Here is a 113,204-nt window from a genome sequence, read left to right as displayed (position 1 = left end):
GAGATGCTGCTGCTGCGCCGCATCTACAAGGCACCCGAGCTGTTCCAGCTGCTGGCCACGTTTGCGCTGGTGCTGGTCATCAAGGATGCGACGCTGTGGCTGTGGGGCCCCGAAGAACTGTTCGGCCCGCGCGCGGCGGGGCTGGAAGGCTCGGTCGAAATTCTGGGCCGCCAGTTCCCCACTTACGATCTGTTTTTGATCGCTGTCGGCCCATGCGTGCTTTGGGGCCTGACGCTTTTATTGACCAAAACCCGCTTCGGCACGCTGGTGCGCGCGGCCACACAGGACCGTGAAATGGTGGGCGCTTTGGGCGTCAACCAGGCCTGGCTGTTCACCGCCGTGTTTGCCCTGGGCACGCTGCTGGCAGGTCTGGGCGGTGCGCTGCAGCTGCCGCGCGAGCCCGCCAGCCTGGAAATGGACATGCTGACCATTGGCGCCGCGTTTGTGGTGGTCGTCGCCGGCGGCATGGGCAGCATACCCGGCGCCTTTGTTGCGGCACTGCTGGTGGCCGAGCTCAAGGCCGTTTGCATCTGGCTGGGCGTGCAGGAGATTGCGGGCTTGGAGATCTCGTTCTCCAAGCTCACGCTGGTGGTGGAGTTCCTGGTCATGGCCGTGGTGCTGGTCTGGCGCCCCTGGGGCCTGCTGGGCAAGCCCCAGGCGCTGGCACGCAGCGCTGGCGAGCCCGAACAGCCGCTGCGCGCTGCGGGCAGAGGTGCATCTTCGGCATGGGCGGCCTTGCTGGCCATGCTGGTGCTGTTTCCGCTGGTCGCCGGAGAGTCCGGCAGCTACGCCTCCGTGCTGCTGACCGACATCTTTATCGCCTCCTTGTTTGCCGCCAGCCTGCATTTCATCCTCGGACCCGGTGGCATGCACTCCTTCGGTCATGCGGCCTACTTTGGCCTCGGTGCCTACGGCGCGGCCCTGCTGGTGCGTACGCTGGACCTGCCCATGGAAGCCGCGCTGCTGCTCGGTCCTCTGGCCGCCGCTGCGGGCGCCCTTCTCTATGGCTGGTTCTGCGTCCGACTGTCGGGTGTCTATCTGACCATGCTGACGCTGGCGTTTGCGCAGATCAGCTGGGCCATCGTCTTTCAATGGGATGACTTCACAGGCGGCAGCAACGGCCTGACTGGCGTCTGGCCCCCTGAATGGGCATCGCAGGGCGCGGCGTTCTACTGGCTGGCTCTGGGCCTCTGCGCGCTGGGCATATACCTGCTGCGCCGTCTGCTGTTTTCTCCTCTGGGTTATGCGCTGCGCGCCTCGCGCGACTCGGCGCTGCGTGCCGATGCCATCGGTATCGATGTGCGCCGCGTGCAGTGGACGGCGTTCGTGATCGCCGGGCTGTTCGCCGGCCTGGCCGGGGCGCTGTTAGCCTTCAGCAAGGGCGGCGTTGCGCCCGACGCGATGTCGGTCACCAAATCGGTCGATGCGCTGGTCATGGTGCTGCTGGGCGGCGTGCAGACGCTGGCCGGCCCTCTGGTCGGCGCGGCAGCCTTCACCTGGCTGCACGACACCGTGGCACGCAACACGGAATACTGGCGCGCGTTGATGGGAGCGACCATGCTGATTCTGGTGCTGCTGGCCCCCCAGGGCATTGCCGGTTACGCGCAGATGCTGTGGGCCAGGCTCACTCCTAAGCAAGCAGCGGGAGGCCGCACATGAGCCTGCTGCAAGTAAAGAACATCAGCAAGGCCTTCGGCGGTGTGCAGGCCGTGCAGAACGTCTCGTTCAGCCTGCAGGCCGGCGAGCTGCTGGCCTTGATCGGCCCCAACGGTGCGGGCAAGAGCACTACCTTCAACATGGTCGGTGGCCAGTTACCGCCCGACAGCGGCCAGGTGCTGCTGAACGGCCAGGCCATCACCGGCCTGCCGCCGCGCGCCATCTGGCGCAAGGGCGTGGGACGCACTTTCCAGATTGCACAGACTTTTGCCTCGCTCAGCGTGACGGAAAACGTGCAGATGGCGCTGCTGTCGGCCGATCGCAAAATCTTCAGCTGGTGGCCGCGTGCCGCCAGCCACCGCCGTGCCGACGCCCTGGCCCTGCTGGAGCAGGTGGGCATGCAGGCCCAGGCCGATCGCCCCTGCAGCGCACTGGCCTATGGCGATGTGAAACGAGTGGAGCTGGCCATGGCGCTGGCACATGAGCCGCTGCTGCTGCTCATGGACGAACCCACGGCCGGCATGGCCCCAGGCGAGCGTGTGGCCCTGATGCAGCTGACGCGCCAGCTTGCGCAGCAGCGCCGCATGGGCGTGCTGTTTACCGAGCACAGCATGGATGTGGTTTTCGGACAGGCCGACCGTGTGGCCGTGCTGGTGCGCGGCCAGTTGCTGGCCGAAGGTACGCCGCAAGCCATTCGCGACGACGCGCGCGTGCAGCAGGCCTACCTCGGCACCGGCCTCGTTCTTGAAAAACAGCAATGAATCAAATGCATAGCAACCAGCTCTTGATGGATAAGGGCAAGAGCCCAAAATTGCTTGAAGTCCAGAACCTCAATGCCTGGTATGGCGCAGCCCATATCCTGCATGAGGTATCGCTGGCCGTGGGACGCGGCGAGGTCGTGGCACTGATGGGGCGCAATGGCGCCGGCAAGTCCACCACGCTCAAGAGCATTGCCGCCCTGGTGCCGCGCCGCGAGGGCAGTATTCGCTTCATGGGAGAGGCGATAGAGAAAAAAGCCTCGCACCAGATCGCACAGCGCGGCCTGGGCTATGTGCCCGAGGACCGCCGCATCTTCACCGAACTGACGGTGCTGGAAAACCTGGAGGTCGGCAAGCAAAAGCCACGCCGCTGGCCCGATGGCCAGGCCGTGCCGCACTGGACGCCCGAAAAACTGTTTGCGCTTTTCCCCAACCTGGGCGAGATGCCCGAGCGACTTGGCGGACGCATGAGCGGTGGCGAGCAACAGATGCTGAGCGTGGCCCGCACGCTGATGGGCCAGCCCTGCCTGGTGCTGCTGGACGAGCCCTCCGAGGGGGTTGCTCCACTGATCGTCGAGCAGATGGCGCGCACGATTCTGGAGCTGAAGGCACAGGGCATTGGCATCTTGCTCAGCGAGCAGAACCTGCCGTTTGCCGAGGTCGTGGCCGACCGGGCCTATGTGCTGGAAAAAGGCCAGATCGTGCACGCAGCCAGCATGGCCGAGCTGGCTGGCGACAAGGCCGTGCGCCAGCAATATCTGGGCGTTTGACAGCCAAGGTTCAGCGCGTCGGCAGCAAGGGCGTCAGCGCGCGCAGCCGGCTGGAGCGCGACAGGCTGCTCGGCAGCAGATAACGGCCGCCCAGAATCGGCAGTTCCACCTCGGTAAATACCACCTCGAGATCCGCACCGCTTTGCAACCAGGCCCGCCAGACCAGGGTGGTGCAGTAGATGCCCTGGCCCGATCCCCGCAGCTGAAACGGCTGGCCCTGCTGGGCCATGGCCCAGGCCACGGCCCGCTCACGCGCCCCGGGGTCTGCCGTGACCTGGTACAGGCGATAGGCGTGGGCGCGCCGAACGTCCAGAAAGAAGTCCAGCGAATCCAGCACCACGGCATCGGGCTGACCCTCACGTTCGGAGGGCGTGGCATGCAGCACCTGCCACTGGCCGGGCCGTCCGACCAACATGCCCACATGGCTGAAGTCACCACCGTCCACGGCTTGCACCAGTTGGCTGACGTTCTCCGTACCCCGGCGAAAGATCAGATCGCCAGGCGCAGCCTGCGGCGGCAACGGCGGCATGGCAAAAGCCAGGCCCTCACAGCAGGCCCACACTGCGATACCAGCGGCCGTTGCCAGCCGCGCAAGCATCACAGCCGCACTTTCCAGACACCTTCTTCCTGGACCAGATTGATGCGCTCGCGGCGGGTGCTGCCATCGCGATAGCTGACCAGCACCCTGAGCTTGATGACCTGCTCCTCCTCGGACATTTTTCTTTCCACCACTTCCACCTTGGCCAGGCCGCCCTTGGAGTCGATCATTCCCTTGGCACCTGCCAGCAGGCGGCGCAGCTTGTACTCAAAACTCGCCAGCTGCTCACTGGAAATATTGCGTGCCGAGACCAGGGCAATGCAGGCGTCGAAATCACCGGCCGCAACCAGCGCGTAAAAGCGCTGGATCAGCGCATCCTGACTTTGTTCGGGGGTGATCGTGGCACAGGCCGACAGGCCCAGAGCCAGAGGCAGCGAGAAGGAAAGATGCAGACAGCAACGGCGGGAAAAGGAGACAGAAGCAGACACGGACCGGGCAATGCAAAAACAAGGAAGGCCGCAGTGTAGTCGCCACGGCGGCCCTGCTCCTGCGTGCTGTCAGTGCACCGGCTTATTCGACCACCACCGGGCTGAACTCCGGTGGCGCGCCGAAGTAGGCGCGCGGCGACGGCGGCTGCGCGCCATCGATGTCCTGCACGCCATACTGGCTGGCCAGTTCGGCCGTATAGAACACGCCCCCGGAGCGCTGCTCCAGGCAGTCGGCATCGGCATGCAAGGCCAGCACCACCCGGCCTATGAATTGCGGCGTTTCGGCGCTGTCGAAGCTGTCGCCGTACTTGTCGGGTTCGGCCGCGCAGACGCGTTCGGAGCGTTCGGTCCTGACCAGGCCGGGCCAGAGCGAAACCACGCTTACGCCGGCAGGCTTGAAATCGTGGGCCATGTCGAAGCTCATCTTGTCCGAGCCGGCCTTTCCCGCGCCATACGCCGGCCCATGCATGTAGCAGCGGCTGCCGGCTGACGAGATATTGACCACCAGGCCGCGCGCCACGATCAGCAGGCCGGCCGCGCAATGGCTGGCCACGTAGGTGGAGCGCAGACCCACATCGAGCAGCCCGGTCATCTCCAGCGGCTTTTGCCAGAACGGGCCAGGCACGGTCAGGGGATCGGGAATCGCAATCGCACAGTTAACCAGAATGTCGAGCCGGCCATGCTCGCGGCGCACGCGCTCGAACAGTGCCGCCACCTGGGCATCATCGCCATGGTCACAGGCCACAGCAATGCCTTTGCCGCCGGCAGCCGTCACATCGGCAGCCGTCCTGCCCACGGTGCCGGGCAGCGGCGAGTCGCCCTCCTTCACGCTGCGCCCCGTCACATAGACGGTTGCCCCCGACGCACCCAGCGCCAGCGCCACACCCCGGCCCACGCCACGGCTGGCCCCCGTCACCACACATACCAAAGCCTGGTTCATGCCGTTCCCCTGTTTCATGAAGCAGCCTGAATCTGAACCAGACGGCGGAGCCCGGCAACGTCCGATAAGACTAGGTGTTGCGCTGCATGCGCTGCTGGGCCCAGGCGTGGCGGGCCAGTGTCTGCTGCGCCAGATGGAGCACGGGCGCATCCACCATGCGGCCGTCCAGAACGCAGACACCGCCGCCGGCCTCGGCCATTGCCTGACGCAGGCGCTGCGCGTGGGCCACGGCGGCGGGGTCGGGGTCGAAAACGGCATGCAGCGGCTGCACCTGGGCCGGATGGATGCACAGCTTGCCGCCAAAGCCCATGCGCCGCGCGCGTGCCGCGTCCCGGGCCAGCCGCTCGTGGTTGCGCGTGTCCACCGTCACGCCGTCCACGGCCGCGCCAAGGCCGGCGCGGCGCGAGGCCAGGACCAGGGCCATGCGCATGGGCAGCAGCTCCTCTTCGTCCTGGCCGCAGGCCATGCCTGCATCGACCTGGAAGTCCAGATGGCCGAAGGCCAGCCGCACCACCTGGGGCGCGGCGGCCAGGGCATCGGCCACGTCCAGTCCGGCTACGCTCTCGATCAGGGGCAGCAAGGCCGCCTGCGCCCCCGCAGCCTGTGCCACTGCATGCAGGGTCTGGGCACGCTCGGCCTTGGAGACCATGGCACCGGCCACGCCCTGCTCCACCAGTTGCGCCAGCGCGCGCAGGTCATCCACATGCCAGGGCGTGCCCTCGGCGTTGATGCGCACCAGCAGGCGTGCGCGTGCCGGGCCTTCCAGCGCTTCCACGGCCTGGGCCAGCGCCTGGCGCGCGCCCTCCTTGTCGGCCGGGGCCACGGCGTCCTCCCAGTCGGCGATGACCATGTCGGCACCGCTGTCCAGGGCCTTGCCAAGGCGCTCGGGCCGCGTGGCGGGGACGAAGAGAAAGGAAGTGGCCTGTCGCGCCAGATCGTGCATGCGTATGTCCTTGCGGGATTGCTTATTCGGCCGAGACGCCGGCCGCCTTGATGACCTTGTCCCAGCGCGCGACCTCGGCCTGCAGGTGGGTGCGCAGGCCTTCGGGCGTGGCCTTCTCAGGCGAAACCAGGTCGGAGCTGAGCTCGGCGATGCGCTTTTTGACGTTCTCGTCCTTGATGGCCACGTTCAGCGCCTTGTTGATGGCCATGACCACCTCCTTGGGCGTGCCCTTGGGCGCATACATGCCGTGCCAGACCTTGACGTCGAAGCCCTTGAGGCCCTGCTCGTCCAGCGTGGGAATGTTGGGCAGGGACGACAGACGCTGAGGCGTGGTCACGCCGAAGACCTTGGCGCGCAGACCGTCCTTGATCACGGGCACGGTCTGCGTGGTCTGGTCGCACAGCAGGTCGACCTGTCCGCCCATGAGGTCGTTCATGGCCGGGCCTGCGCCCTTGTAGGGCACGGTGGTGAGCTTGACGCCCGCCTGGTGCATGAACAGCATGCCGCACAACTGGGAGACGGCGCCAATGCCGGCATTGGCCAGCGAGACCTTCTCCTGGTTCTTCTTCACGTAGTCCAGCAGCTCGGCAAAGTTGTTGGCCGGAAAGTCCTTGCGCGACAGCAGCGTCATGGGCACGTCCAGCACCTGGCCGATGTACTCGAAGTCCTTGAGCGGGTCATAGGGCAGCTTCTTGTACAGCGCGGGCGCCGTGGCCATGCCCATGTGGTGGATGAGGATGGTGTAGCCGTCGGCCTTGGCCTTGGCCACGCGGTTGGGCGCAATGGTGCCGCCCGCGCCCACGGTGTTTTCCACCAGCACGCTCTGGCCCAGCACCTGGCCCATGGGAATGGCCAGCAGGCGCGCCACCACATCGGTGGGGCCGCCAGCGCTGTAGGGTACGACGAGGACGACGGGCTTCTCGGGCCAGGCCGCGGCCAGAGCTCCGGTGGTCGTCCCTCCGGCGGCAAGGGCGCAGGCGGCGGCCGCTGCCTGAACAAGGCGGCGGCGGAAAGGGTTTGTGCTTTGCATGGTTTGTCTCCTGTGCACTTGGGTGGAAGCGGGAGGCGCTCTGTGACGGCACCTTTCCCGTGGGTCCGCCGGCCGGGGCCGGCGCGAAAACTCAGTCAAGCAGGCGCTGCACGCGCGGCCAGTGCGCGATCTGCCACAGCCGCGCGACAGCAGCCTGCGCGGGGTCGTCCTGCAGGGCTCCGCCATAGGCGATCAGGCGCAGCGCCTTGGCCGTGATCTCCTCGCGCGACAGCGTGTTGCCGGGGTCACCCTTGGGTTCGTCGACACGGCCCTTGAGCAAACGGCCATCCGTGGTCTGCACGCTGACCTTGCCTATCCAGCGCCGGGGATAGGCCGCGTCGACCTCGGCATCAAGCTCCATGCTCACCTTGTCGCGCAGCTCCACGGTTTCCTGTGCCAGATAGTCGCGATCGAACTCCGTCAGCCCCGCATGGCCGTGACGCGCCGCCAGCGCCAGCACCGTGCCCATGGAGAACTTGCTCTGGTGCACGGTGCTGGGCCTGACCACGGGGCCCAGCACATCGATGGCGCCCTGGTGCACATGGCAGGTGACCTGCACCAGATCGGCCGGCGCGAGGCCGTGGTCCTGCATGACCTGCAGCAGCGCATCGGCCGCAGGATGGGTGTGACGGCAGGAGGCATGCCATTTGAACGAGGTCTCGGCTGTGGCCCAGCGCGTGCCGATGCCGTCCGTGAGGCGCGTGGGATCGGCGTCCGTGGACATGCCTGCCGCCAGGCCCTGCGGCCCCGTGAAGATGTCCTGCGCGCCCGTGAAGCCGTCCCGGGCCAGGTAGGCCGACATCAGGCCCGCAGCAGCGGCATGCGCGGTGTGCAGTTGCTTGCTGTCGGCGCCTGTGCGCAGAAACTCCCACAGCCCTGCCGACTGCGTGCCGGCCGAGCCAAAGGCATGCTGCATCTGCGCGGGCGTGAGGCCCAGCAGCCGGCCCACGGCGGCGGCTGCCGCCAGCGTGCCTGCCGTGGCCGTGGTGTGGAAGATGCGGTAGTGGCTGCGGCCCAGAAACTCACCCACGCGGATGCCGACCTCATAGCCGGCCACACAGGCGGCCATGAGCTCGACGCCGCTGGCACCAATGCTCTGGGCCACGGCCAGCGCGGGCGCGAAGACCACGGCAGCGGGATGGAAGACCGAGCCGTTGTGCACATCGTCCTGCTCTGCCACATGCGAGGCCGCTGCATTGGCCAGGGCCGCCATCATGGGCGAGGTGGTGTCGGCACGGCCCAGGATCTCGCAGGGCCCCTGCGCCGGTCCCTGGGACAGCGCAAAGCGCGTGATGCTCTGCACGGGGCGCGCACCCTGGCCCGCCATCACCGAACCGAACCAGTCCACCCAAAGATCTTCGGCGCGCCGCTGCACCTCCTGCGGAATGTCCTCCCAGCACAGCGTGGCCGCGAACCGGGCCAGCGGATGAATGCTCACTTGGGTCTCGTTCTTCATGAAATCACTCCCGCGCATACACTGCGCACAGTTCTCACAGGGTTGCTTCTTCGGCATACAGAGCACGGATGCGCTCGGCCGACCAGCCCAGCTCGGCCAGGATGGCCTCGCTGTGTTCGCCGACGGCGGGCACCGCCTCCATGCGGTAGTCAAAGGCACTGTTGACGCCGGGCGGCAGCAGCGCCTGAACCGGCCCGGCCGGACTGTCCACGCTGCACCAGCGCTGGCGTGCGGCCAGTTGGGGATGGGCCCACAGGCCGGCCATGTCGTTGACGCGCGCATTGGCAATGCCGGCCGCATCCAGCCGCTGCACCACCTGGGCGGCATCCAGCGCGTTGAACACGCCCAGGATCAGCGCACGCAGTTCCTCGCGGTGTGCATTGCGCCGCGCATTGCTATCAAAGCGCGCATCCACGGCCAGCGCGGGCTGCAGCAGCACCTGCTCGCAAAAGAGCTTCCATTCGCGTTCGTTTTGCAGGCCCAGCATCACCGTGCCACCGTCACCAGTCTCGAACGGCCCGTAGGGATAGATGCTGGCGTGCGAGGCGCCGGTGCGCGGCGGCGGCGGCGCGCCGTCCCAGGCGTAGTACATGGGGTAACCCATCCACTCGCCCAGCGCCTCCAGCATGGACACGTCGATGTGGCTGCCCTCGCCCGTGCGCCCGCGCAGCAGCAGGGCCGACAGGATGTTGGTGTACGCATACATGCCGGCCGCGATATCGGCCACCGAGATGCCCGCCTTGGACGGCACTTCGGGCGTACCCGTGACCGAGAGAAACCCCGCCTCGCTCTGGATCAGCAGGTCGTAGGCCTTCTTGTCTCGGTAGGGGCCGTCTGCGCCGTAGCCGCTGATGTCGCAGACGATGAGTTGGGGGTTGTGGGCCTTCAGCACCTCCCAGGACAGTCCCATGCGCGCGGCCGCGCCCGGAGCCAGGTTCTGCACCAGCACATCGACGCCTTCGAGCAGCTGCATCAGCGCCTCCAGTGCGTCGGGCCGCTTGAGATTGAGCGCCAGGCTTTGCTTGCTGCGGTTGATCCAGGTGAAGTGCGAGGACTGGCCGCTCACACGCTGGTCATAGCCGCGCGCAAAGTCGCCCGCACCGGGGCGCTCCACCTTGATCACGCGCGCGCCCAGATCGGCGAGCTGGCGCGTGCAAAACGGTGCGGCCACCGCATGTTCCAGCGAGACGACGGTGATGCCGTCGAGAGGGCGGATGGTATTGGTCATGAATCGGTCATTCCATGGATTGGCTTGGTGAGCGGCGCGTGCAACCGGCGCGAAGCAGGCCAGCAGACGCCGCGCAAGGGCCGCCCCGCCGCGCTGGCGTCGTCCCCCTGCCCGAATTGCTCAGCAATTCGAGAGAAGGGGGAAGCGGCGCAGCCGCTCAGGGGGCTGCCCATGTCAAAACGAACGGGGCAGCCCGAGGATGTGCTCGGCCACATAGGAATAGATCAGATTGGTGGAGATCGGCGCCACCTGATAAAGGCGGGTCTCGCGGAACTTGCGCTCCACGTCGTACTCGCAGGCAAAGCCGAAGCCTCCGTGGAACTGGATGCAGGCATTGGCCGCCTCCCAGCTGGCCTTGGCCGCCAGGTACTTGGCCATATTGGCCTGGGCGCCCATGGCCTGGTTCGCGTCGAACAGTTCGCAGGCCTTCCAGCGCATCAGATTGGCGGCCTCGACCTCGATGAAGGCATCGGCGATCGGGAACTGCACGCCCTGGTTCTGGCCGATGGGACGGCCGAACACCTGGCGGTCCTTTACGTAATTCGTCACACGGTCCAGGAACCAGTAGCCGTCGCCTATGCACTCGGCCGCAATCAGCGTGCGCTCGGCGTTCAGGCCGTCGAGGATGTACTTGAAGCCCTTGCCTTCCTCGCCGATCAGGTTCTCCTCGGGGATTTCCAGGTTCTCGAAGAACAGCTCGTTGGTCTCGTGGTTGACCATGTTGGGGATGGGACGCACGGTCAGGCCGCTCTTCTGGGCCTCGGCCAGGTCCACCATGAAGATAGACATGCCCTCGCTCTTTTTCTTCACCTCGGCCAGCGGCGTGGTGCGCGCCAGCAGGATCATGAAGTCGCTGTGCTGGATGCGGCTGATCCAGACCTTCTGGCCATTGATCACATAGCGCCCGTCCTTCTTCACGGCGCTGGTCTTGATCTTGGTGGTGTCCGTGCCCGTGGTGGGCTCCGTGACCCCCATGGACTGCAGCCGCCATTCGCCCGAGGCGATGCGCGGCAGGTATTTCTCCTTCTGCGCCTGCGAGCCATGGCGCAGCAGCGTGCCCATGTTGTACATCTGGCCGTGGCAGGCCCCCGAGTTGCCGCCGCAGCGGTTGATCTCCTCCATGATGACGCTGGCCTCGGTCAGGCCCAGGCCGCTGCCGCCGTACTCCTGCGGAATCAGCGCGGCCAGCCAGCCTGCCTGCGTGAGCGCGTTGACGAAGGCTTCGGGGTAGGTGCGCTGCTCGTCGATCTTGCGGAAATACTCGTCGGGAAACTCGGCGCACAGCGCACGGATGGCGTCGCGGATTTCGTGGTGGTTATTGGAGCTGGTGTGTTCAATCATTTCAAGCCTTTTGGCGACAAACGCTTGTCCAGCAAGCGCTCTCAGCGATGGGTTTCAGTCTTCAAGCCACGGTGGCCGTGGCCTGCATGGTCAGAAGCCCTTCATGGTCCTGCGCCCACAGGTCGATGGTCCTGCCGTCCTCGTGCAGCTTGCCGTGCACGCTGAAAGGGTGAAGGTCGAAGGTCGGCCGCAAGGCCTTGAAGTCGAACGCAACCACCCTGGCGCCCTGCAGCTGGCGGCGCAGCAGATCGAGCAGCAGCGTGGCGATCAGCGGACCATGCACGATCAGACCCGGGTAGCCCTCGACCTGGGTCACATACTGGCGGTCATAGTGGATGCGGTGGCCGTTGAAGGTCAGGGCCGAGTAGCGGAACAGCAGCACGTCGTCAGGAACGATGGTGCGAGACCAGGTTTGCTGGCCGTCCAGCGGTGGCTTCTGCGGCGTGGGCGCGGGATCGCCGGGCTTGAGCGGCGACGGGCCGCCCCTAGCCGCGAGGGCCCCCTCGGGGGGCAGCGAGGACACGCCAGTGCCGAGCGTGGGGGTCCGTTCAGCCGCGCGGTAGACGATGTCATGCTCCTCGACCAACGCCAAACCGTCCTGGTTCGAGAAACGATGCTCCACCAGCACGAACAGCAGCTCGCCCGAGCGTCCTGTCTTGTGCTGCACGCTGCGGATGGTGGAGACGCGCTGCACCTGCTGCCCCACGCGCAGCGGATTGCCCGCTTCCCAGCGCAGCCGTCCGCCGGCCCACATGCGGCGCGGCAGCGGCACTGGCGGCAGAAAGCCGCCGCGCCTCGCATGCCCGTCGGGACCGATCTCGCTCTGGCGCGCATGCGGCAGGAAATATAGCCAGTGCCACAGCGCAGGCACGGCTGAGCCGTCTTCTGGCACGGGGTCGTCACGGTCCAGCGTTGCCGAGAGGGCACGCAGCGGGGCGGCGGTGATGATGTCGAGCGCGGCTTCGCTTTTGCTCTGCCAAGACTGGAGCTGTGCCAGCTTGGCGTCATCGATGATTGCAGGTTGCGGTTCTGTCATGGCTGCCATGGTCGAGGCAGCGCCGCCGGCAGGCAATCCGCGTTTTTGAAAGCATGTCTTCAGCGCTGCCTAAGGGCGTGACAACCCGTGGTGCGCAACAGCGACTTTCACGCTGACGAAGTCCGCCCTCGGGATTGGCAAATGGCGTCCGCACCGGTTTGCCGGCATGCTGGGCTCATCTCTCACGACAACAGCAAAGGACGACAAGCCATGGACCAGAAGATGATGCAAGACAAGGTCGTAGTGGTGACCGGCGCCGGAGGCGGCATCGGTCGAGACATCGCCTTGGCCATGGCGGCGTCGGGAGCCAGAGTGGTGGTCAACGACATCGGCACGTCCACCACTGGCGAAGGCACCGACGCCGGTCCGGCGCAGAAAGTGGTCGACGAGATCAAGGCCGCAGGCGGCCAGGCCGTTGCCAGTACCGACAGCGTCTCTGAAGCGGCCAGTGCCAGCCGCATTGTGCAATGCGCGGTGGACAGCTTCGGCCGCATCGATGGTGTCGTCAACAACGCCGGCATTCTGCGCGACCGCTTCTTTCACAAGATGAGCCTGGAGGAGTGGGACGCCGTCATCAAGGTTCACCTCTACGGCAGCTACTTCATGAGCCGCGCCGCCGCCAACCACTTCAAGGAACAGGAAAGCGGCGCCCTGGTCCACATGACTTCCACCTCCGGCCTGATCGGCAACCTGGGCCAGGCGAACTACAGCGCTGCCAAGCTGGGCCTGACCGCCCTGTCCAAATCCATTGCGTTGGACATGGCCAAGTTCAATGTGCGCTCCAACTGCATCGCGCCCTTTGCCTGGAGCCGCATGATCGGCTCCATCCCCACCGATACCCCCGAGCAGCAGGCGCGTGTGGCCAAGATTCAGCAGATGACGCCCAACAAGATCGCGCCGCTGGCGGTCTATCTGCTGTCCGACCAGGCCAGAGACGTGAACGCCCAGGTCTTTGCCGTGCGCAACAACGAGCTGTTTCTGATGAGCCAGCCACGTCCGCTGCGCTCGGTGCATCGCAGCGAAGGCTGGACACCCGAGTTCATTGCCGAACACGGCATGCCCGCACTCAAGGCCTCGTTTGTACCCATGGATCGCTCGGCCGACGTGTTTAGCTGGGATCCAGTCTAAAAAAACACCCCCTGAGCGGCTGCGCCGCTTCCCCCTCTCTCGCTTCGCGGGAGGGGGACGGCGCCCTCGCCGCGAGGCGGCTCTTGCTCGGCGCCCCTGGGTTGGGGTGCGCCGGTTTTGAAGGCTGTTGGTATTGCGCCAGCGCAATCAATCACCGAGATGACCCGTTCCATGACCATTCGCTACGACCACCTGAAACAGCGCCCCTTCGAGCCCGTGCGCCAGCACTATAGCGAGCGCGACACCATGCTCTATGCACTGAGCCTGGGCCTGGGCAGCGACCCACTGTGCGCCGACGCCCTGCCCTTTTTCTACGAAGGGGCGCCGGGCGGGCTGCGCGCCCTGCCCTCGCAGGCCGTGGTGCTGGGCTACCCGGGCTTCTGGGCGCGCGAGGCCGATACCGGCATCGACTGGGTGAAGCTGCTGCATGGCGAGCAGCGGATGCGGCTGTACCGCCCCCTGCCGGCCAGCGCCGACGTGGTGGGCCACAACCGCATCACGCACCTGACGGACAAGGGCGAAGGCAAGGGCGCCATCATGGTCACCGAGCGGCGCCTGGAGACCGCCGGGGGCGAGCTACTGGCCACCGTGCAGCAGGTCAGCTTTCTGCGCGGCGATGGCGGCTACAGCCTGCTGGACGGCGGCCAGCCCAGCGATGCCCCCCTGGCGCCGCTGCGCCCCACGCCGGAGGACCGCGCGCCCGACTTCACCGACACCCAGGCCATACGCCCCGAGGCCGCGCTGCTGTACCGCCTGATGGGCGACTACAACCCGCTGCATGCCGACCCGGCCGTGGCACGCAAGGCCGGCTTCGAGCGGCCCATTCTGCATGGCCTGGCCAGCTATGGCCTGGTGGCCCATGCCGTGCTGCGCCAATGCGGCGACCGCAATCCCGCGCGCCTGAAGGCGCTGGATGTGCGCTTCACCTCGCCCGTCTATCCCGGCGAAACCCTGGTCACCGAGATCTGGCGCACGCCCGACCAGCCCTGCCAGCTGCAGCTGCGCGCCCGCGTGCTCGAACGCGACAAGGTCGTGCTGAGCCATGGCTACGCCGAACTCGCTTGAATGGATCACCCCCTGAGTCGCTGCGCGCCTTCCCCCTCTCTCGCTTCGCGGGAGGGGGACGACACCCTCGCTGCGGGGCGGCCCTTGCTCGGCGTCCCTGGCTTGGGACATGCCGATTTGGACGCCTCGTCAAAGGTGCGCATAGGAGCAAGCAAGACATTCCAGCTTTTCGATCTCAAAGAATCCAACCTCGGCACCATGACTACATCACCTGAAACCTCCCCCGTATTGACCTCCGTCCAGGACGGCATAGGCACGATCACGCTGAACCGCCCCGAGGCTCGCAACGCGCTCAACCAGGCCATGCGCCCGGCCCTGGCCGCCGCCGTGGCGCAGATGCGTGACGACGCGCAGGTGCACACCGTCATCCTCACGGGCGCGGGCGGCGCCTTCTGCTCGGGCGGCGACATCAGCCAGATGATGGATGCCAGCCAGGCCGGCCTGCCCTGGCGCCAGCGCATGCGCAACCTGCACCAGTGGTTTCCCGAGCTGGTCAACCTCGAAAAGCCCGTGATCGCCGCCGTGGACGGCCCGGCCTTCGGCGCGGGCCTGAGCCTGGCGCTGGCCGCCGACTTCGTGCTGTGCACGCGGCGCGCGAAGTTCTGCGCCGTGTTCGGCCGCATCGGCCTGGTGCCCGACCTGGGCGCCATGCACATGCTGCCGCGCATCGTGGGCCTGCAAAAGGCCAAGGAGCTGGTCTTCACCGCGCGCACCGTGCAGGCCGAGGAAGCCAGGTCGCTGGGCATGGTCTACGAGATCGTGGAAGACGGCGAGGCCCTGCAGGCCGCCGCCGTGGCGCTCGCCCGGCGCTTCGGCGAGGCGTCCACAGCCGCCATCGGCATGGCCAAGACAGCCATGAACCAGGCATTCGAACTGGACGCACGCGCCATGGCCGAGCTGGAAGCCTATGCCCAGACGATGTGCCGTGGCTCCGACTACCACCAGGAGGCGGTACAGCGCTTCAAGGACAAGCAGCCCACGCGCTTCGACTGGGACCGCGCGCCATGAGCGTGCTGCCGCCGGACGCCCTGCAAGAAAGGCTGCAGGCCCTGATCCGCCCCGGCGACACGCTGTGGTGGGGCCAGGCCACGGCCGAGCCGCTGACGCTCACGCGCGCCGTGGTCGCGCAGCGCCATGCACTGGCGCGGCACGGTAGCCAGGGCCGGCTGCGCGTCTTCGTGGGCATGGGCGCATCGGACACGCTGCAACCGGCGCATGCCGACGCCATCGACTTCTTCGGCTATGCGGCCGGCGGCCCCCACCGCGCACTGGCCCAGGCGGGCGTGCTGGACATCCTGCCCAGCCACTACTCCCACCTGCCCGGCCTGATCGACGATGGCCTGCTGCCTGCCGACGTGGTGCTGCTGCAGCTGTCCCCGCCCGACGAACAGGGCCGCTACAGCCTGGGCCTGGTGCATGAATACCTGCCGGCCGCCATACGCAAGGCACGCGTGCTGATCGGCGAGGTCAACCCCGCCATTCCCTGGACGCACGGCAGCCTGCACCTGCAGGCCGGCGACTTCGCGCTGCTGGTCGATGCCGAACACCCTCCGCTGGACCAGGCGCGCAGCGCATCCGGCCCTGCCGAACAGGCCATTGCCGGCCATGTGGCAGCCCTTATCGAAGACGGCGCCACGCTGCAGGTGGGCGTGGGCAACCTGCCCGAGGCCGTGCTCGCCGCCCTGCACGACCACCGCGACCTGGGCCTGCACAGCGGCGCCGTGGGCGACGGCATTGCCGCCCTGGCCGAAGCCGGCGTGCTGACCCACGCACGCAAGAGCCAGGACCGCGGCGTGGGCATTGGCGGCATCCTCATGGGGGGCGAATCGCTCAGGCGCTGGGCACACCGCAACCCCGCCCTGCAACTGCGCGAGACGCGCTACACGCACGCCCCCGAGGTGCTGGCCGCAAGCCACCGGCTGGCCGCCATCAATTCGGCGGTGGAGGTGGACCTCACGGGCCAGATCAACTCCGAAGTGGCGGGCGGCGTCTACGTGGGCGCCGTGGGAGGCGCCGTGGACTTTCTGCGCGGCGCGGCACGCAGCCGCGGCGGCCTGCCCATCATCGCCCTGCCCGCCACGGCCAGGGGTGCGACCCGCATCGTCGCGCGGCTGTCCGGCCCCGTCAGCACACCGCGCAGCGATGCCGGCCTCATCGTCACCGAACACGGCGTGGCCGACCTGCGCGGCCAGACACTGTCGCGCCGTGTGAAACGGCTGATCGACATCGCCGCACCGGAGCACCGCGCCGACCTGGAACAACAGGCACATACCTTGCTGCGCCAATGCGGCGCAGCCTTTTCCTGATCCATTGATTCCCAAGGAGACAACACCATGCGCAGAGCCGCCATCGTCACCCCGCTTCGCACCCCCGTCGGTACTTTCGGCGGCAGCCTGCGTCCCGTTCCCGTGGAGGAGCTGGCTGCCACCACGGTGCGTGCCGTGGTGGAGCGCAGCGGCATAGACCCTGCCCGCATCGACGATGTGGTGTTCGCCCAGTCGTATGCCAGCAGCGAGACCCCTTGCGTGGGCCGCTGGGCCGCCTTGCAGGCCGGCCTGCCTGTGGAGGTACCGGGCATGCAGCTGGACCGCCGCTGCGGCGGTGGCCTGCAGGCCGTTGCCACGGCCGCCATGATGGTGCAAAGCGGCGCGGCCGACGTGGTGATTGCCGGCGGCGTGGAGAGCATGAGCAACATCGAGTACTACAGCCCCGACATGCGCTGGGGCGCGCGCTCTGGCAATGTGCGCATGTACGACCGCCTGGATCGCGGCCGTGAGCGCTCGCAGCCCGTGGAGCGCTTTGGCAAGATTTCGGGAATGATCGAGACGGCTGAGAACCTGGCCCGCGACTACGGTATCAGCCGCGAGGCGGCCGACGCCTTTGCCATGCGCAGCCACCAGCGTGCCGCCGATGCCTGGGCCGCTGGTCGCTTTCACCACGAAGTCGTTCCCGTGAGCGTGCCCCAGCGCAAGGGCGAGCCTGTGCTGTTCAGCCAGGACGAGGGCTTTCGTGCCGCCACCACCATGGACAGCCTGGCCAAGCTGCGCGTGCTGATGCCGGGCGGCACGGTGACGGCGGGCAACGCCAGCCAGCAAAACGATGCTTCGGCGGCCTGCCTGATCGTGGCCGAGGACAAGCTGGCCGAACTAGGCCTGACGCCCATGGCCGCTTTGGTGGGATGGGCGGCAGCGGGCTGCGAGCCTTCGCACATGGGCATAGGCCCCGTTACGGCCGTGAAGAGGCTGCTGGCACGCCTGCACCTCACGCTGGACGATATGGATCTGGTGGAACTCAATGAGGCCTTCGCCTGCCAGGTGCTGGCCGTGCTCAAAGGCTGGGAGTGGCATGACCAGGCGGCCATCGAGCACAAGTTGAACGTGAATGGCTCCGGCATCTCGCTGGGCCACCCCATTGGCGCCACTGGTGTGCGCATTCTGGCCACGCTGCTGCATGAGCTTGAACGGCGCAAAGGCCGCTATGGCCTGGAGACCATGTGCATCGGTGGTGGCCAGGGCATTGCCGCCGTTTTCGAGCGTTACTGAACACCGTCTCCTCGGTTGTGCTTGCCACCGGCAGTCTCGGCCGGTGGCTTTTTTGCGTGGCCATGCAGGGATGGCTCAGGGTTACTACCCCATAAAAACGGGCGAAGCCCGGGTTTGCAAAATGCAGATTCCCGTAGGCAGCGGGCTCGCCCACCATGGCGTCTTATCGGTAAACCAGGCCAGATACGCATGACCCTCATGCATACCCACAACGGCCCCATCACCAGGAGACAAGACATGCACACCCGCACACGTCGTAACGTTCTACTGTCCGCGTTGGCGCTGAGCGCGGCCACCACGGCCATGGCCCAGATCGGTGCCAGCAACGCCCCTGTTCGCCTGCTGGTCGGCTACTCGGCCGGCGGCCCTGTGGACCAGGGCGCCCGCCTGTTTGCGCAAGCGCTTTCCAAGGAACTGGGTAGCCCGGTCACTGTGGAAAACAAGACTGGCGCCAATGCCACGCTGGCCGGCAGCGAGGTGGTGCGCGCCAAGCCCGACGGCAAGACCCTCTGGTTTGCCGCCAGCCCCACCATCACCATCAGCCCCAATGTGATGAAGCAGATGCAGTTCGATCCGGCCAAGGATCTGAGCGCACTGGCCCCCGTGCTGAGCTACTACAACGTGCTGGTGATCAACAACAACGAGCCCTACAAAAGCACAGCCGAGCTGGTCAGCTACGCCAAGGCCCACCCCCAGAAACTCAGCTATGGCTCGGCCGGCATAGGCGGCTCCAACCATCTCGGCGCCCTGCTGCTAGCCACGCGCAGCGGCATCGAGATGAATCATGTGCCCTACAAAGGCAATGCCCCGGCCATGAACGATGTGATCGGCGGCCAGATCAGCATGATGATGGACATCATCAGCACTGCCAGCACCTATATCCACAGCCACAAGGTGCGGGCCGTGGCGGTGACCTCGCCCAGGCGCAACGCCTCTCTGCCCGATGTGCCGACCTTTGCCGAATCCGGCATCGAGGGCCTCAAGGGCTTTGACGTGGGCGGCTGGTATGGAGTCTACGGACCCAAGGGCATGGCGCCGGAGCTGGTGCAGCAACTGAACAAAGCCATCAATGCCGCACTGGGCCAGCCCGAGCTGAAAAAGCGCTACGCAGAACTGGGCTATGACGAATGGACCGGCTCTGCCCAGACGCTGGCCGACCGCGCCGCCAAGGAGCGCGCCATGTGGGCCACCGTGACCCATGGCATCGAGATCAACTGACCATGACTGCACGCATCCACCATTTGCTGGAACGCAGCCTGGAGCAGGGAGCCGATGCCCCCTTCATTCTGCTGCCCGATCGCAGCCTCAGTTTTGGAGACATCTCCCGCCTGGCCGATCAGGCCGAGCAGGAGTTGCGCAGCCTGCAGGTCCGCCCCGGCGACCGCGTGATGGTCGTCGCCGAGAACTGCCCCGAACACGCAGCGCTGATCTTTGCCTGCAGCCGCATAGGCGCCTGGTCTTGCGGCGTCAACGCGCGCATGGCACCGGCCGAAATCGATGCCTTCGCCGAACGTGCCGATGCGCGCACCGTGTACTTCACAGCCAGCGCTTCCGCCAGCGCACAAGCACATGCCCGGCGCTACCAGGCCCTGCCCAGCTGTCTGCCAGGCATGGCCTACAGCCCCATCAAGGCGGACAGCCTCAGCGAAACCGGGCCGCTGCAAACCGAGGTGGCAGGCCTGATCTTCACTTCGGGTACCACCGGCCAGCCCAAGGGAGTGATGCTGGGCCATGATGCGCTGTGCCATTTTGCGCAGCAATCTGCGGCCTCGCGTGCGCTGTCGCCGGCTGACCGCTGCTATGCCTTTGTACCCATGACGCACATCTTTGGCCTGGCCACCGTCATGCTCACGGCCTTGCATGCGCGGGCCCAGCTGGTAATGCGCCCCCAGTTCGACCCGGCCGATCTGCTGGATGCACTCGAACACCATGGAGTCTCGCAACTGCAAGGTCCGCCCGCACTGTTCTCGCGTCTGTTGGCCTATCTGCAGGAGCAAGGCATAGATCAGGTCAAGGCTCCGGCGCTGCGCTTTGTCTATACCGGCGCCGGCCCTCTCGACATGGCGCTCAAAGAACGCGTGGAAAACCTCTTCGGTCAGGCCCTGCACCATGGCTACGGTCTGTCGGAATACGCGGGCTCGGTCCACATCACCCGCATGCGCGAGTGGCGCAAGGACACCAGCGCTGGCTATGCCGTGGCCGAGGCCGAAGTACAGGTGACCGACCCAGCCACCGGCCAGGCCCTGCCCTGCGGAGAGCGCGGAGAGCTGTGGGTGCGCGGCCGTGGTCTGATGCCCGGCTATTTCCGCGACCCGCAAGCCACCGCAGCAGCCATGCGCCCCGGCGGCTGGTATGCCAGCGGCGACCTGGGCGAGCTGAGTTCAGACGGTGCTCTGTGGGTGGTGGGCCGCCTGAAGGAAATGATCATTCGCTCCGGCTTCAACGTCTATCCCGCCGAGGTCGAGACCGCACTGAATGCATATCCCAGCATCGAGCGCTCGGCCGTGGTGGGGCGCAAGGAGGCCGATGGCAACGAACAGGTGATTGCCTTCGTGGAACTGCGCCCCGGTTGCCTGCTGGATATCCCGGTCCTGCAAGCCCATTTGCGCGAACGCCTGGCGCCCTACAAGCGCCCATCCCGCATCGAGACGGTGGCCGCGCTGCCCACCAACCCGAACGGAAAAATCGTCAAACGCCTGCTGCATGCCCAGGCCGAATCCCTTCCCATGTGAGGCCAGGGCCTCCGCCAAGATCCAGTGAGACATCCTCCATGCCATCCCACGCCGTTTCCCTGAACCGCCGCCATCTGCTCGCAGCAGCCGTGCTCAGCTCCCTGGGCAATGCCTCCTGGTCCCAGGCCAGCCACTGGCCAGTCAAGGCCGTGAAGTTCACCGTGCCGTTTCCTCCCGGTGGCCCGGTGGACACCACGGCGCGCATCTTCACGCAAAAGCTGGCCACGATGTGGAACCAGGCCGCCATCATCGACAACCGCGCCGGCGCGGGCGGCGTGGTCGGTGCCGCAGCTGCGGCCAAGGACCCAGCCGATGGCTACAACTTCTTTGTCGGATCCATCCACCATGCGGTGAACCCCTGGCTGATGGGCAAGCTGTCCTATGACATCGAAAAGGACTTCGTCCCCGTCAGCTTTGCCGCGCTGTTCCCGGTCTTTCTGGTGGCCCATCCCTCCGTGCCGGCGAACAACGTCAAAGAGTTGATAGCGCTGTCCCAAAAAGGCACGGTGCTCAGCTATGGCTCATCCGGCAATGGCGGCGGCACCCACTTGGCGGGCGAGCTTTTCAACATGGAAGCCGGCACCCAGCTGCAGCATATTCCCTACAAGGGCAGTGCACCGGCCATGACCGACTTGCTGGGCGGGCAGATCCAGCTGATGTTTGCCGATGCCCCTTCGGCCCTGCAACACATCAAGACAGGCCGTATCAAGGTGCTGGGCGTGGCCAGCAAGAAGCGCTCGGACATGCTGCCCCAGGTGCCGACGATTGCAGAATCCGGCGGTCTACCGAACTACGAAGCCTATTCATGGGCTGCGCTGTTTGCGCCAGCCAAGACGCCGGAGACAGTGCTGGCCAAGCTGAACGCCGACTTCAACCTGGCCCTGAACGACACTGCCGTCAGGACCCGTCTGCTGGAGGCCGGCGCCGAAGGCGATCCCGGCACGGCCGAAGAGATGCGCCAGCGCCTGAAAGGCGAGCTGCGGAAGTGGCAGAAGGTGATACAGACCGCAGGCATCAAGGCCGGCTGACCCCCTGTCTCAACACGCAGCCATGGTCCCGGAGGAAAACAGCATGCCTGAGGCGCTTCTGTCGCTTGCGCGCCATGCGCGCTCGCCCGCTTCGCGGCACTCCCGGATGCGGCGCCATATTCCGTGAAGACGGTGTTTCAGATTCCCGAATTGAGACCGGGGCGCGATGCAGGCATGCTGACCTCAAAACAAGGAAACCCGGAGCCTCACCCATGCACTTAAGCGCACAGACCCACTACCAGGCCGAACTGGATGCCGGCCGATTCGCCATCCAGCAATGCACGGCCTGCCAGCAACATGTGTTCACCCCGCGTGAGCTGTGCCCGCACTGCGGCGCCAGCCCGCTGCGCTGGGTACGCCCCAGCGGCCAGGGTACGGTCTACTCCACCACCACCATCGCCCGCAAAGCCGAAGCCGGCGGTGACTACAACGTGGCGCTGATCGATCTGGATGAAGACGTGCGCATGATGAGCCGCATCGAAGGCATTGCACCCGAGCGCGTGCAGATCGGCATGCGCGTCACTGCGCGGACGATCCAGCACAACGGCAAGGGACTGGTCGTATTCCACCCCGCCGTCAATGCACCAGGAGAGGTCGCATGAGTGCTTCTCTGCCTTCATCCAGCCTGGATGCCGCAGCCGCGAATCGCGTCCTGCGCGGCAAAGTAGCCATTGCCGGCGCTGCCACCTATGGCTGCGGTGAATCCCCCGGCATGGACGATATGACGCTGCTGGTACGTGCTGCCCACGCGGCAGTGGCCGATGCCGGCCTGTCCATGCAGGACATCGACGGCCTTGCCACCTGCAGCGTCACCGCCAGCATGTGGGCCATGCCGGTGATCGAACATCTGGGCATCAATCCCACCTACATCGACGGCACCATGCTGGGTGGCAGCAGCTTCGTGGCCCATTTGCTGCCCGCCATGCGCGCGCTGGAAGCCGGACAGTGCAAAGCCGTGCTGATCTGCTACGGCAGCGCCCAGCGCTCCGGTGTCGCGGGCCGCAAGGACATCGTGGCCGCTCGGCGCACCATGGACCCTCAGCCCTACGAACACCCTTACGAGCCGCTGCTGCCGGCCTCTGCCTATGCGCTGGCCGCCCAGCGCCATATGCACCAGTACGGCACCACGCGCGAGCAGCTGGCCGAGGTGGCAGTAGCAGCCCGTGCCTGGGCCCAGCTCAACCCCGAAGCCTTTATGCGCGACCCGCTCACCATCGACGATGTGCTGAAGGCGCGCATGGTCTCCAGCCCCCTGGGCGTGCGCGACTGCTGTCTGGTCACCGACGGTGCCGGCGCCATCGTGCTCACCCGCGCGGACCGAGCCAAGGATCTGCCACAGCCCCCCGTCTACATCCTGGGCAGTGCCACGGCCTGCTGGAACCGCCAGATCTCCTGCATGCCCGATCTGACCGTGACCTCGGCCACCCAATCCGGCCGGCAGGCCTTTGCCATGGCGGGGCTGACGCCAGCCGACATGGACATGGCCCAGCTGTACGACGCCTTCACGATAAACACCCTCTTGTTCCTGGAAGACCTGGGCTTTTGCCGCAAGGGCGAGGGCGGCTCCTTTGTGCAAGGCGGTGCCATCGCCCCCGGCGGCCGTCTGGCCGTGAACACCAATGGCGGCGGCCTGTCCTGCGTCCACCCGGGCATGTATGGTGTGTTCCTGCTGATCGAGGCCGTGCGCCAGCTGCGCGGTCAGGCCGGCCAGCGGCAACTGGCACGCCACCGCACGGCCGTGGTCCATGGCAATGGCGGCACGCTGTCCAGCCAGGCCACGGCGGTTCTGGGGAACTTCACCCCCTGAGTCGCTTCGCGCCTTCCCCCTGACCGGGCGTCCTCTCTCGCATCGCCGGAGGGGGACGACAGCCTCGCCGCGGGGCGGCGGGGCCGCCAAGGCCCTTGCTCGCTGCCTCTGGCCTGGACTGCGCCACCTGCGTTTGCCATAGGCGATGCTTCACCCCCCTGAACAACTGACAAGGAAATCACGCCAATGATTCGCGACCCCGAAACCCTTGAAGCCCTGCTCGACAGCGTGCGCCGCTTTGTCCGTGAGCGTCTGGTGCCTGCCGAAAACGAAGTGGCCGATACCGACGAAATTCCCGCCACCATCGTGCAGGAGATGCGCGATCTGGGCCTCTTCGGGCTGACCATTCCCGAGCGCTTCGGGGGGCTGGAGCTGACCATGGAAGAAGAGGTCCGCGTGCTGCTGGAGCTGTGCCAGACTGCACCGGCATTTCGCTCCGTCATCGGCACCACCGTCGGCATTGGCTCACAAGGCATTTTGATGGATGGCACGCCCGAACAACAGGCCCAGTGGCTGCCCAGGCTTGCCACTGGCGAGGTGATTGCCTCGTTCGCGCTGACCGAGCCCGAAGCCGGCTCTGACGCGGCATCGCTGCGCACCACGGCGGTCAAGAACGGCGACCACTACATCGTCAACGGCACCAAGCGCTTCATCACCAATGCGCCGCACGCGGGCATGTTCACGCTGATGGCCCGCACCAACCCCGAGGACAAGGGCGCGGGTGGTGTGTCCTCCTTCATCGTCGACGCCAGGTCGGCGGGCATCAGCTTCGGCAAATACGACAAGAAAATGGGCCAACGCGGCGCCCACACCTGCGATGTGATCTTTGACAACGTCAAGGTGCCGGCCGCCAATCTGATCGGCCTGCAGGAAGGCAAGGGTTTCAAGACCGCCATGAAGGTGCTTGAAAAAGGCCGCATCCACATTGCCGCAGTGGCCGTGGGCTGCGCCAGGCGCATTCTGCGCGATGCCCTGCAGTACGCACTGGAGCGCAAGCAGTTCGGCCAGGCGATCTGCGACTTCCAGCTGGTGCAGGCCATGCTGGCCGACAGCCAGGCCGAGCTGTACGCGGCCGAATGCATGACGATTGATGCGGCCCGCCGCCGTGACGACGGTGGCAATGTGTCGACCGAGGCCTCCAGCGCCAAGATGTTCGCCACCGAGATGTGCGGCCGCGTGGCCGACCGCGCGGTGCAGATCCTGGGCGGGTCGGGCTATATGTCCGAATACGGCATCGAGCGCTTCTACCGCGATGTGCGTCTGTTCCGGCTGTACGAGGGCACGACGCAGATCCAGCAGATCATCATTGCCCGCAACATGGTTCGCGAAGCCCGCGCCAACGCATGAGCGTCCTCACCCCTTCGACCACAATGCCCGCAGCATCCGCCCATGAGCGCAGCGCTTTCATGCGCCTGCTGGGCGCCTGCCAGGTGGCCGATGCGCCCCCCGGCATGGTGCAGATACGACTGCCCGAATTGCGCGAGGAGCTGCTCAACCAGCTGCCTGCCGCCCATGGCGGCGTGCTGATGAGCCTGCTGGATTCGGTGATGTCGCGCGCCGCCAGCGCGCTGCCCCAGGCGCCATCGCAGACCGCCGTGACGGTGGAGATGAGCAGCCGTTTTCACCGTCCCGGTCGCGGTGGCTTGCTGGCCGAAGGCTGGGTAGTGCAAGCCAGCCGCAGCCTGTGCAGCTGCGCCGCCAGGATCACCGACGCACAAGGCACGCTGGTGGCTACCGCCCAGGGCACGTTCAAGTACTGGAAGGCCCCAACCTCACTAAAAAAGTGAGCAGTCATCGCTCGTAAAACCACGATTTTAGACTTAAATCACCTTGAAACATCGACTTTACGGGCGCAGTGCGCTCTCGTTTTAGAAAGTGTTGACGCTCCTAGAGCAGCTCGCCGGTATCGGACGTTCCCGCAGCATCCATCACCAGCAGCTGCACCAGCTCCTTGGCAAAACTGGGCAGCGCATCCAGGCTGCGCATGCAGATCTGCATATCGCGAACCGACCAGGCATCCGACAGCGGCACGATGGCGATGTTCATGACTGCCGCATGGCGGCTGGCCGCCGACTCCGGCAGCACGCCCACGCCCACGCCGGACTCGATCATGCGGCAAGCCGTCTCGAAGTTGCCGACCTGGATGCGCTGCTTGATGGGCTTGTGCAGATGGTCCGAGGCCTGACGCAGAAAAGCATGGATGGCGCTGGACTCGTGCAGGCCCACATAGTCCAGATCCAGCGTGTCGGAGAACGCCAGCTGCATCACCCCATCCAGCGCATGCCCCTTGGGCACCACCAACACCAGCCTGTCCTTGCGATAGGGCAGGGTTTCCAGGTTCTCGGTGCGCACCAGACCGGCCACGATGCCGATGTCGGTCTGCCCTTCGGTCACGGCGCGCACGATGTCGTGGGACAGACGCTCGCGCAGATCCACATTCACATCCGGATTGCGACCCAGAAACTCGCGCAATACCGGCGGCAGGAATTCGCTCAGCGAAGTGGTGTTGGCATACACGCGCAGATGGCCCTTGATGCCACGCACATACTCCTGCATGTCACCGCGCAGGTGCTCGATCTGGCTGAGCACCATGCGCGCATGGGTCACAAACGCCTGGCCGGGCGGCGTCAGCGTCACGCCCTGGCTGGTGCGGTAGAGCAGCTTGGTGCCGATGCTGTCTTCCAGATTCTTGATGCGCGTGCTGGCGGCCGGCAGCGAAATGCACGAGAGTTCGGCACCACGAGTCATGCTGTTGGCCTCCGCGATATGGGTCATCAGGCGCAGGTCTACGAGGTCAAAGTGCATGGACATGGCTGCATTGTATGAACGCAGCCAGTGATCGGCTGTCGCGGATTGGCGTAGTCGGCCCGGATAAACCCGGCTTCCACAAATGCGAAACACGCAGCGGCCGGGCTTGCCTACGATGTCTGCCAGCCTCTTTACGGACCTGAACCCTCCTTCCGCCTCCATGACTGCTGCTGCCCCTGCCTCTTCTGACACTGCCCGCACAGGTGCCCTGAGCCATCTGCGCGTACTGGACCTCTCCCGCGTGCTCGCCGGCCCCTGGTGCACGCAGAATCTGGCCGATATGGGCGCCGACGTGATCAAGATCGAAAAGCCCGGCGAAGGCGATGACACCCGCCACTGGGGCCCGCCCTTTTTTGCCGATGCACAGGGCGATGCCTCCGCACATGCCTGCTACTTCGCGGCCTGCAACCGCAACAAGCGCTCGGTCACGGTCGACATGGCAACCCCGCAAGGCCAGGCCATCATTCGCGAGCTGGCCAGGGACAGCGACATCGTGGTGGAGAACTTCAAGACCGGCGGCCTGCAGCGCTACGGCCTGGACTACGCCAGCCTTGCGGCCCTCAATCCCCGTTTGATCTACTGCTCCGTCACCGGCTTCGGCCATACCGGGCCCTATGCGCCGCGCGCAGGTTACGACCTGCTGATCCAGGCCATGAGCGGTCTGATGAGCATCACCGGCCGCGCGGACAGCGAGCCCGGCAGCGGCCCCTTGCGCGTGGGTGTGGCCGTGATCGATCTGTTCACCGGCATGTATGCCACCAGCGCCATTCTGAGCGCGCTGGAAGCACGGCACCACACGGGCCGGGGGCAGCATATCGATATGGCGCTGCTGGACGTGGCCATGGCAGTGCTGGCCAACCAAGGCACAGGTTTCCTGAACACCGGCAGCATTCCGGGCCGCCAGGGCAACACCCACCCCAGCGTGGTGCCTTATCAGGACTTTCCCACGGCCGACGGCAATATGCTGCTGGCGATAGGCAACGACGGACAGTTCGCACGCTTTTGCGAAGCGGCCGGCGTGGCCTGGCACCAGGACGCGCGCTTCACCACGAACGCGGGCCGGGTCATTCACCGTGTGGAGATGGTGGACATGATGTCCGAGCTGACTCTCAGCCGCAGCACGGCCGACTGGATCGCGCTGCTGGAAGCCCGCGCCGTGCCCTGCGGCCCCATCAACAACATCCATCAGGCCTTTGAAGACCCCCAGGTGCAGGCACGTGGCCTGCGCATCACGCAGCAGCGCTACCCGGATGGACAGCTGCCGCAGGGAGAGTGCATCAACCAGGTAGCCACCACGGCCAGCCCTTTGCGCCTGTCCGACACTCCGGCCACGCTGCGTTATGCGCCTCCAGCCCTGGGCCAGCACACCGAAGAGGTGTTGCGTGAAAGACTGCAGCTCGACGCTGCACAACTGCAGGCGCTGCGCGACAAACAGGTGCTCTAGCCTCGCAAGACCGCTCCATGTCTTGTTTGGGTGGACCGCGCCTGATACGGGCTAGGCCGAGATCGCCTGCCCCAGCTCCTGCGCCAGCGTACGCACGAGCTCGGCGGCAGGCATGGCGCGAGCCAGCGGTGCGCCCTGGCCGGCCCAGTGCGCGGCATAGTCGCTGCTGCCCTGCGCGCTGGCGGCCTGGTGCAGCGCCTTGCCCGCGTCATACACCATGGGGTAGGCGGGCAGTGCTCCCGCATAGTCTCGTCCCAGCTGGTGCAGACGGTTGAACATGCCGCGCGCAGGGCGTCCGGAAATGGCGGCGGTGATGGCCGTGTGCTGCGCGCTGTCGCTTTGCAGCTCGGCGCGGTAGGCCTGGCTGGCTGCGGATTCAGGGCAGAGGATGAAGGCCGTGCCCATCTGCACGGCACAGGCTCCCAGCTGCAGAGCGGCAGCGATGCCTGCACCGTCCATGATGCCGCCAGCGGCGACCACGGGCAGGCGGGACTCGCGCGCCAGCAGTCGCACCAGCGCCATGGTTCCCATCAGAGTGTCCTGCTCTGGCACGAAAGCGCCGCGATGGCCGCCCGCCTCCATGCCCTGGGCCACGATCACATCCACCCCGGCCTGCTCGATCTGGCGCGCCTCGTCGAGACTGGTGGCACAGGCCAGCGTGGTGATGCCGGCGACGCGCAAGGCATCGACAAAGCCCTGCTCAGGCAGGCCGAAATGAAAGCTCACCACGGCGGGACGCAACTCCAGCAGCATGGCCTGCAATCGCGCATTGCCCAGTGCAGACTCGTAGATGCAGCGCAGGACGGGCGGCGCGCACGCGCCGTAGCGCTCGAACTCCGGCGCCAGATAGCGCAGCCACTGTGCTTCACGCTCTGCATCTGCTGCTGGCGCACGGTGACAGAAGAGGTTGACGTTGAAGGGCCGCTCGGTCAGCGCACGCGTCTGCTCGATGTGCTGGCGCGCCTGCTCAAGGCCATAGGCGCCTATGCCCACCGAGCCCAGGGCCGATGCATTGCTCACGGCGGCCGCCAGTTGCGGGGTCGAGGTCCCGGCCATCGGGGCCTGAATGATGGGATGCTGCAGGCCCAGGCCTGTCATCCATGAAGGTAGTTTGCTCATCGCGCGTCTCCCGGTTTCACATCTCGATCCTGATCATTGCGCGGTGCGGGCCAGGCGGCTAGAGGCCACCAGCAGCGCGCCCAGGCCCAGCGCCGCGCAGCCCAGCACGAACAACTGACGATAGCTGCCGGTACTGGCGTAGACAAATGCCATCAGATAGCCGGAGCTGGCCTGCAACAGCGCAAATGCTGCCGTGGCATAGCCCCACATTTTCTTGTGCTGGCCGGATCCAATGAGCTGCATCAGATAGCCCGAGGTAATGGCCGCCATGCCCGGTGACAGCGCTCCCACCACAAAGCCCGACAGCGCATGGCCGCCGAAACCGGCCCAGACCAGCGGCAGGCCGATGGCCACGGCCTTGAGGGCGTAGGCGCCCGTGGTCGTACCCCACCAGCCCCAGCGCGTAGCGCAGTAGGCCGCACACAGCGGCCCGACCATCGCGCCAAGCCCGAAGAAGGCCCATTGCGTCGATGCATAGGCGCCGCCCAACTGCAGCTCCCGATCCAGATAGTCCACCCAGAACACGGTGTGCGGCACAAAGCCGAAGGCGTCGCAGGCATAGGCAGTCAGCACCAGAATCACCGCCAGGCTCCACGGCGTTGTGCTGGAAGCTGCGACCGCCGTGGGCTGGACCGCCACCGGTGCATGCAGCGGGATCTGGCGCGCAGCATGCCAGCCGCTGTAAAGCGCCAGCGCACATAGCGCCGTCAATGCCCACCAGACGGCGCTCAGGCTGCTGCGCGCAAACATGGGCACCAGGGTGGCGGCCAGCAAGGCACCCACGCCAATGCCGCAGAACATCAGCGGACCCAACGCAGCACGGCGCTGCGGCGCGGCTGCAGCCATGGCCACCGACGGGCCCAGCACCATCAGCGCGGCCCCGGCAATGCCCGAGATCAGCCGCCAGACAAAGAACAAGGCCATGGGCTGGGGCAGGCTGCAGCCGGCAAAGCTCAGCATCACGGCCACCCAGCAGATCACCAGCACGCGCAGCGCGCCCCAGCGCTCGGCCAGCGGCGCGGCGACCAGCGCCCCGATCAGGTAACCGAGCAGATTGGCTGCGCCCAGATAGGCCACCTGCTCGCCGCTGAACCAGCCCGCATGCACCATCTGCGGCATCAGCGCCGTATAGGCAAAACGCGCCAGGCCGACGCCGCTCAGGGTGGCCATGAAGCCGGTCAACAGCAGGGGAAGTTCTTTGCGTTCGATCACAGCTCGGATTCCGGGGGAAATTGACATCAAGCCTAAACGCTGCGACTCAATCATGTCCAATGATTCAAAATGATGACTTGCATCTCAATTCAAGATATTGGAGCCGTCCATGCAACTCAAATCCCTGCGCATGTTCGAAGCCGTCTGCGAAAGCGGCAGCTTTGGTGCCGCTGCCCAGCGGCTGCACACCGTGCAATCCAATGTCACGGCCCATATCAAAAAGCTCGAGGATGAAGCAGGCGTGCAGTTGCTGATGCGGGCCAGCCCGGTCTTTCCCACTCCGGCCGGACGCACGCTGCTGGAGTCCGCACGGCAGATGCTGCAGTCGCACGACCAGGTGCTGGCCATGCTGCAAGCCCGGCAATTTGCAGCCGGCCAGGTCAAGGGCGCCTTGCGCATAGGCTCGATGGAAACCACGGCCGCACTGCGTCTGCCGCCCCTGCTGGCCAAGTTGCGCAGGCTGCATCCGGACATCGACCTGGAACTGGACGCCCAGCCCAGCGCCGCATTGCTGATGGAGCTGGCGGCCGGTCGCATCGACTGTGCCTTCATCAACGGTGCCGCACCACAGAGCGAGCTGCCATCCTGGCCCGTGTTCCGCGAAGAGCTGGTGCTGGTCAGCGGACAGCCGCTGACGCGCTTCCCAACCGCCGCAGAGTTCAGCAGCGCCGTGTTTCTGGCCTTTCGCCAGGGCTGCAGCTATCGCCAGCGCATCGAGCTGCTGATGGCCTCTATGGGTGTGACGGCGGTACGCATCATGGAGCTGGGCATGTTGGATACCATCCTCGGCTGCGTGGCCGCCGGTATGGGCTATGCGCTGCTGTCGCGCTCGCTGGTCGAAGCCCAGCAGCAGCGCTTTGGCGTGCACTGGATGACTCTGCCCGGCAAAAGCGGGCAGGAGCTGGCCTTTGTCGACACCTGTTTTGTGACCGCCGCCGTGGCGGGCTGGTCGCCCGCACTGCATGCGTTTGCCCAGGTGCTGGGCGTCGGGCCTGGTGCCGCGCAGGCACGGCCCGTGCCGTTGGCCCTGGCGGCCTGAAAACGGCCCGCCATCACGGCTGCATCAGCGCGCGGCGGTATTGCAATGCCTCGGCCAGATGGGTTTTCGTGATGGCATCCGAGTCCGCCAGATCGGCGATGGTTCGCGCCACCTTCAAGGCCCGGTGCGTGCCGCGTGCCGACCAGCCAAGGCGCGTTGCAGCCTTGTGCGCAAAGGTCAGCGCCTCGGGCTCCAGCTGCAGATGCGTGTCGAGCTGCACGCCCTGCAACTGATGATTGGGCAGGCCCTGGCGCTGCAAGGCCTTGTCTCTGGCTGCACTCACGCGTTGCTGCACGGCCGCGCTGCTCTGCCCTTCGGGCGCCGCCAGAAGTTCCTCGGGCGACAGTGCCGCCACCTCCACATGCAGATCGATACGGTCCAGCAAGGGCCCGCTGATGCGCGCCTGATAACGCGCCACCTGATCAGGCGAGCAGCGGCAGGCCCTGACGCGCGAGCCCCAGTAGCCGCAGGGGCAGGGATTCATGGCTGCCACCAGCTGGAAACGGGCCGGAAACTCCGCCCTCTGCACAGCCCGCACGATGGTAATGCGCCCGGTCTCCAGCGGCTCGCGCAAGGCCTCCAGGGCACTGCGCGCGAACTCGGGCAGCTCGTCCAGAAAAAGCGCCCCGCAATGGGCATAGGAGATTTCGCCAGGCCGGGGCGGAGAGCCGCCGCCGACCAGCGCGACGGAGCTGGCCGTGTGATGGGGAGCGGCAAACGGCCGCTGACGCCACAACTGCGGCGTGAAACGACCGCTGAGGCTGGCAATGGCGGCGGCTTCGAGCGCTTCCTCATCGGTCATGCCGGGCAGCAAACCCGCAAAGCGCTGGGCCAGCATGGATTTTCCCGAACCCGGAGGGCCGATCATCAGCACACCATGTGCGCCGGCAGCTGCAATTTCAAGCGCGCGCTTGGCCTGCATCTGGCCGCGCACCTCGCGCAGATCCAGCGACGGCAAAGAAGCTTCAGCAGGTCTGGAGTGCACCCGCTGCCAGCCCTCCACGCCATCGCCCTGCTCCGACAGGGTGCTGTCATGCGCGATGAACTGCCTGACCACATCCAGCAGATGCACAGCGCCGAAGACTTCGATCGCCGGCACAAAAGCGGCCTCCAGCGCACTGTCCGGCGGCAGCACCAGGCGCACGCGCTGCTGCTGACGCTGCAAGGCCAGCGCCGTAGCCAGGGCCCCGCGTACCGGGCGCAGGGCACCGGTCAGGGACAGCTCTCCTGCAAACTCATAATCGGCGAGCCGCTGTGCATCGATCTGGCCGCTGGCAGCCAGAATTCCCAGCGCTATCGGCAGGTCAAAGCGGCCTGAGTCCTTGGGCAGATCTGCCGGAGCCAGGTTGACCGTGATGCGCTGGTTGTTCGGGAACTCCAGCCCCGCATTGACGATGGCCGCGCGTACGCGCTCGCGGGCCTCCTTGACCTCCACATCTGCCAGTCCCACCAGCGTGAACGAAGGCAGTCCGTTGGCCAGATGGACCTCCACCGTGACAGCCGGTGCCTGCAGGCCCAGCAGGGCACGACTTTGAACCAGTGCCAGACCCATCACGCCCCTCCCCTTCAAGCCGGACTGTAGGGCCTAGCGTATGCGCCAGCGGCTCAAACAGGCAATAGGGGTGTGCACAGGCCGTCAGCCTGCGGCGTCATCGCGGGCCGGCTGTTTGCCCGCGGCACGGCCACGACGGCGCTCGGCCTTGGGAAAGCTGCCCTGCTCCTGCATGAGCGCCGCCCTGGTGCGCACGCGCTCGAAGACCTGCGACAACACCTCAAGCTCGGCATCGCTGACGTCGCCAAGCAGCTCCTGGTTGATCGCCTGTATCTGCGGAAACAGCTGGGTGTGCAGCGCCAGCCCGGCGGCCGTCAGCTGCACCATGGCCTGACGCCCGTCGCCGGCCATGCCCTGCTTGTGCAGCAGCCCCTTGGCAATCAGCGCGGAGATGGTGCGCGAGGTGCGCGTGCGATCGAGCTGCGCCAGCTCTGCGAGCCCGGAGGGCTGCATGGCACCCTTGGTGGCCAGCAGACCTATCATGCGCCACTCGCGCCGGGTGATGCCGAAGCCGCCCTCGCACAGGCGCACCACCATGGTTCCCGCCGAGCTCATCAGGCGGGCCAGATGGTAGAGGAACAAATCGTCCAGCTCGGACGGCTGCCGCCAGGGGTGGCGCTGCGCCTTGGTCATGGGTCTTTGTGGGTTTTCTCTAGGAATGATGGATTAGATCCATTATCGAGTCGCTGCTTACAGTGGCTCCAAAGCAAACGACTGGAGACATCATGCCTTGCACCCGTATCGCCCGCAGCGCTCTGGCCGGGCTGGCGACCGCCGCGCTGCTGCTGCCGGCATCCCACGCTGCCGACAACTGGCCCGCCAAGCCCATACGCATCATCGTTCCCACGCCGCCGGCCGGCCCTTCCGACCTCGCCGTGCGCCCGCTGGCGGCGGCCGTGCAAAAGACGCTAGGTCAAGCCGTGATCGTGGAAAACCGGGCCGGTGCCAACGGCAATATCGGTGCGGCCGAGGTCGCCCGGGCTCCGGCCGACGGCTATACCTGGCTGTGGGCCATGGACCCGGTGCTCACCGTCAACAGGCATATCTACAAGAACATCGGCTATTCCAGCGATGCCATCGTGGTGCTCAACGCCGCCGCCAGGTTTTCGCAAACCCTGATCTGCAACCCCGGCCTCGGCTTCAAGTCCGTCAAGGACATGCTGGAGACCGCCAAGTCACGCGAGCTGACCTATGCCACCGGCGGCGCGGGCTCGCCCGGCCATCTGGTCATGGAGTCCCTGCTGTCGGGCACCGGCGTGAAGATGGTGCATGTGCCCTACAAGGGACCGGCACCGGCCATGCAGGATCTGATGGGCGGCCAGGTGGACTGCGGCTTCCTGGCAGCACCCACGGTGCTGCCCCAGATCCAGAGCGGCCGGGTCACTGCCCTGGCAACCACAGGGCGCACGCGCTCGCCCCTGCTGCCGGCATTGCCCACGATTGCCGAGTCGGGCTACCCCGATTTCGACGGCACCTACTGGCTGCTGCTGGCGGCTCCCAAGGGTGTTCCTGCCGAGATCCAGAAGCGCTTTCTCGCCGCCATGGATGACGCCATCCGCTCGCCGCTGCAGCAGGAGCGGGTCAAGGCCGTGGATATCGAGATGGTGGGCAGCAGCCCCGAGCAGGCACAGGCCAGGGTGCGCGAGATCTCGGCCAAATGGGAAGCGCTGGCCCGCAAGATCAATCTGAAACCCGATTGAGGCCGAGGCCCCAGGCCCTGGCGCCTGCCATCTGAGCGGTTCAGGCCAGTGCCGGCACGCACTTACACTGCCCGCTTTCAAGCAGAAATGGCGTGAGCCCTCGGCTCGGATCACAGACCAGGAGAGACATGACGATGCAAAGAAGAATCTTCGGCAAGCTCGCTGCGGGGCTCGGCCTGAGCGCAGGATTGCTGGGCAGCGGCGCGCTGCAGGCCCAGGACAGCCATGCCCTGTTTCCCAACAAGACACCGCTGCGCATGGTGGTCGGCTATCCGCCCGGCGGCGCCACCGACCGCGTGGCGCGCATCGTGGCCGACCGGCTGCAGGCCAGACTGGGCAGCCCGGTCATCGTGGAAAACAAGCCCGGCGCAGGCGGCCGTCTGTCGGCCCAGTACGTGAAGAATGCGCCGGCCTCCCAGCCCGCCATTTTGCTGGCCAATCCCGCCGTGATGGTGGTGGCGCCGCTGGTGTTTCCAGACTCGGGCTACGAGCCGGACAAGGACTTCCGTCCCATCAGCGAGGTCAACCGCTACGAGTTCGGTCTGGCCGTGGCCAGTGCCGTGCCCGTGAAGGAGCTGCCGCACCTGCTGGCCTGGCTCAAGGCCAATCCACAGCAGGCCAATTTCGGAGTGCCGGCCACGGGCAGCCTGCCGCACTTTTTCGCACTGATGCTGGGCGAGGCCGCCAAGGTGCCGGTCGAGGTCGTGGGCTACAAGGGCTCGGGCCCGCTGCTCACCGACCTGATGGGCGGGCAGATCCCCATTGCCGTGGACACTTTCGACACCCAGATCGCCCAGCACGAAGCGGGCAAGCTGCGCGTGCTGGCCACCTCGGGCGAGCGCCGCAGCGCCATGGCGCCCGGCATTCCCACACTCAAGGAGCTGGGCGTGAATCTGGTGGGCACGGGCTGGAACACCTTGTTCGCGCCGCAGAGCATGGCGCCGGCCACGGTGCAGCGCCTGTCCCAGCTGGTACAGGAGGTGATGAAGGAAGCCGACACGCAGCACAGGTTCGCCGCCTCCAACCTGGTGCCTGTGGTCAGCAGCGCGCAGGAGACGGAAAAAATGCTCAAGGCCTACCGCGCGCAATGGGCGCCGGTCGTACAGCGCTCGGGCTTCAAGCCCTGATATTTGAGGAGCATCTATCGCTTGCTACCAAACATTTTCAGCATTAAATCTATTCAGAATCCTTGCATAACAGGCGATAGAAGCTCCTGTTTTTGAATGTTCCCCGCCCTCTCATGACCGACTCCCGCCCCAACCTGATCTTCATCCTGGCCGATGACCTCGGCTATGCCGACCTGGGCTGCACCGGTGCGCGCGATGCGCACAACAACGCCACAGACGTCTCGCCGCGCCTGGATGCCATGGCGGCCCAGGGCCTGCGCTTCACGCGCGGCTACTCCAACTCGTCGGTGTGCTCGCCCACGCGCTTTGCGCTGGCCACGGGCCGCTGGCAGTACCGCCTGCGCGGTGCGGCCGAGGAACCCATCGCCAGCGTGCATGGCGACAAGGTGCTGGGCCTGCCGCCCGATCACCCCACGGTGGCCTCGCTGCTGCGCGATGCCGGCTATGCCACGGCACTGGTCGGCAAATGGCATCTGGGCTACCCCCCGCATTTCGGCCCGCGCCTGTCCGGCTACGAGGAGTTCTACGGCTTTCACGCGGGCGGCGCCGACTACTTCGCCCACTGCGATCCGCGCGGGCGCCCCGACTTCTGGCGCAACGAGGAGCCGCACACCGAAGACGGCTACCTGACCGATCTGCTGAGCCGCCGCGCCGTGGACTTCGTCAAGCGCCAGACGGCCGAGCAGCCCTTCTACCTCTCGCTGCACTACAGCGCGCCACACTGGCCCTGGCTGACGCGCGAGGACCGCGCCGAGTCCGAACGCCTGCAAGGCATGGGCAAGCACATAGACGGCGGCTCCATAGACACCTATCAGCGCATGATCCATCACATGGACGAAGGCATTGGCTGGCTGCTGGATGCGCTGGAGGAAAAAGGCATGAGCGAGAACACGCTCATCGTCTTCACCAGCGACAACGGCGGCGAGCGCTTCTCCAATACCTGGCCCTTCGTGGGCCAGAAGATGGACCTGCTCGAGGGCGGCATCCGCGTGCCTTTGCTGGCGCGCTGGCCGGCGCGCATGACGGCCGGAGCCGTCTGCGACACGCCCAGCCTGAGCATGGACTGGTCGGCGACCTTTTTGGCCGCCGCCGGCGTGGCCGCGCATGCCGACTATCCGCTGGATGGCATCAGCCTGCTGCCCCTGATGCAGGATCAAAGCTGGATGCCCGAGCGCGACCTGGCCTGGCGCATGAAGCACCGCGAGCAAAAGGCCTTGATACGCGGCGACTGGAAATACCTGCAGATCGAGGGCATCGAATACCTGTTCCACATCGGCAACGACCCGCGCGAGCGCGCCAATCTGCGTGATCGTGAGCCCCAGAAACTGGCCGAGCTGCGCAGCGCCTGGCAGCACTGGAATCAGGACTTTCCGCCCATTCCGCAGGAAGCCAAGGTCTCGCTGGTGTTCACCAAGGCAGACCTGCCCCAGGCCAGCTTCTGAACTGCGGCCGCCCCCCAAGCCCATCGCCCAGCCGATGGGCTTTTTCTTTGCCAGCGCCCAGATAAAGAGCGCGCACTCACTCCCAAATCCCCTGATTGGTGCAAGAAGCCGGGAAAAAGCAGAGCCATGGCGGTGCACCGCAAAAACGCACCATCTTGGTGCAATCAATTTCGGCCAGCACCCAGGTGGCGAAAGTTGCGCTCAGTGATTGTGAGAACTCGTAGCTTTTTGTACTGGGCAGCTATGGTCCGGTGCCTGTTTCAGGGCCTTGGGCAGCGCGCCGTGCCGCAGCCGCCGCAGAGACTGGCACGGTCTGTGCTTTGAAAGTTCATCCGAGATTTTTGCCACGAAATTTTCAAACCGGAGGAACCCTGAATGCCTAGTCCCGCTGCAAGCCGTTTCAAGACTTTCGCCAAGACTGCCGCCCTGGCCTGCGCCGTTGTCGCCCCCATGTGGGCCCATGCCCAGCTCTCCGCCAACGTTGCCCTGACCACCAACTACAAGTTCCGCGGTCAGGACCAGGACGCCAGCCGCACCAAGGCCGTGAAGCCCGCGCTGCAAGGTGGTTTTGACTACACGTTCGGTGACAGCGGCTTCTACGTGGGCAACTGGAACTCCTCCGTGGACTGGCTGCCCGGCAACTCGCTGGAAACCGACTTCTACGGCGGCTACAAGTTCAAGGCAGCCGATGTGGACTGGGACGTGGGCATGCTGACCTATGTGTACTCGGGCAATGCCAACGGCAACACCACCGAGATCTACGGCTCCGGCACCTACGGCCCGTTCACGGCCAAGTATTCGCACACGGTGTCCAAGGACTACTTCGGCTGGGCCGGCGCCAAGGCGGGTTCGGGTCTCAAGGGCCGCAACACCGGATATCTGCAGTTCTCCTACAGCCAGGAAGTGATGCCCAAGGTGACACTGAAAGCATCAGTTGGTTACACCCATTTTTCCAGCGACATCAAGGACCTGGGCGTTCCCAACTATGTGGACTACAGCTTGGGTGGTGCCTATGACCTGGGCGACGGCTTCTCTGCTGGTGCAGCGGTGACCGGCGCCAACAAGAAGGCCTACTTCGGCGATGTGAACAAGGCGCGTCTGATTCTGACGCTCTCCAAGACTTTCTAATTTTTCAGGAGCCCGTCATGAAAATGGTGATCGCCATCATCAAACCCTTCAAGCTCGACGAAGTGCGTGAAGCGCTTTCCCAAATCGGTGTCCAAGGCATCACCGTGACCGAAGTCAAGGGCTTTGGTCGTCAAAAGGGTCACACCGAGCTGTACCGCGGTGCCGAGTATGTGGTGGACTTTCTGCCCAAGCTCAAGATCGAGGCCGCGATTGCCGACGATCTGGTCGATGCCGCCATCGACGCCATCGAGGGCGCAGCCCGCACCGGCAAGATCGGCGACGGCAAGATCTTTGTGCAGGCGCTGGAGCAGTCGATCCGTATCCGTACAGGAGAAACCGGCGACGCGGCCCTGTAAAGGCCCAGTCTCTCTGGAACCGTTTTGAGAAAGATTGCCATGATCAAGAAATTATTGACCGCAGGCCTGGGACTGGGCCTGCTGGCTGCAAGTGCCACAGGCTTTGCCCAGGAAGCTGCAACGGCTGCCGCCGCCGCAGCGCCCGTGGCCGAAGCAGCGGCCGAGGCCGTTCCCACCCTGAGCGCCGGTGACACCGCCTGGATGCTGACCTCGACCATGCTGGTGATCCTGATGGTCATCCCCGGACTGGCGCTGTTCTACGGCGGCCTGGTGCGCAGCAAGAACATGCTGTCCGTGCTGGCCCAGGTCTTCGTGATCTTTTCGCTGATCACCGTGCTGTGGGCCATCTACGGCTACTCGCTGGCCTTTGGTGGCGAGGGCAAGTTCTTCGCCGGCTTCGACAAGCTGTTCCTCATGGGGATCACGCCTGACACGCTGTCGTCCATGCTCAAGACCATCCCCGAATATGTGTTCGTGGCCTTCCAGTCCACCTTCGCCGCCATCACCGTGGCGCTGATCGTGGGTGCATTTGCCGAGCGCATCAAGTTCGCGGCCGTGATCGTGTTCTCCGTGCTGTGGTTCACCTTCAGCTACATCCCCATGGCCCACATGGTGTGGGGCGGCGGTCTGCTGGGTGCCGATGGCGCGCTGGACTTCGCGGGCGGCACCGTGGTGCACATCAACGCCGCCGTGGCCGGTCTGGTGGGTGCCTACATGCTGGGCAAGCGCATCGGCTTCGGCAAGGAAGCCCTGCCTCCTCACAGCCTGACGCTGACCATGGTGGGTGCCTCGCTGCTGTGGGTGGGCTGGTTCGGCTTCAACGCCGGCTCTGCCGGTGCTGCCAACGGCATTGCCGGCCTGGCCTTCATCAACACCATCCTGGCGACCGGCGCTGCCGCCATCTCCTGGATCGTGGCCGAAGCGCTGCTGCGCGGCAAGGCCTCCATGCTGGGTGCCGCCTCGGGTGCCGTGGCCGGTCTGGTGACCATCACGCCCGCCGCCGGTTTTGTCGGCCCCATGGGCTCCATCGTCATGGGCATCATCGCCGGCCCTCTGTGCTTCTGGGGCGTGTCCGGCCTCAAGCACATGCTCAAGGTCGACGACGTCTGCGACGTGTTCGGCGTCCACGGTGTCGGCGGTATCCTGGGTGCCATCCTGACCGGCGTGTTCTGCGCCAAGGGCCTGGGCGGTATCGAGCCCGAGGGCTACAACATGGCCCATCAGCTGTGGGTGCAGGTCGAGAGCGTGCTGGTGACCATCGTCTGGTCTGGCGTGGTCTCCTACGTGGCCTACAAGATTGCCGATCTGACCGTGGGTCTGCGTGTCTCGGAGGAGTCCGAACGCCAGGGCCTGGACATCACTTCTCACGGTGAGGTGGCCTACACCCGCTAAGCGGCAGGCTCTTCGCAAGTTCAGTTTCATTACGTTGCCCCGCAGTGCAAGCTGCGGGGCTTTTTTATTCACGCCTGCTTTTCAAAAAAATCAAAGACCAGGCCTTCCTGCCCAAGGGGCGGCCCGGCTACCATGCAGGCCATGGATTCAGCCACCAGCCAAATCAATCAGCTCAGCGAGCGCATTCGCGCCGCTGCCAGTGACAAGACCCCGCTGCGCATCTGCGGCGGCGGCAGCAAGGACTTCTATGGCCTGCGTCTGCAGGGCGAGCCGCTGTCCACGCGCGCGCTCAGCGGTATCGTCAGCTACGAGCCCAGCGAGCTGGTGGTGACCGTTCGCGGCGGCACGCCACTGGCCGAGCTGGAGGCAACATTGGCCAGCCAAGGCCAGTGCCTGGCTTTCGAGCCGCCGCACTTCGGCGCCGCCAGCACCGTCGGGGGCATGGTCGCCGCAGGCCTGTCCGGCCCGTCGCGTGCCAGCGTGGGCGCAGTACGTGACTTTGTGCTGGGCCTGGAGATGATCAACGGCCAGGGCGAGCTGCTGCGCTACGGCGGCCAGGTCATGAAGAATGTGGCCGGCTATGACGTCTCGCGCCTGATGACGGGCAGCTGGGGGACGCTGGGCCTGATCACCGAGATCAGCCTCAAGGTCCTTCCCATAGCCCCAGCGGAAGCCACGCTGCGCTTTGATAGCTGCAGCCAGGCGCAGGCGCTGGACTGGCTCAATCACTGGGGTGGCCAGCCGCTGCCGCTCAATGCCAGCAACTGGCTGGAAGAAGACGGCAAGGGCACGCTGTATCTGCGACTGCGCGGCGCCCGCGCCGCCGTTCAGGCCGCCACGCTGCGCCTGGGTGGCCAGCGGCTGGACAACGACGCCGTTACCGCCGACTGGAGCTCCAGCCGCGATCTGAACCTGCCCTGGTTCCAGCAGCGCGCTGCCGATCATTGCCTGTGGCGTCTGTCCACTCCTGCGACCGCAGCGCCGCTGCCATTGCCGCCAGGCGCAGCAGGCCCGTTCATCGACTGGCATGGCGCTCAGCGCTGGGTGCAGGCCCCGCGCTCGGCCGCTGCCGCCTTGCAGCAACTCGCGCAGGCAGCCGGCGGATCCGCTTCTCTTTTCAGAGCCGAGGACGCCAGCCAGACAAGCGCCAACAGCGATCTCGATGCGCATGCACAGGCCAGCCCGGCAGGCCGCACATCGGCGCAGCTGCATGCCCGGCTCAAGCAGGCATTCGACCCCGCCGGCATTCTCAATGTGGGCCGTCTCTCGGCGCATTGGTAAGAACAAGGACAGCACCCCATGCAAACCAATCTCGCGCCCGAATACCGTGCCACGCCCGAAGGTCAGGAAGCCGAAGCCATCTTGCGCAAATGCGTGCATTGCGGCTTCTGCACCGCCACCTGCCCCACCTATCAGACCCTGGGCGATGAGCTGGACGGCCCGCGCGGCCGCATCTATCTGATCAAGCAGGTGCTGGAAGGGCAAACACCCACGCGGGCCACGCAGCTGCATCTGGACCGCTGCCTAACATGCCGCAACTGCGAATCCACCTGCCCCAGCGGCGTGCAATACGGCCACCTGGTCGATATCGGCCGCAAGATCGTCGATGAGCAGGTCGAGCGCCCCACGGGCGAGAAGCTGCAGCGCTGGCTGCTCAAGGAGGGCATGAATTCCCCGCTGTTCGCCCCCGCGCTGAAGCTGGGCCGCGCCGTCAAAGGCCTGCTGCCCGAGTCCCTGGGCGAGAAGATACCGGCCGCCCAGGATGCCGGGGCCTGGCCCGTGCGCGAGCATGCGCGCAAGGTGCTGCTGCTGGCAGGCTGCGTGCAGCCGGCCATGATGCCCCGCATCAATTACGCCACGGCCCGCGTGCTGGACGCCGTGGGCGTGCAAACCGTGATTGCCGACAAGGCCGGTTGCTGCGGTGCGGTGAAATTCCACCTCAACGACCAGGACGGCGGCAAGGCCCAGATGCGCGCCAATATCGACGCCTGGTGGCCGCTGGTTGAACGCGGCGAGGTCGAGGCGATCGTGATGAACGCCTCGGGCTGTGGCGTCACCGTCAAGGAGTACGGCCATCTGCTGCGGCTGGAGCCGCAATACGCCGACAAGGCCGCGCGCATCAGCGCCCTGACCCGCGACCTCAGCGAACTGCTGCCCGACATGCTGCCCGAGCTGGTGGACAAGCTCAGGAACCGCGTCACGGTGCCACGGGCTCCCGTGGCCTATCACCCGCCCTGCACACTGCAGCATGGGCAGAAACTGCGCGGCGGCGTGGAAGCTGGCCTGCGCGAGCTGGGGTTCGATCTGCGCGTGGCGCGCACCGAGTCCCATCTGTGCTGCGGCTCTGCCGGCACCTACTCGGTGCTGCAGCCCGAGATCTCGCACCAGTTGCGCGACCGCAAGATCGCTGCACTGGACGAGCCTTTCGCCCCCGAAAAGCCCGCAGCGATTCTCTCGGCCAATATGGGCTGCATCGTCCACCTGCAAAACGGAACCGAGGTCCCGGTCATGCACTGGGTGGAGCTGCTGGATCAGGCCCTGACCACCGGCTGACACCCCCGCATGCCACTGCAGTTTGCAATGCTGGCATGATTGGGGGTTTTGTTTTCCCAGGCCCACGGGCTTTGCCATGACTGAAATCGTGTCTGAATCACAAGAGCAGAAAGCCTCGCAAGCGGCATCGCAGCACAGCGTGCAGGACTCGCAGCCCGGCTCACGCTCGCGCCGAGGCGGCCGTGGCCGCCAGAACCCGGCCCCTGCAGCCAAAGCCGCCCCGCAGGCCGCGCGTCCGCAACACCCCTTGCTGGAGCAACTGGCACAGTGGCACCCGGCCCTGTTTGGCGAGCAGCTGCTGCCCTTCAAGCGCGGCATTTTTGAAGATCTGCTCGCCGCCCACCCGGAGCTGGACAAGGACGCACTCAAAAGCGCGCTGCAACAGCACACCCGCTCCGGTCGCTATCTGGCCGCCATGGCCAGCGGTCATCAGCGCCATGACCTCGATGGCCAGCCCGTCGAAGCCACTTTGCCCGAGCATGTTCACCACGCGCTGATCGAAGTCTTCCGCCGCCGCCAGCAGCGCACGCAGGAAGACCTGACGCCCAAGCTGCGCAACCGCATCGTCATCGCCTACGAAGCCTCCGGTCTCACACGCGAGGAATACGCCGAGCGCGTGCAGGGCCGTGACGAAAAGACCAACGCTCTGGTGCTAGATGCTCTGGCCGAGGCCGATGCCCGCGCCGCCAAGGACGAGGCGCTGCTGCGCTCCTTCCAGCTCAGCGGTCAGACTTCGGAGCAGGAGTTCGCCGAGATGTACGGCATGAATCCGCGCCAGGTCGCACAGCAGTTGGAACGCGCGCGTCGCCGCCAGCAGAATATTCAATAAAAAAAGCTGCTGGTGCCCATCACATGGGCACCAGCAGCTATTGATTTTGAATAGATCAGGCCGCGCCGTAGCCCATGACGGCCTTGGTTTCGAGGAAATCGCGGAAACCGTGCTCGCCCCATTCACGGCCATTGCCTGACTGCTTGTAGCCGCCAAACGGCGCATTGAAGTCAGGCCCGGCTCCGTTGAGGTGGACCATGCCTGTGCGCAGGCGCGCGGCCACGCGGCGCGCGCGCTCCAGGCTGCCCGATTGCACATAGCCCGAGAGGCCGTACACCGTGTCGTTGGCCATGCGGATGGCGTCTTCCTCGTCATCGTAGGGAATCATCACCAGCACGGGGCCGAAGATTTCCTCGCGCGCGATGGTCATGTCGTTGCTCACGTCGGCAAACACCGTGGGTTTGACAAAGTAGCCCTGGGCCAACCCCTCGGGGCGGCCCGTGCCGCCCGCCACCAGGGTTGCGCCCTCTTCAATGCCCTTGCGGATCAGGGCCTGGATCTTGCCCCATTGCGCCTCGCTGACCACGGGACCCATGTGCATGCCATCGGCCAGCGCATCGGCCACGGTCGCTGCTGCAGCGACGCTGCGCGCGATCTCCACCGCCTGCCCATGCAGGGCGCGCGGCACGAACATGCGCGTGGGGGCGTTGCAGCTCTGGCCCGAGTTCATCAGCACTGCCTGCACACCCTGGGTCACCGCCTTTTGCAGGTTGGCGTCATCCAGCACGATGTTGGCGGACTTGCCGCCCAGTTCCTGGGCCACGCGCTTGACGCTGTCGGCCGCGGCCTTGGCCACGGCAATGCCCGCGCGCGTGGAGCCCGTGAAGGTCATCATGTCTATGTCGGGGTGAGAGGACATGGCCTCGCCCACACCGGGGCCGTCGCCGTTGACGAGGTTGAAGACGCCGGCAGGCACGCCCGCCTCGTGCAGCACCTCGGCCACGAGCAGGGCATTGAGCGGGGCGACCTCCGAGGGCTTGAGCACCATGGTGCAGCCAGCGGCCAGTGCCGGCGCAACCTTGCACATGATCTGGTTGATGGGCCAGTTCCAGGGCGTGATCATGCCGACCACGCCCACGGGCTCGTGCACGATGGCCGTGCTGCCCTGCACCTGTTCGAAGGCGAAATTCTTGAGAACCTCGATGGTGGAGCCCAGATGGGCCACACCCATGGCGGCCTGCGCCGCCTTGGACAGCCACAACGGCGCCCCCATCTCCTGCGAGATGGTCTGCACAAAGTCGCCGTAGCGGCGCTGGTAGACCTCCAATACCTTGGCCAGCAAGGCCAGGCGCTCTTCGCGGCTGGTGCGCGAGTAGCTCTCGAAGGCGCGGCGCCCGGCGGCCACGGCCTTGTCCACGTCGGCGGCAGAGCCCATGCTGATGCGGGCAATGGCTTGCTCGTTGGAGGGATTGATGACCTCCAGGCTGCGCGGGCTGACCGGATTCACCCATTGGCCGTCGATATAGAACTGCAGATGGTCTTGCATAAGGCTATTTCCTTGGTATCGAGTCAAACGAAGATATTGGCGATTTGGGGTCGCCGGTGCGTGGCTCGGGCGCACCGGTGGCCCGGCGTACCGGCGTGGTGAAGTGCAGGCTTCAGGGCTTGGGCCGGATGGCGTCCGCCGTCCCCTGGATGAAGGCCTTGATGGACTCCACATCATCGCCCGACAGCTTGCCCGTGAAGTCCGGCATGCCGCGCGCCATGGCAGGGCCCTTGAAGACGAAGCTGGGCAGGTTCTCGATGTAGCTCGCGTCCATATAGCCCAGATTGGGAATGTTGCCGCCACGGTCCACGCCCGGCACGCCGTGACAGAACACGCAGTTGGCCACATACAGCATGGTGCCGGCTTCGACCTTGGCGGGGTCGTATTTCACGCCCTGCAGCAACTGGCCCGTGCGCTGGGCCACGAACTCCGGCATCTTGGCCTTGCCGCCTACGACGAAGGTATAGACCGTGCCCGGGCCCTGGCGCTCGGTGGCGCGCGCAGCCAGACCGTAGACGCCGCCCCATCCCACGGCCACAGAGACATACTGCTTGCCGTCCACCAGATAGGTGCTGGGCGCGGCCACCACACCGGTGCCCGTAGGCGCTTCCCACAGCTTTTCGCCGCTGGCCGCGTGATAGGCCACGAAGCGGCCATCAGCCGTGCCCTGGAACACCACATTGCCCGCCGTGGTCAGCGTTCCGCCGTTCCAGGGCGAGACATGTTCCACGCTCCAGGCAGCCTTTTGCGCAACGGGGTCCCAGGCCAGCAGGCGGCCAAAAGGCTTGCTTTTGGGCGGCTCGGCATTGAAGAACTTGGCCGTGTTCCAGCCCGTGCCCGACTGGGGCTTGCCCGGTCCGGCCTGGTTGAACTCCCACTTCTTGTCGTCCATCAGATTGACGGGCACATTCTGCGCAGGCAGATATACCAGGCCCGTCTGGGGGTTGAAGGACATGGGGTGCCAGTTGTGCGCGCCATAGGGGCCCGGAACCGCGTCCTGGGGCTTGCTGCCGTCGCGCGCTGCGGCAATGCCGATGGGCTTGCCGTGCTTGTCGTAGCCGCTGGCCCAGTTCACGGGCACGAAGTTCTTGGCCGAGATGAACTTGCCGTTGGTGCGGTCAAGCACGAAGAAGAAGCCGTTCTTGGGCGCATGCAGTATGACCTTGCGCGGCTTGCCGGCGATCTTGATGTCGGCGAGGATCATGGGCTGGGTGGAGGTGTAGTCCCAGTTGTCGCCCGGCGTTTCCTGATAGTGCCACTTGTATTTGCCGGTGTCGGGGTCCAGGGCCACGATGGAGGCCAGATACAGGTTGTCGCCGCCCTTGGGGCTGCGCACCTTGTGCGACCAGGGCGAGCCATTGCCCGTGCCCACATACATGGTGTTGAGCTCGGGATCGAAGGTCATGCTGTCCCACATGGTGCCGCCGCCACCGGCCTCCCACCACTTGCCGCTGGGGTCCCAGGTCCTGGCGGCGCGCTTCATGGATTCGTCCTCGAAGGGTTTGGACGGATCGCCGGGCACGCTGAACCAGCGCCATTTCTGCTCGCCGGTCTCGGCGTCATAGGCCGTGATGTAGCCGCGCACGCCATATTCGGCACCACCGTTGCCGATGATGACCTTGCCCTTGAACACGCGCGGCGCGCCGGTGATGGTCAGCGACCCCTTTTGCCCCTCGAAGGTATTTTGGTGCCAGACCTCCTTTCCCGTGGCGGCATCCAGCGCGATCAGGCGGCCATCCCATGCACCCACATAGACCTTGCCCTTCCACAGCGCCACACCCCGGTTGACGACGTCGCAGCAACCCTTGAAGCCGGTGCTTCGGTCGATCTGCGGGTCATAGGTCCAGATCCTCTGGCCGGTTCGGGTGTCGATAGCGTGCACCACGCTCCACGAGGCGCTGACGTACATGATGCCGTCCACGACTACCGGCGTGGCCTCCACGCCACGCGTGGATTCGAGGTTGTACGACCATGCCAGGCCCAGGTCCTTGACGTTGGCAGCGTTGATCTGATCGAGGCGGCTGTAGCGGGTCTCGGCATAGTCCACGCCAGTGGTGGGCCAGTCGGGCGTCTTGGCGGCATTGGCACGAATGAAGGCGCCGTCGACGCGCTGCACGGCGGCAGCGGCCTGCGCCGCAGGCTCGGCTTGCGCGAAAGCCGCTGCGCTCCCCAGGCAGGCGGCCAGCAGCCAGACCATGCGGCCTGGCCGTCCGCGAGAGTTGTCGATCAGCCGTTTCATCGAGGTCTCCTGTTGTGATTGCTATGCCGCAAAGCATGGTCCATGGCCTGTTTTTGTTCACGATCGGGATTTCCCCAGGCTCGAACTGTTCCATTGCGGAACACATTGACCGCTCCTGCGGACAGCTTGGACATGACATGAGCGTTGATGAGTCACGCGCGATGGACGCGCTACAGCAGTGCTTCTCGAGCACCGGTGCGGAGCGGGCCTTGCAGGCTCGCCGCCAGTTCTTCGAGGCCGGCATACGCCCCTCGGGCCTGGTCAGCGAGGCGGTCATCCAGTCCTGGCTGCGCAGCCAGCGCCAGCACTGCAATGGCCGGCGGCTGGCTCTGGCTCCCGTCAGCCCCAGCCGGCTGCATGCCACGCAGGAGCGCTGCCGCAGCCTGCTGCAGGCACTGCAGCACGAGCTGCCGACCCTGGAGCAGGCCCTGGCGGGCACCGGCACGCGGGTGATGCTGACGGACGACAAGGGCATCGTGCTCCATGTCTCCCCGGCATCCATGCGGCCCCGTGACGAGCGGGTCGGCCTGAACATGTCCGAGCAGGCCATGGGCACGAACGCACCGGGCATCGTCGCCGCCACCGGCCAGGCCTGCACCGTCACCAACGGCGAGCACTATTTCGACGAACTGCACGCCTTCCGCTGCGCAGCAGCCCCCATACGCGACGTGCATGGCCGCCTGGCCGGGGTGCTCAACCTGATGGTGGAGGAGCAGCATTTCAGCTTCGATGCCAGTCCCGTGGTCGGCATGTATGCCACGACCATCGAAAACACCTTGCTGCAGGCGCAGTCGCACGAGCATCTGGTGCTGCGCTTTCAGGTGACTCCGGCACTGCTGCACACGCCGCTGCAGGCGCTGATGGGCGTGGCTGCCGATGGCCGCGTCGCCTGGATGAACGGCACCGCTGCCCAGCTCATCGGCCAGCGCGGCCTCGGTGCGCGCAGCGCTCAGGAGCTGCTGGGCCATGATCTATCTCGCCTGCTGCAACTGAGCGGCCAGCCCGGCCCCGCACCGCTGCGCCTGACCAGCGGCCTGGGCGTCTGGATGCAGGCGCATCTGCAAACCTCGCACGGCCTTGGCACGCACCTGGACACCAGCAGTGCGCAAGACCAGGCCAGCCCCGTAACCACCGAAGCAACGCCCGCCGCCGAGGCGCAGCCCCTGGCGACGCTGCGCGAGCACAGTGCGCAGCTGATCAGGGAGACGCTGGACCAGCATGGCGGCAATGTCTCCCAGGCCGCGCGCGCCCTGGGCATCTCGCGCGGCACGCTGTACCGCCGCCTGCGCGATGGTCGGGACGAGGGTTTGTGAGCCCATTCCCGCCCCATGGCGCAAGACTCTTTTGCGTTCGCCCAGGGTTCCGCCCCGCCCCGCACGGCCCCACAATCTCGGCCGCGCTGCACCGGCCTGCAGCCAAGGAGCGTGTATGTGGTTGGGTTTGTCGCTGTTTTATGTGGGTGCTGTGCTGTTTCTCAACGGCCTGTGGATGCTGGGCAAGATTGCCGACAAGGAAATCTGGGTCATCAATATCTTCACCGGAGTGGTGTCGCTATGCATCGGCCTGGCCAGCATCTTCGGCCCGGCGGCCGACGCGGCATCGGTCAAGAGCGGCGCGCTGACCCTGCTGTTCGCCTTTACCTATCTCTGGGTGGCGTTCAATCGCTTCAGCGGCGCCGACGGCCGCGGTCTGGGCTGGTTCAGCCTGTTCGTGGCGGTCACCGCCGTTCCCGTCGCCCTCGATACGCTGACCAGCGCCATCTCGGGGCTGGACTGGTGGATGGGCATCAACTGGGCAGCCTGGGCCGTACTCTGGGCCTTGTTCTTCGCGCTGCTGGCGCTCAAGAAAAGCATTGAGCGCCCCACGGGCTGGCTGTGCATCGCCCAAGGCGTGCTGACGGGCTGGGTGCCCGGATACCTAATCCTGGCGGGGAAGCTGATGTGACCCCCTGAGGCGCTGTGCGCCTGGGCGGCCCCGCCTGGGCGACCCGCCTTCCCCCTCTCTCTTCGGGAGGGGGACGACACCTTCGGTGCGGTGCGGCGCAACCGGCGCAGGCCCTTCCTCGGTGTCCTTGATGGGGTTTGGGCTATTTTTTCGGGGCTCTGCCCAAGGTGGCCAGCAAGGCTGCTCCCATGATGAGCGCACCGCCAGCCAGCGTGCGTGCCGAGAGCACCTCATGGGCGATCAGCACGGAGGAGACGCTGGCAAACACCACTTCGCTGAGCATGACCACCGAGGTCACGCCCGAAGGCAGATGGGCGGCACCGAATTGCAGGGCCCAGTTGCCCAGCATCAGCAGCCCGGCCAGACCCAGTGCCACCAGGGCCCAGCTGCCGTCGAAGGCCGGAAAGCCCGGCACCACGCCCAGGCTGCTGGCGGTCAAGGCAGTCAGCAGGCCCATGCTCATGCAGCCGGCAAACATGGCCAACATGCGGGCCTGGGCCGGAATGCCTTGAAAGCGGCGCAACAACACATTGGTCAGCGCAAACATGAAGCCGCCAAACACGGCCAGCGCATCGGCCACGGTGAGACCGGCAAACAGCCCGGATAGTGAGGCATCGGCGGGCAGCAACACCAGCACCACTCCGCCAAAGGCCAGCAACAGGCGTAGCAGCGCCATGGGAGTGGGTTTTTCGCCCAGCAGCTTCCAGGCCAGCAGCACCGCCCAGGCGGGCATGAGATAGAACAGCAAGATGACGCGCACCACGTCGCCCACGGTCACGGCCCAGTTGAAGGCCACGTTGTTCAGGCCCGAGCTGGCGGCCAGCAGCAAGAGCACCGGGTATTGCCAGGCCTGCCTGAGGCTGGCGGGACGCAGCGCCAGCAGACCGGCCAGCACCAGTGCATACATCGATGCCGTGGCCCAAAGCGGATGCAGTCCGGCCTCATGCATGAGACGAAACGGCCACCATGACAAACCCCAGATCAGGGCATTGAGCAGCAGCGCAAATACAGGCAGTGGACTATGCATAAAAAAGGCTTCTAACGCTTGCTTTGCAAGCGTTAGAAGCTATTGATTGTGTAGTGAATGCAGCTTGTCGGCGCCAGCTGCAGGACTTCAATGACAGTCGCGGCGGGCGACTTCCAGCAGCTTCTCGACCTCTGCCGGGTACCTTCTGCAATTGTTCCAGTGCCAAATGCCGATCAGCACCATGCTAACGGCAACCAGCAGACCGAATACCGTGATCGCACCAAAGGCAGTCAATCCCATCTTGGTGGACAGGCTGTAGAAACCGCCCATGGCCAGAATGGCCAGTTGCTCGTTGAAGTTCTGCACCGCAATCGAGCGACCCGCGCCCATGAGATTGTGGCCGCGATGCTGCAGCAAGGCATTCATGGGCACGACCAGAAAGCCGCCCAAACCGCCAAGCAAAATGAGGAAGGGCACGGCCACCCAGAGATTGTCGATAAAGATCATGCAGACCACGAGCAGGCCCATGAGTACGCCCAGGGGAATCACACGCGTGGCGTTGTCCAGGCGCATGCGCATGGATGCCAGCACCGCACCGACGGCCGTACCTATTGCTACCACCCCCACCAGGGCCGAAGCCTGGGTGGTGCTGTAACCCAGGGCTGCGGCCCCCCAGGCCAGCACGATATAGCGCAAATTGCCCGACGCCCCCCAGAACAGCGTGGTGGTGGACAGCGAGATCTGGCCCAGCTTGTCGGCCCACAGGCGTTTGCTGCAGCGCCAGAAATCGGGCAGTAGGCCCAGCAGATTCGCAACCAGGCTCTTGTTGGGGTCTTCACGCAGCGGACGCATGGCCACGCCCGTCAGCGGGATGTGCAGATTGAACCAGGCCGCCACGATGTAGATCAGGATCAGCACGGCAATCGCAGCCTCGGCCGGGGTATCCACGCCAGTGCTGAAATACGGGAAGTCAAAGCCCAGCAGATGCTGGGAGATGGTCGGCCCCACCAATTGTCCGCCCACCAGCACCCCCAAGATGATGGAGGTGATGGTCAGGCCCTCGATCCAGCCATTGGCCTTGACCAGCTGGGAGGCCGGCAGCAGCTCGGTCAGGATGCCGTACTTGGCCGGCGAATAGGCCGCCGCGCCCAGTCCGATGACGGCGTAGGCAATCAGGGGATGATGGCCGAAAAGCATCATCAGACAGCCCACCACCTTGATGGCGTTGCTGATGAACATGACCTTGCCCTTGGGCAAGGCGTCCGCAAAGGCTCCGACAAAGGGTGCCAGAACCACGTAGAACAGTGCGAACATGGGCACCAGGGCAGCACGTTGCCACTCGGGGGCACCATTGGCACGCAACAGCTCTACAGCGGTCACAAACAAGGCGTTGTCTGCCAGCGAGCTGAAAAACTGCGCTGACATGATGGTGTAGAAACCGCGCTTCATGAATTAGCTGTAACTGGCACCGGGCGGACCGATGCCGAGTAAATAAGAGACCCCGTGGCAAGTGACTGGCGGTTATATCACGCAGGCTTGAGCCTACAGTGCCAGAATCCCACTGGTCTGATTGAGAAAAACCATGCCTCGTCCCATTACTGCCACCATCCATCCTGAAGCCGTTCGCCACAATCTGGAGCGGGTACGGCAAGCCGTCCCTGATGCCAAATTGTGGTCCGTGATCAAAGCCAACGCTTATGGCCACGGTATCGAAAACGTGTTTGACGGCCTGCGAGCGACGGACGGTTTCGCCATGCTGGACCTCGACGAGGCCCAGCGCGTGCGCAATCTGGGCTGGCGCGGCCCCATCCTGCTGCTCGAAGGCGTGTTCGAGCTGCGCGACCTGGAAATCTGCTCGCGCCTGGGCATCTGGCATGCCGTGCACTGCGACGAGCAGATCGACTGGCTGGCCGCGCACAAGACCCAGGTCGGCCACCGAATCTTCCTCAAGATGAACAGCGGCATGAACCGGCTGGGCTTTACACCCGAGCGTTTTCGTGCGGCTTATGCGCGGCTGAACGCCCTGCCCCAGGTCGACGAGATCTCGTTCATGACCCACTTCAGCGATGCCGATGTGGCGCATGGCATGGACCACCAGCTCAGGGTCTTTCACGAAACCACGCTGGACCTGCCCGGCGAGCGCAGCATCAGCAACAGCGCTGCCACCTTGCTGCATGGTGACGAGAACAATGTGCGCTGCGACTGGGTGCGCCCCGGCATCGTGCTCTACGGCAGCTCGCCAGACTTCCCCACCCATGATGCGGCTCACTGGGGTCTTGAGCCGACCATGACGCTGTCGTCAAAAATCATCGGAACGCAGGAACTGCATTCCGGCGACACCGTGGGCTACGGCTCGCGTTTTCAGTGCGACGGACCACTGCGCCTGGGCGTGGTGGCCTGCGGCTATGCGGACGGCTATCCGCGCGTCTGCCCCACGGGTACGCCCGTTCTGGTGGACGGTGTGCGCACCCGCACCCTGGGGCGCGTCAGCATGGACATGATGGCCGTGGACCTGAGCCCCGTTCCCAAGGCCAGGCTGGGCAGCGAGGTCACGCTCTGGGGTCGCGCCAGCAATGGCGCCGTGCTGCCCATCGACGAGGTGGCCGCTGCTGCCGGCACGCTGGGCTATGAGCTGATGTGCGCCGTTGCTCCCCGCGTACTCAAGGTGGTGGAAGGCGCGGGCAAATAAGACTGCCCGCCTCCCGCAAGTCAGAAGCCGCTGCATGGCAGCGGCTTTTTTTGCGGACTCAACAGGCGCGGGCTAGACCGCGCGGTGGCTTGCGCCACTGTCATGGCACAGACTTGCAACTCGAGCCACGATGTCGTCAATCTGCGCTTCGTCACAGATCAGCGGCGGCAACAGCCGGATCGTGCGCTCACGGGTCACGGTAATCAGCAATCGCTGTTCGGCCAGTGCGCGGCCGACCAGCTCCTGACAGCTCCGGTCCAGCTCTATTCCTGCCATCAGACCCAGGCCTCGGATGGCCTGCACACCTGGGTGTCCTCCCAGAGCCAGCCGCAGCCCGGCCAGCAGGCGCTCGCCCAGCAGGGCTGCCCGCTGCGCAATGCCGTCTCTTTCCATGATGTCGAGCACGGCGCAAGCCACGCGGCATGCCAGCGGATTGCCACCGAAGGTGGAGCCGTGCTGGCCGGGACAGAACAGGTTCGCGGCGGTGCCACGCGCCAGACAGGCGCCAATGGGAACACCATTGCCCAGTGCTTTGGCCAGGGTCATCACATCAGGCGTGATACCGGCGTGCCGGTGCGCGAACCAGGCCCCCGTGCGGCCCAGGCCGGTCTGGATTTCGTCGAGCATCAGCAACCAGCCCTGGCTGTCGCAGAGCTCGCGCAGAGCGCGCAGGTAGCCGCGACTAGCGACACGGATACCGCCTTCGCCCTGTACAGGTTCAACCAGCACGGCAACGATGTCCGGCGTCTCCCGGGCCGCTTGGCGCACCGCATCGATGTCGTCATAGGGAACGCGCACGAAGCCGGGCATCTGAGGCCCGAAGCCCTGTTGCTTGGCTGCGTTGCCCGTGGCAGCGAGTGTCGCCAGCGTGCGGCCGTGAAAAGCGTTCTCCATCACGAGAATTTGCGGCTCGGCCACCTGTTTGCGATGCCCGTGCAACCGGGCGAGCTTGAGAGCCGTCTCATTAGCCTCGGCGCCCGAGTTGCAGAAGAACGCTCTCTCCATATCGGCCAACGCACACAAGCGCTGGCCAAGCTGCTCTTGCCAGTCGATACGGAACACGTTGGAGGTATGCAGCAGCGTCGCGGCTTGATCGGCCATGACGGCGGCAATCTCGGGATGCGCATGGCCCAGGCTGGTGACGGCCACTCCGGCGATGGCGTCCAGGTATTCCACCCCTTGCTCATCCCAGAGGAGCGCGCCGCGTCCGCGCACAAAAGAAACGGGCTGGCGGGCGTAGGCCCGCATCAGGTGAGAGTCGGTTTGCAACATGCAATGCTCCGGTGGGATATGAAGGAAAGCTGGCGGGAATCAGCCAGTTCAGGAGGACTCTGCAGCGGGTCGAGGCCCGGTGTCAGCGGCAAAAATCGCGCATCGCGCCTGCCGGGCATGGCGCAGCACTGACAGGACTTGGCGGCAGATTGGCCGGCTCGCTGCGGCCGCAGCGCGCAGCGTGGGCACAAGACACTTGCGATTGCGCCGATGCCATGTCAGTCGGTAGCGGATTCCCGCGTATCCGGATCAGAGCGCGTTGGCCAGTAATAGCTATCGGGCAATGCACGCGCGCCGAAGATGGCCTGCCCCACGCGCACCACGGTAGCGCCCTCCTCGATGGCGATCTCGAAATCGCCGGACATCCCCATCGACAGCGCATCCAGCTCCATGCCCGCAGGCGCGCTTTGCCACAACTGATCGCGCAGCTGACGCAGGAGAATGAAACACCGACGCACCCGTTCGGCTTCGGCGGAAAACAGCGCCAGCGTCATCAGACCACGCACGCGCAACGCGGAAAACACGGGCAGTTGCTGGATGAAGTCCGGCACCGCCTCGGGGCTCAGTCCATATTTGCTGGCCTCGCCCGAGGTATTGACCTGCACAAACACGTCCAGCGACCGCCCTTGGGCCTGCAAACGCCTGTCCAGCGCCTCGGCGACGCGCAGGCTGTCCAAGGCCTGGAACTCGCTGGCGAAGCGCGCCACCAGCCTGGCCTTGTTGGTCTGCAGGTGGCCGACGACCGACCAGCGCAGATCGGTCAGGTCCTGCATGGACTCCCATTTGCCGAAAGCCTCCTGCACCTTGTTCTCGCCCAGCCAGCGACAGCCCGCCGCATAGGCCAGACGCAAACTGGCTTGCGGCTTGGTCTTGCTGACGGGCAGCAAGCGCACGCTGGCTGGATCACGCCCCACGCGCTGGCAGGCAGCTGCAATGCGCTCCTGCACGGTAGCGAGGTTGCGGCGGAAGTCCTCTACCGTGCCGGCCTCGGGGTACAGGCCGTGTTGATCGTGCCGGGTCAGGGTTTCTGAAGTCATGATCATCCCCTCATGCTTGTTCGATGGCGGCTGTCGCGCCCGGCTGTGCGCTCCATGGAATCCGGCCGTTGAGCACCGCATAGGAGAACAGTCCGATGATCAGGCCCCAGAAGGCGCCGCCAATACCCAGCAGCGTGATGTTGGCGGCGGCAGCCAGAAAGGTGATCAGCGCGGCCTCGCGCACCTTGGCATCCGCCAGGGCCGTGGCCAGGCTGGCGCCGATGGTGCCCAGCAGGGCGAGGCCCGCCAGCGTGGTGATGAAGGTGGAGGGAAAGGCCATGAAGACCGCCGCCAGCGTGACCCCGAACATGCCGACCAGGATGTAGCACACGCCTGCAGCAACGCCGGCAATCCAGCGCCTGGACGGATCTTCATGCGCCTCCCGGCCCGTGGCGATGGCGGCCGTGATCGCTGCGATGTTGAATGCGTGCGAGCCAAACGGCGCCATGAGCAGCGATCCCAGGCCCGTGATCGTGACGATGGGGTTGGCACTGGTCTTGAAGCCATCGTTGCGCAGCACCAGCATGCCGGGCATGTACTGGCCGGTCAGCGTGATGAGAAACAGCGGCAGCGCGACGCTGAGCAGGGCATTGAGCGAGAACTGCGGCCTGGTGAACACGGGAGCAGCGAGTTTCAACTCCAGCCCGGACAGATCAACCCGGTTCTGAGACAGCAAAAAGACCAGCCCCAGCACCAGAATGCCGACGACGGCATAGCGTGCCGAAATCCGCTTGAGCACCACATAGGCCACGATCAGCAGGCCAGCCAGCGCGGGATCGACGCTCATTCCGCCAAACGCCTTGATACCGAATTGCAGCAGGATACCCGCGAGCAGTCCGGCCGCAACGCCGGCGGGAATCAGCCGGATGACGCGCTCGAAATAGCCCGACAGCCCCAGCACCACGAAAGCCAGCGCGGAGACCAGATAGGCGCCCACGGCCTCGGCATAAGGCGTGGTCGCCAGGGCCGTCACCAGGAAGGCCGCAGCAGGCGTGGACCAGGCCGTGATGATGGGCTCACGCGTCACCCAACTCAGCAGCAGACCTGTCACCCCTACGCCAATCGAAATCGACCATACCCAGGAGGCCGTCAGCTCGGGGCCGAGGCCAGCCACCTTGGCCGCCTGGAACACCAGGATGAAGGTGCCGCCGTAGTTGACGATGACCGAGATCAGGCCTGCCACGATGGGATGAAGGAGATCGTTGCAGCGAAGGCGCGCTGGCGAATGGATGGTTGGCATGTCTTGCAGTAGCTCTTGAAAATTGATCGGCCCTGGGGGCATTCGATTTATAGAATCGAAATGGACTGATATTCCCAGCCACTTTTCTGAAGGCATACAGACCAATTGTTCAAGCACGCCCAACTCGAATCCGTCAAGGCCTGGATCAGCGACCCCGCTCATGGCCTCTTGCCGCTGCATGCCCGCATCCAGCGAGCCCTGCGGCAGCTGATCCTCGATGGCGCGCTGGACGTGGGCCGGCGCCTGCCGGCATCGCGCGCCCTGGCCCAATCGCTGTCCGTCTCGCGCGATACGGTGGAGGCCGCCTATGGCCAGCTGCATGCCGAAGGCTTTATCGAACGACACACAGGCAGCGGCAGCTTTGTGTCCGAGCAGGTGCAGCGCCTTCCGGGGCGCGGCCTGATGCACAGCCCTGCAGTGCGCGCTCCTGTCTTGCGCTTGAGTCAGCGCGGCGCAGCCATGTTCGCGGGCGGTGGCCTGCGTGATTTCCTGGCGCCACGCGCTTTTGCGCCCGGTGTGCCGGAGACACGCAACTTTCCGCTTCAAACCTGGGAAAGGTTGCAGCGGCAGGTACTCAAGGAGCACGGCACCCGGGCTCTGCTGCACAGTCCGCCGCAGGGCACCGAGGCTTTGCGCCAGGCCATTGCCGCCTATGTCAATCTGGAGCGCGGCGCGCGCGCCACGCCCGAACGCGTGCTGGTGCTGACCAGTTCGCAACAGGCTCTGACCCTGTGCGCCAACGTGCTGCTGGACGCCGGTGATCGCATCTTCATCGAAGACCCGGTGTATCACGGCGCACGCAAAGCCTTCGATGCAGCGGGGCTGGAATGCGTGCCCGTGCCGCTGGATGCCGACGGCATGCAGGTGGATTTATTGCAAACCCTGTCCGCCGCCAGGGCGGTGTTCCTGACTCCCTCTCACCAGTTCCCGACGGGCACCACGCTGGCCCTGGATCGCCGGCTGGCCGCCATAGCCTGGGCGCAGCAGGAGCAGGCGTGGATCATCGAAGATGACTACGACAGTGAATTCCACTATGCCGGCAAGCCCAAGGCCTGCGTGCAGGGGCTCGATCAGCACGAGCGCACCATCTATATCGGCACCTTCACCAAGTCGATGTTCCCCGGGCTGCGCATAGGCTATATGGTGTTGCCGACTTCGCTGGTTGCCCCCATGACGGTGGCGCGGACCTTGCTTGATGGACACAGCGCACCCATTGCGCAATTGACGCTGGCGCGGTTCATCGAAGGCGGGCACCTGGGAGCACATGTGCGTACCATGCGCGCCGTCTATGCCGAGCGGCGTGACGTGCTGGCGCGGCTGGTGTGCGAGCATCTGGGGGATTTTCTGGAGCCGCGGGTGCCTGCGGGCGGCATGCAGATGCCGTGTACCTTGATCCGCGACATTTCCGAACGCACCGCAGTGGATTGCGCTCGCAGAGCAGGCATCGACCTGCTCGGGTTGACGCAGTTGCATGCATCGAGCCAGCACAAGGCGGGTTTCCTCATGGGATTTGCTGCTCACACCCCGCATGAGCTGGAAGTCGCTGCCAGGAAGCTGGCGCGCGTGTTGCGTGCGCTGTGCATCTGAGCGGCCGCACCCGCTCTGTACCCGATCCGGCACAAGCAGCCGGGCTCCGACGCCTCGCCGAGCTCGACGGCCTGCGCTTGTGTCGCATCGACAGCAGATCTGATGAGTCTGATTTTGCCTAGATGACTCCTCGCAAAGACCCGGACGGCGTCAGCCTGCCAGCTCCTGCAGCGCCGCCAGCAGCTGGTTCACATCCGCCTCGGTGTGCAGCGCCGACAGTGCGATGCGCAGCCGTGCCGTGCCCGCGGGCACGGTGGGAGGGCGAATCGCCGGCACCCACAGACCGCGGCGGCGCAGTCCTTCCATAAGGCTGAGCGCAGCGTCATTGCGGCCCACCACCAGTGCCTGCACGGCCGTTTCCGATGGCAAAAGCTGCCATCCCGTGCCCTGCAGCAAGGGCTGCAGGCCCGCGCGCAACTGGGCAATACGGGCCTGCAGCTGCTCGCGCAAAGCGCTGTGCTGCTCTATCAGCTGCAAGCTGGTCTGCAGGGCGCGCGCCAGCATCGCCGGTGCTGCGGTCGCAAAGGTGTAGCTGCGCGTTTTTTGCAGCAGCCACTCAATCAGCATTTCATGCCCTGCCACAAAGGCACCCGATACGCCGGCCGCCTTGCTCAGCGTGGCCATGTACAGCACGCGTGGCGAAGCCTTGGCCCCCGTCAGCCCTGCGACCGCCAGGCTGCCGCGGCCTTGCGGGCCGAGCACGCCAAAGCCGTGGGCATCGTCGAGCAGCAGCAGCGCGTCATGGCGCTCGCACAGGGCCAGCAGACCCTCGATATCAGCCACATTGCCGTCCATGCTGAAGACGGCATCGCTCACCACCAGCTTGCGCTGCAGCGGGCAAGCAGCCAGCAGCTGCTCCAATGCGTCCAGATCGCCATGCCCGAAACGGTGGATCTGGGCACGCGACAGACGACAGCCATCGATCAGGCTGGCGTGGTTCAGAGCGTCCGAAAAAATGGCGTCGCCCGCCCCCATCAGCGCCGGAATGATGCTGGCGTTGGTGGCAAACCCGGCATAGAAATAAAGCGCACGCGGCAGTTGCACAAAGCGGGCCAATTCCTCCTCCAGCGCAGCATTGGCCGTGCTATGGCCGTTGACCATGGGAGAGCCGCCCGAGCCCACGCCAAAGTCCTGCGCACCGGCGCAGGCCGCCTCAATCATGGCCGGGTGCTGGGCCAGCCCCAGATAGTCGTTGCTGCAGAACTGAAGCATGGGCTGCCCGTCGACCAGGATGCGCGCGCCTTGCAGGGGCGCTACGGTACGACGGGTACGGCGCAGCGCGGCGGCGTCCAGGGCAGCCAGCTGCTGTGGAATATCCTGCAGCCAGAAATTGGAAGATGCGGTCATTGCCATTCCTTGGGCAAAGAGAAACTGGTCAGACGAGGATCGGGAGTGGCCTGCCACGGAATATCGGCCAGCAGCGGCGCGCCAAGCCGTCCCAGCTGGTTGCGCAGCCAGTCCATGTTTTCCTCGGGCACCAGCATCTGCGGCTCCACACGGCTTGCCACCCAGCCCGCCAGCGGCAAGCCGGCGGCGCGAATCGCCTCGGCGGTCAGCACCGCATGGTTCAGGCAACCGAGCTTGAGGCCCACCACCAGCACCACGGGCAGCTGCAGCGCCACGGCCAGATCGGCAATGCAAAGAGAGTCCGACAACGGCACGCGCCAGCCGCCCGCGCCCTCGACCACCACGGCATCGGCCTGCGCGGCCAGCTGCCGGTAGGCGTCGAGAATCGGCGCCAGCGTCACCTCCACGCCTGCGCGCCGCGCCGCGATATGCGGCGACATGGGGTCGGGCAGCAGCACGGGGTTGTCCAGCGCTGCCGCCACGGCCAGCGTGGAGGCAGCGCGCAGGGCCACCGTGTCTTCGTTGACCCAGCCGCCCTGCCCGTCGGGATCGGCGCCTGCGGCCACGGCTTTCATGCCCACCACGCGCGGATGATGGCCTGCCAGTGCGTGCAGCAGCGCGCAGCTGGCCAGGGTCTTGCCCACACCGGTATCGGTGCCCGTGACGAAACAGCCGATCATGCTTCTGCCTTCTTCGCGGCAAGCTCCGCTTCCTGCTGCAAGGCGGTGTTCAGCGCGGCCAGCGCGGCCTGGCCCAGGTGGGCGATATCGGCATCGTCCAGCACATAGGGCGGCATGCAGTACAGCGTGCGTCCGATGGGGCGCAGCAGCAGGCCCAGATCCAGCGCCGCCTGGTGGTAGCGCTGCGCAAAGTCCGGCAAGGCGGTATCGACGTCCCAGGCCCAGATCATTCCCTGCTGGCGCGCGTTGCTGACGCGGGGGTAAGCATTCAGCCCGGCGAATGCCGCACTGATTTTCCGGGCCAGCTGCCGATTGGCGGCCAGCGGGTCCAGTTGCTCGAACAGCTCCAGCGTGGCCACGGCAGCGCGGCAGGCCAGGGGGTTTCCGGTATAGGAGTGCGAATGCAGAAAGCCGCGCGCAGCATCGTCGTCATAAAACGCGGCATAGACCTCATCAGTCGTCAGCACGGCAGACAAGGGCAGCGTGCCGCCGGTCAACCCTTTGGACAGGCAGATGAAGTCCGGCCTGATGCCGGCCTGCTGGTGGGCGAACAGGCTGCCGGTACGGCCAAAGCCCACGGCGATCTCGTCCACCACCAGATGCACCGCATAGCGGTCGCACAGCGCTCTGGCCAGGCGCAGGTATTCGGCATCGTGCATGGCCATGCCGGCAGCGCACTGCACCAGCGGCTCCAGAATCAGGGCCGCAGTCTCCTGGTGATGCGCTTGCAGCCAGGCCTCCAGGCCCTGTGCTGCGCGGCGAGCCACATCGGCAGCGGATTCGCCAGGCCGGGCCTGGCGTGCATCGGGGCTGGGCACGGTGGCCGACAGACGCACCAGGGGGCCATAGGCATCGCGAAACAGCGCAATATCGGTGACCGACAGCGCGCCTACGGTCTCGCCGTGGTAGCCGCCGGCCAGGCCCACGAAGCGGTGCTTGGCAGGATGCCCCTGGTTGCGCCAGTAATGGGCGCTCATCTTCAGTGCGATCTCGGTGGCCGAAGCGCCGTCGCTGCCGTAGAACGCATGGCCCAGGCCAGTCAGACCGGCCAGGCGCTCGGACAACTCGACCACGGGGGCGTGGGTGAAACCGGCCAGCATCACATGATCGAGCTTGTGCATCTGCTCGGTCAGCGCCGCCCGGATATGCGGATGCGAGTGACCGAACAAATTGACCCACCAGGAACTGATACCGTCCAGATAGCGGCGGCCATCGGTATCCACCAACCAGGGCCCGATGGCATGGTCAATGGCAATCGGCGGCGCAGCTTCGTGCCGCTTCATCTGGGTGCAAGGGTGCCAGACATGGCGCACGCTGCGGCTGGCAAGACTGTGGTCCATCAAAAACTCCTGAGGCGAATCACCGGCCTTGCCAGATCGCAGGCACGGCGGGGCCTGACCTGAGCAAGAGGCCAGGCCAGACAATCCGGAAAGACAAGCCCCCGGCGCGATGGCCGGGGAAGGTTCAGGGATCAGCGCGCGGCCGATGCCCCCAGGCCCTTGAGGCCCAGCTTGCGCATCAAGGTGGTATCGGCCTGCACATCGGGATTGCCGGTCACCAGCAGCTTGTCGCCGTAGAAGATGGAATTGGCCCCAGCCATGAAGCACAGGGTCTGCACAGCCTCACCCAGTTGCTGGCGGCCGGCCGACAGGCGCACGCGGGCCTTGGGCATGGTGATGCGCGCCACGGCAATCACACGGACAAAGTCCAGCGGATCCACCGGCTCGCTGTCGGCCAGCGGCGTGCCGGGCACGGGCACCAGGCTGTTGATGGGCACGGACTCGGGGTAGGGCTGCATATTCGCCAGCTGGGCAATCAGGCCGGCACGATGGACCTCGGTCTCGCCCATGCCGATGATGCCGCCGCAGCACACGCTGATGCCCGCATCGCGCACGGCAGACAGCGTGTCCAGCCGATCCTGGTACTGGCGCGTGCTGACCACATCCTTGTAATACTCGGGCGCGGTGTCGAGGTTGTGGTTGTAGTAGTCGAGACCCGCATCGCGCAGCGATGCCGCCTGATGGGGCTGCAGCATGCCCAGCGTGGCGCAGGTCTGCATGCCCAGGCCCTTCACCGCGCCGATCAGCTCGTTCATCTTCTCGATGTCACGGTCCTTGGGCGCACGCCAGGCGGCGCCCATGCAAAAGCGCGTGGCTCCGGCATCCTGAGCGGCCTTGGCGGCGCGGGTGACCTCCTCCACGCTCATCAGCTTCTCGGCCTTCACGCCCGTGTCGAACTCGGCCGACTGCGGGCAGTAGCCGCAGTTCTCGGGGCAGCCGCCGGTCTTGACGGACAGCAGGGTCGCCAGCTCGATCTCGCCCGCCGGCCAGTTCTCGCGATGCACGCTCTGAGCTCGGTGCAGCAAGTCCAGGAAAGGCATATCCAGCAGGGACTGCACGGCCTCCACGGGCCAGCGCTGCGTTTCGGGTACCGCAGCGGGCTTGGCCGGCGCATGCCAGTGCATGGTCTGGCTGCCGCAGGCGTCGGCTTGCTGTGCGTCGGCGTTGCGGGCTGGGTGGTCTTGCTCGGGCATGGAATGGGACATCGCGGTCTCTCCTCAATCGGGGGAATGCCGCGCATTTTGGGCAAAAAAATCAAGGATTTACAGAGCCCGCATGCAAATAGTTGACCACCAAAGAGTTGCAGCAAGAAGCGCTATTTTTGAATGCCACTTCGATGCATTTGACGGATTTTCAGCGCGCATTCGAAACAGCCAGCTATAACTTCCGTCAACTGCAGCCCTTGTGCGCTCAATTCAACGCAATGCACCAGATTCACGCTTTGGATTTCAACGAGGAAGAGCGTAGATATCGTCAAAAAACACGGTTTTTGGCGATTTTTACCCGGACATGGCCTGGCTCAGGGCCAAAAACGGTGCTGTGCCGTCCGTGCAAAGGCGGACAAACACCCAAAACTGGCGGATTTAATTCCCTCAACTCTTGTTGGACATTCACACCGAGCGCAAAAAAGCCGCAGCAAGGCTGCGGCTGGAGGGCGGGAGGCCCTGTCTCAGAAGGCGTGCGCCATGCCCACACCGAACGAAGTCCCCGAATCCGCGCCGTACTCGTAGCTCTTGCGGCCCAGACTGGCATAGAGCGTGGTGCGCTTGGACAGCGCGTAGTCGGCTCCCAGGGAGTAGAAATGATTGGTCTGCTCCTGCATGCGCTGGCGGCCGTAGCCGGCCTTCAGCGTGGTCTGCCCCATCTGATAGGTGGCACCCAGCGTCAGGGCCTTGGCCGAGAGTGCCGTCTGGGCCACGCGCGAGTAGTCCCAGGCGGCCATCACGGCGGCTGCGCCAAAGCGGTATTTGCCCGCGACAAAAGTGTCCTTGTCACCGCTGCCGTTGCGCTCGAAGGCCAGCATGCCGCTCAGGCTGTCCGAGTCATAGTTGAGAGAGGCCGAGTAACCGCGCCCCTCGCGGCGCAAGGTCAGCGGCACCTCGGTGCGCTCGGGCGAGGCGCTCAGATGCAGGGTGAATCCGCCCACCGTGGGCGAGTCGTAGAAGATGCCGTTGGCCATGCGCCCATACTCGGCCGTGCCGTTATTGCTGTAGCGGTCGGTAGGCGTGAGGTAGTGCCACTGATACCAGGCGGGTGAGGAAATGCGATTGAAGTTGGCCCAAGGGTCGAATTTCCAGTCCTGCGACCACATGGCCGACAGGGCGCGGCCCAGGCGCACGTGGCCAAAACCGCCTTGCAGGCCTACCGTGGACTCGTCGTGCCAGAACGGCTTGCTGCCCTGATCCTCCAGACGCCCGGTGTCGATATCGAAACGCGCACTCAGACGGAAGGTGACCTTGAGGCCGCCGCCCAGGTCTTCCCAGCCTGCAATGGCCAGATTGCTGCGCTGAATCGTGCCGGCCTGGGCCGTGCCATCAAAGCCGCGATAGATGCCGCCATCGATCAGGCCGCCAATACTGACGTTGGAAGACTGGGCTGCCGCAGGCAGCACGGCAGACAAAAGAGTGAAACATGTGGAACAAGCAATGCCAGTACGCAAGCGCATGCCGGTGGTTCTCCTTGAATTGTGAAGTCACTGCCCCCGCAGCCAGCCCTTGGCACAGCAGAAGACAGAGAAGGTCGAAGACCTGTGAGATGAGGCGATGACAGGCAGTCAGGCCCTGCCTGATGCACTGAAGACAGCCGGAACATGGCTGGCAGCGGGGCTGCCAATTCCGACCCAAGAAGCCCGCTCAAAAAGCAGGCAACGGGATGCATTATGAAAGTTGGGCCTTGGCAGAGTCCAGCCCTGCGTCAGCTTGGTTCAGCCGCTGCGCGCCACGCCGGAGGTGGCCCAGATGCGATTCATCTCGCTGCAAAACGGCTGGGCGCAAGGTGCCAGCCCCTGGTACTGACAGCCTTCGGTCATGCATAGATGCGAGCGGTGCTCGCTGCTGCGGCGCGGCACAGGCAGGGCATTGGCAGCCTGGGCCGCAGCCATCATCAGCCAGGGATCGGACTTGTTCTGCAGCAACTGCTGCACTTCCTGCGCCAGCGCCGGTGCGGGCAGGGCCAGGGGCAGAGCGGCCATCTGTGCCGGCGTCGCCTGAGCCGCGATCGCCGTGACGGGCTGCAGCTCCAGCCACAGTAATGCGCTGGTGGCAAGCGTGCTGGTCGCCGCCGATGACTGCGGCTGCACCACCAGCGCCAGAGGGCCGCTGCTCAGGACACCCGGATCCGCCATGGGCAGGCGCAGGGCCGTCCCCGGCGCCTGGGCTGCCGGGATGCTTGGCGCGCCCACAGCCTGCGCCCAGGCGGCGGGCACCTGCAGTGTCAGGGAAAAGCTGCGCTCGCCTTGCGGCGTGACCAGCGTGCCTTGCTGCACCAGCCAGTTCTGCAGCTGGGGCAGACGCGGTGCGGCAGCGCCACCTGCAGGTGCTGCCGCCATGCCCTGCTGCGCCTGCTCCAGCGCCACGGCCGCCGTGGGCGACAGGGCCGCCGCCGTCTGCAAAGCGGAGCTGGGCGGCTGTGCGCCAGACGCCGCAGCCTGCGCCAAGGCCTGCATCAGCGCAACCGACCCCTGCTGGCCGGCCAGCAGTTGCAAGGGCTGGGCCTGTCCCTGAAGGCTGACCTGAACCTGCGCGAGCAGGTTTTGCACAAACTGCTGCACGGCCGCTGGCAGGCCCTGACTGGGCCAGCTCGCCGCAGGCGCACCGGGCTGCGCTTGCACCTGCAGGGCCAGCTGAGCAATCAGATGCTCAAAGGCCTGGAGCTTGAGGTTCTGCAAGGTTTGCGGCGACCACTGCACCATGCTGGTCGCCGGGGGCACCGCTTGAGCGGCAGGCGGTTGCTGCGCTGCGGGAAGGTCCGGGACAGCGGCCGCTGCCACATTGCCGGTCTGCGCAGCCGCCTGAGCCGTGGGCACGGACACGGGCAGTACGGGGGCAACGGGTTGCAGTGGTGCAGTCATGCGGTCGTCGGTGGCGGGGCAGCAAAGCCGGAATCAGGCCATTGTGCCCGCCCCTGCGGATAAGAGCATCGGAAAAAGAGCTGCCAGCGCTTGTGGCTCCAGCACCAGGGCTGCCCAGGTCGTGCCGGAGCCGCATGGTTCACGCCTGCGATCCGAAGCGCGGGCCGGGGGCGAACCACTCCGGGCGGAATCAGGCTTCTGCCGGGTAGAACAGCTTGCGTGTGGTCGTGGCCTGCACGGCCTTGGCAATGGCACCGATATGGTCGGGTGTGGTGCCGCAGCAGCCGCCCACGATATTGACCAGACCTTCGGCCGCGAACTCGTGCACCAGACGGCTGGTGATCTCGGGTGTTTCGTCAAAGCCGGTGTCGCTCATGGGGTTGGGCAGGCCGGCATTGGGGTAGCAGCTGATGAAGGTGTCGGGAGCCGCCTTGGCCAGCTCCTGCACATAGGGACGCATCAGCGTGGCGCCCAGCGCGCAGTTCAGGCCCACGGACAGCGGGTTGCTATGGCGCACGCTGTGCCAGAAGGCCGTCACGGTCTGTCCACTCAGAATCCGGCCCGAGGCATCGGTCACCGTGCCGCTGATCATGATTGGCAGGCGCTCGCCGGTCTGCTCGAAGGCCTCGTCCACGGCAAACAGCGCGGCCTTGGCGTTGAGGGTGTCGAAGATGGTCTCGACCAGGATCACGTCAGCACCGCCTTCAATCAGCGCCAGCGTCTGCTCCAGATAGGCCTGGCGCAGCTGCTCGAAGGTGATGTTGCGCGCGGCAGGGTCGTTCACATCGGGGCTGATGGAGGCCGTCTTGGGCGTGGGGCCCAGGGCGCCGGCCACATAGCGCTTGTGATCGGGCGTGCTGTACTTGTCGCAGGCAGCACGCGCGAGCTGGGCGCTCTTGAGGTTCATCTCATAGGCAAGATCAGCCATGTGATAGTCCTCCTGCGCAATCGTGGTCGCACCAAAGGTGTTGGTCTCGATCAGATCGGCGCCGGCAGCCAGGTATTTCTCATGGATGTCGCCAATCACGTCGGGACGGGTCAGCGACAGCAGCTCGTTGTTGCCCTTGACGTCATGGGCGAAGTCCTTGAAGCGCTCGCCCGCACCGTCGGCACCGGCATAGCCTTCGCCGCGATACTGAGCCTCGCCCAGCTTGAAACGCTGAATCATGGTGCCCATGGCGCCGTCAAGAATGACGAGGCGCTTGGCAAGCGTTGCGGGCAGCTCCTGGGCTCGGGTGTAGGCGGGGGTGGGGTGCGACTGGCTCATAGACCGCCATTGTAGGAAAGCTGGCAGGCTTTGCCGGGCAGCCGGGCATTGCCCTGCTGCCAGCGCCTATTCCGATGGCAGGCCTGCCGGGTAGCGAGCCTTGGCCATGCGGAACGTCAGATTCCAGCGCTCATGGCCAAGCAGCGGGTGCTGGCCCGGCTTGAGCGGGGCGACACCGTGAAACACCAGGCGCGAGGGCCCGCCCCAGACCAGCACATCGCCATGGGTAAGCGCCAGGCGCCGGGTGGGACTCTGGCGCGTCAGCCCGCCCCAGAGAAAGCTGCAAGCCAGGCCCAGCGAGACCGAGACTATGGGCGCAGCAAAGTCGCTCTCGTCCTGGTCGCGGTGCAAGCCCATGCGCGCGCCCGGCTGATAGCGGTTGATCAGGCAGGCATCGGGCGCAAAACCCGGATAGCCGGCCAGCGCCGCAGCCCTGGCCGCCTGCTCGCCCAGAAAAGCCGGGATGGCAGGCCAGGGCTTGCCGGTTTGCGGATCGACGGCGCTGTAGCGGTAGCCCCGCAGATCCGAAATCCAGCCCCAGCCGCCGGCGTTGCTGATCGCCACCGACATGAATTTGCCCCCGGGCACCTGCATGGTGCGAAATGCGGCCCGCGCCTGCAAGGCCGTCACCTCGGCCACCCAGCGCTGCTCCTGGGCTGCCGCAAAGCCGCGCAGCAGCACGGCGCCGTCATCAATGATTTCGGCGGGCAAGGGGTCGACAGGAAACAGCGAAAGCGTCATTGCAACGCCATCATAGGCCTGGTCGGTGGCGGCCCCTCCCAGCCGCCAGCCAGCGCCTGATACAGCGCCACGGCGGCACGCAGGCCGCGCGCGCGGCTGTCGGCGGCCGCGTCCTGGGCCGCGTAGAGATCTCGCTGCGCGTCCAGCACCTCGTACAGGCCCACGCTGCCCAGGCGGTAGCGGCGCTGCGCGAGCTGCTCGGCGCGTGCGCGTTGCTCGGCAGCCTGGGCCAGATGGGCGTCCTCGGTGCGGGTGCGCGCCAGACCCACCAGGGCGTTTTCGGTGTCCTCCAGCGCCAGCAGCACGCTTTGCTGGTAGTGGGCCAGCGCGGCCTGGGCACCGGCTTCGCTGGCAGCGATGCGCGCGCGCACGCGGCCCACGTCGAGAAAAGACCAGTCCACACCCAGGAACACGCTGCGGCTGGCGCTGCCGGCCTCGAACAGCGCGCCCGCGCCAAGGGCAGAGCTGCCCAGCAGACCGCCCTGCGACAGGCGCGGGAACAGCTCTGCCGTGGCCACGCCCACCCGCGCCGTGGCGGCATGCAGACGCGCCTCGGCGGCGGCCACATCGGGGCGACGGCGCAGCAGCTCGGCGGGCGTGCCGGGAGCGATGGTCTCGGGCAACTGCGGCAACGCGGCCGGCGCATCCAGCGCTGCGATCAGAGCCTCTGGCACCTGGCCGGCGAGCACGGCCAGCCGGTGCTGAGCCACGGCGATCCGGGCCTGCAGCGCCGGAATGCGCGAGCGCGTGGTCTCCAGCTGCGCCTGGGCGCGCGCCAGATCGAACTCGGTTCCGCTGCCATGCGCCAGCCGCAGTTGCACCAGGCGCAGTGTGTCCTGCTGATTGGCGGCATTGGCCTCGGCCAGATGCAGGCGCTGCTGCCAGCCGCGCAGATCGGCATAGCTGGCCGCGACCTGGGCCGCAATGACCACCTGCAGCGCAGCCAGATCGGCAGCGCTGGCGCGCAGGTCGGCGCTGCCGGCCTCGATGCTGCGGCGCACGCGACCGAACAGGTCCAGCTCCCAGCTCGCGTTGATGCCGGCGCTGTAGCTGCGCTGGCTGCGCGGCCCGCTTGGTGTCCCGCTTGGTGCCTGGCTTTCGCTGCGTCGTTGCTGCAGCGCCTGGCCCGACACGGTGAGCGTGGGCAGCTGATCAAGACGGTTTTCGCGCAGCAGGGCCTGGGCCGCATCCAGCCGCGCCAGCGCACCGCGCAGCTCCTGGTTGGCCCGCAGGGCCTGCTCGACCAGCTGCGTCAGTTGCTCATCCTGGAACTGACGCCAGAACGCGGCATCGAAGCCGGTTTCGGGAGAGGCCTGCTGCGGGACGGCGGACGGCTCGGCCCGCGCGAACTGCGCGCCAGCGGCGGGCAGCTCGGGCGCGCGGAAATCGGGGCCGACGGCGCAGCCGGCGAGCAAGGCCGAGAGGCCTGCCACGGCACATGCCAGCGCATGCCGGCGCAAGGGTTTGCGGATCTCAGACATGGCGGCCCTCCAGGGATGTGGGTGACACAGCAGAGGCCGGCTGGGCGGGCGGGCGAGCTGCCAGCGAACGGCCCGAGAGGCGGCGCAGCGTGACGTAGAACACCGGCGTGAGGAAGAGGCCGAACAGCGTCACGCCGAGCATGCCCGAGAACACCGTCACGCCCGTGGCCGCGCGCACCTCGCTGCCCGCGCCGCTGCCGATCAGCAAGGGCACGGCGCCCGCGATGAAGGCGATGGAGGTCATGACGATGGGTCGCAGCCGCAGACGGCAGGCCTGCAGCGCGGCATCGACGGTTGGCGAGCCGCGCATCTCCAGCTCGCGTGCGAACTCCACGATCAAAATCGCGTTCTTGCAGGCCAGTCCCATGAGCACCACCAGGCCCACCTGCACGAAGACATTGTTGTCCCCCCCGGCCAGCCACACGCCGAACAGCGCCGCGCAGATACACACGGGCACGATGAGGATCACGGCCAGCGGCAGGGTCCAGCTCTCGTAGAGCGCAGCCAGCACCAGAAACACCAGCATCACGGCGATCACGAAGACCACGGCTGCGGCATGGCTCTGCTCGACCTGCTGGTAGCTCAGGTCCGTCCAGGCCAGCTCGATGCCGCGCGGCAGCGTGCGCTGCGCGATCTCCTGCAGCCGGGTCAGCACCTCGGCCGAGGACAGCAGGCGCGGATCGGAGTCGCCGATCAGGTCGGCCGCCGGAAAGCCGTTGTAGCGCAGCACCGGATCGGGCCCGTAGCTGGGCTCCACGGTGACCATGGAGCCTATGGGCACCATCTCGCCGCGCGCGTTGCGCGTGCGCAGCTGGGCGATGTCCTCCACGGCCTGGCGGTAGTCGGCATCGGCCTGCAGCATCACGCGCCAGACGCGGCCGAAGGCGTTGAAGTCGTTGACATAGACCGAGCCCAGATAGGCCTGCAGGGTCTGGAACAGATCGGTCAGCGACACGCCCTGGGCCTTGGCCTTGATGCGGTCCACCTTGACTTCAAGCTGCGGGATATTGGACTGGTAGCTGCTGACCGGGTAGGTCATGCCCGGTGTCTTGGCGATCTCGGCCTGAAAGGCCTCAAGCGCCTGCTGCAGCGCTGCGTAGCCCAGGCCTGCGCGGTCCTGCAGGAACAGCGAATAGCCCGATCCGTTGCCCAGGCCCTGTATGGGCGGCGGCATCAGCGCATAGGCGAAGCCGCCCTCGAACTGCGCGAACTTGGCGCCCAGCTCGGCATTGATGGCCTCGGCGCTGCGGGTGCGCTCGCCAAAGGGCTTGAGCATGATGTAGGAGCTGCTCAGATTGGGCGTGGTCGTGGACTGCAGCGCATTGAAGCCCGCGAAGGCGGCGACCATGTCCACGCCATCCACGCTCTTGGCCGTCTCCACCATCTGACGCGTGAGCGCATCGGTGCGGTTCAGCGACGCCCCTTCGGGCAGCTTGGCACCGGCAAACAGGTAGAGCTTGTCCTGCATGGGGATGAAGCCCCCGGGCACGGCGTGAAACAGCACGGCCGTGGCCGCCAGCAGCGCCGCATAGACCGCGAACACCAGGCCGCGTCGGCGCAGCGAGCGGTCCACCGAGTTCTGGTAGCTGTGGGCGCTGCGATCGAAGAAGCGGTTGAAGGGCCGGAAGAGCCAGCCCAGGCCCTTGTCGATGACACGCGCCAGCGCGTCGCGCGGTGCGCCGTGCGGCTGCAGCAGCCTGGCCGCCAGTGCCGGCGACAGGGTCAGCGAGTTGATGGCCGAGATCACCGTGGAGATGGCAATCGTCACCGCGAACTGCTGGTAGAACTGGCCCGTGACGCCGCTGAGAAAAGCCATGGGCACGAAGACCGCGCACAGCACCAGGGCGATGGCGATGATGGGCCCCGAGACCTCCTTCATGGCCAGATGGGCTGCCTCCTGCGGGCTGTGGCCCAGCCCGATGTAGCGCTCCACGTTCTCGACCACGACGATGGCGTCGTCCACCACGATGCCGATCGCCAGCACCAGGCCGAACAAGGTCAGCGTGTTGATGGAGTAGCCCAGCAGGTACAGGCCCGCGAACGTGCCGATGATGGACACGGGCACGGCCAGCAGCGGAATGATGGAGGCGCGCCAGGTCTGCAAAAAGACGATGACCACCAGCACCACGAGGATCACGGCCTCGATCAGCGTGCTCTGCACTGCCTTGATCGAGTCGCGCACAAAGACCGTGGGGTCCCAGACGGACTCGAAGGCCACGCCTTCGGGAAGATCCTTCGAGAGCCGATCCATCGCCGCGTAGACCTGCTCGGCCACGCCCAGCGCATTCGCGCCCGGCGACAGGAAGATGCCCACGGCAGCCATGTTCTTTTTGTCGCTCCACGAGCGCAGCGTGTAGTCGCTGGCGCCCAGCTCGATACGCGCCACGTCGGCCAGACGCACGACCTGGCCGCCTTCGCCGCTCTTGAGCACGATGGAGCCGAACTCCTCGGCCGTCTTCAGCCGCCCGCGCACATTGATGGACAGCAGCTTGTCGGACTTCTGCGCACTGGGCTCGGCGCCCAGCTGACCAGCCGAGACCTGGATGTTCTGCTCGCGGATGGCGGCGATCACCTCGCCGGCCGTGAGCTGGCGTGCCGCCACCTTGTGCGGCTCCAGCCAGACGCGCATCGCATAGTCGCCCGCGCCGTAGATGCCCACGTCGCCCACGCCGGGAATGCGTGCCAGCACATCCTTGATCTTGAGCGTGACATGGTTGCGCAGGTACAGCGCGTCATGCTGGCCATCCTTGGAGACCAGGCCCACGTACATCAGCGGCGTGGACGCCTGCTTCTGCGTGGTCACGCCGAACTGCCGCACTTCCTCGGGTAGCCGGCTCTGGGCCTGGCTGACACGGTTTTGCACGCGCACGGCGGCGGTGTCGGGATCGATCTCGGGGCGGAAGGTGGCAACCACCTGCAGGCTGCCGTCGGACGCCGCGACCGACTTCATGTACATCAGGCCTTCGACCCCGTTGATGGCTTCCTCCAGCGGCACGGCCACCGACTCGGCGACCTCCTTGGGATTGGCGCCCGGATAGGTGGCGCGCACCACCACGCTGGGCGGCACGACCTCGGGATATTCGCCCACCGGCAGCTGCGGAATGGCCACCAGGCCGACGGCGAGCATGATGATGGAGAGCACGACCGCGAAGATGGGCCGGTCTATGAAAAATTTGGAGAAGTCCATGGCACTCCCCCTTACTGCGCAGCGGCCGGCGCAGGCGGCACGGGCGGCACGGCCGCAGCCGCCACCGGCCTGGGATTGACGGGCATGCCGGGGTAGTAGATGCGCTGCACGCCGCCCACCACCAGCCGGTCACCTGCGGCCAGTCCCTTTTCCACCAGTCGCCGGCCATCGACCATGCGACCCAGCGTGAGGTCGCGACGCTCGGCCAGATTGCCTTCGCCCACCACATAGACGTACTTGCGGTCCTGGTCGGTGAGCACGGCCTTGTCGTCGATCAGCAGCGCCTGGGGCTCGGCCCCCTGCCGCTGCGGGCCGCTTTGCATCTGCACGCGTGCGAACAGGCCCGGCGTCAGCGTCCGCTCGGGGTTGGCCAGGCGCGCGCGCAGGCGCATGGTGCCCGTGCCCGGCTGCAGCTGGTTGTCGCTGAAGTCCAGCGTGCCGGTATGGGCGAAGCCGCTGTCGCCGACCAGGGCGATGCGCACCGCGCGGCCCTGGTCGGCCAGACCGGCCAGACCTGACTTCTGGTAGCGCAGAAAGCTGTGCTCGTCGGCATCGAAATACACATACACCGGGTCCTGCGAGACCAGGGTGGTCAGCACGCTCTGGTCGGCCTGGGCCAGGTTGCCCACGGTGAGCAGGGCGCGGCTGGTACGGCCCGTGATGGGCGCGCGCACCTCGGTGAAGTCGAGCTGCAGCCGTGCGGTGGCCAGCTCGGCCTCGGCCGCACGCACCTGGGCCGTGGCCTGGGCCAGCGTTGCGGAGCGCGTGTCGGCCTCCTCGCGCGAGACCGCATTCCCCGCCACCAGCTGGCGCGCGCGCTGGTCCTGCGTCTGCGCCAGCCCGGCAGCGGCACGCGCGCGTTCGAGCTGGGCCTGGGCGCTGGCCAGGGCCGCGCGATAGGGCCGCTGGTCGATCACGAACAGCAGCTGGCCCTTCTTCACCTCCTGGCCCTCGGCGAAGGCGATGCGCTCGATATAGCCCGACACGCGTGAGCGCAGCTGCACCGAATCCACGGCCTCGATGCGGCCGTTGAACTCGTCCCAGGGGCGTATGGCCTGCAAGGCGACCTCGGCCACCTGCACCTCGGGCGCGGGCGGCGGGCCGTTGCCGGCATGGGCATCGCCCGCGCCGGGACGGCCGCAGCCAGACAACAGGGCCAGCGCCGCGAGGCCGCCGGCCAGCAGCAAGGGCCGCAGCGGCGGCGTGGAGTGGACTGACATATGGACTCTCCCTGAATGAATGCGCCTGCCCTGCTGGCGGCAGCAGGCCTGACGGAACGGCCGCCTCTGCCGATAAGGTGCAGGAGCAGCCAGGCTTGTGAAAAGCATTGGCAGGCCGCTGGGGGAGATTCAATAAAGATAGCTTCTATCGCTTTCTAACAAACGACTTCAGACACAAAACTATCTGAAATTGTTTTTCATCAAGCGGATACAGCTATGAATATCAGAAGAACTCCGACCAGCGCATGGGCCGTTGATTGCGGCTCCACCGGCTATCGATCATAATGGCGGCATTCTTCAAGTTCAAGTGAACTTTAAGTCAAGCCCCGGAGAAAGACATCATGAAAATTGAGGATGATCCGCTGATGAGCATCAGCGACTTCGCACAGCGCAGCGGCGTCAACGCATCGGCGCTGCGCTTCTACGAGTCGCTGGGTCTGATCGAATCGGTGCGCAGCAGCGGCGGAAGGCGGCGCTACCACCGCTCGGGCCTGCGGCGCATCGCCTACATCGTGTTTGCGCAGCGCGTGGGGTTCACGCTGGAGGAGATTGCCGCGCAGCTGGCGCGGCTGCCGACGCGGCATGTGCCCACGGGCGGCGACTGGCAGAAGATGTCGCGCATCTGGCAGCAGCGGCTGGACGAGCGCATCGACGAGTTGCAGCGTCTGCGCGACAGCTTGAACCAGTGCATAGGCTGTGGCTGCCTGTCGCTCAAGGTCTGCAGCATGTACAACCCCGGCGACCAATGCCAGCGCGGCGGCCCGGGGCCGCGCCGCTGGCTAGGCGACGAGCTGCAGGCCGAAGGCCACTAGCCTCGGCTCAGCGGCCGCTGGCTTGGGCGAAGGCCAGAGCAGCCTGCAGCAGACGCTGCATGGTGGGCTGGATGCGCGCCGCGACCTCGGGCAGGTAGTCAAACGGCATCTGCTCCTGCATATAGCTGGACTGCGTCATCTCCAGCTGCACGGCATGAAAGCCCTGCTCCGGCTGGCCATAGTTGCGCGTGATGAAGCCGCCCTTGAAGCGGCCATTGAGCACGCTGGTGTGACCCGGTGCCTGCTGCGCGATGTCCAGCAGCTGCTGGGCCAGTGCCGGCGCGCAGCTCTTGCCGTCGGCGGTGCCCAGGTTCAGGTCGGGCAGCTTGCCCTCGAAAAAGCGCGGCAGCACCGAGCGGATGCTGTGGGCATCCCACAGCATGGCCACGCCATGCTGGCTCTTGATGCGATCGAGCTCGGCGCGCAGCTGCGCGTGATAGGGCTGCCAGTAAAGCTCGCGGCGGCGGGCGACTTCCGCCTCGTCGGGCTCCAGGTCCTTGCTCGCATACAGGGGCTTGCTGTCGAAGCCGTCAACCGGGCACAGCCCGGTCACGCTCTGGCCCGGATAGAGGCTGGCACCATCGGGCGGACGGTTCAGGTCGATGACATAGCGCGAATGCGTGGCGACCAGCATGGATGCGCCCAGTGCCTTGGCGAAGTCGTAGAGCTGCGGCATGTGCCAGTCGGTGTCGTGGACTTCGCGCCCTTCGGGCGTGAGCCGGGCCGCAATGTCGGCCGGCACATGGGTGCCAGTATGCGGCATGGAAATCAGCAGCGGTGCCGTACCCTGGTGAAAGACAAAGGGGGCGATGGCTTGGCTCATGGAGCGTCTCTCTTGTGTCAAAAATCTGATGGCAAGCCGCGCTCAGGCGCCTTGCAGCAATGCCTTGCGGGCCTGGACAAAACCCTGTTGCGCAACCTCGTGCAGCGCATGGCGGCCGGCCTGCACACGCTGCTGGCCGCGAACCCAGACATCGGCAATGGCCGAAGTGCGATGGCTGGCAAACACATGGGCCGCATGGCCGCTGTCGGCCGGCAGACCGTTGAGGGCCACATGCCGGGCATCGAGCACCACGAAGTCGGCCTGCTGGCCCACGGCCAGACCGGCAATGGCACGGCCCGAGGCCTGGGCACCGCCGGCCACCGACTGCAAGGTCATGGAGGTCGCCACCTGGGGCTGGGCGCCGCCGCCAAGCACATTGCGCTGACGCAAGCTCAGGCGCTGGCTGTATTCGAGCATCAGCAGCTCTTCGGCCGCATTGACCGTGGCGTGGCTGTCCGAGCCAATGCCCCAGCGGCCGCCATGCCTGAGCCACGCCGGCATGTCGAAAATTCCGTCGCCGAGGTTGGCTTCGGTGGTGGGGCAGATGCCGGCCACGGCCGCGCTGCGGGCCGCGCCTGCATATTCCTCGGGCGTCATGTGCGTGGCATGGATCAGGCACCAGCGCGCATCGACGGGCGCATGATCGAGCAGCCATTGCACGGGGCGCTGACCGCTCCAGGCCAGGCAGTCATCCACCTCCTGGGTCTGCTCGGCGATATGGATGTGCACGACCGCCTTGGGCAGCATGGCATGCAGGCCCGCGAGCGCGGTCTTGAGGCTGTCCGGGGGCACGGCCCGCAGCGAGTGCGGAGCCAGGCCCAGAGCGGCCTGCTGCGCCCTGGTCGCGGGCTCCAGTTGCTGCAGCAGGCAGAGCATATTGTCCGTGCTGCGAATGAAGCGGGCCTGATCCTCGCGAGGCGGCAGCCCCCCGAAGCCGCTGGTCTGATAGAGCACGGGCAGCAAGGTCATGCCGATGCCCGTCTTCTGCGCCGCACGCAGCAGCGCCAGGGACAGGCTGGCATCGTTGGCATAGGGCTTGCCGCCCACATCATGGTGCACATAGTGGAACTCGCACACCGAGGTGTAGCCGGCCTCCAGCATTTCCAGGTACAGCCAGGTTGCGATCGCCTCCAGCGCCTCGGGCGTCATGCGGTTGGCAAAGCCGTACATCAGCTTGCGCCAGCTCCAGAAGCTGTCCTGCGCCTGGCCGCGGAACTCGGTCAGCCCGCCGAAGGCGCGCTGGAAAGCATGCGAGTGCAGATTGGGCATGCCGGGGATCACCGGACCAGCGGCGCGGATGGCGGTATCGACCTCGCCGGCCTCGCCGCTTTGCGGATCTACATCGGTGAGCACCTCGGCCAGACGCCCGCTCTCATCCCAGCTCAGCAGGACGTTGCGCGCCCACCCCGTGGGCAGTAAGGCGTCTTCGGCAAAGAGTGTGCCGCTGGAGAAGGAAGAGTGCATGATCATTTCGAACTGCCTGAAGGAGATGAAGCCAAACGCTGGCCACGGGCCGCAAGCGCCAGCGCAGCCACGGCCAGCAAGGCCAGCGCGGCGCTGACCTGGATGGCCAGGGTGTAGCCGCCAGTCTGGTCGAACACCCAGCCGGACGCGCTGGCACCGGCGACTGCCGCCAGACCCACGCTGATGTAGAGAATGCCCAAAATGGACCCCAGCCGCAAGGTGCCGAACCACTGGGCGGCTAGGACGGGAAACAGGGCGATGCAGCCGCCGTGCGCCGCGCCGAACAGCAGGGAAAAAACGGCCAGCGCAGCCCAGCCGTGGGCCTGCCACCACAGCAGGTGCAGCAGGGCCAGAAAAAGGCTCAGCCCCATGAGCAGACGCAGCGCACCCAGCCGGTCGCCGAGACCGCCCAGCAGCGGTCGGCCCAGCACATTGCCGGCGCCTATCAGGGCGATCAGCCACTGGCTTGAAACAACATCGATATCCAGGCCCTGGGCCATGGGAGCGATATGCACCAAGGCGGCAAACAGGCTCACCGAAGCCAGGAAAATGGCGAGGAAAAACCAGCCGAAGCTGCTGCTGCGCAAGGCCTGGGACAGCTCCATGCCCTGCGCCTTGGCTGCGGCCTGGGCAGGGTGAGGATCACCGTCGCAGCTCAGGCCCAGCTGCGAAGGCTGGCCGACCATGGACAGCGCGGCCGGCAGTCCCAGCAGCAAGATGGCCAGCGCGAACCACTGCATGGCGATCTGCCAGCTCTGCTGCTCCAGCAGCCAGCCCGCAAACAGCGGCGCGGTGAACGTGCCGACACCGGTGCCGGCCGAGGCCAGGCCGGAGGCACGGCTGCGCAGCCGTATGAACCAGCGCTGCACGGCCACCAGGGCCGGTACGTAGATCAGGCCCACGCCGCCGCCCACGAACAGGCCAAAAACCACGAACAGCTGCGCCAGCGAGCGGGTCTGACTGGCCAGCGCAAAGCCTGTGGCCAGCAGCAAGATCCCCGCACCGGTCACGCGACGCAGGCCTATGCGGTCGGCCAGGGGGCCGGCAACGGCTCCCACGCAGTAATACAGCAAAGCCGTCACGGCGAACAGCGAGCCCACCGAGAAACGGCCCGCATCGAACTGCGTCTGGATGCTCTTGAAAAAAGCGCCAAAGGAATAAGCGGCACCGAAGGCCAGGGCGAGCAGGCCATGGGCCGCCGCAACAATCGTCCACCCCCGGAACAGCTTCATGGCTCAGACCTCGAGCGCGGCCAGCAAGGCCTGCACAAAACGCGCGTTGTCGCCTTCGGTACCTATGGACACGCGCAGGAAATGCTCGAATCCGGGCTCCTTCCAGGGCTTGACGATCACGCCCTGCCTGAGCAGCGCCTCGGCCACCGGGGCATTGGGACGGCCCAGGTCGAGAAACAGGAAGTTGGCGACCGAGGGGGCAATGCGCAGGCCTTGCAGCGGCCGGCCCGGCCCGGCCAGCGCCAGCAGCTGTCTGCGCAGATCTTCGCGCAGCGCCACCGTGGTCGCCACACCGCTGCGCATGTGCGCAGGATCGTTCCAGGCTGCCAGCGCCGCACGCTGGGCCGCCATGTTCACGTTGAAGGGCGAGCGCACCTTGTCCATCAGGCCCACCAGCTCGGCGCTGTCGGCCATGCCGTAGCCCACGCGCAGGCCGGCCAGGCCCCAGGCCTTGGAGAAGGTGCGCAGCACGATCCAGGGCCCGACCCGAGCCTCCAGCATGGCCAGCACATCGGGGTAGTCATCGTCATGCAGCGCGTATTCGTAATAGGCCTCGTCCACCACCAGCACGGTGTGGGCGGGCGTGGCTTCCAGCACCTGCGCAAATTGCGCCGCATCCAGCATGCAGCCCACGGGGTTGGACGGGTTGGGCAGGAAGGCGATCTTGGGGGCCTTGGCCACGGCTGCGCACCAGCGGGACACATCGAAGCCCAGCTCGTCGTTCAGCTCAAGGAGCTCAACCTCCGCGCCCATCATCTTGGGATAGATTTCGTGCAGGCCGAACACGGGGCGCTGGGTCACCACCAGATCGCCGGGGGCGAGAAAGACCTCGCAGAGAATCTTGATCAGGTCTTCCGAGCCGTCGCCGAACACCAGCCGCCCGGCGGGCAGCCCCGTGCGCTCGGCAATGGCTTCGCGCAAGGCCGTGCAGTTGGCATCGGGATAGTTACCCACATCGTCGGCCACCTCGGCAATCGCCCGGCGCACCGAGGCGCTGACGCCAAAAGGGTTCTCGTTGCTGGCCAGTCGCGCAATATCGGTCACACCATAGCGCGCCCGCACCGCTTCATTGGACAGGCCGGCGTTGTATGCGGGCAGCGGGCGAACCTGGGCACGGGCCAGCGAGGCCACCAGAGCATTCGTCATAGATCAAACACCTTTCCGGGATTCATCAGGCCCAGGGGATCGAGGGCCAGCTTGATGGCCCGCATCGCCGCCAGCTCTGCGGGCGTGCGGCTGTTGCTCAGATAAGGCTTCTTGTGCAGGCCGATGCCGTGCTCTGCGGAGACGCTGCCCTGCATCTCGCCCACGATGCGGTAGAGAAGCTCCTCCACCTGCTCGCATTCGCCGTTGACGGTCTTGCCATCCACCGAGACATGGAGATTGCCGTCGCCCACATGGCCGAAGTACAGCGCCTGGTGAGCAGGCCAGCGAGCGGCAAACGCCTGCATGCAGGCTTGGGCAAAACGGCCGATGTCGGCCTGGGGCAGGCTCACGTCGAAGTTGATTGCGGGATGCATATTGTTGTTGAGCTCGGCCGGTGCCTCGCGCAGCTTCCACAGCTGCTGCACCTGGGCGACCGACTGGGCCACGATGGCATCGAGCACCTCGCCGGCTTCCATGGCCTCCTCAAGCACCTGCTGCACATCGCCTTGCAGCTGCGCCTCGTCCTTGCCGTCCACATTGATCAGGGCCAGCAAGGGGTAGCGCTGTTCAAAAGGCGCGGCGAGCTTGAGCCAGGCCATGGAGGCCTGCACAAAGCTGTCCCACATCAGCTCGTAGGCCGCGACGCTGTTGCCGAAACGCGATTGCATGCGCTTGAGCACGGCCAGCGCCGAGTCGAAATCGGGCATGGCCACCAGCGTCGTGGCCGTGGCCTGGGGCGCGGGACGCAGGCGCAGCAGCACGCGCGTGATGATGCCCAGCGTGCCTTCGGCACCGATGAAGAACTGCTTGAGGTCGTAGCCCGTGTTGTTCTTGATCATGGGGCGCAGCATGGGCAGCACCGTGCCGTCGGCCAGCACCACCTCCAGGCCCAGCACCTGCTCGCGCATCATGCCGTGCTGCAGCACGCCGTTGCCACCCGCGTTGGTGGAGACATTGCCGCCGATCTGGCAGCTGCCGCGAGCGCCGAGATCCACGCCGAACACCATGCCGACATCGACGGCCGCCTCCTGCACGGCTTGCAGGGTGACGCCGGCCTGCACCTGCATCAGTCCGGTCTTGGCATCGATGTTCTCGATGCGATTCATGCGATCCAGCGACAGGGCCACGGCCCCCTCCATCGGAACTGCGGCACCGGCCAGGCCGGTCAGACCGCCCTGCGGGACCACCGCAATCCTGTGGGCGCTGCACAGGCGCATGACCGCGCTGACTTCCTGCGTGGTGCGTGGGCGCACCAGCGCCAATGGCTGGCGGGGCGGCGTGCCGCTCCAGTCGGTGCGGCAACGCTCGGGCGTGTCCGTGCCGCGCAGCACCACGTCGGCCCCCAGAGTGGAGATCAGTTCATTGAGAAATTGTTCGTGAGACATCAGCAACCTTTCGCGCTCCCCGCATTCAGGCTTTGGCTTGCTGTGCAATCAGGCCCTGGCGCACCACCGTGCAGTCAGGCTTGTTGCCGAACCAGTAGGCCAGCTCTGCTGCCTGCTGCACGGGCCAGAGCACGAAATTGGCGGGGCGACCCACGGCAATCAGTCCTTGCTCGTCCTGCAGGCCCAGAGCCTGCGCGGCGTGCCGGGTGATACCGGCCAGAGCCTCGGGAACCGTCAGACGGAACAGCGTGCAAGCCATGTTGGCCATGAGCAGCAAGCTCAAGCACGGGGAGGTACCCGGATTGTGATCGGTAGAAACGGCCATCGGGACCTTGGCGGCCCTTAATTCCTCAATCGGGGGCACTTTGGTGTCGCGCAGCGTGTAGAAGGCCCCGGGCAGCAGCACGGCCACGGTACCGGCCTTCTGCATCTCGGCGATGCCGTGCTCGGACAGATGCTCGATATGGTCGCAGGACAGCGCGCCATAGCGGGCCGCGAGGGCGGCACCCTCCATATTCGACAGCTGCTCGGCATGCAGCTTGACGGGCAGGCCCAATGCCTTGGCCGCCTGGAAGACCTGCTCGGTCTCGGCCAGCGAGAAGGCGATGCGTTCGCAGAACACGTCGACGGCATCGATCAGGCCTTCGGCGGCCAGCGCCGGCAGCATGTGCTCGCAGACCAGATCCGTGTATTCCTGGCTGCGGCCCGCGTACTCGGGCGGCAGCGCATGGGCCCCTAAAAACGTGGTGCGCACGGTCACGGCACACCGCTCGCCCAGGCGCCGTGCGGCGCGCAGCTGCTTGCGCTCGTGCTCGAGCGCCAGGCCGTAGCCCGACTTGATCTCGATGGCCGTCACGCCTTCGGCCAGCAACTGCTCAAGACGCGGCAGCGCCAGCGCCACCAGCTCGTCCTCCGACGCTTCGCGCGTGGCCCTGACGCTGGAGACGATGCCGCCGCCGGCCCGGGCCACTTCCTCGTAGCTGGCACCGGCCAGGCGCATGGCGAATTCGTTGGCACGCTCGCCACCATAGACCAGATGGGTGTGGCAGTCGATCAGGCCCGGCGTGGCCAGGCGCCCTGCGCCATCGTGCCTGGGCAGCGCCTGGTACTCGGCAGGCATGGCGTCCTGCGGGCCCACCCAGACCATGCGGCCCTGCTGCACCACGATGCAGGCCAGCGTGCCCTCGGCAATATCCGCCACCTCGGAGACATACAGCTGCGGCGCCAGACGCAGGTTGTGCCAGCAGCCGTCGGCAGAGACTGCGGGATGGGGATTAGCTTGCGCCATGGCGATGCTCCTCGTGTTCGATGACGACAATTCAAACCATGAAGCTCCTTATTTCATAGCTTCATGCGCTTGCCTCTATTGATTTTCCATATCAATACGCATTGAAATGACCAACCAAAGAGCGCAAGCTGCTCCTGTTTTAACTGTGCGGTGTCAGGCTGACCATGATCAGCCTGGCCTGCTCAGCCTGCGCGACCAGCGGCTCGGGCCGGACGCTGCTCCACCACAGGCCCTGGCCGGCTTGCAGTATCCGCCCGTCGGCGCATTTCCAGCCACCTTGCAACACCATGCAAAGCCCTGCGTCGCTCAGCCCCGCCTCGGCCTGGCCGCCGAGCTGCTCCAGCCGGGCCGACCATTGCCCGCGCCGGGTCATGACATTGAAGTCGCTGGACGGGCCGCCCAGCAGATCGCAATCGAGCGCCATATCGCCCGAAAAGGCGAATGGCTGCCAGCGCTCGGTCAATGCATGCTCAAGCCCGGTCTGGGCGCTGTGCAGCCGCACCCCGTCGCCATCGAGCAGCATGATCTGGCGGTCTATGCCCGCGAATGCCGAAAACGGGCCGGCCTGGGCAATCGTGGCCACGCTCACGCGCCAGCCAAAGCTGTCCATGCCCGCGCCCTGCGGCCAGCAGACAATCTCGCGCGTGCTGCCGCCCCCGTTCTTCCACGGGCTGGGCGCAATCTGGTTCAGGTCAAAGCGTTGCATCGAAGACTGTTGTGAGTGAGGCCGAAGCTCTAAAAACAAGCACGCCCCAGGTGCGGGACGCCCAGCAAGGGCCGTCCCGCAGCAAAGGGCGTCGTCCCCCTGGGGGGAGGCGGCGGGGCCGCTCAGGGGGGACGACGTTACTTCACCATCGGCAGATTCAAGCCATGGCGCTTGGACGCTTGCACGGCAATCTCGTAGCCTGCATCGGCATGGCGCATCACGCCGGTGGCGGGATCGTTCCAGAGCACGCGATTCAGGCGGGCCGCAGCCTCGTCCGTGCCATCGGCCACGATCACCACGCCGGCGTGTTGCGAGTAGCCCATGCCCACGCCACCGCCGTGGTGCAGGCTGACCCAGGTGGCGCCGCCCGCAGTGTTGAGCAGGGCGTTGAGCAGCGGCCAGTCGGAGACGGCGTCGGTGCCGTCCTTCATGGCTTCGGTCTCGCGGTTGGGGCTGGCCACCGAGCCGCAGTCCAGGTGGTCGCGGCCGATGACGATGGGGGCCTTGAGTTCGCCGTTCTTGACCATTTCATTGAAGGCCAGGGCCGCCTTGTGGCGCTCGCCCAGACCCAGCCAGCAGATGCGCGAGGGCAGGCCCTGGAAGGCAATGCGCTCCCTGGCCATGTCCAGCCAGCGGTGGGTGTGCTTGTTCTCGGGGAACAGCTCCTTGATCTTGGCATCGGTCTTGTAGATGTCCTCGGGGTCGCCGGACAGCGCCACCCAGCGAAACGGTCCCTTGCCTTCGCAGAACAGCGGACGGATGTAGGCGGGCACAAAGCCGGGGAAGTCGAAGGCGTTCTTCACGCCCTCGTCCAGGGCCACCTGGCGGATGTTGTTGCCATAGTCCACCGTGGGAATGCCCATGGCCTGGAAGTCCAGCATGGCCTGCACATGCTGGGCGCAGCCCTGGGCAGCAGCCTTCTTGAGCGTGGGGTGCTGGCCGGGGTCGGCTGCAGCAGCGTTCCATTGCTCCACGCTCCAGCCCGCGGGCAGGTAGCCGTTGATCAGGTCGTGGGCCGAGGTCTGGTCGGTCACGATGTCGGGACGGATGCCGCCGGCCTTGGCGCGCCTGACCAGCTCGGGCAGGACTTCGGCCGCATTGCCCAGCAGCGCGATGGAGACGGCCTCGCCCTTTTCGGTGTGATGCTTGATCAGTGCCAGCGCGTCGTCGATATCCTTGGCCTGCTTGTCCACATAGCGGGTGCGCAGGCGGAAGTCGATGCTGGACTGCTTGCATTCGATGGCCAGCACGCAGGCACCAGCCAGCACGCCGGCCAGCGGCTGGGCGCCGCCCATGCCGCCCAGGCCGGCGGTGAGAATCCACTTGCCGGTCAGGTCGTTGTTGTAGTGCTGGCGACCGGCTTCGACAAAGGTCTCGAAGGTGCCCTGCACGATGCCCTGGGCACCGATGTAGATCCAGCTGCCGGCCGTCATCTGGCCGTACATGAACAGGCCCTGCTGATCGAGCTCGTTGAACTTCTCCCAGTTGGCCCACTTGGGCACCAGATTGGAGTTGGCCAGCAGCACGCGCGGCGCATCGGGGTGGGTCTTGAACACGCCCACGGGCTTGCCCGACTGGATCAGCAGCGATTCGTCGGCTTCGAGCTTCCTGAGCTGGGCCAGGATCTCGTCATAGCACTCCCAGTTGCGGGCCGCGCGGCCGATGCCGCCGTAGACGACCAGGGCCTTGGGGTTCTCGGCCACATCCGGGTCCAGGTTGTTCTGGATCATGCGATAGGCCGCTTCGGCGAGCCAGTTCTTGCAGTGCAGCTCGCTGCCGCGCGGGGCGCGGATTTCTCGGCTGGCGTCGTAGCGGGGGTCTTGCTTGGCCGCGCTGATGATGGCGTCGTTGGCGTTCATGATCGTATCCTTCAAGAATGGATGGGAGGATTCAGCCGGCTTGCACGGCGTAAGTGGTAGCGGCAAAGCTCTTGTCTGCGTCCGTGGGCGCAGCTTGAACCTGGCTGGGGTAAATCATCTGGCTGGGCACGTTCATGCTTTTCCTGGCCAGCGGGTAGTAGACGAGCGAGGTGACTATCAGGCTCACGATCCACGAGATGTCGGCCCCGTTCATGGCCTTGGCCAGCGGGCCCACATACATGGCCTGGTTGATGAAGGGTATCTGCACCGCAACGCCCATCACATAGCAGGACAGGGCCGTCCAGTTGTAGGCGCCATAGCGGCCCTGGCTGTCATACAGCGCCGGGATGTCCACTTTTTCCTTGGAGACCAGGTAGTAGTCCACCAGATTCACGGCACTCCAGGGAACGAACACGGTGAGCAGCAGCAGCACGAAGTTCTTGAACGTGGACAGGAAGTTGGAGCTCGCCAGCAGGGCCACCAGCACCGTCACCAGCACAAAGCCCAGGATGTAGAGCAGACGCGATGTCGCAGTGAACTGCTTTTTGCGATTGAAGGCACTGACCGTTGTCAGCACGGTCATGAAGCCGCCATAGGCATTGAGGCAGTTCACGGTGAGCTTGCCGGTGACGATGACCAGGTAGATCACCACGGCCAGCGGGCCGGCCAGCTGGCCCATGAAGCCGACCTGGTTCTTGATGAAGTTGGCGCCCAGGGCGGCCACCAGCACGCCGAAGGTCATGGCCAGCTGCGAGCTGATGACGCTGCCGCTGAACGTGGTCCAGAAGGTGGCGGCCGTCGAGGTCCTGGTGGGCAGATAGCGCGAATAGTCAGCCACATAGGGGGCAAACGTCATCTGCCAGCCTGCCGACAAGGCCATGGCCGTGAGAAAGCTGGCCCAGGTGAAAGGCTTCTGGCCGAATGCCGAGACCACATCGAACTGGTGGCACAGCTGCCAGGCCAGATAGCCAAAGCCCAGAATGCCGACCACGGTGGAGATGCGCCCCACCACGTGGATGAGCCGGTAGCCCACCACCGCGACCAGGGCCGTGAGCGCGCCGAAGATGATGATGCCGGCTGCGGGACTGTGAAAGCCGAACATCAGATTGATGGCCTGGCCCGAGAGCACGGTGCCCGTGGCGGCGAAACCCACATACATCAGGATCACCAGCACCAGCGGCAGGGCTGCGCCCTTGACGCCGAACTGCACGCGGCTGGAGATCATCTGGGGCAGACCCAGGCGCGGCCCCTGGGCCGAGTGCAGCGCCATGACGATGCCGCCGAGAATGTTGCCGATCAGCAGGCCTAGGATGGCGGTCATGGCTTCTGCGCCGAAGACCACGGCCAGGGCGCCGTCCACCACGGCCGTGATCTGCATGTTGGCACCGAACCAGAGGGTGAACTGGCTGGAGGGCGTGCCGTGGCGCTCGCTCTCCGGAACCATGTCGATGGTTCTGCTCTCGATAGCGCCAGAGGAACCCAGCGTTGCTGTATCAATACTCATGAAATTGCTCCGTCAATCCCTCTGGATGTCTCTTATATGTCCGAACAACTTTCGGTAATTTGCATAAAGTTGTCTATACGAATTTTGTGATTTACTCCTGCCAACGTCAATCATCTAGACAGCTTTTCTGATCCAAACAAACCCTATGTCGCGAACCGATACCACCGCCGCCGTACCTGCGTTCCAGCGCATCAAAGACCATGTGCTGCAGCAGATCCACAGTGGCGTATGGCAGGAAGGCCAGGCCATCCCCAGCGAGGCCGCCCTGGTCAAGCAGTTCAATGTGGCGCGCATGACCGTCAACCGCGCGCTGCGCGAGCTCAGCGACGAAAAGACGCTGACGCGAGTCCAGGGCTCGGGCACTTTCGTGGCTCAGCAGAAATACCAGGCCACCCTGGTGGAGCTGCGCAATATCGCCGACGAGATCGCGGCCCGTGGCCACCGGCATCGCGGAGAGCTGCAGCGGCTGGAGCGCAGCAAGGTCGATGCCGCGCTGCTGCGCCAGTTCGAGCTGAACGCCGCCCCCCATCTGTTTCACTCCGTGGTCGTGCACTTCGAGAACGATGTCCCCATCCAGGTCGAAGACCGTTATGTGAACCCGGCCGTGGCTCCCGACTATCTGAGCCAGGACTTTGCGAGCCAGACGCCGAATGCCTATCTGGTGCGCGTGGCACCGCTGCAGGGAGTGAGCTTCTCCATCGAGGCGAGCATGCCCACGCCCGAGGTGGCGGAGCTTTTGCGCATGGAAGTCACCGAACCCTGTCTGGTGCTGCGCCGCAGAACCCGCTCCCAGGGGCAGGTGGCCTCGGTGTCGGCCCTGTGGCACCCGGCATCCCGCTACCAGTTCGCGGGAAGTTTTTGATCCCCCTTTTTGATCCCCCTGAGCGGCTGCGCTGCTTTTCCCCAAAGGGACGGCGCCCTCGCTGCGAGGGGGCGCAGCCGGCTCAGGCGCGGCCGGCTGAGACGCTTGCCAGGCACCCCTGGCCTGGGGCACCGGCGATTTTTTCGGTGTGGGCTGCAGGCAGCCGTTTCAGCGATCCGTGCTCGGCAAAATGCTCTGCAACACCTCGGGCCAGTCGGTTTCCAGCGCCCACAGACGCATGATTTCGATATCGGGCGCCAGGTAGCGGTCCTTGTCCAGATAGGGCACCTGACTGCGGATCAGCGCGTACTGCTCCTCGATCAGCGGCGAGCTCTTGAGGCGGCGGTCGAAGTCCATGCCCTGGACTGCGGCCATCGCCTCCACGCCCACGATCACCGCCGTGTTCCTGGCCATGTCGGCCAGGCGACGCGCGCCATAGGTGGCCATGGAGACATGGTCTTCCTGGTTGGCAGAGGTGGGCAGGCTGGTCACGCTGCTCGGGTGCGCCAGACACTGGTTTTCGGCCGCCAGGGCGGCCGCCGTGACCTGGGCAATCATGAAGCCCGAGTTGACGCCGCTGTCCTCGATCAGGAAGGCCGGCAGGCGCGACAGGCCGGTGTCCAGCAGCAAGGCCATGCGGCGTTCGGAGATGGCGCCGATTTCCGCGATCGCCAGCGCCATGATGTCGGCTGCGAAAGCCACGGGTTCGGCGTGGAAGTTGCCGCCCGAAATCACGTCGCCGTTGTCGAACACCAGCGGATTGTCCGAGGCGGCATTGGCTTCTATGACCAGCACGCGCGCAGCATGGCTGAGGTTGTCCAGGCAGGCGCCCATGACCTGCGGCACGCAGCGGATGGAGTAGGGGTCCTGCACGCGCCCGCAATTGGGGTGGGAAGGATCGATGGCGCTGCCGTCCAGCAGGGAACGCACGGCGGCCGCCACGGCAATCTGCCCCTGCTGGCCTCTGGCCTCGTGGATGCGCGCATCGAAGGGCTTGATGGAGCCCTGTATGGCTTCCAGCGTCAGGCAGCCGGCGACCAGCCCTGCGGCCAGCACGCTTTCGGCCTGGAACAGGCCGGCCAGCGCCAGCGAGGTGGAGACCTGCGTTCCGTTGAGCAGCGCCAACCCCTCCTTGGGGCCCAGCACAAAGGGCTCCATGCCGATATGTCGCATGGCTTCACGGCCGCAGACGATCTGGCCGTCCACCTTGGCCTGCCCCTCGCCGATCAGCACGCAGGCCAGGTGCGACAGCGGCGCCAGATCGCCCGAAGCGCCCACCGAACCCTTGGAGGGAATCACGGGCAGGACATCGGCATTGGCCAGCGCCAGCAGCGCGTCCACCAGCGCCGTGCGGGCTCCCGAATGCCCTCGGGCCAGGCTCACGGCCTTGGTGGCCAGCACCAGACGCACCACATGGTCCGGCAGCGGATCACCGGTGCCCACACTGTGCGACAGCACCAGATTGCGCTGCAGCTCGGCCAGACGCTCATGCGCGATCTTGGTCGAAGCCAGCTTGCCGAAACCGGTGTTGATGCCGTAGACCACCTGGTCTTCATCGACGATGTGCTGCACATGCGCCTCGGCCTTGCGCATGGCGGCATAGGCGGTCTGCGCCATGCTGAGCTGCACGCCGCCGTCCTGAATGCGGCGCAGCTGAGCCAGCGTGAGCTCGCCGGGATGCAGTTCCAGGTCGGAGTTCGAGAACTCTGGGGTGGTGGTAGTGTTCATGGCTATACCTGTCTATACAGTCAAGAGAAACAAAAACGTACGGAGGGATTCAAGGGCCGGCCGGGATCAGCCGCCGTGCAATGAATCGGTTCGGAAACGGCTACCGAGTCGGTAGCGCATGCCTGGATGCACGCAATGCACCCAGGTGATCGGGACGCCACGCAACCAGGTTCGGCGCGTGAGCATCAGGCAAGGCTGCTCGAGAGCCATCTGCAGCAACCGGGCCTGCTCGGCCGTCGGCAAGATGGCATCGACCACATGTTCGATCTGGTCGTACTGCACATTGCGCAACAGATAGACCGAGGGTTGCACGGCAGAGAAATCCTGGTCCATGAAGTCAGGCACCAGACGGGGGTTCACATAGCGGTCTTCGATCTGGACCGGCAGCTCGTTTTCGAAGTGCACGCCCAGCAGATGAAAGACCGAGGCGCCGACGGCCAGATCCAGCGCCGCAGCGACTTCGGGCGAGGCGGACTCGCGGCGCATATCGAGCAGCTCGAAGCGATGATCGTGGCCGCGCTGGGTGATCTCTTCACCGATATTGGCAATGCGCAGCAGGGTCGATTGCGGCTTTTCCTCGGCCACGAAGGAGCCGACCCCCGCCACACGCACGATCACGCCCTGCTCGGCCAACTCGCGCAGCGCGCGGTTCACCGTCATGCGCGCCACGCCGAACTCGTTGACCAGCTCCTGCTCGGATGGCACACGCGCACCGGCCGCCAGCGAGCCGTCGCCGATCTTGCGCAGCACATGGTCCTTGACCTGCTGATACAACGCGAGCGGCATCTGGGCGGCAGGAGCCGTTTTGCGCTGGGCAGGGTCTCGGACATTCATGATGCAGGCCTCAGTGAGCAGCCGCCGCCAGTGACTCGGCGCGAATCTCTTCCGTCAACCGGGCTTTGAGCTCCATGAACTCGGGCGAGGTCTTGACGGTGTAGTGGCGCGGGTGCGGCAGATGGACCGGAATGTCTGCCTTGATGCGGCCCGGACGCGCGCTGAACACGGCCACGCGATTGGCCATGAAGATGGCTTCATCGATATCGTGGGTCACGAACATCACCGTCTTGCGCTCGGCCTCCCAGATGCCCAGCAACAATTCCTGCATCAGAACCCGGGTCTGGTTGTCCAGCGCACCGAAGGGCTCGTCCATGAGCAATATCTTGGGGTCGTTGGCCAGCGCACGCGCGATCGCCGTGCGTTGCTGCATGCCTCCGGACAGCTGCTTGGGGTAGTGATGCTCGAAGCCGCGCAGGCCCACCTTGGCAATGAAGTAGTCGCTGCGCTCTTTCTGGATGGCTTCGCTCACGCCTTTCTCGCGCAGTCCGAAGCGGATGTTCTGCGCCACGGTCAGCCAGGGGAACAAGGTGTAGCTTTGAAACACCATGCCGCGATCGGCGCCGGGCTCCTGCACCAGTTTCCCGTCCAGCAGCACCTGCCCCGTCGTCGGGAAATCCAGACCCGCAACAATGCGCAGCATCGTCGATTTGCCGCAGCCGGAGGGCCCCAGAATGGTCACGAAATCGTTCTCCCGGACCTCGAAATCCACGGGCTGCAGCGCCTGGGTGCTGACACCTTTGTGGCTGGTGAAGGTGCGCGAAACACCTTGAATGGACAACTGGTTCATCACAGGGAACTCCATTCGAACATGCGACGGTTGAAGGTTTTGAAGATGAAGTCCGACACCAGACCGATGAGCCCGATGATGATGATGCCGAAGATGATCTGTCCGGTATTGAGCAGCGCCTGGCTGTCGGTGATCATGTGTCCGATGCCCGAGGACGAGCCGATCAGCTCGGCAACGATCACATAGGTCCAGGCCCAGCCCAGAACCAGACGCAGGGTTTCCGCGATACCGGGAGCGGCACCGGGAATCAGCACCCGCTTGACGATGCCGGTATTGCTGGCGCCCAGTGTGTAGGCAGCCTCCACCAGGTCCTTGCGCGCACCGCCCACGGTCACGGCCACCATGAGGGTGATCTGGAACACCGAGCCGATGAAGATGACCAGCAGCTTCTGGGCTTCGCCCACGCCGGCCCAGAGGATCAGCAGCGGAATGAAGGCCGAGGCGGGCAGGTAGCGGCAGAACGAGACAAAGGGCTCGAAAAACGCCTCCACAGGCTTCCAGGCCCCCATGGCAATGCCCAGTGGAACGGCCACGACGCTGGCCAGTATGAAGCCCCCCATGACACGCCATACGGTCATGCCGATGTCATGATGAAAGTCGAACTCCGTGAACAGCAAAATGCCTTCGCGCAGCATCGTCAGCGGGCTGGCGAGAAAGGTCGGAGACACCAGTCCGCCAAAGGTGACGGCGGACCAGACCAGCACAAACAGCGCGAAGAAGCCCGTGCCGAGCAGCCACTTGGCCTTGGGGCTGACGGGCTCCAGAGGGGCCATGTAGCGCCGGCGAGCCGGCCGAACGGAAGGCGACGCCACCTGAACCGATGCGGGAGATGCTGACTTGACAGAAGGTGATACCGCTTCCATGTGCAACCTCTTTGCGCTTACTTGATGAAGCTTGCGTCGTACATGACGCCATAGTTCTCAGGAATGCTGCGAATCACGCCGGCTTCCTTGAGGATGGCAGCGGACTCCTTCATGAAAGGCAGCAGGTCGTTGGCAAAGAATTTCTGATTGGCCTCCTTGTCCGACCATTTCAGAAAGGCGGCCGACTTGCCGAACTGTTCGCCGCTTTGCTTGACGGCCGCACCCATGATTTCGTAGCTCTTTTCCTTGTCGGCATTGATCATGGCGATGGCATCGAAGTAGGACTGGGTCAGCGCCTTGGCGGCTGCCGTGTTGGCCTTGAGCCACTTGGGATCGCAGCCCACGGTGTCCATCACCATCGGGTAGTCGATGGTGGTGGCCAGAATCTTGCCGGCACCGGGGTTGGCGCGCACCGTGGACAGGTAGGGCTCATAGGTCATGGCCGCATCGTTCTGCCCGGAGACAAAGGCCTGGGCGGCAGGCTGGGGCTCCAGCGACACGGTCTTGATGTCCTTCATGGTCATGCCGTTCTTGTTCAGCATCCAGGCCAGACCGAAGTAGGGAGCCGTACCCGGTGCGCTGACGGCGACGGTCTTGCCCTTCAGATCGGCAAAGTTCTTGACGTCGTTGCGCACGGCAATACCGTCTGCGCCGTAGGACTTGTCCATCTGGAAGATCTGCACGATGGGCACACCATTGGTGTTCCAGGCCACATGCGTCTCCACCGTGGTGGCTGCACATTGCACCGCGCCCGAGGCCAGCGCCAGATGCCGGTCCTTCTGGGGAATCATCTTGATTTCGACATTGAGGCCGTTCTTCTTGAAGATCCCGGCCTTGTCCGCGAGCGTCAGTGGCGCAAAGCCGGTCCATCCCGACATGCCCAGGACGATCTTGGTCTCCTGAGCCGCTGCATGTTGTGCAGCAGACACCAGAGCGGTTGCGGCTAATGCCAGTTGCCAGATGGGAACGCGACGTGTCGATTTCATGGGACTCTCCTCGGTCGATGCCAGAGCAGTTCGGTTGTTGATGCGGACTTCAAGCCTTGCACGACAGTGCAGGCAGGGAAGTTTGCGGTTGCCGATTGAACATGTATATACAGGCTTACCCGAGCGCCATAGATGCCGGATTTTTCAGATGTATAGACATGCACCAACAATCCACAAGAGCAAGCTGTGTGCCAACTCGCTCGCCCACGGGCCGCCTCTGCCGGCTCCTGGGGGCGCGCACCAAAACGGCATCCGAGTTGCGCTAGTCGGGTGCAATCACGCTTTTCGCCACGGTCAGAAATGGTGCAATCAGCGCCGAGGCATTGCTCCTGGGCACCGCCAGCACCACGGCCTGCTTGGCGACGCGGCCCTTGATTCTTTTGCACACCAGTCGCTTGCCGTCGTGGGTTCTGTCGACCACCGGCCGCGTGGTCAGAACGCTGACGCCATGCCCGTTGGCGACCATGGAGCGGACAAGCTCTATCGACGCCAGCTCGTAGTTCACCGTGGGAACCACCCCTGCCTCGCGAAACAGCGAGAGAAAGTACTCTCGGCTCTGCGGCAGGTTGATCAGCAGCAACGGCGACTGGGCCAGCTCCGCCAGGCTCACGCTGGTCGCCGCAGACAGGGCATGCCTGGCGGGCAACAAGGCATAGGGCGGCAACGCGGCAACCGGGTGCATGGTCAGCAAAGGGCGAGCCAGGCCCAGGTCATATTGCAGCGCGGCATGGATCTCCCCGCGCTCTACTTGCCGCGTCAGCGAGGCGATGTCCCCCTCGACCAGCTCGATGTCGATGGACGGGTGGCGCTTGTGCATCTGGGTGAGCAACTGCGGAATCCACAGCGCGCCCAGCGTGCTCAGAAAGCCCAGCCTCAGCGTGCCGGAAACCGCCTGCTTGCGTGGCTCCTGAAGCAGTTGCGCAGCTTCGAGCAGGCTCAGGGCCTCCCGGCTTCTGGCCAGCCCTGCTGCGGTCAGGTCCAGCCCGACGGCATGTTTGCGCACAAACAGCTGCTCGCCCCATTGGGCTTCGAGGTCGGCAATCGCCTTGGAGATGGAGGGCTGCGAAACATTGATGGCCAGCGCCGCCCTGGCCGTGCTGCCGTGGCGTGCGGCGGCGACAAAATATTCGAGCTGGCGCAGATTTATCTGAATCAATTTTTTGAATCCAGTGAATGGGAAATGAATATTTTCCATTGATTCATGTTTTGGGCAGCATGCAGACATCGCTTCAGATCAACAGCGGGAATCCCATGCCTGAATCCACCGAAAAATCTGCCTCCCGTCCGCTGGACGGCATCCGCATCCTGGACTTCACCCGGGTTCTGGCGGGCCCCATGTCCACGGCCTTGCTGGCCGATCTGGGCGCTGAGGTCGTGAAGGTGGAGCCGCCCCAGGGCGACGACTACCGCGCCATCGGCCCCATGAAGAACGGGCAAAGCGCCTTGTTCACGGTCATGAATCGCAACAAGCAAAGCCTGGTGCTGGACCTCAAGCATGCGGATGCGGTCGCCGTGGTGCATGAGCTGGCCCGGCAGGTCAATGTGGTGGTCGAGAACTTCAGGCCGGGCGTGGCCGAGCGCCTGGGCATCGGCCCCGAAACGCTGCGCGCCCTCAATCCCCGGCTGGTGTACGTCAGCGTCTCCGGCTTCGGCCAGACCGGCCCGCTGGCTCACCGTCCGGCCTACGACATCATTGTTCAGGCCATGAGCGGCCTGATGGAGGCCACGGGCGAACCTCAAGGCGCGCCCACGCTGGTGGGCGAAGCGGTCAGCGATGTGGTTGCCGGCCTGTTTGCCTCCTGGGCGACACTGGCGGCCCTGCTGCAGGCGCAGAGAACCGGAGACGGCCAGCATGTCGATGTCGCCATGTTCGACACCACGCTGAGCTTTCTGGCGACATCGATGTCGCGCTATCTGTTCACCGGCCTGCCTGCGCGGCGTGTGGGCAACCGGCATCCGCTGTCGGCGCCTTTTGGCGTCTACAGGGCACGCGACGGCCATTACGCCCTGGCCGTGCTCAACAAGAAGCTGTTCGATGCCACTGCGGCCGCGATGGACCTGCCCGAGCTGGCCTGCGACCCGCGTTTTGCCAGCGACGAAACCCGCTCGGCCAACGAGCCCGCCTTGCGCGCCGCGCTGGAGGGCTGGAGCACGCAGCACGACGTGGCCCAGGTGGTCGCGCGGCTGGAGAGCGCAGGCGTTCCCGCAGCTCCCATCTGGAATATCGAGCAGGCCCTGAATTCCGAGCAAATCCGCTCGCGTGGCTTGCTCTGCGAGGTCGAGGACGAACGCCTTCCGGGCCTGCGGCTGCCGACACAGCCCGTGCATTTCAACGGCGCCCTGCCCAATCGTGCGCAACGCGCACCGGCCCTGGGCGAGCACACGGAGCTGCTGCTGCAAAGCTGGCTGGGCCGCAGCACGGACGCCATTGCCGCCTTGCGCGAAGCAGGCGCTTTGGGTTGATTTTGATAGCAAGAAAACAAGGAGAAACCGCCATGTCATTGATTCGTCTGGGCGCGACCGAAGAAGATCAGGCCGTTGCCGATGCCGTTGCACGCTTTGCCGAAGAAACCCTGGCACCTGTGGCCCAGGCCATGGACGAGCAAGCCTTTTCCGCCACGCGCCATGTGCCCGGCCTGTCCGCGCTGGGCGTGATGGGCATGAATCTGCCGGAGCGTTTCGGTGGGCCGGGCGTCACCCCCACCGCCATGCTGATGTCGCTGGTCGCCATCTCGCGCGCCTGCGCCGCGACCTCGTCCATGATCGGTGCCCACTATCTGGGCACGGATGCCGTTCTCATCGGCGGTGACGAGACGCAGCGCGAGCAATGGCTGCCGCGCTGCGCCAGCGGGGAATGGCTGGCGGCCTTCGCACTGACCGAGCCGCGTGGCGGCTCCCACCCTGCAGACATGCGTACTCGGGCCGTGCGCGACGGCGACGACTATCTGATCACCGGCGTCAAGCACTTCATCTCGAATGCGGCAGAGGCCCGCTTCATGGTGGTCTTCGCCAAGACCGATGCTGAGGCTGCGGCGCGAGGAGTCAGCGCCTTCATCGTGCCGCGCGATCTGCCCGGCATTCAGATATCGTCGCCCGAGAAGCTCATGGGCATCCGCGGCGGCCATGCCTTTGAGGTGTCGCTGGACGGTGTCCGTGTCCCGGCGGCCAACCGCCTCGGCGCCGAAGGCACCGGCTTCAAGACCGCCATGAAAGTGCTGGACAACAGCCGCCTGGACGTGGCGGCGACCTCGCTGGGCATTGCCGAGGCCGCGCTCAAGGCGGCGGCCGACTGGGCCAACCAGCGCCTGGTGGGCGGCGAACCGATCGCCAGCAAGCAGGGCATACAGTTCAAGCTCGCCGACATGAAGCTGCGCCTGGAAGCCGCCTGGGCGCTGACCATGCAGGCCCTGGCACTGCGCCAGCAGGGCCAGCCCTTCACCCAGCAGTCGGCCATGGCCAAGCTGTTCGCCTCGGAGATGGTGAGCTTCGTGACCGACGAGGCGCTGCAAATTCATGGCGGCTACGGCTATACCCGTGAAATGCCCCTGGAGCGCTATGTGCGCGACGCCCGCATCCTGCGCATCTACGAAGGCTCTTCCGAGATTCAGCGCACCATCATTGCGCGTGCCGTACTGGGCGCCTAGGAATCACAGCGGCAGCCGCGCGGATTTGCTGGTGTAATCCACTGCATGGACAAAAACTCTTCCATGTCGCTGCACGGGAAAATTCTCACCGAGATTGAACAGAACATTCTCAGTGGCCGCTGGCCGCCCGGCCATCGCATCCCGTCGGAGATGGAGCTGACCGTCCATTACCAATGCTCGCGCATGACCGTGAGCAAGGTGCTCAACAAGCTGGCACAAGCCGGTCTGCTGGTGCGCAAGCGCAAGGCGGGAAGCTTTGTGACGAGCCCGCAAACCAGCTCTGCCGTGCTGGAGATTCCCGATCTGCGCCAGGTGGTGCTGGGCATGGGGCAGGAGTATTCGAGCAGGCTGCTGGGCCGCACGCAGCGGCGCAGCACGAGAGAAGACATGGAGGCCATGCGCATGACGCAGCCGGCCCCCATCGTCCATGTGCTGTGCCTGCACATGGCGGGGTCCCGGCCGTTCTGCATCGAAGACCGCCTGATCAATCTCGAATCCGTGCCGGACGCCGAGCACGAGCCGTTCACCGAACACAGCCCCAGTTCCTGGATGGTCAACCATGTGCCCTGGAGCTCGGCCGAACACCGCATCCGCGCCGAGGCCGCCAGCGAGGAAACCGCCGGCCTGCTGGAGATCAAGCCCGGCTTTCCCTGCCTGGTGATCGACCGCCGTACCTGGACCGGGCAGCTGCCGATCACCTTTGTGCGCCTGACCTATCCTGCCGATCTCTACGAGCTGGATGCGCATTTTTCGCCCTCCACCATCAGGCAGGCTGGCTGATTGCGCATAACCCGGCCCGGGCAGCGCGCCGGGTCGCGGCGCACAATAGGGCCAGTTCTGATGCTTGCATCTGAGGTCAAATCAGCCTCAAACCCATTTACAGCAAGCCCTACCAGCTATCGATTCAAGAGTACCCGGTGTCTTCCGCGCAATCCATTCTGCAAGCCGTTTTTGGCTACGAGCAATTCCGTGGCCCCCAGCAGGCCATCGTCTCGCATGTCATCAACGGCGGCGATGCGCTGGTGCTCATGCCCACGGGCGGCGGCAAATCGCTGTGCTATCAGGTTCCGGCCATTGCGCGCCAGCAGCTCGGCCATGGCGTGACGATCGTGGTCTCGCCGCTGATCGCGCTCATGCACGACCAGGTCGGTGCGCTGCATGAGGCCGGCATCAGCGCCGCCTATCTGAACTCCACCCTGAGCTACGACGAGACGCAGGAGGTGGAGCTGCGCCTACAAAGCGGCGACATCACCCTGCTCTACGCCGCTCCCGAGCGGCTGAACACGCCACGTTTCCTGGGTCTGCTCGACGACCTGCATGCCCAGGGCAAGCTGTCGCTGTTCGCCATCGACGAAGCGCATTGCGTGAGCCAGTGGGGACACGACTTCCGCCCCGAATACCGCGCGCTGAGCGTGCTGCACCAGCGCTATGCCGAGGTGCCGCGCATCGCGCTGACGGCCACGGCCGATGCGCTGACGCGCGCCGACATCATCGAGCGCCTGCAGCTGGAAGAAGCCCAGCACTTCATCAGCAGTTTCGACCGCCCGAACATCCGCTACAAGATCGCCGAGAAAAAGGACGTCAGCAACCAGCTGCTGCGCTTTATCGAGCGCGAGCACGAGGGCGAGGCCGGCGTGGTCTATTGCCAGTCGCGCAAGCGTGTCGAGGAGCTGGCCCAGACCCTGATGCAAAACGGCATCAATGCCCTGCCCTACCACGCAGGCCTGCCCCAGGACATGCGCCAGAACCACCAGGACCGCTTCTTGCGCGAGGACGGCGTGGTCATGGTGGCGACGATTGCCTTCGGCATGGGCATCAACAAGCCCGATGTGCGCTTCGTGGCCCATGTGGACATGCCCAAGAACATCGAGGGCTACTACCAGGAAACCGGCCGTGCAGGCCGCGACGGCCTGCCCGCCGATGCCTGGATGGCCTACGGTCTGAGCGACGTGGTCAACCAGCGCCGCATGATCGACGAAAGCCCGGCCGAGGAGCAATTCAAGCAGGTGATGCGCGGCAAGCTCGATGCCCTGCTCGGTCTGGCCGAGGCCACGGACTGCCGCCGTGTGCGCCTGCTGGCCTATTTTGGCCAGCAGTATGGACAGGAGCCGCGCCTGGACGGCAAGCCATTGCAGGCCGTTGCCCGGACCCATTGCGGCAACTGCGACAACTGCCTGGAGCCGCCGGCGCTGTGGGATGGCACGGATGCGGCACGCAAGCTGCTGTCCACCATCTTCCGCGTGCACGAGGCCAGCGGCCTGACCTATGGTGCGGGCCACATCATGGACGTGCTGCGCGGCAAGGTGACGGACAAGGTCACGCAGTACGGCCATGACAAGGTGTCCACCTTCGGCATCGGCAAGGACTACTCGGAGCCGCAATTGCGCGCCGTGATGCGCCAGTTGCTGGCCACGGGATCCCTGGGTCTGCACAAGGTGGTGAGCGAGAACAGCGGCCATGTCTTTGACACCTTGTGTCTGGCCGCAGGCTCGCGTGCCGTGCTCAAGGGCGAGGTGCAGGTGCAGCTGCGCGAGGCGGTGGCCGCATCGCGCAGCAAGAAGCAGAGCAAGAAATCGGCCGCCAATGCGGCGGCGGTCAATCTGGGCCCCGATGCGCAGGTGCGCTTCATCAACCTCAAGGCCTGGCGCGCCGAAGTGGCCAAGTCCCACAATCTGCCGGCCTATGTGATCTTCCACGACGCCACGCTGGCGTCGATTGCCGAACTCAATCCCCAGAGCCTGCAGGAGCTGCAGGGCGTGAGCGGCATGGGCACCAAGAAGCTCGATGCCTACGGTGCAGAGGTGCTGCGTGTGGTGGCACTGGGCTGATCGACCCGCAGCAGCAGTAGCAACAGCAGCGGAAGAGCTGCGGCACCTGTTTCAACGCCTTTGATGCCGCCGCAAACCGGCTGACAAGGACCTCTCCACAATTCCCACACAAATGCTCGACAGCCCGGAAATATTGCAAACGCACACTGCTGCCGCATACCGTTGACCGAATTCATTTTTGCGGAGCACTTTCTGCTGTGATCAATACTGCCCAATTGCTGGCTGACGAAGCCAAATACTGCTCGTTTGGCGACACCGTCCACTACGTCAATCCTCCTAAGATCTTCACGGGCTGCGAAGGCAGCTATATGTACGACGATGCAGGCACGTCCTACCTCGATCTGCAGATGTGGTATTCGGCCGTCAACTTCGGCTACAAGAACAAGCGTCTTGAAGCCAAGATGATCGAGCAACTGCAGGAGCTGCCCCAGGTGGCCAGCCAGTACCTGCACCCCACCAAGATCGAACTGGCCAAGTTCATTGCCGAAGACGCCAAGCGCAAATGGGGCAATGACGGCCGCGTGCACTTCAACGTGGGCGGCGCGCAAGCCATCGAGGACTCGCTGAAGGTCGTGCGCAATGCCAGCGGCGGCAAGAGCCTGATGTTCGCGTTCGAAGGCGGCTACCACGGCCGTACGCTGGGTGCATCGTCCATCACCTCCAGCTACCGCTACCGCCGCCGTTTCGGCCACTTCAGCGACCGCGCGCAGTTCATCCCCTTCCCCTACCCCTTCCGTCGTCCCAAGGGCATGACGGCAGAGGAGTACGCGGAATCCATCGTGGCCGACTTCCGTCGCAAGTTCGAGAACGAATACCACGCGGTCTGGGACCCCAAGACCAACCAGTGCGAATACGCAGCCTTCTACATCGAGCCCATTCAGGGCACCGGTGGCTACGTGATCCCTCCTGCCAACTTCTTTACCGGCCTGAAGAAGGTACTGGACGACCACGGCGTACTGCTGGTGGTCGATGAAATCCAGATGGGCTTCTGGCGTACCGGCAAGCTGTGGTCGGTGGAAAACTTCGGCATCCAGCCCGATGTACTGGTGTTTGCCAAGGCCCTGACCAATGGTCTGAATGCGCTGTCCGGCCTGTGGGCTCGCGAAGAGCTGATCAACCCCACGGTGTTCCCGCCCGGCTCCACCCACTCCACCTTTGCCTCCAACCCGCTGGGTACGGCCCTGGGCCTGGAAGTCATGAAGATGACCCACGAGATGGACTTCGGCCGTCAGGTGCGCGAATCGGGTGCCTACTTCCTCGAAGGCCTCAAGGAGCTGCAAAAGCGCCACAAGGAAATCGGCGATGTGGACGGCCTGGGCCTGGCGCTGCGTGCAGAAATCTGCACCGAGGACGGTTTCACGCCCAACAAGGCGCTGCTGGACAAGATGGTGGACATCGGCCTCGAAGGCGGCCTGGAATACCAGGGCCAGAAGCGCGGCCTGGTGCTGGACGTGGGCGGCTACTACAAGAACGTGATCACCTTCGCACCTTCGCTGATGATTTCGCGCAGCGAGATCGACGAAGCCATGGTGCTGCTGGATCAGTTGCTGACCAAGGCCAAAAAGGCGTAACCCCCTGAGCGGCCTGGCCTAGGCGGCCCCGCCGCTTCCCCCTCTGTCTTCGGGAGGGGGGCGACAGCCTCGCTGTGTGGCGGCGGGGGCCGCCCAGGTCTTGCTCGCTGTCTCTTGCTTGGGTTGTGCCAGTTTTCTGCACTGCAGACACACTCAGGCGCCATCAAAAACGACTACAAAAAGGCGAAATGGCGACGGAAAATTTCCGCAACCAGCTCGAACCCAGTGGCTTGCTGCAGCAGTTCACCAACCATCCTCCAGAAGGCTTTGCCTTGCTCAAGGACTGGCCGGTGCCAGCATTCATCGCCCCCTTCGATTTGCTGACCACCGCAGATGACGCGCTCAAGGCGCGTCTTTTGTCGTGGCCGGGCGGACGCTGGCTGAGCGCCAAGCTCAGGCTGACCACGGACTTCATCGGCACCACCGTCAGCGAATATGCGCCGCTGCCGCGCGCCGTGGATGCCGCGACGCTGGCCCGGCAGCTGCGCGCCATGGCCGGGCGCACCCTGCTCACCATCGTCAAGGATTTGCCCCAGGCATCGCCCTTGCTAAGCGAGGAAGACAACTGCTTTGCGCAGGAGTTGGCCAACGCGCTTGCGGAGCAAGGGTTCATTGCCCTCGAAGGCCAGGCCCTGGCCTATGTGCCCATCAGCTTTGCCAGTGCGGACGAGTATCTGGCCGGCCTGTCCAAAAACCGCCGCAGCAGCCTCAGGCGCAAGCTCAAAAGCCGCGCACAGCTCTCTGTCCAGCGTATCCCTACCGGCGCAGCCTTTGCCGCTGATGCCCAGGTGGATGCCTACTATGCGCTGTTTGATGCGGTGTACGCGCAAAGCGAGATTCACTTCGACAAACTCACGCGCGGCTTCTTTGCCGACTTGCTGCGCGATGCGGACAACGGCGGCATCGTGTTCGAGTATCGCGATGCGCAAAGCGATGCGCTGCTGGGCTGGAATCTCTGCTTCGAGCATGACGGCAGGCTGATCGACAAATACATAGGCCTGTCCTACCCGGCAGCGCGCGAGGCCAATCTCTATTTCGTGAGCTGGATGGTCAATCTCGAATACGCACTGGAGCGGGGTCTGTCCCACTATGTGGCGGGCTGGACCGACCCCGAGGTCAAGGCCCAGCTGGGTGCCAGCTTCACCATGACGCAGCATCTGGTCTTCATCCGCAACCCCTTGCTGCGCGCGTTGGGGCGGCGCTTTTCCGGCCTGTTTGAAAGCGATAGTCGGTGGAGTGACAAGGCATGATGCAACAAACACCTGTGGTGCTGGATGTCGACGGATCGGTCGGCCCGCTGGCCCGGGAAAAGCGCTTGCCGCTCACAGATTGGCAGGAGCTGGTGCGCTTTGGCTGCGGCCTGCGCAGCTTCAGGCGCTTCAGCCAGGCCATGAAGGAGCAACTGCCCGCGCAGCACGGCACCGTGCTCATGGGCAGCGGCGACTTTCACCATCTGAGCTGGCCGCTGATCGAGCGCTGCATTGCCGACAAGGGCTTCAGCGCCAAGCATCCGCTGCGCGTGGTGGTGCTGGACAACCACCCGGACAATATGCGCTTTCCCTGGGGCGTGCACTGCGGCTCCTGGGTGCGGCGCGTGGCCATGCACCCGGCCGTGTCACAGGTCCATGTGGCAGGCATTACCTCGCAGGACATCGGATCGGGCCATGCCTGGGAAAACTATCTGCGACCGCTGCGCGCCGGCAAGCTCACCTACTGGAGCTGCGGCGTGGACACCGGCTGGGCCAGTCGCCTGGGCGCGGGCAAGGCGTTTCGCAGCTTTGCCGATATCTCGCAGCTGGTACAGGCGCTGTCCAGCCATCTGCATGACTGGCCGCAGGACACGTATCTGAGCATAGACAAGGATGTGTTCGCCGCCGAAGTCGTGCGCACCAACTGGGACCAGGGCAGGATGCTGGAAGAGCAGGCCGCGCAGCTGATCGATGCGCTGCGCGGACAGATAGCGGGCAGCGACATCACGGGCGACGTCTCCTCGTGGCACTATGGCACCTGGTGGAAGCGACTGATGAGCGCGGGCGACGGCCAGGACACACAGATTGACGCCGCGACGCTGGCCGGCTGGCAGGCCGGGCAACATGCATTGAACCAGCGGCTGGTACAGCGCATAGCGCTCAGCAGCGCGAGTTAGAGCGATTTCACCGGCCACTCTTCAACACTTCGCTTCAAGGAGCTGACATGCTGGACCGGTTGACCGAAAAATTGCTGCAACGGGCATTTGCACCGCTGGTCAAGACGGGACAGCTCGAAGTCATCACCCCTTCAGGCAAGGCGCTGATCTTCGGCGACGGCAGCCAGCCCCAGGCGCGCCTGCGCTTTACCGACAGACGCGCCATCCTGGCGCTGCTGCGCGACCCAGACCTCAACTTTGGCGAGCTGTTCATGCAGCAGCGCCTTCTGGTCGAGCAAGGCACGGTCTACGACGTGCTGGAGCTGGTGCTGCGCGGCGCCAGGCAGGCGCCCGTCAGCGCCGCGGTACGCATGCTCGATGCCTGGCGCATGAAGCTGCGACCCTTGCTGCAGAACAATCTGCGCGGCAAATCGCGTGCCAACGTGGCGCATCACTACGATCTGGACGACCGGCTCTATCAACTGTTTCTGGACAGCGAGCGCCAGTACTCCTGCGCCTATTTCGAGCAGGGCAACGAAGACCTGGAAACGGCACAGCTGGCCAAGAAGCGCCATATCGCCGCCAAGCTGCTGATCGAGCCGGGCCAGCGCGTGCTCGACATCGGCTGCGGCTGGGGCGGTCTCTCGCGCTATCTGGCCGAGGTGGCCGGCGCCGACCATGTCACCGGCATCACGCTGTCCACAGAGCAACTGGCCGGCGCGCGGTCCAGGGCCTCGCAGTCCATCCAGGGCCAGCGGCTGGAGTACCGGCTCGAGGACTACCGCGACATGAATCGCGAGGCACATGGGCCGTTTGAGCGCATCGTCTCTGTCGGCATGTTCGAGCATGTGGGCACGAGATTCCATGACGCCTTCTTCCGCCAATGCCATGAGCTGCTCAGCGAGGACGGCGTGATGCTGCTGCACTTCATCGGCAACAGCGATGTGCCCGACTTCAACAATCCCTGGATAGAACGCTACATCTTTCCTGGCGGCCATATTCCGTCGATGTCGGAGTTCACGCCGGCCATCGAGCGCGCGGGGCTGGTGATCTGCGATATCGAGGTGCTGCGCCTGCACTATGCCCAGACCCTGCGCCTGTGGCGCGAGCGTTTCATGGCGCGCCGTGCCGAAGCCGCAGCCCTGTATGACGAGCGCTTTTGCCGCATGTGGGAGTTCTATCTGTCCATGTCGGAAACCGCGTTCCGCTATCAGGACATCGCCATCTTCCAGGTTCAGCTGGCGCGCAGACAGGACGCCGTGCCGCTGACGCGCGACTATGTACACCAGCGCGAAGCGGCGCTCAAAAGCCGGGAGGCGGCCCTGGGCCTGAGCGCGCCTGCCATGGCGGGAGCTGCAAAAACAAGAGCGTCTACCGATTGACTGCCATTGATTTCAACATCAATAAGGCTTGATATCGTTTTATATCAAGCGCAAGCAGCTATCTTTTTAATGACAATCAGGCGCACTGAACTGCGGACCGGAGGTGGATCGCCAGTTGGGCAAACCGTGCGTCATCCAGCCACGGGCTGTTGCTGATGGCCAGCAGGCGCTGCGCCCAGTCGCGCGCCTGGCCGACCATGTCACCCCGCGCAACACCCAGCACATGGTCGTAGCGTCCATAGTCGGGCAGCACATGGACAAAGGGCAGGGACAGACCCCAGCCACCGCCCCAGTGTGCGCGCAGCACGGCATCCCTGGCCTGCTGGCTAGGCATGCGCAGCAGGATCACCGGCCACACCCCCTGCGCCCCGGGTACGGCATCCTGCACGACTTCCAGCCCGCAGGCCTGCAGCTGCGCGATACGCAGGCCGGCCTGCGCGGAGGTCTGGCGCTGAAAGGCCGCGAGCCGCCGCAATGCCTTGGCGCCCACGCTCTGGCGCCAGCGCCCCAGACGGTGCTGGGCAATGAAATCGTCGAAATCATCGCCTGCGGCCTCCACCCAGTCACCACGCGACAATGATTTCTCCAGCGGCTTGCCATAGGCCATACGCAGGCCGCTGGGCCGGTAGAGCATGGCGTAGCCCAGCAGCTCGATACTGCGGCGCAGCTCCCACCACGGGCTGAAGCGCGTGGCCGCGCCGGCGGCGCGCAGCGCAGCACGCATGCAAGGCTCGCGCGCCATCAGCACGCCGCCTTCAAAGGTGCTCAGGCCCTTGCCAACGGCCAGACTGAAAAAGCCGATATCGCCCTTGAGGCCCACCGAGACTCCTTCGCTGCGCGCCCCCAGCGCCTGGGCCGCATCCTCGATCACATAGGCGCCCACGGCACGCGCGCATTGCAAGGCGGCGTCCACATCGGCCACACGCCCGCACAGATGCGTGGGCAGCACGGCCAGCGTGCGCTCGCTGCACAGCTGCTGCAGGCAGACCGGGTCCATGTCCAGCGCATCGGCGCGCAGATCGCACAGGCGCACTTGCAGCCCGCACTGCGCAATCGCCAGCGCCACCAGCGGACAGGTATAGGCCGGGGCAACGACCTCGCTGCGCTCCGGGCTGAGGGTCTTGAGGCTTCGCAATGCCACCATCAGGGCCGAGGTGCCCGAGCATTCGAGCTGCACCGCCTCCACTCCCAGCCAGGCGGCCAACTGCCCTGCCAGGCTGCCCGCCCCCGAGGGCCAGAGATCGCCGAGCCGCAGTGGCAGGCCGGCCGTTGGCGGCACGGTGGGCTGGCGCATCTCAGGCGGCCTGCTCGGCCTCGGCCTCGGGCTTCTCGCTCACGGCCAGGCACATGATGCCGGCCACGATGAACAGACAGCCAATGATCTGCGGCCAGCCAATGGGCTCGTTGAACAGCCAGTACGAGATCGCCAGCACCGAGATGATCTCCAGATGCGAGGCGGCAAATGCCGGGCCGATGGGCGCGTGCTTGAGCAGGCTCATCCAGGTGAAGAAGGCCCCGATGTAACCCACGAACGCACCATAGATCCAGGGCTGGCTGAACACGCGCAGCAGCCAGCCGGCCGAGAACTCCAGCGGCAAGGCGGCATCACCGGCCTGCTTGAAGCTGAGCTGCGCCAGCGTGTCAAAGGCCATGAGTACCAGAAAGCCGACAATGTAAAAACGCTTCATAGCCGACGGCCCTCAGTGCAATCCAACGATGGCCACGCCTATGGACACCAGCACGATGCCGGCCACGCGCATGGGCGCGAGCTTTTCGCGAAACAGCACCCGCCCCAGAATCATGATGGCGACGATGTTGATGGAGCCCAGTAGCACCCCGTCCGACAGCGGCACCAGCGACAGAAACGCCAGCCAGACCAGGAACTCGGCCACATAGCAGGCAATGCCCACCCACAGCCAGGGCCTGGCCAGCATGAAACGCCAGCGCTCCGTGCCATTGCGATGCCCCGGCTCGCTGGCCGCTGCCTTGAAGGCCAGTTGCCCTCCGCTGTCCACCAGCACATTGAGTATCCACAACGTCGCCACCAGGGGCGAGAGATCACTGCCCATTCGCACCCCTGGCAGGCGCGGCCGAGCTGGCGATACGCGCGATGAATTCGTTGAGCTTGGCGATCACGGTGCGGCGCTCGCGGTCGATGGTGATCATGTGATAGCAATTGTCCAGCAGCACCAGGTCGACATGGGCGTTGACCGCGCCGCGCTGGATGTCGTGGGCATTGCTGACCGAGGAAATATCGTCTTCCCGGGCATGCATGACCAGACAGGGCGAACGCAGCTGCGCCAGTCTGGCCTGCACATTCGCGGACAGGGCGCGCAGCTCGATGACGCTCCACCAGGGATTGCCGGGCAGGCCTGCGGCAGAGCTGTCGCCGCTGTTCATCTGCTCGACCACGCGCGCGCGCAAGGCCTCGTCCTTGATGCCGTAGGGCGGTGCCTCCATGAAGACGCTGTTGCGGCCGATGCCCAGCAGGCGGAACAGCGGCAGCAGGAACGCCAGCTTGGTATAGGCCGGAATGCTCCAGCCGTCATAGCGGAAGGTGGTGGACAGCGCGCAGACGCCGGCCACCTTGTCGGGATGGCGCTCGGCCACGGCCAGTGACAACAGCGCCCCCATGGACAGACCGCCGACCACCACATGGTCCACATGCAGCGAAAAGCGCTGCAGACCCGACTCCACACTTGCCAGCCAGTCCGTCCAGCGGGCAGCCACCAAGTCTTCCATGCTGCCGCAATGTCCTGCCAGCTGCACCCCGTAGACCGTGAAGCCTTGCTTGTTCAGACCTTTTGCGAGCAGGCGCATCTCAGCCGGCGTGCCTGTCAGGCCATGAATCAGCAGCACGCCCGTGCGGGCATTGCGGCCCTCGCCGGGCATGACGAACTCATGCGGCGTCACGCACAGCTGCTGCAAATCCGGCTGCTGCAGCAGCCCCAATCCATCTGCAGCATTCATGCAGTCTGCTCCATGCCGAGCAGGACTTGCTCCAGCAGCTGGGTGGCCTGCGCAAAATGCTCGAAGCGCGCATGGGCAATCCCCTGGCTCTCGCAATAGTCGATGAGCTTGTACTTGGCCAGCACGAAATCCGCCTTGCCGGAAACGCAGAAGTCCGACGTGCTGTCGCCGATATAGAGCACCCGCCCGTGCACGGCCTGCTGCTCGGCAAGGCGTTCGCACTTGCAGTTGCCGCTGGCCCGTGTGCAGCGATTGCTGGCCCAGGGCGAATCCAGTCGCCAGCTGCGCTCTCCCGTCTGCACCAGGTGATTGGCGATGACTTCCAGATCCCCAAGGCCATGGCGTGCAAGCACATGGCGAATCGCATAGTCGATGCCGTCGCTGACGACCTGCACCTTGATGCCATGCACCCTGGCCTCGGCCACGAAGCCGGCAAAGTGCTCGTCGATCTCTATGCCGTCCAGATGGTTCTGCAGTTCGGCCTCGCTCATGTCCAGCAAGGCCACCTGCCCCTTCATGCATTCGCGCGAGCCGATATCGCCACGCTCCCAAGCGTCTTCCAGATCCTGCCAGCCCGCCTTGCCAAAGCGGTTGAGCAGGGTATCGGTCACGTCCAGCAGGCTGATGGTGCCGTCGAAATCGCTTTGCACCATCCAGCCGACCGAAGCTGTACCTGCAGGCGACGGAAAAATCTGAATGCGCTTATTCATGGAAACTGACCCTCACGTTCTGACCGACCTTGACATTGGCGGGCGGCTGATCAAACGCCAGCACGCATTCCACAACTCTTACCGGGCCACGCTGCGCGTCGTCCTGCAGTCGGGCCGTGCCGTAGACGGGACTGATGCGCAGCACCGTCGCAGGAGGAAACGCCTGCCGGGCAGCGCTGCCGTCTGCGTCAGCGGCCACCTGGGCTTTCATGCCTTCGCGAATCGCCGTCACGTAGCTTTCGTTGACTTCGGCCCGCACGATCAGAGGGCGCTTGGGCAGCAGCACCGCCACCGGGCTGCCGCTTTGCAGCATGCTGCCGCCCTGGGCCAGCAGACGCACCACGACGGCGGCCTCGGGCGCACGCAGCTCATGGCGCTGCAGCAGGGACCGCAGCTGCTCGGCCTTGCGCTTGGCGACCGTGACTTCCGCAGTCGCAATATCCACTTCGGACTGCGCGTCACGCAGGGCCTGCACGGCTTCGTCCACGCTCTGCAGGTCCGCCGCACCCTGTTTGGCAGCGGCCTGCCAGCGCGTCAGCGTGGCCTTGAGCGCGGGCAGGCGATCCTGGCGCGTCTTGAGCTTGGTCTGTGCCAGCTGCAGCTCGGACTCCGCCACCGCCAGATCGGCGCGCGCTGCGTCGTCCGCGAGACGCAGCACCAACTGGCCTTTCTGTACGCTCTGGCCTTCCTTGACCAGCAATTGCTGCACCACGCCCGATGCGGCCGACGAGAGATCGAGCAGACCGCCGTCTACATCGATCTTGCCCCGCGCAACGGCTACCTGGCTTTGAGGCTTGATCTGGGCTGCAGCCGGCGTGATCACGGAGACTGCGTCCTGAGACGGAGAGCACCCGCCCAGCATCAGCACGGCAGCCGCCAGCAGCGGCGCGCCCGACACAATGCTGAGACGAAATGGGCTTGGGTTCATGTTTATTCCTTGATGGGGCTGTTCTGGCGCCAGTCGCTGCGAATGGCGCCGTCTTCCATGCCCAGCACACGATCGGCGTGGCGCACCAGACGCGGGTCATGGCTGACGCAGAGCACCGTGGTGCCGTGCGTGCGCGCTGCACGGTGCAGCAAGTCAATGACGCGCTGGCCGCTCTCGGCGTCCAGCGCACTGGTGGGCTCGTCGGCGAACAGCAGACGGGGCTGCTTGGCCATGGCACGAGCGATGGCCACACGCTGCTTCTCGCCGCCCGACAGCTGGGCCGGGCGCATATGACTGCGGTGCGAGAGCCCCACTTCGTCGAGCGCCTCCTTGGCACGGCGCAATGTCTCGGCGCTTCTGAGACCCATATAGCCCAGCGGCAGCTGCACCTGCTCCAGTGCCGTCAAGGCCGGAAACAGATTGAAGCCCTGGAAGACGAAGCCCGTATGGCGCAGACGAAATTTCTCCAGCGCCGCCGTGCCGAGCTTGGCCAGGTCCTCGCCCAGTGCCAGTGCATGACCGGCATCGGGCTTCTGCAGACCCGACATCAGGGACAGCAGCGTGCTTTTGCCGCAGCCCGAAGGGCCGGAGATCAGGCTCAACTCCCCCGCATAGAGGCTCACGGACAGTCCTTGCAGCACATGCACCTGGACGATGCCCGACACAAAGGATTTGTCGAGGCGCACGGCCTCGAGGCTGGGCACAGCATCCTTGGCTGCAGCAGGTGTTTTAACGCGTTCCATGGTCTCGGCTGGCATGTTTCAGGCCTTAACGCAACAGGGTTGCCGGGTCGGCACGCAGCAGGCTGCGCATGGCGCCCAGACCCGACAGCAGCGACAGCACGGCCACCAGAAAGCCGCACGCGAGTACCGCGGACAGGTTCAGGGCCACAGGGACGCGATAGCTGGATGCAATGCTGAGCAGCACCGCACTGGCCAGGGCCGCCAGCACAAAGCCCAGACCGCCGATCCAGCAGGCCTGCTCGACCACCACGCGGCCCAGTGCCGCCCGGCTCACGCCCAGGGCATTGAGCACCGCATACTCGCGGGCAGACCCCGCCACCACCGCCTTGAGCGACTGGCTGGTCACGATGGCACCCACCAGGCAGACGATGACGGCCATGAAGAGCACGCCGGCACCGGCTCCGGTATCGAGCATCCAGTAACGCTGCGAGCGGCGCGCAAAAACATCGGCCGTCCAGACCTCGTAGGGGCCGAAGCTGCTGCTGGACTGGCTCAATCTCGCCTGTGCCTCGCCTGCCTTGGCGCCTTGCTTGAGCCGCGCCACGAAATAGGTGCTGCCATGCTCGGCACTGGTTTCTGCAATTTCGCGGGCCGTGCTGAGCGAGGCGATCACGTTGACGCCGCCCAGCCCGCGCAAGCCGTCTACGGCAGCCACGATCTTGACCGCATGGTTGTTGACCCATGCCGTGCTGCCTTCCTGGGCGCCCAGAGTCCCCAGGTCCGCCCGGTCCACAATCACGGCACCGGGCTCGCGCAGCAGCTGCCGCTGCCAGGAGGTGAGCACCTTGGTGAACATCATGGAGTTGTCCGCAGTGCTGACGCCCGAGAGATAGACCGAGACTCCGCCTCCGGTCCCGCCCTGGGCACCGGCGCGCGCGCGCCAGTCACCGTCGACCCAGACATAGGATTCCACGGCCGCCACATCGGGATCCATGCGCAGACGCATCTCCACATCGCTGCCGATATTTCGACCGAAGTTCACGCTTTGCGTACCCGGATAGCCCACCCAGAGATCGGCCGAAGAAGCCGTCACGTAGATCGCGGCAGAGCCGAAGATGCCCAGCACCAAGGCGGCCTGCATGGCCAGCAGAACGCCCGAAAAGCCCACGGCGAACACCGAGGGGACGAAGCGCCTCCACTCATGGATCAGCGTCTTGCGCGCCAGGGCAATCATGGCTGGGCCTCTGTGGTCCGGGTCACAAGCGCAGCATCGACAGGCGCAGCACCCACAGCCTTGTACAGAGCCACATAGGCCAGCGCCTCGGCAGCTCTGGCGGTTGCCAGCTCGCTCTGATTTTGCAGGCTGGCGCGGGCGCTATCGATGCCCGCCAACTCGCTGGACAGGCCCAGTTGCTGGCGCACTGCCTGGACCTTCTCGCGCCCGGCATGGATCTGCCTCTCGGACTGCAGCTGCTGCTGCCTTTGCTGCTGGGCGGCAACCGCTGCCAGGGCGGTTTCAGCCTCGGCAATGCCATTGAGCACGGTCTGGCGGTATGCCTTGATGCTGGCCTGCAGCGCCAACTCCTTGCCGTCTGCCACGGCACGACGGCGCCCCCAGTCAAAGAGAGGAATATCGATCTGCGGACCAACCATGGGGATGGAGTCCGAAGTCGTGCGGTGATTGCGCGTCAGGTTGTATGCATACAACAACGACCCCGTCAGGGTCAACCGCGGATAGAGCGCCGCGCGTGACACACCGACCTCGGCCGCGGCCTGCTCCACCGCGGCCTCGGCGCTTTGAATATCGGGGCGGCTGCGCAGCAGGTCTGCCGGCAGCACGGCAAGCGCCTGCATTGCGGGCAACGCGGCATCCGTCGCGGGCTGCAGCCACTGCGGCTCGGCACGCTCGCGTCCCAGCAGGGCAGCCAGCGCATGGGCAGCACGCGCCTGGGCTTCGTTCAAGGTGAACAGCTGAGACTGTGCCGTACGCAGCTGCAGCTTTTGCTGCTCCAGAGACTGGGCATCTGTCAGCCTCTGCTCATGCCGAATCTCCAGGAGCTGCAATTGCCGCTGTGCCTGCTGCAATTGCCTCTCGGCCAAGCTGCGCTGCACCTGGGCCAGCCGGATATCGAGATAACGATGCACCACATCGGCCACCAGCGCCACCCGCGCTGCATGCAGCTGGGCTTGCGCATCCAGCACGCCGGCCGTGCCTGCGCGGCGCGCCGCTTCGGAGTCACCAAACAGGCCAAGATCCCAGCTCACATCGATGCTGGCATGAAAGTAAGTATCAACTGCCGCAATATCCTGCAGGGTTCGCGCTCCGCTGCTGACCGTGGGGCGAAAAGCCGCTCCGGCCGTACCGGCCAGCAAACGCTGCTGACGCAGACGCAGCACAGCCTGAGCCACATCCAGGTTCTGGGACAGCGCCTCGTCCACCAGCGCATTCAGCGCGGGGTCATTCCAGGCGCGCCACCAGTGGGCCAATGCCGCAGGGTCCGACTTTTGAGCCGACTCCTGCTGCTGCCACTGAGGTGGCGTGGTCCGGTCCAGCTTGACTGCCTCGGGCGCAGCACAGCCTGCCAGCAATGACAAGGCACACAGACACAGGCTGCCCATGCGAAGACGCGAGACGTGGGAAGGAAATATCACAGCGCAGTTGGCTCAAGCTATAGGTGTCACCCGGGGAACCTGCAGAAAGCGGAAACAGCTTTCCATCCTTGCCATTGGACGGCAGCAAGCTTTCGCCAGATTGCAGGGTTTATGTAGGAATTATGGAGAACCGTAGCCATTCGGCTGTTGCAGCGGCAACGCACATAATGTGCAGATAACAAGTTTCAGGGAGTCCAGCAGATGCATGACTTTGCTGCACACAAAACCGTGACTACTTTTGCTCAACCAGCTTCCACGCCGATGGTGCTTGTGGTCGAAGACGAACCCGCAATTGCGGGCATTCTCAGCGCCTATCTGGAGCGCGACGGCCTGCGCATCCGCATGGCGCAGGATGGCGAGGAAGCCCTGCAGAGCTTTCGCCAGCTGCGCCCGGACCTGGTGCTGCTGGACATTCATCTGCCCAAGGTCGATGGAGTGGATGTGCTGCGCATGATTCGCAATGACAGCGATGTCCCCGTCATCATGGTGACGGCCCTGGCAGACGATGTGGACAAGCTGCTGGCACTGCGCCTGGGAGCGGACGACTATGTGGTCAAGCCTTTCAACCCTCCCGAGGTGGTGGCCCGTGTGCGTGCCGTGCTGCGCCGCACCCAGGCCAAGCCTGCGCCGGTGGCAGCACCGATACGCGTCGGACCGATAGAGATCGATGTGGAGGCCCACAGTGCAGCCGTCTATGACGATGCGGGCCAGGCCGTGCCTCTGGCACTGACGCTCACGGAATTCCGTCTGCTGGCCTGCCTGGCGGCCCAGCCACGCCGCTGCTTTTCACGTGCCTACCTGATTGAGAACTGCCTGCCGGAAAGCGATGCGCTGGAGCGGGTGATCGACTCCCACCTCTCCAAACTGCGCCGCAAGCTGCAACTGGCCGGCCAGGACGGGCTGATCGAGACCGTGCGCGGTATTGGCTATCGTCTATGGCCCTGGGACTGAACCGCATCTGGGTCCGCTTTGGTCTGTGGATCACGGCGGCCGTGCTGCTGGCCATTGCCTCGCTGGCGATTGGCGTGCTGGCGTTTTCCGAGCTGCAGTACCGCGAGTTCTATCGCCACCTGCCAAGCCCCGTCAAGACAGAGCTGGAAACGCTGAAGTCCCAGGATCTGGAGGACAGCCCCAGAGCCCTTCAGATCTACTCCGAGTACTGGGAAGGCGACCGCCTGTTCGGCGAGAAATGGTCGCTGGTCATCGGTCTGGCCGTCAGCCTGCCTTTCGGCATGGCCGTGGGTTTCTGGATCTCCCGCCGCATCACCAGTCCGCTGGCCTCGATGGTGGAAGTGGCTGCGCGCGTGGAGCGCGGCGACCTGGCCTCCAGAGCCGTCAAGGGCAATGCCCACGGCGAGATGGCCGAGATGATCGACGCCTTCAACGGCATGGTCGATTCGCTGGAGACACTGGAAGCAGAGCGCCTGGCCACGGCTGCCTCAATCTCCCACGAGCTGCGAACCCCTTTGACGGTGTTGCAGGCTCGCCTGCACGCGATCTGCGACGGCGTCATCGACTCCAGCCCGGCCGAGATGAAGACGCTGCTGGCCCAGGTCGAGCATCTGGGACGGCTGGTCGGCGATCTGCACACCCTGTCCATGGCTGACGCAGGACAACTGTCCCTGCGCAAGGAACGCATCGACCTTGCTGCACTGGTCGGCGATGTCGTCGAGGACTTGCACCCACAGCTGCAAAAGCTGGACATGGCGCTGTCACTGGATCTGCCCATGCAGGACGGCGATGGCAGCACCGACATCAAGGCCGACGTCGATCGCTTGCGCCAGATCACCACCAACCTCATCAGCAACGTGCTGCGTCATGCCAGCAGCGGCCACTGGCTGAGCATCCGGGTGCATACGACCTCCGACCACCAGAACCGGTCATGGGTGACCCTGGAAGTGGGCGATGCGGGGCCCGGCCTTGCTGACGAAGTTCAGGCCCACCCCTTCCAGCGCTTTGTCCAGACTCCCGGCAAGCGTCGCAGAGAAGGCTCGGGCCTGGGCCTGTCCATCGTCAAGGCACTGGTGACTTCACAGGGCGGAACCGTCAGCGCCGGCGTGTCCGAGCGTGGCGGTGCCCTGTTTACGGTGCGCTTTCCCCGTCTCTGACACCGGACTCTGCGTTCAGCCCCGGATAGAGATCGGCCATGATCTGCTGCAGGCTTTGCGAGAGCAGCTCCATCGTGGCGATTCTGTGCGCATCGACAGCCGCCCCTGCGGCATATGCTTCGCGCAGCTGCGCCCAGAGAGCTGCCCATCGCGCAGCCTGCGCCTGCACCGTGCCCTGGGTCAGCTCACTCCATTGACTGGGCGCAGCAGGGCTGGTGTAGCGACCGCGACCACGGCCGAAATGCGAGATCAGCAGGTACTTGAGCAATACCTGACTCACGCTGGCGTTCAGATAGTCGGTCGAGAGTTGAAAGCTCTGCTGCTCCTGATCGAACATCTTG

Annotated in this window: 99 protein-coding genes (2 of these 99 running past the window's edge); 42 read left to right on the top strand and 57 right to left on the bottom strand. The window is 65.4% G+C overall.

From position 1 onward, the window contains the following. The 3 genes in view from AC1RTQ_RS19730 to AC1RTQ_RS19720 are tightly spaced (each overlapping or abutting the next) and all read left to right on the top strand, a layout consistent with a single transcriptional unit that may run on beyond the window. Positions 1-1,659, top strand: partial view of an ABC transporter permease gene (locus AC1RTQ_RS19730; protein WP_492878214.1) — the 3' portion only. It extends 249 nt beyond the left edge of the window; the window shows 1,659 of its 1,908 coding nt (coding positions 250-1,908); the start codon falls outside the window, past its left edge; it ends in the stop codon at positions 1,657-1,659. Beyond that, a complete protein-coding gene (locus AC1RTQ_RS19725; RefSeq protein WP_492878212.1) occupies positions 1,656-2,417 on the top strand; it encodes an ABC transporter ATP-binding protein in 762 nt (253 codons plus the stop codon). Before AC1RTQ_RS19730 ends, AC1RTQ_RS19725 begins: the two co-directional genes overlap by 4 nt. After that, complete coding sequence (locus AC1RTQ_RS19720) at positions 2,414-3,184, top strand: ABC transporter ATP-binding protein (RefSeq protein ID WP_492878210.1); 771 nt, start codon at positions 2,414-2,416, stop codon at positions 3,182-3,184. The genes AC1RTQ_RS19725 and AC1RTQ_RS19720 overlap by 4 nt, the downstream gene beginning before the upstream one ends. Before the next feature lie 10 nt (positions 3,185-3,194). On the opposite strand, the gene AC1RTQ_RS19715 is transcribed toward AC1RTQ_RS19720, so the two are convergent. The 9 genes from AC1RTQ_RS19715 to AC1RTQ_RS19675 form a co-directional block, all read right to left on the bottom strand. After that, complete coding sequence (locus AC1RTQ_RS19715) at positions 3,195-3,713, bottom strand: YiiX/YebB-like N1pC/P60 family cysteine hydrolase (protein ID WP_492878209.1); 519 nt, start codon at positions 3,711-3,713, stop codon at positions 3,195-3,197. Positions 3,714-3,781: 68 nt separating this feature from the next. Further along, complete coding sequence (locus tag AC1RTQ_RS19710; protein ID WP_492878208.1) at positions 3,782-4,210, bottom strand: DUF4878 domain-containing protein; 429 nt, start codon at positions 4,208-4,210, stop codon at positions 3,782-3,784. Positions 4,211-4,292: 82 nt separating this feature from the next. Beyond that, positions 4,293-5,150 (bottom strand): SDR family NAD(P)-dependent oxidoreductase, encoded by an 858-nt coding sequence (locus AC1RTQ_RS19705; protein ID WP_492878207.1) that lies wholly within the window; start codon positions 5,148-5,150, stop codon positions 4,293-4,295. A 70-nt stretch (positions 5,151-5,220) separates the two neighbouring features. Beyond that, the gene (locus tag AC1RTQ_RS19700) at positions 5,221-6,093 is read right to left on the bottom strand and encodes an HpcH/HpaI aldolase/citrate lyase family protein (RefSeq protein WP_492878206.1); all 873 of its coding nucleotides are present in this window, start codon (positions 6,091-6,093) and stop codon (positions 5,221-5,223) included. 22 nt (positions 6,094-6,115) lie between these two features. After that, positions 6,116-7,123, bottom strand: a complete 1,008-nt coding sequence (locus AC1RTQ_RS19695; protein ID WP_492878205.1) for a tripartite tricarboxylate transporter substrate-binding protein — start codon at positions 7,121-7,123, stop codon at positions 6,116-6,118. Positions 7,124-7,214: 91 nt separating this feature from the next. Next, complete coding sequence (locus AC1RTQ_RS19690) at positions 7,215-8,579, bottom strand: MmgE/PrpD family protein (protein ID WP_492878203.1); 1,365 nt, start codon at positions 8,577-8,579, stop codon at positions 7,215-7,217. Positions 8,580-8,613: 34 nt separating this feature from the next. Further along, a complete protein-coding gene (locus AC1RTQ_RS19685) occupies positions 8,614-9,807 on the bottom strand; it encodes a CaiB/BaiF CoA transferase family protein (RefSeq protein WP_492878201.1) in 1,194 nt (397 codons plus the stop codon). Between the two features lie 174 nt (positions 9,808-9,981). Beyond that, a complete protein-coding gene (locus AC1RTQ_RS19680; protein ID WP_409811729.1) occupies positions 9,982-11,148 on the bottom strand; it encodes an acyl-CoA dehydrogenase family protein in 1,167 nt (388 codons plus the stop codon). A 61-nt stretch (positions 11,149-11,209) separates the two neighbouring features. Continuing rightward, positions 11,210-12,193, bottom strand: coding sequence for an HTD2 family dehydratase (locus AC1RTQ_RS19675; RefSeq protein WP_492878199.1), 984 nt, complete (start codon positions 12,191-12,193; stop codon positions 11,210-11,212). 201 nt (positions 12,194-12,394) lie between these two features. Here AC1RTQ_RS19675 and AC1RTQ_RS19670 point away from each other — a divergent pair, with 201 nt between their 5' ends. The 12 genes from AC1RTQ_RS19670 (at position 12,395) to AC1RTQ_RS19615 (ending at position 25,273) form a co-directional block, all read left to right on the top strand. Then, positions 12,395-13,312 (top strand): SDR family NAD(P)-dependent oxidoreductase, encoded by a 918-nt coding sequence (locus AC1RTQ_RS19670; protein WP_304351994.1) that lies wholly within the window; start codon positions 12,395-12,397, stop codon positions 13,310-13,312. A gap of 171 nt (positions 13,313-13,483) precedes the next feature. Next, positions 13,484-14,377, top strand: coding sequence for a MaoC family dehydratase (locus AC1RTQ_RS19665; protein WP_492878317.1), 894 nt, complete (start codon positions 13,484-13,486; stop codon positions 14,375-14,377). Positions 14,378-14,575: 198 nt separating this feature from the next. Then, positions 14,576-15,385: an enoyl-CoA hydratase/isomerase family protein gene (locus tag AC1RTQ_RS19660; protein ID WP_492878196.1), complete on the top strand. Its 810-nt coding sequence runs from the start codon at positions 14,576-14,578 to the stop codon at positions 15,383-15,385. Beyond that, on the top strand, positions 15,382-16,683 hold the full coding sequence (locus AC1RTQ_RS19655; protein ID WP_492878193.1) for an acetyl-CoA hydrolase/transferase family protein: 1,302 nt from the start codon (positions 15,382-15,384) through the stop codon (positions 16,681-16,683). Before AC1RTQ_RS19660 ends, AC1RTQ_RS19655 begins: the two co-directional genes overlap by 4 nt. Positions 16,684-16,710: 27 nt before the next feature. Further along, complete coding sequence (locus AC1RTQ_RS19650; protein WP_492878191.1) at positions 16,711-17,919, top strand: acetyl-CoA C-acetyltransferase; 1,209 nt, start codon at positions 16,711-16,713, stop codon at positions 17,917-17,919. A 237-nt stretch (positions 17,920-18,156) separates the two neighbouring features. Further along, the gene (locus tag AC1RTQ_RS19645; protein WP_492878189.1) at positions 18,157-19,137 is read left to right on the top strand and encodes a Bug family tripartite tricarboxylate transporter substrate binding protein; all 981 of its coding nucleotides are present in this window, start codon (positions 18,157-18,159) and stop codon (positions 19,135-19,137) included. 2 nt (positions 19,138-19,139) lie between these two features. After that, on the top strand, positions 19,140-20,651 hold the full coding sequence (locus tag AC1RTQ_RS19640; protein ID WP_492878187.1) for a class I adenylate-forming enzyme family protein: 1,512 nt from the start codon (positions 19,140-19,142) through the stop codon (positions 20,649-20,651). 38 nt (positions 20,652-20,689) lie between these two features. Beyond that, on the top strand, positions 20,690-21,679 hold the full coding sequence (locus tag AC1RTQ_RS19635; protein WP_492878185.1) for a Bug family tripartite tricarboxylate transporter substrate binding protein: 990 nt from the start codon (positions 20,690-20,692) through the stop codon (positions 21,677-21,679). Between the two features lie 212 nt (positions 21,680-21,891). Next, positions 21,892-22,281 (top strand): Zn-ribbon domain-containing OB-fold protein, encoded by a 390-nt coding sequence (locus AC1RTQ_RS19630; protein WP_492878183.1) that lies wholly within the window; start codon positions 21,892-21,894, stop codon positions 22,279-22,281. Continuing rightward, complete coding sequence (locus AC1RTQ_RS19625) at positions 22,278-23,486, top strand: thiolase family protein (RefSeq protein WP_492878181.1); 1,209 nt, start codon at positions 22,278-22,280, stop codon at positions 23,484-23,486. The genes AC1RTQ_RS19630 and AC1RTQ_RS19625 overlap by 4 nt, the downstream gene beginning before the upstream one ends. 186 nt (positions 23,487-23,672) lie before the next feature. Next, entirely contained in the window at positions 23,673-24,833 is a 1,161-nt protein-coding gene (locus AC1RTQ_RS19620; protein WP_492878179.1) for an acyl-CoA dehydrogenase family protein, read from the top strand. Continuing rightward, positions 24,830-25,273 carry a PaaI family thioesterase gene (locus tag AC1RTQ_RS19615; RefSeq protein WP_492878177.1) on the top strand — a complete coding sequence of 148 codons (444 nt, stop codon included), beginning with the start codon at positions 24,830-24,832 and terminating at the stop codon, positions 25,271-25,273. Before AC1RTQ_RS19620 ends, AC1RTQ_RS19615 begins: the two co-directional genes overlap by 4 nt. Before the next feature lie 100 nt (positions 25,274-25,373). On the opposite strand, the gene AC1RTQ_RS19610 is transcribed toward AC1RTQ_RS19615, so the two are convergent. Then, the gene (locus AC1RTQ_RS19610; protein ID WP_302092842.1) at positions 25,374-26,297 is read right to left on the bottom strand and encodes a LysR family transcriptional regulator; all 924 of its coding nucleotides are present in this window, start codon (positions 26,295-26,297) and stop codon (positions 25,374-25,376) included. 157 nt (positions 26,298-26,454) lie between these two features. On the opposite strand from AC1RTQ_RS19610, the gene AC1RTQ_RS19605 reads away from it, so the two are divergent. Next, the gene (locus tag AC1RTQ_RS19605; protein WP_492878315.1) at positions 26,455-27,738 is read left to right on the top strand and encodes a CaiB/BaiF CoA transferase family protein; all 1,284 of its coding nucleotides are present in this window, start codon (positions 26,455-26,457) and stop codon (positions 27,736-27,738) included. A gap of 51 nt (positions 27,739-27,789) precedes the next feature. On the opposite strand, the gene AC1RTQ_RS19600 is transcribed toward AC1RTQ_RS19605, so the two are convergent. After that, positions 27,790-28,857: an NAD(P)H-dependent flavin oxidoreductase gene (locus AC1RTQ_RS19600; protein WP_492878174.1), complete on the bottom strand. Its 1,068-nt coding sequence runs from the start codon at positions 28,855-28,857 to the stop codon at positions 27,790-27,792. A 33-nt stretch (positions 28,858-28,890) separates the two neighbouring features. Then, positions 28,891-30,069 (bottom strand): YbfB/YjiJ family MFS transporter, encoded by a 1,179-nt coding sequence (locus AC1RTQ_RS19595; protein WP_492878172.1) that lies wholly within the window; start codon positions 30,067-30,069, stop codon positions 28,891-28,893. Between the two features lie 109 nt (positions 30,070-30,178). Between AC1RTQ_RS19595 and AC1RTQ_RS19590 the strand changes: the two genes are divergently transcribed. Next, on the top strand, positions 30,179-31,108 hold the full coding sequence (locus tag AC1RTQ_RS19590) for a LysR substrate-binding domain-containing protein (RefSeq protein WP_492878170.1): 930 nt from the start codon (positions 30,179-30,181) through the stop codon (positions 31,106-31,108). A 13-nt stretch (positions 31,109-31,121) separates the two neighbouring features. On the opposite strand, the gene AC1RTQ_RS19585 is transcribed toward AC1RTQ_RS19590, so the two are convergent. Both AC1RTQ_RS19585 and AC1RTQ_RS19580 read right to left on the bottom strand, forming a co-directional pair. Next, the gene (locus AC1RTQ_RS19585) at positions 31,122-32,660 is read right to left on the bottom strand and encodes a YifB family Mg chelatase-like AAA ATPase (RefSeq protein ID WP_492878168.1); all 1,539 of its coding nucleotides are present in this window, start codon (positions 32,658-32,660) and stop codon (positions 31,122-31,124) included. Positions 32,661-32,744: 84 nt separating this feature from the next. Continuing rightward, on the bottom strand, positions 32,745-33,293 hold the full coding sequence (locus AC1RTQ_RS19580; protein ID WP_492878166.1) for a MarR family winged helix-turn-helix transcriptional regulator: 549 nt from the start codon (positions 33,291-33,293) through the stop codon (positions 32,745-32,747). 92 nt (positions 33,294-33,385) lie between these two features. On the opposite strand from AC1RTQ_RS19580, the gene AC1RTQ_RS19575 reads away from it, so the two are divergent. From AC1RTQ_RS19575 to AC1RTQ_RS19535, 9 genes are all read left to right on the top strand, one after another. Continuing rightward, positions 33,386-34,360, top strand: a complete 975-nt coding sequence (locus AC1RTQ_RS19575; RefSeq protein ID WP_492878164.1) for a tripartite tricarboxylate transporter substrate binding protein — start codon at positions 33,386-33,388, stop codon at positions 34,358-34,360. Positions 34,361-34,494: 134 nt separating this feature from the next. Then, a complete protein-coding gene (locus AC1RTQ_RS19570) occupies positions 34,495-35,487 on the top strand; it encodes a Bug family tripartite tricarboxylate transporter substrate binding protein (RefSeq protein ID WP_302092834.1) in 993 nt (330 codons plus the stop codon). Between the two features lie 113 nt (positions 35,488-35,600). After that, the gene (locus tag AC1RTQ_RS19565; protein ID WP_492878162.1) at positions 35,601-36,929 is read left to right on the top strand and encodes a sulfatase family protein; all 1,329 of its coding nucleotides are present in this window, start codon (positions 35,601-35,603) and stop codon (positions 36,927-36,929) included. A gap of 375 nt (positions 36,930-37,304) precedes the next feature. Next, positions 37,305-38,057, top strand: coding sequence for a TorF family putative porin (locus tag AC1RTQ_RS19560; RefSeq protein ID WP_492878160.1), 753 nt, complete (start codon positions 37,305-37,307; stop codon positions 38,055-38,057). Positions 38,058-38,074: 17 nt separating this feature from the next. Further along, entirely contained in the window at positions 38,075-38,413 is a 339-nt protein-coding gene (gene glnK / locus AC1RTQ_RS19555) for a P-II family nitrogen regulator (protein WP_003059648.1), read from the top strand. 39 nt (positions 38,414-38,452) lie between these two features. Continuing rightward, complete coding sequence (locus tag AC1RTQ_RS19550; RefSeq protein WP_409811764.1) at positions 38,453-39,805, top strand: ammonium transporter; 1,353 nt, start codon at positions 38,453-38,455, stop codon at positions 39,803-39,805. Positions 39,806-39,937: 132 nt separating this feature from the next. After that, positions 39,938-41,086, top strand: a complete 1,149-nt coding sequence (gene glcE, locus AC1RTQ_RS19545) for a glycolate oxidase subunit GlcE (protein WP_492878157.1) — start codon at positions 39,938-39,940, stop codon at positions 41,084-41,086. Positions 41,087-41,104: 18 nt separating this feature from the next. Then, positions 41,105-42,358, top strand: a complete 1,254-nt coding sequence (glcF, locus tag AC1RTQ_RS19540; protein ID WP_302092829.1) for a glycolate oxidase subunit GlcF — start codon at positions 41,105-41,107, stop codon at positions 42,356-42,358. 76 nt (positions 42,359-42,434) lie between these two features. Next, the gene (locus tag AC1RTQ_RS19535) at positions 42,435-43,187 is read left to right on the top strand and encodes a ProQ/FinO family protein (RefSeq protein ID WP_492878155.1); all 753 of its coding nucleotides are present in this window, start codon (positions 42,435-42,437) and stop codon (positions 43,185-43,187) included. A gap of 55 nt (positions 43,188-43,242) precedes the next feature. On the opposite strand, the gene AC1RTQ_RS19530 is transcribed toward AC1RTQ_RS19535, so the two are convergent. Further along, positions 43,243-44,673: an aldehyde dehydrogenase family protein gene (locus AC1RTQ_RS19530; protein ID WP_492878153.1), complete on the bottom strand. Its 1,431-nt coding sequence runs from the start codon at positions 44,671-44,673 to the stop codon at positions 43,243-43,245. A 112-nt stretch (positions 44,674-44,785) separates the two neighbouring features. Then, positions 44,786-46,912, bottom strand: coding sequence for a PQQ-dependent dehydrogenase, methanol/ethanol family (locus tag AC1RTQ_RS19525; RefSeq protein WP_492878151.1), 2,127 nt, complete (start codon positions 46,910-46,912; stop codon positions 44,786-44,788). Between the two features lie 161 nt (positions 46,913-47,073). Here AC1RTQ_RS19525 and AC1RTQ_RS19520 point away from each other — a divergent pair, with 161 nt between their 5' ends. Together AC1RTQ_RS19520 and AC1RTQ_RS19515 are read left to right on the top strand one after the other, a co-directional pair. Continuing rightward, positions 47,074-48,225: a helix-turn-helix domain-containing protein gene (locus tag AC1RTQ_RS19520; protein WP_302093160.1), complete on the top strand. Its 1,152-nt coding sequence runs from the start codon at positions 47,074-47,076 to the stop codon at positions 48,223-48,225. A 115-nt stretch (positions 48,226-48,340) separates the two neighbouring features. Further along, on the top strand, positions 48,341-48,856 hold the full coding sequence (locus tag AC1RTQ_RS19515; protein WP_302092825.1) for an AmiS/UreI family transporter: 516 nt from the start codon (positions 48,341-48,343) through the stop codon (positions 48,854-48,856). A 142-nt stretch (positions 48,857-48,998) separates the two neighbouring features. On the opposite strand, the gene AC1RTQ_RS19510 is transcribed toward AC1RTQ_RS19515, so the two are convergent. Both AC1RTQ_RS19510 and lplT read right to left on the bottom strand, forming a co-directional pair. After that, positions 48,999-49,883 (bottom strand): DMT family transporter, encoded by an 885-nt coding sequence (locus AC1RTQ_RS19510; RefSeq protein WP_492878149.1) that lies wholly within the window; start codon positions 49,881-49,883, stop codon positions 48,999-49,001. An 87-nt stretch (positions 49,884-49,970) separates the two neighbouring features. Next, a complete protein-coding gene (gene lplT, locus AC1RTQ_RS19505; RefSeq protein ID WP_053284136.1) occupies positions 49,971-51,272 on the bottom strand; it encodes a lysophospholipid transporter LplT in 1,302 nt (433 codons plus the stop codon). 133 nt (positions 51,273-51,405) lie between these two features. Here lplT and alr point away from each other — a divergent pair, with 133 nt between their 5' ends. Continuing rightward, on the top strand, positions 51,406-52,512 hold the full coding sequence (gene alr / locus AC1RTQ_RS19500; protein WP_034370938.1) for an alanine racemase: 1,107 nt from the start codon (positions 51,406-51,408) through the stop codon (positions 52,510-52,512). Between the two features lie 72 nt (positions 52,513-52,584). Here the strand turns inward: alr and AC1RTQ_RS19495 are convergent, their stop codons facing one another. From AC1RTQ_RS19495 to AC1RTQ_RS19485, 3 genes are all read right to left on the bottom strand, one after another. Further along, on the bottom strand, positions 52,585-53,784 hold the full coding sequence (locus tag AC1RTQ_RS19495; protein ID WP_492878146.1) for an aspartate aminotransferase family protein: 1,200 nt from the start codon (positions 53,782-53,784) through the stop codon (positions 52,585-52,587). Positions 53,785-54,002: 218 nt separating this feature from the next. Next, entirely contained in the window at positions 54,003-54,827 is an 825-nt protein-coding gene (locus AC1RTQ_RS19490) for a YggS family pyridoxal phosphate-dependent enzyme (RefSeq protein WP_492878144.1), read from the bottom strand. 4 nt (positions 54,828-54,831) lie between these two features. Beyond that, positions 54,832-56,061 carry a benzoate/H(+) symporter BenE family transporter gene (locus AC1RTQ_RS19485; RefSeq protein ID WP_492878142.1) on the bottom strand — a complete coding sequence of 410 codons (1,230 nt, stop codon included), beginning with the start codon at positions 56,059-56,061 and terminating at the stop codon, positions 54,832-54,834. 105 nt (positions 56,062-56,166) lie between these two features. Between AC1RTQ_RS19485 and pdxR the strand changes: the two genes are divergently transcribed. Next, entirely contained in the window at positions 56,167-57,648 is a 1,482-nt protein-coding gene (pdxR, locus tag AC1RTQ_RS19480; protein ID WP_492878140.1) for a MocR-like pyridoxine biosynthesis transcription factor PdxR, read from the top strand. Positions 57,649-57,798: 150 nt separating this feature from the next. Here pdxR and bioF read toward each other — a convergent pair whose 3' ends face one another. The 11 genes from bioF to AC1RTQ_RS19425 form a co-directional block, all read right to left on the bottom strand. Continuing rightward, positions 57,799-58,995 carry an 8-amino-7-oxononanoate synthase gene (gene bioF / locus AC1RTQ_RS19475; RefSeq protein WP_492878138.1) on the bottom strand — a complete coding sequence of 399 codons (1,197 nt, stop codon included), beginning with the start codon at positions 58,993-58,995 and terminating at the stop codon, positions 57,799-57,801. Next, positions 58,992-59,675, bottom strand: a complete 684-nt coding sequence (bioD, locus tag AC1RTQ_RS19470; RefSeq protein WP_492878136.1) for a dethiobiotin synthase — start codon at positions 59,673-59,675, stop codon at positions 58,992-58,994. The genes bioF and bioD overlap by 4 nt, the downstream gene beginning before the upstream one ends. Then, the gene (gene bioA, locus AC1RTQ_RS19465) at positions 59,672-61,015 is read right to left on the bottom strand and encodes an adenosylmethionine--8-amino-7-oxononanoate transaminase (protein ID WP_492878134.1); all 1,344 of its coding nucleotides are present in this window, start codon (positions 61,013-61,015) and stop codon (positions 59,672-59,674) included. The genes bioD and bioA overlap by 4 nt, the downstream gene beginning before the upstream one ends. Before the next feature lie 131 nt (positions 61,016-61,146). Continuing rightward, positions 61,147-62,220, bottom strand: coding sequence for a biotin synthase BioB (bioB, locus tag AC1RTQ_RS19460; RefSeq protein ID WP_492878132.1), 1,074 nt, complete (start codon positions 62,218-62,220; stop codon positions 61,147-61,149). A gap of 464 nt (positions 62,221-62,684) precedes the next feature. Continuing rightward, positions 62,685-63,680: a porin gene (locus AC1RTQ_RS19455; protein WP_492878129.1), complete on the bottom strand. Its 996-nt coding sequence runs from the start codon at positions 63,678-63,680 to the stop codon at positions 62,685-62,687. Positions 63,681-63,938: 258 nt separating this feature from the next. Further along, positions 63,939-65,084: a Fe-S oxidoreductase gene (locus AC1RTQ_RS19450; protein WP_492878126.1), complete on the bottom strand. Its 1,146-nt coding sequence runs from the start codon at positions 65,082-65,084 to the stop codon at positions 63,939-63,941. 190 nt (positions 65,085-65,274) lie between these two features. After that, a complete protein-coding gene (locus AC1RTQ_RS19445) occupies positions 65,275-66,351 on the bottom strand; it encodes a homocysteine S-methyltransferase family protein (protein ID WP_304351495.1) in 1,077 nt (358 codons plus the stop codon). A gap of 66 nt (positions 66,352-66,417) precedes the next feature. Further along, entirely contained in the window at positions 66,418-67,092 is a 675-nt protein-coding gene (alkB, locus tag AC1RTQ_RS19440; RefSeq protein ID WP_492878124.1) for a DNA oxidative demethylase AlkB, read from the bottom strand. Further along, positions 67,089-68,573, bottom strand: a complete 1,485-nt coding sequence (locus AC1RTQ_RS19435) for an efflux transporter outer membrane subunit (protein WP_492878122.1) — start codon at positions 68,571-68,573, stop codon at positions 67,089-67,091. The genes alkB and AC1RTQ_RS19435 overlap by 4 nt, the downstream gene beginning before the upstream one ends. After that, entirely contained in the window at positions 68,566-71,760 is a 3,195-nt protein-coding gene (locus tag AC1RTQ_RS19430; RefSeq protein WP_492878119.1) for an efflux RND transporter permease subunit, read from the bottom strand. Before AC1RTQ_RS19430 ends, AC1RTQ_RS19435 begins: the two co-directional genes overlap by 8 nt. A gap of 11 nt (positions 71,761-71,771) precedes the next feature. Continuing rightward, entirely contained in the window at positions 71,772-72,980 is a 1,209-nt protein-coding gene (locus tag AC1RTQ_RS19425; protein ID WP_492878117.1) for an efflux RND transporter periplasmic adaptor subunit, read from the bottom strand. Positions 72,981-73,321: 341 nt separating this feature from the next. Here AC1RTQ_RS19425 and soxR point away from each other — a divergent pair, with 341 nt between their 5' ends. Next, positions 73,322-73,792 (top strand): redox-sensitive transcriptional activator SoxR, encoded by a 471-nt coding sequence (gene soxR / locus AC1RTQ_RS19420; RefSeq protein WP_302092807.1) that lies wholly within the window; start codon positions 73,322-73,324, stop codon positions 73,790-73,792. Between the two features lie 7 nt (positions 73,793-73,799). Here the strand turns inward: soxR and hutG are convergent, their stop codons facing one another. From hutG to AC1RTQ_RS19375, 9 genes are all read right to left on the bottom strand, one after another. After that, the gene (hutG, locus tag AC1RTQ_RS19415; RefSeq protein ID WP_302092806.1) at positions 73,800-74,615 is read right to left on the bottom strand and encodes an N-formylglutamate deformylase; all 816 of its coding nucleotides are present in this window, start codon (positions 74,613-74,615) and stop codon (positions 73,800-73,802) included. Between the two features lie 42 nt (positions 74,616-74,657). After that, positions 74,658-76,085 carry a formimidoylglutamate deiminase gene (locus tag AC1RTQ_RS19410; protein WP_492878114.1) on the bottom strand — a complete coding sequence of 476 codons (1,428 nt, stop codon included), beginning with the start codon at positions 76,083-76,085 and terminating at the stop codon, positions 74,658-74,660. Beyond that, positions 76,082-77,311, bottom strand: a complete 1,230-nt coding sequence (locus AC1RTQ_RS19405) for an MFS transporter (RefSeq protein ID WP_492878112.1) — start codon at positions 77,309-77,311, stop codon at positions 76,082-76,084. Before AC1RTQ_RS19405 ends, AC1RTQ_RS19410 begins: the two co-directional genes overlap by 4 nt. A 3-nt stretch (positions 77,312-77,314) precedes the next feature. Further along, entirely contained in the window at positions 77,315-78,457 is a 1,143-nt protein-coding gene (locus AC1RTQ_RS19400; protein ID WP_302092803.1) for a histidinol-phosphate transaminase, read from the bottom strand. After that, positions 78,454-79,842: an FAD-binding oxidoreductase gene (locus AC1RTQ_RS19395; RefSeq protein ID WP_492878109.1), complete on the bottom strand. Its 1,389-nt coding sequence runs from the start codon at positions 79,840-79,842 to the stop codon at positions 78,454-78,456. The genes AC1RTQ_RS19400 and AC1RTQ_RS19395 overlap by 4 nt, the downstream gene beginning before the upstream one ends. Positions 79,843-79,867: 25 nt before the next feature. After that, positions 79,868-81,130, bottom strand: coding sequence for an imidazolonepropionase (hutI, locus tag AC1RTQ_RS19390; protein ID WP_304351488.1), 1,263 nt, complete (start codon positions 81,128-81,130; stop codon positions 79,868-79,870). A 139-nt stretch (positions 81,131-81,269) separates the two neighbouring features. After that, positions 81,270-81,836 carry a HutD/Ves family protein gene (locus AC1RTQ_RS19385; RefSeq protein ID WP_492878107.1) on the bottom strand — a complete coding sequence of 189 codons (567 nt, stop codon included), beginning with the start codon at positions 81,834-81,836 and terminating at the stop codon, positions 81,270-81,272. Positions 81,837-81,973: 137 nt separating this feature from the next. Beyond that, positions 81,974-83,695 (bottom strand): urocanate hydratase, encoded by a 1,722-nt coding sequence (gene hutU / locus AC1RTQ_RS19380; RefSeq protein WP_492878105.1) that lies wholly within the window; start codon positions 83,693-83,695, stop codon positions 81,974-81,976. A 31-nt stretch (positions 83,696-83,726) separates the two neighbouring features. Beyond that, entirely contained in the window at positions 83,727-85,199 is a 1,473-nt protein-coding gene (locus AC1RTQ_RS19375) for a purine-cytosine permease family protein (RefSeq protein ID WP_492878103.1), read from the bottom strand. Positions 85,200-85,344: 145 nt separating this feature from the next. On the opposite strand from AC1RTQ_RS19375, the gene hutC (AC1RTQ_RS19370) reads away from it, so the two are divergent. Then, positions 85,345-86,061, top strand: a complete 717-nt coding sequence (gene hutC, locus AC1RTQ_RS19370; RefSeq protein ID WP_063662671.1) for a histidine utilization transcriptional repressor HutC — start codon at positions 85,345-85,347, stop codon at positions 86,059-86,061. A 168-nt stretch (positions 86,062-86,229) separates the two neighbouring features. On the opposite strand, the gene hutH is transcribed toward hutC (AC1RTQ_RS19370), so the two are convergent. From hutH to AC1RTQ_RS19340, 6 genes are all read right to left on the bottom strand, one after another. Further along, positions 86,230-87,789, bottom strand: a complete 1,560-nt coding sequence (gene hutH, locus AC1RTQ_RS19365; protein ID WP_492878101.1) for a histidine ammonia-lyase — start codon at positions 87,787-87,789, stop codon at positions 86,230-86,232. A 66-nt stretch (positions 87,790-87,855) separates the two neighbouring features. Next, positions 87,856-88,623, bottom strand: coding sequence for a histidine utilization transcriptional repressor HutC (gene hutC, locus AC1RTQ_RS19360; protein ID WP_492878099.1), 768 nt, complete (start codon positions 88,621-88,623; stop codon positions 87,856-87,858). 10 nt (positions 88,624-88,633) lie between these two features. Continuing rightward, the gene (locus AC1RTQ_RS19355; RefSeq protein ID WP_492878097.1) at positions 88,634-89,413 is read right to left on the bottom strand and encodes an ABC transporter ATP-binding protein; all 780 of its coding nucleotides are present in this window, start codon (positions 89,411-89,413) and stop codon (positions 88,634-88,636) included. Beyond that, on the bottom strand, positions 89,413-90,276 hold the full coding sequence (locus AC1RTQ_RS19350) for an ABC transporter permease (RefSeq protein WP_302092793.1): 864 nt from the start codon (positions 90,274-90,276) through the stop codon (positions 89,413-89,415). The genes AC1RTQ_RS19355 and AC1RTQ_RS19350 overlap by 1 nt, the downstream gene beginning before the upstream one ends. Before the next feature lie 17 nt (positions 90,277-90,293). Then, positions 90,294-91,262 (bottom strand): ABC transporter substrate-binding protein, encoded by a 969-nt coding sequence (locus AC1RTQ_RS19345; protein WP_492878094.1) that lies wholly within the window; start codon positions 91,260-91,262, stop codon positions 90,294-90,296. A gap of 262 nt (positions 91,263-91,524) precedes the next feature. Beyond that, positions 91,525-92,457 carry a LysR substrate-binding domain-containing protein gene (locus AC1RTQ_RS19340; protein WP_492878092.1) on the bottom strand — a complete coding sequence of 311 codons (933 nt, stop codon included), beginning with the start codon at positions 92,455-92,457 and terminating at the stop codon, positions 91,525-91,527. Here AC1RTQ_RS19340 and AC1RTQ_RS19335 point away from each other — a divergent pair. The 8 genes from AC1RTQ_RS19335 (at position 92,436) to AC1RTQ_RS19300 (ending at position 102,812) form a co-directional block, all read left to right on the top strand. Continuing rightward, complete coding sequence (locus AC1RTQ_RS19335) at positions 92,436-93,725, top strand: CaiB/BaiF CoA transferase family protein (protein WP_492878090.1); 1,290 nt, start codon at positions 92,436-92,438, stop codon at positions 93,723-93,725. The genes AC1RTQ_RS19340 and AC1RTQ_RS19335 overlap by 22 nt on opposite strands. Positions 93,726-93,757: 32 nt before the next feature. Further along, positions 93,758-94,906 carry an acyl-CoA dehydrogenase family protein gene (locus AC1RTQ_RS19330; RefSeq protein WP_302092789.1) on the top strand — a complete coding sequence of 383 codons (1,149 nt, stop codon included), beginning with the start codon at positions 93,758-93,760 and terminating at the stop codon, positions 94,904-94,906. 45 nt (positions 94,907-94,951) lie between these two features. Beyond that, positions 94,952-95,686 (top strand): histidine utilization transcriptional repressor HutC, encoded by a 735-nt coding sequence (gene hutC, locus AC1RTQ_RS19325; protein WP_302092788.1) that lies wholly within the window; start codon positions 94,952-94,954, stop codon positions 95,684-95,686. Between the two features lie 137 nt (positions 95,687-95,823). Then, positions 95,824-97,734 (top strand): DNA helicase RecQ, encoded by a 1,911-nt coding sequence (gene recQ, locus AC1RTQ_RS19320; protein WP_492878087.1) that lies wholly within the window; start codon positions 95,824-95,826, stop codon positions 97,732-97,734. Positions 97,735-97,931: 197 nt separating this feature from the next. Then, entirely contained in the window at positions 97,932-99,305 is a 1,374-nt protein-coding gene (locus tag AC1RTQ_RS19315) for an aspartate aminotransferase family protein (protein ID WP_034375128.1), read from the top strand. A gap of 188 nt (positions 99,306-99,493) precedes the next feature. Further along, on the top strand, positions 99,494-100,555 hold the full coding sequence (locus AC1RTQ_RS19310; RefSeq protein WP_492878085.1) for a GNAT family N-acetyltransferase: 1,062 nt from the start codon (positions 99,494-99,496) through the stop codon (positions 100,553-100,555). Next, entirely contained in the window at positions 100,552-101,451 is a 900-nt protein-coding gene (locus AC1RTQ_RS19305; RefSeq protein ID WP_492878083.1) for an arginase family protein, read from the top strand. Before AC1RTQ_RS19310 ends, AC1RTQ_RS19305 begins: the two co-directional genes overlap by 4 nt. A 47-nt stretch (positions 101,452-101,498) precedes the next feature. After that, a complete protein-coding gene (locus tag AC1RTQ_RS19300) occupies positions 101,499-102,812 on the top strand; it encodes a class I SAM-dependent methyltransferase (protein ID WP_492878081.1) in 1,314 nt (437 codons plus the stop codon). A 76-nt stretch (positions 102,813-102,888) separates the two neighbouring features. Here the strand turns inward: AC1RTQ_RS19300 and AC1RTQ_RS19295 are convergent, their stop codons facing one another. Genes AC1RTQ_RS19295 through AC1RTQ_RS19255 form a run of 9 tightly spaced genes read right to left on the bottom strand, consistent with a single transcriptional unit; the run spans position 102,889 to position 110,722 of the window. Next, positions 102,889-104,106, bottom strand: a complete 1,218-nt coding sequence (locus tag AC1RTQ_RS19295; RefSeq protein ID WP_492878079.1) for a DegT/DnrJ/EryC1/StrS family aminotransferase — start codon at positions 104,104-104,106, stop codon at positions 102,889-102,891. Position 104,107: 1 nt separating this feature from the next. Next, positions 104,108-104,500, bottom strand: coding sequence for a DMT family transporter (locus AC1RTQ_RS19290; protein WP_492878077.1), 393 nt, complete (start codon positions 104,498-104,500; stop codon positions 104,108-104,110). Positions 104,501-104,512: 12 nt separating this feature from the next. After that, on the bottom strand, positions 104,513-104,881 hold the full coding sequence (locus AC1RTQ_RS19285) for an EamA family transporter (protein ID WP_409811826.1): 369 nt from the start codon (positions 104,879-104,881) through the stop codon (positions 104,513-104,515). After that, positions 104,871-105,782, bottom strand: a complete 912-nt coding sequence (locus AC1RTQ_RS19280; RefSeq protein ID WP_492878075.1) for an alpha/beta hydrolase — start codon at positions 105,780-105,782, stop codon at positions 104,871-104,873. The genes AC1RTQ_RS19285 and AC1RTQ_RS19280 overlap by 11 nt, the downstream gene beginning before the upstream one ends. Next, positions 105,779-106,492: an MtnX-like HAD-IB family phosphatase gene (locus AC1RTQ_RS19275; protein ID WP_492878073.1), complete on the bottom strand. Its 714-nt coding sequence runs from the start codon at positions 106,490-106,492 to the stop codon at positions 105,779-105,781. The genes AC1RTQ_RS19280 and AC1RTQ_RS19275 overlap by 4 nt, the downstream gene beginning before the upstream one ends. Continuing rightward, a complete protein-coding gene (locus AC1RTQ_RS19270) occupies positions 106,485-107,420 on the bottom strand; it encodes an HlyD family secretion protein (protein ID WP_492878071.1) in 936 nt (311 codons plus the stop codon). Before AC1RTQ_RS19270 ends, AC1RTQ_RS19275 begins: the two co-directional genes overlap by 8 nt. Positions 107,421-107,422: 2 nt before the next feature. Next, the gene (locus AC1RTQ_RS19265) at positions 107,423-108,178 is read right to left on the bottom strand and encodes an ABC transporter ATP-binding protein (protein ID WP_367882846.1); all 756 of its coding nucleotides are present in this window, start codon (positions 108,176-108,178) and stop codon (positions 107,423-107,425) included. Positions 108,179-108,188: 10 nt separating this feature from the next. Further along, positions 108,189-109,337, bottom strand: coding sequence for an ABC transporter permease (locus tag AC1RTQ_RS19260; RefSeq protein ID WP_492878069.1), 1,149 nt, complete (start codon positions 109,335-109,337; stop codon positions 108,189-108,191). After that, positions 109,334-110,722 (bottom strand): efflux transporter outer membrane subunit, encoded by a 1,389-nt coding sequence (locus tag AC1RTQ_RS19255; RefSeq protein ID WP_492878067.1) that lies wholly within the window; start codon positions 110,720-110,722, stop codon positions 109,334-109,336. Before AC1RTQ_RS19255 ends, AC1RTQ_RS19260 begins: the two co-directional genes overlap by 4 nt. Before the next feature lie 234 nt (positions 110,723-110,956). Here AC1RTQ_RS19255 and AC1RTQ_RS19250 point away from each other — a divergent pair, with 234 nt between their 5' ends. Then, a complete protein-coding gene (locus tag AC1RTQ_RS19250) occupies positions 110,957-111,706 on the top strand; it encodes a response regulator (protein WP_492878065.1) in 750 nt (249 codons plus the stop codon). Next, entirely contained in the window at positions 111,691-112,863 is a 1,173-nt protein-coding gene (locus AC1RTQ_RS19245) for a sensor histidine kinase (RefSeq protein ID WP_409811834.1), read from the top strand. The genes AC1RTQ_RS19250 and AC1RTQ_RS19245 overlap by 16 nt, the downstream gene beginning before the upstream one ends. Here the strand turns inward: AC1RTQ_RS19245 and AC1RTQ_RS19240 are convergent. Further along, positions 112,838-113,204, bottom strand: the end of a protein-coding gene (locus AC1RTQ_RS19240) for a DUF3482 domain-containing protein (RefSeq protein ID WP_492878063.1). It continues 1,190 nt past the right edge of the window; only the last 367 of its 1,557 coding nucleotides appear in the window; the start codon falls outside the window, past its right edge; it ends in the stop codon at positions 112,838-112,840. The two genes, AC1RTQ_RS19245 and AC1RTQ_RS19240, sit on opposite strands and share 26 nt — an antisense overlap.

This window comes from Comamonas sp. GW821-FHT11H03 (assembly GCF_058807955.1).
This window is presented reverse-complemented; position numbering and strand designations above follow the sequence as displayed.

What these genes read in the sequence shown, in the direction of transcription:
- AC1RTQ_RS19425 (WP_492878117.1), bottom strand. Translation starts at nt 72,980, where the DNA reads ATGTCAGTCCACTCCACGCCGCCGCTGCGGCCCTTGCTGCTGGCCGGC.
- AC1RTQ_RS19535 (WP_492878155.1), top strand. Translation starts at nt 42,435, where the DNA reads ATGACTGAAATCGTGTCTGAATCACAAGAGCAGAAAGCCTCGCAAGCG.
- AC1RTQ_RS19605 (WP_492878315.1), top strand. Translation starts at nt 26,455, where the DNA reads ATGACTGCTGCTGCCCCTGCCTCTTCTGACACTGCCCGCACAGGTGCC.
- AC1RTQ_RS19725 (WP_492878212.1), top strand. Translation starts at nt 1,656, where the DNA reads ATGAGCCTGCTGCAAGTAAAGAACATCAGCAAGGCCTTCGGCGGTGTG.
- AC1RTQ_RS19340 (WP_492878092.1), bottom strand. Translation starts at nt 92,457, where the DNA reads ATGGAAAATATTCATTTCCCATTCACTGGATTCAAAAAATTGATTCAG.
- AC1RTQ_RS19695 (WP_492878205.1), bottom strand. Translation starts at nt 7,123, where the DNA reads ATGCAAAGCACAAACCCTTTCCGCCGCCGCCTTGTTCAGGCAGCGGCC.
- AC1RTQ_RS19700 (WP_492878206.1), bottom strand. Translation starts at nt 6,093, where the DNA reads ATGCACGATCTGGCGCGACAGGCCACTTCCTTTCTCTTCGTCCCCGCC.
- AC1RTQ_RS19345 (WP_492878094.1), bottom strand. Translation starts at nt 91,262, where the DNA reads ATGAAATCGACACGTCGCGTTCCCATCTGGCAACTGGCATTAGCCGCA.
- AC1RTQ_RS19495 (WP_492878146.1), bottom strand. Translation starts at nt 53,784, where the DNA reads ATGTTGCAAACCGACTCTCACCTGATGCGGGCCTACGCCCGCCAGCCC.
- AC1RTQ_RS19310 (WP_492878085.1), top strand. Translation starts at nt 99,494, where the DNA reads ATGGCGACGGAAAATTTCCGCAACCAGCTCGAACCCAGTGGCTTGCTG.
- bioB (WP_492878132.1), bottom strand. Translation starts at nt 62,220, where the DNA reads ATGTCCCATTCCATGCCCGAGCAAGACCACCCAGCCCGCAACGCCGAC.
- AC1RTQ_RS19455 (WP_492878129.1), bottom strand. Translation starts at nt 63,680, where the DNA reads ATGCGCTTGCGTACTGGCATTGCTTGTTCCACATGTTTCACTCTTTTG.
- AC1RTQ_RS19680 (WP_409811729.1), bottom strand. Translation starts at nt 11,148, where the DNA reads ATGATTGAACACACCAGCTCCAATAACCACCACGAAATCCGCGACGCC.
- glcF (WP_302092829.1), top strand. Translation starts at nt 41,105, where the DNA reads ATGCAAACCAATCTCGCGCCCGAATACCGTGCCACGCCCGAAGGTCAG.
- bioF (WP_492878138.1), bottom strand. Translation starts at nt 58,995, where the DNA reads ATGACCGCATCTTCCAATTTCTGGCTGCAGGATATTCCACAGCAGCTG.
- AC1RTQ_RS19530 (WP_492878153.1), bottom strand. Translation starts at nt 44,673, where the DNA reads ATGCAAGACCATCTGCAGTTCTATATCGACGGCCAATGGGTGAATCCG.
- hutI (WP_304351488.1), bottom strand. Translation starts at nt 81,130, where the DNA reads ATGGCGCAAGCTAATCCCCATCCCGCAGTCTCTGCCGACGGCTGCTGG.
- AC1RTQ_RS19615 (WP_492878177.1), top strand. Translation starts at nt 24,830, where the DNA reads ATGAGCGTCCTCACCCCTTCGACCACAATGCCCGCAGCATCCGCCCAT.
- soxR (WP_302092807.1), top strand. Translation starts at nt 73,322, where the DNA reads ATGAAAATTGAGGATGATCCGCTGATGAGCATCAGCGACTTCGCACAG.
- AC1RTQ_RS19405 (WP_492878112.1), bottom strand. Translation starts at nt 77,311, where the DNA reads ATGAAGCTGTTCCGGGGGTGGACGATTGTTGCGGCGGCCCATGGCCTG.
- AC1RTQ_RS19245 (WP_409811834.1), top strand. Translation starts at nt 111,691, where the DNA reads ATGGCCCTGGGACTGAACCGCATCTGGGTCCGCTTTGGTCTGTGGATC.
- AC1RTQ_RS19285 (WP_409811826.1), bottom strand. Translation starts at nt 104,881, where the DNA reads ATGGGCAGTGATCTCTCGCCCCTGGTGGCGACGTTGTGGATACTCAAT.
- AC1RTQ_RS19375 (WP_492878103.1), bottom strand. Translation starts at nt 85,199, where the DNA reads ATGAGTATTGATACAGCAACGCTGGGTTCCTCTGGCGCTATCGAGAGC.
- AC1RTQ_RS19250 (WP_492878065.1), top strand. Translation starts at nt 110,957, where the DNA reads ATGCATGACTTTGCTGCACACAAAACCGTGACTACTTTTGCTCAACCA.
- AC1RTQ_RS19350 (WP_302092793.1), bottom strand. Translation starts at nt 90,276, where the DNA reads ATGGAAGCGGTATCACCTTCTGTCAAGTCAGCATCTCCCGCATCGGTT.
- hutH (WP_492878101.1), bottom strand. Translation starts at nt 87,789, where the DNA reads ATGAACACTACCACCACCCCAGAGTTCTCGAACTCCGACCTGGAACTG.
- AC1RTQ_RS19600 (WP_492878174.1), bottom strand. Translation starts at nt 28,857, where the DNA reads ATGAGCAAACTACCTTCATGGATGACAGGCCTGGGCCTGCAGCATCCC.
- AC1RTQ_RS19610 (WP_302092842.1), bottom strand. Translation starts at nt 26,297, where the DNA reads ATGTCCATGCACTTTGACCTCGTAGACCTGCGCCTGATGACCCATATC.
- AC1RTQ_RS19660 (WP_492878196.1), top strand. Translation starts at nt 14,576, where the DNA reads ATGACTACATCACCTGAAACCTCCCCCGTATTGACCTCCGTCCAGGAC.
- alkB (WP_492878124.1), bottom strand. Translation starts at nt 67,092, where the DNA reads ATGACGCTTTCGCTGTTTCCTGTCGACCCCTTGCCCGCCGAAATCATT.
- AC1RTQ_RS19305 (WP_492878083.1), top strand. Translation starts at nt 100,552, where the DNA reads ATGATGCAACAAACACCTGTGGTGCTGGATGTCGACGGATCGGTCGGC.
- AC1RTQ_RS19385 (WP_492878107.1), bottom strand. Translation starts at nt 81,836, where the DNA reads ATGCAACGCTTTGACCTGAACCAGATTGCGCCCAGCCCGTGGAAGAAC.
- lplT (WP_053284136.1), bottom strand. Translation starts at nt 51,272, where the DNA reads ATGAAGCGCGGTTTCTACACCATCATGTCAGCGCAGTTTTTCAGCTCG.
- AC1RTQ_RS19435 (WP_492878122.1), bottom strand. Translation starts at nt 68,573, where the DNA reads ATGTCTGAGATCCGCAAACCCTTGCGCCGGCATGCGCTGGCATGTGCC.
- AC1RTQ_RS19625 (WP_492878181.1), top strand. Translation starts at nt 22,278, where the DNA reads ATGAGTGCTTCTCTGCCTTCATCCAGCCTGGATGCCGCAGCCGCGAAT.
- AC1RTQ_RS19630 (WP_492878183.1), top strand. Translation starts at nt 21,892, where the DNA reads ATGCACTTAAGCGCACAGACCCACTACCAGGCCGAACTGGATGCCGGC.
- AC1RTQ_RS19640 (WP_492878187.1), top strand. Translation starts at nt 19,140, where the DNA reads ATGACTGCACGCATCCACCATTTGCTGGAACGCAGCCTGGAGCAGGGA.
- AC1RTQ_RS19525 (WP_492878151.1), bottom strand. Translation starts at nt 46,912, where the DNA reads ATGAAACGGCTGATCGACAACTCTCGCGGACGGCCAGGCCGCATGGTC.
- glnK (WP_003059648.1), top strand. Translation starts at nt 38,075, where the DNA reads ATGAAAATGGTGATCGCCATCATCAAACCCTTCAAGCTCGACGAAGTG.
- AC1RTQ_RS19295 (WP_492878079.1), bottom strand. Translation starts at nt 104,106, where the DNA reads ATGCGCCAGCCCACCGTGCCGCCAACGGCCGGCCTGCCACTGCGGCTC.
- AC1RTQ_RS19550 (WP_409811764.1), top strand. Translation starts at nt 38,453, where the DNA reads ATGATCAAGAAATTATTGACCGCAGGCCTGGGACTGGGCCTGCTGGCT.
- hutC (WP_302092788.1), top strand. Translation starts at nt 94,952, where the DNA reads ATGGACAAAAACTCTTCCATGTCGCTGCACGGGAAAATTCTCACCGAG.
- AC1RTQ_RS19590 (WP_492878170.1), top strand. Translation starts at nt 30,179, where the DNA reads ATGCAACTCAAATCCCTGCGCATGTTCGAAGCCGTCTGCGAAAGCGGC.
- AC1RTQ_RS19430 (WP_492878119.1), bottom strand. Translation starts at nt 71,760, where the DNA reads ATGGACTTCTCCAAATTTTTCATAGACCGGCCCATCTTCGCGGTCGTG.
- AC1RTQ_RS19280 (WP_492878075.1), bottom strand. Translation starts at nt 105,782, where the DNA reads ATGAATGCTGCAGATGGATTGGGGCTGCTGCAGCAGCCGGATTTGCAG.
- AC1RTQ_RS19255 (WP_492878067.1), bottom strand. Translation starts at nt 110,722, where the DNA reads ATGGGCAGCCTGTGTCTGTGTGCCTTGTCATTGCTGGCAGGCTGTGCT.
- AC1RTQ_RS19575 (WP_492878164.1), top strand. Translation starts at nt 33,386, where the DNA reads ATGCCTTGCACCCGTATCGCCCGCAGCGCTCTGGCCGGGCTGGCGACC.
- AC1RTQ_RS19685 (WP_492878201.1), bottom strand. Translation starts at nt 9,807, where the DNA reads ATGACCAATACCATCCGCCCTCTCGACGGCATCACCGTCGTCTCGCTG.
- AC1RTQ_RS19705 (WP_492878207.1), bottom strand. Translation starts at nt 5,150, where the DNA reads ATGAACCAGGCTTTGGTATGTGTGGTGACGGGGGCCAGCCGTGGCGTG.
- AC1RTQ_RS19715 (WP_492878209.1), bottom strand. Translation starts at nt 3,713, where the DNA reads ATGCCGCCGTTGCCGCCGCAGGCTGCGCCTGGCGATCTGATCTTTCGC.
- AC1RTQ_RS19585 (WP_492878168.1), bottom strand. Translation starts at nt 32,660, where the DNA reads ATGGGTCTGGCACTGGTTCAAAGTCGTGCCCTGCTGGGCCTGCAGGCA.
- AC1RTQ_RS19650 (WP_492878191.1), top strand. Translation starts at nt 16,711, where the DNA reads ATGCGCAGAGCCGCCATCGTCACCCCGCTTCGCACCCCCGTCGGTACT.
- AC1RTQ_RS19645 (WP_492878189.1), top strand. Translation starts at nt 18,157, where the DNA reads ATGCACACCCGCACACGTCGTAACGTTCTACTGTCCGCGTTGGCGCTG.
- AC1RTQ_RS19620 (WP_492878179.1), top strand. Translation starts at nt 23,673, where the DNA reads ATGATTCGCGACCCCGAAACCCTTGAAGCCCTGCTCGACAGCGTGCGC.
- AC1RTQ_RS19355 (WP_492878097.1), bottom strand. Translation starts at nt 89,413, where the DNA reads ATGAACCAGTTGTCCATTCAAGGTGTTTCGCGCACCTTCACCAGCCAC.
- AC1RTQ_RS19275 (WP_492878073.1), bottom strand. Translation starts at nt 106,492, where the DNA reads ATGAATAAGCGCATTCAGATTTTTCCGTCGCCTGCAGGTACAGCTTCG.
- glcE (WP_492878157.1), top strand. Translation starts at nt 39,938, where the DNA reads ATGCAGGCCATGGATTCAGCCACCAGCCAAATCAATCAGCTCAGCGAG.
- AC1RTQ_RS19670 (WP_304351994.1), top strand. Translation starts at nt 12,395, where the DNA reads ATGGACCAGAAGATGATGCAAGACAAGGTCGTAGTGGTGACCGGCGCC.
- AC1RTQ_RS19330 (WP_302092789.1), top strand. Translation starts at nt 93,758, where the DNA reads ATGTCATTGATTCGTCTGGGCGCGACCGAAGAAGATCAGGCCGTTGCC.
- AC1RTQ_RS19560 (WP_492878160.1), top strand. Translation starts at nt 37,305, where the DNA reads ATGCCTAGTCCCGCTGCAAGCCGTTTCAAGACTTTCGCCAAGACTGCC.
- AC1RTQ_RS19410 (WP_492878114.1), bottom strand. Translation starts at nt 76,085, where the DNA reads ATGATCATGCACTCTTCCTTCTCCAGCGGCACACTCTTTGCCGAAGAC.
- AC1RTQ_RS19690 (WP_492878203.1), bottom strand. Translation starts at nt 8,579, where the DNA reads ATGAAGAACGAGACCCAAGTGAGCATTCATCCGCTGGCCCGGTTCGCG.
- AC1RTQ_RS19270 (WP_492878071.1), bottom strand. Translation starts at nt 107,420, where the DNA reads ATGAACCCAAGCCCATTTCGTCTCAGCATTGTGTCGGGCGCGCCGCTG.
- AC1RTQ_RS19300 (WP_492878081.1), top strand. Translation starts at nt 101,499, where the DNA reads ATGCTGGACCGGTTGACCGAAAAATTGCTGCAACGGGCATTTGCACCG.
- bioA (WP_492878134.1), bottom strand. Translation starts at nt 61,015, where the DNA reads ATGGACCACAGTCTTGCCAGCCGCAGCGTGCGCCATGTCTGGCACCCT.
- AC1RTQ_RS19400 (WP_302092803.1), bottom strand. Translation starts at nt 78,457, where the DNA reads ATGACGAATGCTCTGGTGGCCTCGCTGGCCCGTGCCCAGGTTCGCCCG.
- AC1RTQ_RS19580 (WP_492878166.1), bottom strand. Translation starts at nt 33,293, where the DNA reads ATGACCAAGGCGCAGCGCCACCCCTGGCGGCAGCCGTCCGAGCTGGAC.
- AC1RTQ_RS19655 (WP_492878193.1), top strand. Translation starts at nt 15,382, where the DNA reads ATGAGCGTGCTGCCGCCGGACGCCCTGCAAGAAAGGCTGCAGGCCCTG.
- hutG (WP_302092806.1), bottom strand. Translation starts at nt 74,615, where the DNA reads ATGAGCCAAGCCATCGCCCCCTTTGTCTTTCACCAGGGTACGGCACCG.
- AC1RTQ_RS19335 (WP_492878090.1), top strand. Translation starts at nt 92,436, where the DNA reads ATGGGAAATGAATATTTTCCATTGATTCATGTTTTGGGCAGCATGCAG.
- AC1RTQ_RS19485 (WP_492878142.1), bottom strand. Translation starts at nt 56,061, where the DNA reads ATGCCAACCATCCATTCGCCAGCGCGCCTTCGCTGCAACGATCTCCTT.
- hutC (WP_063662671.1), top strand. Translation starts at nt 85,345, where the DNA reads ATGTCGCGAACCGATACCACCGCCGCCGTACCTGCGTTCCAGCGCATC.
- AC1RTQ_RS19515 (WP_302092825.1), top strand. Translation starts at nt 48,341, where the DNA reads ATGTGGTTGGGTTTGTCGCTGTTTTATGTGGGTGCTGTGCTGTTTCTC.
- AC1RTQ_RS19395 (WP_492878109.1), bottom strand. Translation starts at nt 79,842, where the DNA reads ATGTCTCACGAACAATTTCTCAATGAACTGATCTCCACTCTGGGGGCC.
- AC1RTQ_RS19665 (WP_492878317.1), top strand. Translation starts at nt 13,484, where the DNA reads ATGACCATTCGCTACGACCACCTGAAACAGCGCCCCTTCGAGCCCGTG.
- hutC (WP_492878099.1), bottom strand. Translation starts at nt 88,623, where the DNA reads ATGAATGTCCGAGACCCTGCCCAGCGCAAAACGGCTCCTGCCGCCCAG.
- AC1RTQ_RS19450 (WP_492878126.1), bottom strand. Translation starts at nt 65,084, where the DNA reads ATGACTGCACCACTGCAACCCGTTGCCCCCGTACTGCCCGTGTCCGTG.
- AC1RTQ_RS19520 (WP_302093160.1), top strand. Translation starts at nt 47,074, where the DNA reads ATGGACGCGCTACAGCAGTGCTTCTCGAGCACCGGTGCGGAGCGGGCC.
- AC1RTQ_RS19510 (WP_492878149.1), bottom strand. Translation starts at nt 49,883, where the DNA reads ATGCATAGTCCACTGCCTGTATTTGCGCTGCTGCTCAATGCCCTGATC.
- AC1RTQ_RS19260 (WP_492878069.1), bottom strand. Translation starts at nt 109,337, where the DNA reads ATGATTGCCCTGGCGCGCAAGACGCTGATCCATGAGTGGAGGCGCTTC.
- AC1RTQ_RS19290 (WP_492878077.1), bottom strand. Translation starts at nt 104,500, where the DNA reads ATGAAGCGTTTTTACATTGTCGGCTTTCTGGTACTCATGGCCTTTGAC.
- AC1RTQ_RS19265 (WP_367882846.1), bottom strand. Translation starts at nt 108,178, where the DNA reads ATGCCAGCCGAGACCATGGAACGCGTTAAAACACCTGCTGCAGCCAAG.
- AC1RTQ_RS19675 (WP_492878199.1), bottom strand. Translation starts at nt 12,193, where the DNA reads ATGGCAGCCATGACAGAACCGCAACCTGCAATCATCGATGACGCCAAG.
- AC1RTQ_RS19635 (WP_492878185.1), top strand. Translation starts at nt 20,690, where the DNA reads ATGCCATCCCACGCCGTTTCCCTGAACCGCCGCCATCTGCTCGCAGCA.
- alr (WP_034370938.1), top strand. Translation starts at nt 51,406, where the DNA reads ATGCCTCGTCCCATTACTGCCACCATCCATCCTGAAGCCGTTCGCCAC.
- AC1RTQ_RS19490 (WP_492878144.1), bottom strand. Translation starts at nt 54,827, where the DNA reads ATGATCATGACTTCAGAAACCCTGACCCGGCACGATCAACACGGCCTG.
- AC1RTQ_RS19565 (WP_492878162.1), top strand. Translation starts at nt 35,601, where the DNA reads ATGACCGACTCCCGCCCCAACCTGATCTTCATCCTGGCCGATGACCTC.
- AC1RTQ_RS19445 (WP_304351495.1), bottom strand. Translation starts at nt 66,351, where the DNA reads ATGAGCCAGTCGCACCCCACCCCCGCCTACACCCGAGCCCAGGAGCTG.
- AC1RTQ_RS19720 (WP_492878210.1), top strand. Translation starts at nt 2,414, where the DNA reads ATGAATCAAATGCATAGCAACCAGCTCTTGATGGATAAGGGCAAGAGC.
- bioD (WP_492878136.1), bottom strand. Translation starts at nt 59,675, where the DNA reads ATGATCGGCTGTTTCGTCACGGGCACCGATACCGGTGTGGGCAAGACC.
- AC1RTQ_RS19570 (WP_302092834.1), top strand. Translation starts at nt 34,495, where the DNA reads ATGCAAAGAAGAATCTTCGGCAAGCTCGCTGCGGGGCTCGGCCTGAGC.
- hutU (WP_492878105.1), bottom strand. Translation starts at nt 83,695, where the DNA reads ATGAACGCCAACGACGCCATCATCAGCGCGGCCAAGCAAGACCCCCGC.